The sequence below is a fragment of the Streptomyces sp. NPDC056987 genome (assembly GCF_042673865.1).
Classification (GTDB): Bacteria; Actinomycetota; Actinomycetes; order Streptomycetales; family Streptomycetaceae; genus Streptomyces.
The window spans coordinates 113383-226564 of record NZ_JBHURV010000007.1 but is presented as its reverse complement, the minus strand read 5'-3'; the positions used below and the strand labels follow the sequence as shown (position 1 = coordinate 226564).

The following is a 113182-nucleotide window of genomic DNA, read 5'->3' as shown; positions in this document are numbered from 1 at the left end:
GTCCGCGGCCGGGGCCTCCTCGATGATCACGTGTGCGTTGGTGCCGCCGATCCCGAACGACGAGACGCCCGCCCGCCGCGGCCGGCCGGTCGCGGGCCAGGGCCGGTCCTCCGCGAGGAGCGACACCTCACCGGCCGACCAGTCGACACGGGAGGTCGGGGTGTCCGCGTACAGGGAGCGCGGCAGCCGCCCGTGCCGCATCGCCTCGACCATCTTGATCACACCGGCCAGACCGGCCGCCGCCTGGGTGTGCCCGAGGTTGGACTTCACCGAGCCGAGCCACAGCGGCCGGTCCCGGTCGCGGCCCCGGCCGTACGTCGCGAGCAGGGCCGCCGCCTCGATCGGATCGCCCAGCGGGGTCGCCGTCCCGTGGCCGTCGACCGCGTCGATGTCCCCGGTGGTCAGACCGGCGTCCGCGAGGGCCGACGCGATCAGCTCGCGCTGTGCGGTTCCGCTGGGCGCGGTGAGCCCGTTGGAGGCGCCGTCGGAGTTCACGGCCGAACCCCGCAGCACCGCCAGGACCGGGTGCCCGTTCCTGCGGGCGTCGCCGAGCCGTTCCAGCAGTACCGTCCCGACCCCCTCCGACCAGGCCGTCCCGTCGGCGCCCGCCGCGTACGAGCGGCAGCGGCCGTCCGGGGACAGCCCCCGCTGTCTGCTGAACGCCAGGAACGTCTGCGGCGTCGACATCACCGTCGCGCCGCCGGCCAGCGCGAGGTCGCACTCACCCGTACGGAGCGCCTTCGCCGCCCAGTGCAGGGCGACCAGCGACGACGAGCACGCCGTGTCGACCGTGACGGCGGGCCCCCGGAGCCCGAACGTGTAGGAGATCCGCCCGGACGCGAGGGCGTGCGACGACCCGATGCCGAGGCGCCCCTCCAGCTCGTGCGTGTCGAACCGGCTCGCGTAGTCCTCGTTCATCACGCCCACGAACACGCCGGTGGCGCTGGAGCGCAGGGTCGTGGCGTCGATCCCCGCGCGTTCGAACAGCTCCCACGAGGTCTCCAGCAGCAGCCGCTGCTGCGGGTCGGTGGCGAGCGCCTCACGCGGCGAGATCCGGAACATCCCGGCGTCGAAGTCGGCCGCGTCGTGCAGGAAACCGCCGCGCCGGGTGGTGGAGCCGCCGATCCGGTCCGGATCGGGGTCGTACATCCCGGCCAGGTCCCAGCCCCGGTCGGCCGGGAAGTCGCCGGTCGCGTCGACACCGTCGGAGACCAGCCGCCAGAGATCCTCCGGCGACCGCACCCCGCCCGGATACCGGCACGCCATCGCCACGACGGCGATCGGCTCGGGTTCGGACCCGGACTCGGACTTGGGACCGGGCCGCCGCCCGGCCGACGAGCCGGTCGCCGTGACCGGCGCGGGCATGGTCCCGGCCACCGTCCCGGCCACCGCCCCGGCCACCGTTCCGGCGGCCCGGAGCCGCGTCAGCTCGCCGATCAGGGCGCCGGGGGTGGGAAAGTCGTAGAGGAGCGAGTGCGGCAGGGCGAGGCCGGTCAGCGCGGCGAGCCGGTGCCGTAACTGCACCCCGCCCAGCGACGACAGGCCCAGCTCCGTGAAGGCACGGTCACGCCACCGACCGCCGCTCCCCCCATCGCCTTCCCCGCCGCCGCACAGGGCGGCGGTCTCGGTCCGTACCAGCTCTTCCAGCGCCGCCGGGCTCGGCGCGGGCAGGTCCGTGAGCCGCTCGGCCATGGCCCTGCGCAGCGGTTTCCCGGACGGCGTACGGGGGATCGCCTCGGCGCGCCGGAATTCCACCGGCACCTTGTGGACCGAGAGCCGGCCGAGGCACCGCCGGCGCAGCTCCTCCGGATCGAAGCCGTCCGCCTCCGGTACGACGAACGCCACCGAGACCTCGCCGACCTGCTCGTCGGGCCGGCCGACGACCAGCACGTCGCGCACCCCCGGCGCGCCCGCGATCACGGCCTCCACCTCCAGCGGGTGCACGTTCTGGCCGCCGCAGATGATCACATCGTCGATCCGGCCGTCGATCGTGAGCCGGCCGTCGTCGATCCGGCCCGCGTCGCCGGTCCGGTACCAGCCGTCGCCGTCCGGAGCGCCGGGCCGCCCGTGGTAGGCCGACATGACCCCCGGGGCACGTACGAGGACCTCCCCGTCCGCGACCCGGATCTCGACGCCGTGCACCGGTGTCAGCCCGCTCTCACCCGGCAGTTGGACGGCGATCTTGCCACTGGCCTCGGTGGCTCCGTAGCAGTCCAGCAGCGGAGTGCCGAACAGGTCCCCGACCACGGCCCGCGCCGCCTCGGTGCAGGGCGCGCCCGCCGTGAGGCACAGCCGGGGCGGCACGGCCACGCTCCGCGTCTCCTGGCCGAGCCGGAGATACGTGGCCGGCACACCGGCGAGGACACACCCCGGGTGCTCGGCGAGCAGCGGCGCCAGGTCGCCCTCGGCGATCCGGGTGTGCGCGCCGAGCGTCACCGTACCGACGAACGCCAGCGACATCCCGTAGCAGTGGTGCAGCGGTAACGGCCAGAGGATCGTGTCCTGTTCGGACAGCCCGAGCATCGGGCCGTAGCACGCGGCCACCGACCACAGCATCGCGCGCTGCGTGGTCAGCACCCCCTTCTGCGGACCCGTCGTGCCCGAGGTGTAGAGCAGCCAGGCCGGTTCGTCCAGCCCGAGCCCGTCGCCGGACGCTTCGGAATCCGCCGAGGCCGGGGCCGCCGACCCCGGATCGGACGGCTCCGTGGCCGGCCCCTCCTCGACGATCAGCGCGCGCAGCCCCGGCCGCCCCTCGCACAGCCGCCGCGCCGTCGCCGCGTGCCGGGCCTCGGTGATGAACAGCGTCGCGCCCGAGTCGTCGGCGTAGTAGCCGAGTTCCGCGTCGGTCGAGCGAGTGCTCACCGGTACGCCCACCGCGCCCGCCCGCAGCACCGCCAGGCCGTACTCGACGAAGTCGACGCGGCTGCCGATGTGCATCAGCACCCGGTCACCCCGCGCCACCCCGAGCCCCGTGGCGAGCGCCCCGCTGACGGAGAGCAGATCCCCGTACGTCACGGTGCGGCGGCTGTCCGTGAAAGCCGGCCGGTCGGCCGGGTGTCCGGACAGTGACACCACCAGCGGCCTGATCAACTCTTCCCTGACGAATGGCATCGAAGGGTCCTTCCTCCAGCTCCTGATCCGCCTCAAGAGGCGTATCGCGCCGCCGAGTTCGCCGTACCGACGGCCTGGCGCGATCGTGATCAGTCAACAAGACGGGAAGAACGAGTTGACAGCCGCAACGCCGCAGTGGCGCGAGCTAAGAGGCCACCCGGTCTGCCTACCGGTCGTCGCGGTGCGGATATCCGGTGAGGTGCGACCGGTCCTTGCCGTCCGTCCAGCGGAAGAGCCCGATCCCGGCGATCTCCGTGCTGGGCAGCCGGGTGTTGAGGGCCATGGTCTCCGGCACCGCGGTCGTCAGATCCACCATCACCGGCGCGCTGCCCCCGCCCGCCAGCGCGTCCGCCGGGTTCCGGGCGCTGCGCGCCCCGTACGCCGAGCCGTCGTCCGCGACCGTGGTCAGCACCAGCGGGCGCGTACCGTCCTCCTCCTCGAAGCAGTACGCGCGCTTCTCCGAGAGGTCGAAGGCGAGCCGCCCGGCGATCAGGTAGCCGCCCTGCGGCGAGGTGACGAGCTGCGGGTCGTCCGCGGACCTGATCGCCGGCTTGCGGCAGCGGACCTGGAGCACCGCCTTGCCGGTCGCCGCCTCGTGCAGCGCCCACACCTCGTGCGTACCGACGTCCTTCGCGCCCTTCTTCAGCTGCCAGGAGGCCAGGACGTAGCTGCCCGTCATCGAGGCGGGCACCCCGGACGCCGCGTCGGTGTCCTTCGGCGCGACCTTCCTGCTGTACCAGCCGCCGCGCACCCAGAACTCCTTGGCGCCGCTCACCAGCAGGCCCTTGACGGTCGTCCCGCGCACCTGCGTCAGCTTGCGGCACTCCTTGCAGCCCTTGGGGTAGCCGAGCGCGCCCGGCGGGACACTGACCACGTCGACGGTCGCCGGGTCGACGACGGCGCTGGTCGCCTTGCCGTCGCTGATCAGGACGGAGGGGCCGGACGCGGTGACCCTCGGCGGGTCGGGCCAGGGGATCTCGACCCGCTGCGCCGAGCCGTCGGACGCGCTGTAGATGTCGAGGGAGATGATGGGGTCGCCGGGCTGTCCCGAACTCTGGTTGACCCGCCCGTACGACCAGGTGACGAAGTATTCCTGGCCCTCACCCGCCGACACGGAGAGCAGCCGGGGGTAGCGGTCGGGCGGGAAGAGGGTGCGCCGGGGCTGCCCGTCCCAGCCGGCCTTCCCGGTGGCGGGGTCCACCGTACGGACCAGGTAGCGGTCGTCGTCGGTCCTGGCCAGATAGGCGACGAGCCCGGTCGAGCCGGCGACGGCGTAGGTGGGGGAGCTGTCGGTGATGTCCCAGCCGCGCGCCGTGTCGTACGTGGCGGGCACGGGCAGCTGCGGAATCCGCGGCACACTGCTCGCCGACGGCCGCACGGCCTTGGTGTCGGCGCTCGGACCGGCCTGGTCGCTCGTGGTCTTCGTGGGTCCGCCGAAGGTGACGAGGAGGAGCAGCAGCGCGAGCACCGTCACTCCGGCCACCAGGGTCCCGCGGACGATCCGCTGTCTCCTGGTCGGCTTCTCCTCGTCGAGAGGCCGCATGCGCCGCATGGGTCGCAAGATCCCCGTGGGCCCCAAGAGTCTGCGCCCGATCCGCTGCCACCTGGTCCCCATGGTCCCCGTGGTCCTCCCGTGAGAGCCCCCGCCCCGTCCTGCAAAGGCCGTCAGCGTAGCAACTGGCCAACGGGCCCCCGGCGTTCGCCCGGGGCGACGGCCGACGGCGCCACGGCTTGCCCCGGTTGCCTACAATTCGGCCGGTGAACGCCACGCCTCCCACCCCCTCCACGCCCTCCACCCCGTCCACCGCGGAGACCCTGCGCGCCCAGCTCGCCCGCCTCCTCGACGGGCTGCCGCCCAAGCAGGCGGCGCAGGCCGTCGACCGGCTGATCGCCAACTACCGCGGCACCACCCCGACGGACGCGCCCGTCCTGCGGGACCGCTCCGACGTCGCCGCGTATGCCGCGTACCGGATGCCCGCGACCTTCGAGGCCGTACGGTCCGCGCTGGAGGCCCTGGCGGATGCCGCGCCCGGGTGGGCGCCGGGCAGCCACCTCGACGTGGGCGGCGGGACGGGCGCCGCGGTGTGGGCGGCGGACGCGGTCTGGGGCGACGCGGCCCGCGCGACCACCGTCCTGGACTGGGCGGAGCCCGCCCTCGCCCTCGGCCGCGAACTGGCGGAGGGCTCGGGCATCCCGGCGCTGCGCGCCACCGAGTGGCGCGGGGGCCGGATCGAGGGGGCGCTGAAGCTGGCCGGGAGCGATCTCGTGACCGTCTCGTACGTCCTGAAGGAGCTGGCCGCGCGGGACCGCGCGACGCTCGTCGCGGAGGCCGCGCGGGCGGCTCAGGCCGTGGTGATCGTGGAACCGGGCACGCCCGACGGCTATCTGCGGATCATCGAGGCCCGCGACCTGCTGATCGGCGCGGGCTTCCACGTCGCGGCACCTTGCCCGCACGACGGCGCCTGCCCGATCGTCCGAGGAACGGACTGGTGCCACTTCTCGGCCCGGGTCAGCAGGTCGTCCCTGCACCGGCAGGTCAAGGGCGGCTCACTGCCGTACGAGGACGAGAAGTTCAGCTATGTGGCGGCCGTACGGTTCCCTCCTCACCCGGTGCCCGCCCGGGTGACCCGTAAGCCGCAGATCCGCAAGGGCCAGGTGCTCCTGGAGCTGTGCACCGCGACCGAGGGCCTGCGCCGCGACACCGTCACCAAGCGCCACGGCCCCCTCTACCGCGCGGCGCGGGACACGGCCTGGGGCGACCCGTGGCCGCCGCCGGCTCCGGAGGACGCCGACGACGAGTGAGCCGCGGGCATCCGGATGCTGCGGGCATCCGGACGCGGGGACCTATCCGTAAACGACACCTTTTTATCCGCCTTCGGGGGGTGGCCCCGCCTCCACGCGTACGTGAACCTCTTGTTACGTGCATGCCAATCCGGCGGAGGTTGCCCGCGATGAGGAGTGGATCAGCCGAGAACGGGCCCGTCCGCCGTTCGGTGACCCGCCGGGTTCTCAGTGTGCTCGACGCGTTCGCGGGGGAGCGCCGCGGGCTCTCCCTCTCGGACATCAGCCGGCGGACGGGGATGCCGCTGGCCACCACGCACCGGCTGGTCGGCGAGCTGCTCTCCTGGGGCGCGCTCGAACGCAACCGCGACGGCCGTTACGAGATCGGCCTGCACCTGTGGGCGGTCGCGGGGCTCGCCCCGCGCCGGCTGGAGCTGCGCGAGGTGGCGCTGCCGTTCCTCCGGGACCTGCACCAGAGGACCGGGCGGCGGCAGGTGCGGCTGGCGGTGCTGGACGGCATGGAGGTGGTGCTCGTCGAGCGGATCCACGACCGGGACACCGGCCCCGCGTTCGAACCCGCCGGCGGCCGGAGCCCCGCCCACGCCACTGGTGACGGCCTGGTGCTCCTCGCCTACGCGGGGGCGGCCGTACGGGAGCACTACCTGGCCCGTCACGCCCCGGCCGCCGGTCTGCGCCCGCTGCTCTCCGAGGTGCACCGGGCGGGCTTCGCCACGGGCGACCGGTGGCCGGGTCCGGGCCCCGGGCCGGGACACAGCGGGTCCGTGGCCGCCCCCGTACGGGACGCGTCGGGCGAGGTGGTGGCCGCCGTGTCGGTCGTCCCGCGGCTGCCCGAGACCGGGCGGAGCGGCTTCGCTCCGGCAGTGGTGGCCACGGGCCGGACCATCTCCCGTGCGCTGTTCCGCCGCCAGGAGGGCGCGTGAGCCGACGCACCGCAGCGCTCCCGCATCGCGGGAGCGCCACGGATCCGTCGATCAGAACGGACAGGAGTCCTGCCAGCGGGTCACCAGGGCGGGGTTGTTCTTGTCCGCCTCGCGCGGGGCGCCGCACAGGAACGGGGCGAACCGGGTGTCGCCGTACAGCCAGCGGCTGAAGAACGACACGATCAGCTTGCCCTGCTTGGCCTTGTTGCCGGAGCCGGTCATCGGGCAGAGATGGTCGCCGGGTACCTCCACGAAGAGCTTCTCGGCCCGGGTCATGGAGTTGTACCAGGGCAGCGCGTACGTGTTGCCGTGCGCGACGGGGTCACTCGCGCAGGTCAGGAAGAAGGTCGGGTCGGTGACCCCGGAGAAGTTCCCGTTCGGGAAGTACGGAGCCGTGGGCACCCCCGCCTTGAACCGGGCGTCGTCCCGCAGGGCCACCATCACCCCGCCCCCGCCCATCGAGTGCCCGGCCGCGCCGAGCGTGCCGTTGACCTTCTGGTACACCGGGTTGCCGGGGGTGGCGCTGAAGGAGAGCAGCTGGGTCCCGGCGGCGCTGATCTGGCGCCCGCGCGACGTCGGGTCGTCGCCGAGCGTGAGAGTACCGACATTGACGACGACGAAGCCCCAGGAGGCGAGGCGCGGCGCCAGCCACTGCAGGTTCTGCTGCGTGCCCTGATAGCCAGGCATCAGCACGATGCCCGGGTACGAGCCACTGGCCGTCGGATAGGTGATCGTGCCGGACCCGTATCCGCTGGGATTGGGCACGGTGTAGGCGGCGGTGGCCAGCGGCCCGTTCGTGGCCTCCAGCGACGCGGTCGTCGGATCGGGAATCGCGCGGACGGACCCTGCCCCGTCGGACGCGGCGGACGAGGGGGACACGCTCAGCAGAGCGGCGGCCACGGCGGTGACCAGCGCGGTCACCACGGACAGAACACGGGACCGGGCCCGTAACGGCGAGGACGTGCCGGACGCACGGCGGCGGACAGGACGCATCGATGGACCTCCAGGAGGAACCGCGGGTGCGCGCCGCCGGAAAACGCGGCGCGACCGCACCGTAGATTCGGCCGGAGCCGCCCGGAAGTCCGGCTTCTGCTGAGTGGAAGAGAAGCGGCGCCGCCCAGGCCGGCCCCCGGAGCCCGGCCTGGTTCGCCCGTCAAAGAGGTGTCCTCATACAGGCCATGAGTCGGCCTGGTCGTCCAGCCACGCTTGTTGTCCCTCGGCGGTCAGTGTCAGGCCGAAGCGGGTGAACTCCGGTTTCCCCTGCCTCTGCCACCACAGGTAGGCGTCCTCGACCTCGTCCCACAAGCGCCGGGGTCCGGACTGGAACACACGCGCCCGGGGCTGTCCGTCCCGGAAGACCACGACGGCCCACGACCGGTCGGACAGCCCGTAGAACCACACCGGTCGCCTGCCGTCGCGCTTGCGGTCGGCGACATGAGTGCAGTCGCGCACGCGCAGGCCGACGGCGAATCCGGCGATACCGAAATCTCCTCCGTCCAGGAACTCCGCCTCGGAGATCGTGGTGGACGTCCTGTCCGCGCCGCCCGTCCCTTCGGCCGGGACGTACGCGGAGTGCTGTGGCCAGGGCAAGCGCTGCGCACGCATACGCATGAAGTTCACCGGCCCGGTGAACGGCCCCGACGCGCTCACGCCGTCGTCCGCGACCACCAGCCGTGCCGTGGCCTCGGTGAAGGTGTAATACGTGCCCCACGGGACCAGGATCACGCCGCCCGGCGCGGCCTGCTCCACCCACGCGAAGGGCAGGGAGCGCAGGCCGCACGTCGCGACGATCCGGTGGTACGGCGCCCCGTCCGGACACCCGAGGAAACCGTCCCCGTGGACCACCCGTACGGGCAGGCCCGCCCGGTCCAGAGCGGCACGTGCGATGGTTGCCACACTCGCGTCCAGTTCCACGCTGACGACGTTGTCCGTACCGACCCGGTGGGCCAGTAGCGCGGCATTCCATCCGGTGCCCGTACCCACCTCCAACACGCGGTCGGTGGAACGGACATCGAGGTCCCCGAGCATCGAGAAGACAAGGCTCGGCATGGACGACGACGAAGTGAACACCCTGCCCGGCGCGGAGCCGTCATGGGCGCCGTCGTCCCACTGCGTGATGATCGGAACGTTCGCGTCGGCGTACGCGTACCACCTCCCCGGATCGTCCGACTTCGTCACGACCGTGCTGGTGCCGCTGTCCATGTCATACGGCCACATCAGGTCGGGCAGGAAGAGGGAACGGGGCAGGGCGGTGAAAGCCGGAGCCCAGTCCGACGGCATGGAGCCGCTGTCCAGAAGGGAACGGCCCAGCTCCCTCAGACCGGGCCGCCCTACCTGCTCGGTTGTCACTTGCGGTGGGTCCCGCCGCCGGGAGGCATCTCGCCGTCGGGGCTCGGCTCTTCCGGCTGCCAGGGCTGACCGGGCAGGTTGTCGTCGTCCTCGTCACCGGTGTTCCGGAGGATCGGCTTCATCATCCCTCGCTTTCAAGGCGTCGTCGCAAAAGGTCCGTACGCCGTGAAGCTAGCCAATCGGGCGGTCGCTCTGTTCAGGCTCTCCGAACGTGGCGACCTCTCGCCAATATCCTGGTCCCTACCGGGCGGCGAAGGCGACGAAGTCGCTCCAGGCGGAGGGGGCGAGGAGGAGCACGGGGCCGGTGAGGGCCTTGCTGTCGCGCACGGGGACGACGCCGGAGGGGGCGAGATTAGGGGCGAACTCGACGCACTCGCCTCCCTGACCGCTGCTGTAACTGGACTTCTTCCACAGCGCGTTGGAGAGGTCGAATGTGCTCATGGGATCCAGTCCTCCATTGCATTGCGTAAGAAGTCGAGTGACGTTGCCGGGGCAAGTGCGTCGGCGCGAAGCCGATCGTAAAGCACGCTCGCATCCGCCACGATCTTCCGTGAGTCGGTCACATGCCCTGCCCCCATAGTCTCCTGATAGAGGACGTCCGGCTCACCGTTGTCGAACTTCATCAGCGTGAATGCCAGCGGCCAGGCGGGAGCCCCCGAGCTGTAAGGGAGTACCTGAACGGTGAAGCGAGGAGATTCCGCTTCCTTGATCAGGTGCGCCAGTTGGTCGGCCATGACAGCCGGGCTCCCGATGGTGCGGCGCAGGCAGGACTCGTCCAGAACGACCCACGCCAGCGGCGGGTTCGGGCGTTCCAGCACGTCACGCCGTTTCAACCGGCGTGCGACCTTCGCGGTGGTCTCGTCCGCATCGTCGGTCGGGCATCCTTTCCGGAACATCGCATGCGCATATGCCTCGGTCTGCAACAGGCCAGTGACCAAGTTATTGCTGTAGTTGAGCACTGCGGCAGCCTTCTGTTCGAGCAGAAGATACGGCTCGAACCAGTCCGGATACCCGCCCTTCTCGGCGCACCGGTCCCGCAGTCGGGCGAACATCCGTGGCGTGCCGAAGACTTCGTCGCACCCGGCGGCGAATTCCGGACTGGCCATCCGCTCCCCGGCCTCCACCTTCGCCACGTACTGCTGCCCGTACCGCGCGGGCGCGCCCACCTCGCGCTGGCTCAAGCCCCTGCCGACCCGCCACTCCCGTACCTCGTTACCGAAGTAGGCGGCCCCGCTGACCGGCCCCGTAGGTTTCGTCGGCCCCTCCGGCATGTGTGCGTCTCCTTCACCCCAGGCCCGATGTCGTGCGCTCAAGGCTGTTCAGCGTACGCGCGAATGCCGACTCTTGGGCACAGAAAGTAGTTGTCCGACAACAGAGGGGCGCGACATGGCTGACCGGAAGACACCTGCCACGGACGCCGGGCGCAGTGAGGCGCGCAGGCGGCTGTCCCTGCTGATCGCCGCATACGGTGTGGACGGCACGCTCGTCGTTCCGGCGGCCGGGTACGCCCCCGGAGAGGGCGCGGACCTGACCCCGGGGAGCGCGCTCAGATGGCCCCCGTGCGAGTGCGGCCACGCGCTGTGCCCCGACGCTCCTGATGCCTCCGGCCCTTCGGGTGCCGGGCAATGACCGCTCACGGTGTGCTGGGGCCGGTGATCGGGTGATCCGTCCTCAGTGTCGGACCAGGCAGAACGGATGCCCCGCCGGGTCGGCATAGATGCGCCAGCTCCGTCCGCCGGATCCGGCGTCCAACACCGCCGCCCCGAGGGCCAGCACCTGTTCTTGGGCCCGCTCCAAGTCCCTGACACCGAAGTCCAGATGGAACTGCTGGGGACGGGACGGGTCGGGCCACAGCGGCGGCTGGTAGTCCGCTGCCCGCTGGAAGGCGAAGACGAGTCCGGACGGCGTGTGCAGTGTCGCCCAGGTGTCGTCGAGTGCCCACCGCCGATCTTGCCGATTGACGGCCCCACCGAGCAGCGACTGATAGAACTCGGCGAGTTCCAGCGGATCGGAACAGTCCAGCACCACACACTGCAGGTCAGCGATCATGGGCCGATCCTAGGAGAGTGGGTTGGTAATGGCGCAGCCGGCGAGCGGTTGTGGATCGGCTGATGGTCGGTCGCTATACGGAAGATCACGAATCAGGAGGCGGCATCGGGCTCAACTGCCTGATTGACCGCCCATGTCCGCGGCCAGCGCCGCGTAGATGTACTCGCTGCCCCAGCGATCCCCGTCGAGGTCGTTTTCGACCAGGTGCGCCTCCCGGCGCATCCCGAGGCGCTCACAGACCCGCACAGACCCGGAATTCTCCACATCCAGCCGTGCGTAGAGCCGGTGCACGCCCAGCCTGTCGAAGGCAAACCCGGCCAGTGCCACGGCCGCCTCGGTCGCATAGCCGTGCCCCTGGTGACGTGGGTCGAGAGTCCAGCCGATCTCGGCCTGGGCGGCGCGGGCATCGGCCAGGGTGAGCGTCACCTCGCCAACGACGCCGGGCTCATCGCGTCGGCACACAGCAAGCGCCAGCTTGTCCCCGTCGGCGCACCAAACCGAGTGCGCCGCGCGCTCGGCCGCAACCTGCTCGCTGCGCTCCCGCGTGTGCGCAGGCCGGTACAGGTAGCGCGCCACGCTCGGCAGGCTCTGGTAGGCGTACAGGTCGTCGACGTCGCCGGGAGTGAACAGTCGCAGTGACAACCGGGGCGTGGTCATCGGCAGCAGCGACGCGATGTCCATGCGGACCTCCAGGACGCGGATTTTGGATCAAGATGCGGATTGTCGCATCACGACTGGCAGGCAGCCACGCCTTTTCAACAGCAGCGCCCGACAGCCCCAGCTACCACGAGGCGCGGTATTCCAGGAGTTGTTTACCGACCCACACCCCTGAGGGTTGTCCAGCAGCACCCGGTCCTCGGCGGCGAGCCCCACGGCCGTCCGCGCCGTACCTCGTCAGCGCCCTCGCTGCGCAGTGCGGTTACCAATGTGCCGAAGTGGCGCGGGCTCGGCCCGGTGAACGGGCTCCTTAGTTGATGATCTCGGCGCGGTCATCCATGCGGATCGCAACCAGCCGGTCTCGCCACATCTGGAGAGCTTCGGGTGTCTGTCGCGTCCAGTCGGTGACCTCACCGACGATCCGGAGCGGTTCCCTGCTGCGATAGGAGCGGGTGGGGTTGCCGGGGAACTTCTTGTCGGTGACGTTTGGATCGTTCTCGAACTCCCCGGTCGGTTCGACGACGTACACTCGCGGGGTTCCGTCGCCTGCGGCGAGTTCGGCGGCGAGTCCCGCGCCGTCGCGCAACGCGGTGAAGTAGACGTGGTTCATCACGATTTCGGGCCGGTAGTTGGAACGGAAACCGGCGGTGAGGTGATCTCCGACCCGCAGCTCGGCCTGTGTGCCGTGATAGAACGGCCCCTCGTCCAATGCCTCGTCCATCGCCACAGGTTATCAACCCAGGCTGTCGTGACGGCCGGCTGTCCAGGACGGTTCGGACGCCGTGATCGCACCAGTCACAGCAAGATCATTTAACCCTGGTCAGTGGCTACGGGACAACCCTTGGGCGGCAGCCCGGAGCGGTCCCGCCCTTGATGTTCAAGATCGCAGAGACAGAACTCAACCCCGGCGGACCAGCGCGTCATACGTCTCGGTGGTCCGCTCGCACGCGATACCCAGGTCGGTCACCATGGCGGCCAACTCCGCCTGGACGGAAGCCTCGTCGGCTTCCTCGCTCACGATGCGCTCCAGTTCGAGGAAGGTCCCCACGCCGTCCAGATCGTCGACGCACAGCTCCGCACCGCCGAGCACGCCGGTGCGGCGGTGCTTCGCCACGCGCACCGTCGGCGCGTACCCCATCAGCATGATCGCCTCGTGCGTCTGGGCCCGGTCCGCCACCACCGTCTCGCGCTCCGTGCACGACTGCTCGTTGAGATCCGGAGGCTTCAGGGTGAAGGTGCGCCGGCCCTCGACGGTACGGAGGCGGACGAAGGACACCCCGCGCTTGCCGTCCCCCGGCGTCCACCCGGACGGGGCGTACGCCTGATCGTCCTGCCGGACCGGCTCGCTGAGACCCACCCCCGGCTCTTCAGGGTCAGCAGCAGCGCCTCCCTGTCCGGGACGGCGTACTTCACCTCGATCTCGCGCACCGCACATCCACTTCCGTCACAGGAGCCTGTCGGCTGTCGGCTGTCGGCGCAGATCCTGCCACGGAGCAGCCACCCCGCATCCCGGTGGCCCGGTGAGCGGCGGCCCACCGGGCGAGTCCGGCGGACGCTAGATGATCTATTCCAAGGGATTCAGTGGTTCATGCGTCGAGCGTGGATACCGCTCGCCCACGGTCAGGCGCCGTCCGGTGCTGCGGATACCAGTCGTGCCGCTGGTGGTAGCGGTGCGTGCTGAGGGCAGGCTTCGAACGCCTGGATCGCCAACCCTGCGAAGCGTCGGGAGGCCATGACCTGGGTGTCGGTCGATCTGGTACGGATCCCCTTGTTGGCCATGAGGATGAGAATGAGGTCGTCCAGAACGAAGTCGGACCGCAGGTGCCCTGCGTCCTTGGCCCGCTGGGCCAGTCCGGCGACCGCTTTCACCGTGTACTCACGGCCCGTGGCATCCGGCGCCCCTGGAAAGGTCGACATGAAGGCTTCGCTGAAACCCCGATCCCGCGCGTGCAGCTCACAGATCTTCTCGATCACCAGGCAAAGGCCACGCCACGGATCGGGATCGGCGCACCCGTCGTCGACGATGGTGCGACATGCGCGCAACTGGTCCGCGAAGGCTTCGGTGGCCAGCACCTGCTTGGTCGGAAAGTGACGGTACAAGGTGGCAGGTCCGACCCCCGCGCGCCGCGCGATCTCCCGCATCGGCACGTCCAGGCCGTCGGCGGAAAACAGTGCCCGGGCCGCGTCGAGGATGCGCTCGCGGTTGTCCAGCGCGTCAGAACGCAGGGTGTGAGGCAAACGGTCGATCATGCTCTCACTTTACCTAAACGGACGGGGGTGTCCGTTAGCGTTCAAGACGTAGCAGCTCACCGAGATCATCGGGGCGCACAGCACCGGAACCGAACGCCTGCCGCGCCGTGAACCCCCCTCCCGCCGTCGGCGGCGATCGGCAGTGGGCACTGATCACGACCGCACTTGGTCGGTCCGAGAACATGGGAGACGACACTGAAGGCAATCGCGATCCAGACGTACGGAGGTCCTGAAGGTCTGGCTGTTGTCGACCTGCCGACTCCCGCACCTGCTGTCGGACAGGTGGTGATCGCCACCGAGGCCGTGGGCGTCGGTGGAGTCGACACTGTGATCCGAAGCGGGGCCCTGGCCGCCTACGGCTTCAAGGAGGGCCACATCCCGGGCAGCGAGGTGGCGGGCACCGTGACCGCGGTCGGTGACGGCGTCGACGCGTCGTGGATCGGCGGGCGGGTGTGGGCCTTCACCGGCACCGGCGGAGCCTACGTCGAACAGGCCCTCGCGCTGGTCGAGGAGATCGTTCCCCTGCCCGTGAACCTGTCCGCAGTCGATGCGGTGACACTCGGCAGTTCCGGCGTGGTGGCCCACTTCGGGCTCCGCCACGCCCACTTCGCCCCAGGGGAGACGGTCCTGGTGCGTGGTGCGGCCGGCAGCATCGGGATCATGACAGTGCAACTCGCCGCTCGCGGCGGTGCCGCTGCAGTGGCGGTCACCACCTCCTCGGCCGAGCGCGGCGAGCAGCTGCGGCGCCTCGGCGCGACCCACGTGCTGGACCGCTCCGGCGACGGAGGGGAACCAGCTCCCGCAGGGTATGACGTCATCATCGACGTGGTGGCCGGCAAGGGCATGCCGTCGTTCTTCGACCGGCTCAACCCGAACGGCCGCATGGTGGCCGTGGGCGCTGTCGCAGGCCAGCCACCGGCGGACTTCGGCACGAAGATCATGGCGGCGTTCCAGAAGTCGATGTCCTTCGCCGCTTTCAGCGCAGCCACCGTCACCGGAGCCGAACGGCGTGCCGTGCGGAGCAAGCAGTTCGCCGCAGCGAGCCGGGGTGAGATCGAAACAGTGGTGCACGAGGTGCTGCCACTGGACGCAGCCGTGCTGGCGCACCAGAAAATGGACGCGGGCGAGGTCTTCGGCAGGATCGTGCTGACACCGTAGTCGAAGGTATCCACGCCGGGATTGCCACGATCCCCTGCTCAGCCGACGCGAGGGAGTCCAATGTCGGTGCCTGAAGACAGAGTTGGACTCCCTCGCGACCGCGCTCTACGTGAAGACCGATGATCTGCTGAAGGGTTCGCCGCAGTTCGGGCCATGGCGACCGGCTGTGGGTATTGCGCCGCAGCTCAGCGACGCCGAGCTGGTGACCCTGGCGATGATGCAGGCCATGCTCGGCTTCACCTCCGAGGCGCGGTGGCTAAGGCACGCTCATGCCCACTTGCGGTACCTCTTCCCCTACCTGCCCAGGCAGCCCGGCTACAACAAGCGCCTGCGCAAGTCCGCAGACCTCGTCCGCCACGTGACCCGCACGCTGGCCCGGGACACCACGCTGTGGAGCGACGACGTATGGGTCGTGGACTCCACGCCGGTTGAGTGCGGCCGTTCCCGTGAGACCGTCAAGCGCTCCAACCTGGCCGGATGGGCCCAGTACGGGTACTGCGCCAGTCACACGCGATACTTCTGGGGACTGCGGCTGCACCTGGTTTGCACACTGCACGGGCTGCCCGTCACCTTCGCGCTGACCGGAGCCAAGGCCGACGAACGCGAGACCCTGCTGGATCTGCTCGACGCCGAGCCCCAACTCACCGCAGAGCGCCCTGGCCAGACGCTGATCGGCGATAAGAACTACTTCGGCCACGAGTTCGAACAACGACTGGCCGAGCTGGGTGTCCGGCTGCTGCGGCCGGCCCGCAAAGGCGAGACCGAGCGGCCCGGATCACAGCTGTTCAAGCCGCTGCGGCAGGTCATCGAGTCGATCAACGAAACTTTCAAGGGCCAACTCGACCTCGAACGGCACCGCGGCCGCAGTCCCGGCGGAGTGGCCGTCCGCGTCCTGCAACGCATCCTCGCCCTCACCGCCGCAATCTGGCACAACGACCACACCGACCAGCCAGTCCTGCGCACCTTGACCGCCTACGACCACTAAACCCCTTGGAATCGATCATCTAGGGTCATGAACGTGTTGAGCTCATCGGTAAGTGGGGACTTGATCGTCGTCGGCGCCGGCATCGTTGGCGCATCGGTGGCCTATCACGCCGCCCGGGCGGGCGCCGCGGTGACGTTGGTCGACGCCGGGCGGCCAGGTTCCGGCGTGACGGGGGACTCGTTCGCCTGGATCGGATCGTCCGGCGTGCGTACCGGCCCGGCAGCCGGGCTGCGGGCCACCGCGACGGCGGAGTACCACCGGCTCGGGGCCGAGTTGCCCGGGCTCCCGGTGACCTGGTCCGGCTCGCTGAGCTGGAACAGGCAGGACAGCGCACCGGACGCCGGGCCCGGGCAGACGATCGTGGACGCGGCCACCGCGGCGACACTTGAGCCCGCCCTCCGGCAGCCTCCGGAGTGGGCCGTCTGGGCGCCGGGTGACGGCGCGGTCGACTCGGTGGGCGTGACCGAGCGGCTGGTCGCTGCCGCTCGCAGCCACGGGGCTCGGGTACATCCGGACACGCCGGTCACCGCGGTCCGCCGGGACCCGGCGGGCCGGATCGCCGGGGTGGAGACGGCGGCAGGACCCCTCTCCGGTGCGACGGTGGTGCTGGCGGCCGGAGTTGCCACGGCCGAGCTGGGCGCGACGCTCGGCGTGCGCGTCCCGGTCGAACCGTCGCCGTGCCCGCTGTTCCGGCTCCGCGCCCCGGCCGGCCTGGTCCGCACCGTGGTCAACACCGAGGACTTCGACCTTCGGCAGGTCGCCGCGGACCGGCTGATCGCCGCCGCGGACTCGCCTGAACGGACCCTTGCCGCCGTCCGGTCCACTTTCCACGGCGCCGGGAGCGTCGAGCTGCTCAGCACCCGGCTCGGGGTGCGCCCGATGCCGGCCGACGGTGAGCCGATCGTCGGTCCGGTCGCCGAGGTCCCCGGCCTCTACGTGGCGGTGATGCACTCGGCGGTCACGCTCGCCGCGGCCGTGGGCCACCTGGTCGCGCGGGAGTTGGTCGACGGAACCGTCGAGTCGGCTCTGTCGGGTTGCCGCCCGGATCGCTTCTGATGGCACGGCCCCGTTGCAGCCTGCCCCGTTGCCGCTCTTGGAGCAGGACCGCTTGAAACGTCGAGTTGAGGAATATGACGATCACCATCCGACCGGCCTCCGAGACCGATCTGCACGGACTGCTGGCGCTCTACGCAGAGCTGAACCCGGACGACGCACCCTTGCCGGCAGAGTCCGCGGGAAGCATCTGGCAGGCTGTCCGCGATCAGCAGGGCCGGACCGTGCTGGTCGCGGATCTGGACGGCACGCTGGTCGGCACCGCGGACTGCGTGGTTCTGCCGAACCTCACGCGCGGCGGGCGATCGATCCTGGTCGTGGAGAACGTCGTGGTCTCCCAGGCCCATCGCCGACGTGGTGTCGGGAGGCACCTGATGGACGCTGCCGCACAACTCGCCGAGTCCACCGGCTGTTACAAGATGCAACTCCTGGCGGCCGACGGGCAGGAAGCGCACACGTTCTACGAGGCCTGCGGCTTCCGGCCGCTTGCCCAGGGATTCCGCCGCTACCTCGGCCAAGACCGACCCGCGGGCCCGGCCGGTGAACCACGGCGGTCGGAGTCCTAGGCGGTCTCGTTCCGCATCATCGTTCGGCCCGGTGGACGGTGACCCCGGTCAGGCTGCCCCCTTGCCTCGTGCGGTGTCCGCGTCGGCGCTGCGGCTGAACTCGGCCTCCAGGAGATCGGTGAAGATGCCGATGGGGTCTTCCCAAGGGCCTCTTGCCCAGTCGGCGTTGATGTTCACGGCGAGCAGGTGCCTGCCCTCGCGTGTGCCGTAGACGTACGACCAGGAGCCGAAGAGCGCGCCGCCCATGCCCCAGACCACCGTGCCGGAAGGCAGGGTCAGGCGGGAAACCCCGAGACCGTAGGCGGCGCCCGGAAGCCAGCTTTCCGTCGGGACCATGGTGAACATCTCGCGCTGTTGTTCCGGCCGCAGGAGGCATCCTCCGAGCAGCGCCGCGAAGAACCGGTTGAGGTCGGCGACGGTGGAGATCATGCCGCCCGCCGCCCCGTACGGACTCGTCTCCAGTTCCGTGACGTTGTGGACCGTGGCGTCCGGGTCGGGGGAGAACAGTCTGGTGTAGTGGCTCGAATGCGGTCCGGAGAGCGCCGGGTCGGCGCCGAGCGGCAGGGAGGTTCCCGTCAGGCCGAGCGGGCGGGCGAGACGGTCGGTGATCTCGTCGGCGAGCGTTCGGCCGGTCACGTGCTCAACGATCATCCCGGCGAGAATGTAGTTGGTGTTGGAGTACGCCCAGCCCTTCCCCGCCGGGAAGTCGGCCGGATGCGACAGGGCGATCTCCACGAGTTCTTCGGGTGTGTAACTCTCCTGCCTGCTCAGGGCGGGCTGGTCGCGGGTGTGGCTGAAGACACCGCTGGTGTGGTTGAGGATCTGCCGGACAGTGATCGTGCTGCCGTCGTGCCCGTTCCCGGTGAGCACGCCCGGCAGCCATCGCTCCACCGTGTCCTCCAGGGCCAGTTGGCCCTCGGCGACGAGTTGCAGGAGCACGGTGGCGGTGAAGGTCTTGGTGATGCTGCCGATCCGGAACCGGTCCTCGTGCCCGCGCGCCCGACGGGTCCGTGTGTCGGCGACCCCCGCCGTGCCGAACCAGTGGCCGCCGCCGTCACGGATCTGAGCGACGATGCCTGGCACCTCCCCTTCCCGCACCGCTCGGTCGAGCACGTGCTGGGCGGCATCGTGATGCCCGTGGGCGACCTGCGCCGCGGGCGTGGCATCTTCCATGGGAACCCCCTGGTCTCAACTTTTCGCGACACCTGAAAGCTACGTCCCACGTGCGTCCGCGGAAGCGGCGCACGCGGGGGAATCTCCGGAAACCGGGGAGTTTCCCGGGTCTTGTAGCGTTGCCGATGACGGCTTACGCAACGCACAGGGACGCGCGGGTTCGGTCGCGTACGGCCGGTTCGCGGTGCGCACGGCGGGAGGACGGAGATGGGCGGCAGGAGACTCGCCGCGGAGGAGCGCGGGGACATCGAGGCGGGACTGGCCGAGGGCCTGCCGTACGCCGCGATCGCCCGACGGCTGGGGCGGCCGACTTCGACCGTCAGCAGGGAGGTTGCCCGCAACGGCGGGCCCGGCGCCTACCGCGCGGAACACGCCGACCGGGCCGGCGACTGGCGGCGACGCCACCGTCCGCCTCGGCCCGTGAGGCCACCGGCCGCCGACGCCGGGGCCGCGCACGGGCGGGAAACCGCCGCCGTTCGCGCCTACGTGGACCGATTCGCGACGATGATGACCGGGGACGGACTGCCCCGCACCGCCGCCAGGGTGCTGGCCTGTCTGGTGACGGCCCCGTCCGGTGCGCGGACCGCTGCGGAACTCGCCCAACTGCTGCGGGTCAGCCCGGCCTCGGTGTCCAAGGCCGTGGGGTACCTCGAAGGGCTCCACGTCCTCACGCGGGAGCACGAGCCCGGCCGTCGCCGGGCACGCCATGTCGTCGACGACGACGTCTGGCTCCGCACCTGGCTGGCCAGTGCCCGGAAGAACGCCGTGTGGGCCGAGACCGCCCAGGCGGGTGCCGAGCTGTTCGGCCCCAGCACCCCGGCAGGAGCACGGCTTGAGGCCATGCGGCGATTCTTTGCCGGAGTCCACCAGGACATGACCGGTCCGCCCGTCGCCGCGCACCTCGACGACGCGCTGACGGTACTTGCCGCCCTTCTCCACGCGGCCCGGCCCCTCGCCACCGGTGAACTCGCCACCGCCCTCGGCTGGCCACCGGCGCGCGCCGCCACCGCGTTGCAGGCCGCCGAGCGCCGTCCGGAGCTCTGTGGACCACTGTCGCTTCAGCGCACTCCCGCCGGCGCACACCTGGTCACAGCCCAGCACGGAAGGCTCACTCCGGCCCAGCGCACCGCTCTCGCCCGGTGTCCGGGACCATGACCAGCGGGAGCCCGGACCGATCCCGATGAGTGAACCCCCGTAGCCTCGGCGCCCGGCCCGGAACGTGAAGGCAATGGGCGTCGATCACCTCACGACGATCCCGCCGGCGGCCACCACGCCTCGGTGTCGGGCGCCGGCTCAGGCCCGTAGCCCCCGCAGCTCCTGCGTGCAGCACTTCACGCTTCCGCCGCCCTTGAGGAGTTCCCCGAGGTCGATCCCGATCGGCTCGAACCCCCGCTCCCGGAGCGGTGCGAAGAGCCCCGTCGCGGCCTGGGGCAGGAGGACATGGCGGCCGTCGCTCACCGCGTTCAGGCCGAGCCTGGCCGCGTCCGGGTCGTCCGCGGTCAGGGCGTCGGGGAAGAGCCGGGCGAGGACGGCGCGGCTGCCGGGGGAGAACGCGTCCGGGTAGTACATGATCTCGTCGGCCGCGTCGTCCAGTACGCAGAGCGCCGTGTCCAGGTGGTAGAAGCGCGGGTCGACCAGGTCCAGGCCGATCACCGGGCGGCCGAAGAACTCCTGCGCCTCCCCGTGGGAGAGCGGGCTCGACCGGAAGCCGCGGCCGGCCAGCAGATACGAGGCGGTGACGGCGAAGTCGCCCTCGCCCTCGTTGATGTGCACCGGCTCCGCGACGTCCGGGCAGCCGTGGCTCCGGAACCAGTTCAGATGCGCCTCCGCCTCGTCGTACCGCTCCTCGTGGGCGAAGCGCGCCCCCAGGACACGGCCGTCGACGACCGTGGCGCCGTTCGCCGCGAACACCATGTCGGGCAGGTCGGGCTCCGGGTCGAGTACGGAGACGGTGTGGCCCAGCGCCCGGTAGCGGTCGCGCAGGTCTTCCCACTGGACGAGCGCCAGGGCCTGGTCCACGGGCTTGGCCGGGTCCATCCAAGGGTTGATCGAATACGTCACCCGGAAGTGGACGGGCGGACACATGAGGTAGCTGCGGGGCGAGGCGTCACGAGGCAACGGAGGCTCCTCACGAGCGGCGGTGCGCACGGCATGTGCGTGAGCGTCTGAGAATCATGGTCCGCCGCGCGGCCCTTTCGCGCTGTGCACCGTTCGGGTGGTTCTTTGCGCATGTCAGACCGCTTGCCGAGACGGTACGTACCGGCTCGTCACGGGGGCCGGCCGTGGCCGCCGCCATCCCCGCCGGTTGCTAAGTTGACCGTCATGGCTGAGAGCGCTGAGAGCAAGGCACCCGACCCCTCCCGCCGCAGCGAGCGGTCGCGCCGCGCCATCTACGACGCCGCTCTCGCCCTGGTGAGCGAGGTCGGCTACGCGCGTACGACCGTCGAGGGCATCGCGGCCCGCGCCGGGGTCGGCAAGCAGACGATCTACCGCTGGTGGCCCTCCAAGGCCGCCGTCCTGCTGGAAGCCTTCCTCGACCTCGGGGAGCAGGCGGCGCGGGAGGCGGGCGGCGACGGTACGGGGTACGAGATCCCCGACACCGGCGACCTGGAGACCGATCTCAAGCTGGTGCTGCGCGCCACGGTCGACGAGATGAACAACCCCGTCTACGACCTGCCGTCCCGGGCGCTCGCCGCCGAGGGGATCATCGACGCGGAGCTGGGCGCCGAGTTCGCGCGCAGGCTCCTCGAACCGCAGCTCCAACTGTACGTACGGCGCCTGGCGGCGGCCCAGGACGCCGGTGCCGTACGGCGCGACCTCGACCCGCGCATCGCGCTGGAGCTGCTGGTCGGCCCCGTCGCCCACCGCTGGCTGCTGCGGACCCTCCCGCTGACGCACGCGTACGCGGACGCGGTCGTCGAGTACGCGCTCCACGGACTGGCTCCCCGGACCTGAGAACCCGCGGGTGGGCGCGGGGGCGCGCGGGGGCGCGTGGAGGCATGCGGGGAGGCATGTGGGGCGGGTGTGGTGAAGACCACCGGCCCGGGAAAGGCCCCCGGAACCGCCGATCCGCCCCGAATATCGCCACATAAGCCGCAATCCTCCGCATGGCGAGGGATGAGCCCTCCTCCCCCCGCCGGGAAGCGCGGCGCCCCGAGGCGCAGGATGGTGCGACCATGGGAAGAGTCCGCAGGGACGAGCATGAGTGTGAGGGGATAGATGGGCGACGATTTCGGCCGCTACCGCGGCACGGAGAGCAGGATTCCCCAGTGGCTGCGCCGACGGCCGAGGAAGAGCACCGGCGATTCGGCGCTCCAGGAGAGCGCGCCGGGCCGTGAGGCGCTGCTGCTCGCCGTGGCCGAAGCGGGGATGCCCGTCGCGCCCGCCGCCCACCCCGTCGGCTACCGATGTTCCTGTGAGCGCATCGGCTGTCCCACCCCGGCCAGGCACCCCGTCTCCTTCGCCTGGCAGACCCAGTCCACGACGGACCGGGCCCAGGTCGAGCGCTGGGCGCGCAACCAGCCCGAGGCCAATTTCATCACCGCGACGGGCATGGTCCACGACGTCCTCGACGTCCCCCTCGAAGCGGGCAGCCGCGCCCTGGAACGCCTGCTGGCGCAGGGCATCGACGTCGGCCCCGTCGCCGACTCCGGCGGCGACCGCATGCTCTTCTTCACCGCGACCCGCGGCACCCCCGAGGACGAGGACGAGTGGTGGCCCTGTGAGCTGGACTGCCACCCCGAGACGATGGACGAGCACCCCGGGCTGCGCTGGCACTGCCGGGGCAGCTACGTCCTCGTACCCCCGGCGCGGCTCCCCGGCGAGCTGACCGTCCACTGGCTGCGCGGCCCCGAGCACCCGCTCCCCGACCCGCTGACCCTCCTGGAGTCGCTGACCGACGCATGCGCGCGGTACGCGGGCGAGAACGGCGAGCTGGACCCGCACGCGGTGGCCTGGCCCCTGGGACGCTGAAGAGCCCCCGCCCCGCCCCGCTTGACGGACGCGGTCGCGGGTCGTGGATCGCGGGCCGGGCGCGCGCGGTCACACACCCTTCGCCAGGCGGGCCCGCGGTTACGGTCACCCGCCCGGCAAGCCCCGCGCCGCCCCGCCCCGCGGCGGCTACGAGCCCTTCGCCGCGATGACGCCCTGGAGCCGCCCCGCCACCGTCACCTTCGGGTCACCCGCGTCCGCGGGCGGGACCAGAACGGCCTGGCTGGAGATCCACTCCTTCGTGAGCGTGTTCGTCACCTCGCCCGTCGTCAGCGCCTTCACATCCGCGCTCACCTGCGGCTTCACACCCTTCGCGCCCGTCAGCCGCTCGAAGTAGCGGGTGGCGAAGAAGACCAGCGCGCCGCCGTCCTCCGTCGCGAGCCCCAGCGGCTCGAAGTCGCCGCTGCTCGCCGCCTGGTCGATGTACTGCGTGGTCAGACCCGGCAGCCGTGCCTTCTCCTTGCGGGTCTTGCGCCACTCGCTGGTGTGCGGCCCGTCCGCGAAGCTGTCCGGCTCGCCGTCCTCCAGATACGAGGCGTACTCCTCGCTCAGATCCTTCGGCGCCACCGTCAGTCCCTTGCTGCCCGGTTCCACCGGCTCGCCCAGGCCCTCGCCGTCCGTCCGGAACTCCGGGACCGCGTCCGCCGCGAGGATCGTCAGATACGGGACCTTCCACTCCTCGCCGGGCCCGTTGCGCAGGAATACCAGCACCCAACGGGTGTCCTGCGCGGCGTCGTTGTCCTTGTCCCGGTTGCTGTCGGTGTCCGCCACGAACCAGCGCGGCCAGCCGGCCTTCTTCGGGATCGTGAACCTCGCGTCCGTCAGCTCCAGCGGCTGGTGCGCGGCGTTCCCGTTCGGGGACGTGAGGGAACGCGACTTCAGACCGGCCTGGTTGATCGCGCCGAGCGCGCCGGTCACCCGGTCCGCGTCGAGCGCCGGATCGTACGCCTTGTCCGCCGCGTTGTACGCGTCGGTGAAGTCCTTCAGGGCCTGCGCGGCCTCACTCCGGTCCGCCGACGGCAGGACCGCCAGCTCCCCGTGCACCGTCACGCAGCCGCTCGCCGTCAGCGACAGCACCGTCACCCCCGCGAGCGCCGCCACCGCCCGGCCCGTCGCCCGACGCGCTGCCCGACCCGTCCCCCGCATCGGCCTTCCCAGCCTGCTCATCGGCCGCCACTGCTCCTTGACCCCTGCTACCCGTGCTACCCGGACCCGTACGAACGGATCGCCACCCTACCGGGGCCAGGAACAGCGCGAGCGTCGGGACCAGATACAGGAACCAGACGGTTACCTGAAGCACCGTCGGGTCCGGCTGGAAGTTGAGAACACCCTTCAGGAGCGTGCCGTACCAGCTGTCCGGCGGGATCGTCGCACTGATGTCGAACGCCCTGTCCGACAGGCCGCCCAGGAAGCGCGCCTCCTGGAGGTCGTGGACACCGTACGCGAGCACCCCCGCCGCCACGACCACCAGCATCCCGCCGGTCCACGTGAAGAACCTGGCCAGATCGATCCGCAGCGCGCCCCGGTAGAACAGCCACCCGAGGACGACCGCGCTGGCGATCCCCAGCAACACGCCGATCAGCGGCGCGTGCGTACCGTCCGACGAGGCGCGCACCGACGCCCACACGAACAGCGCCGTCTCCAGCCCCTCCCGGCCCACCGCCAGGAACGCCGTCGCGACCAGCGCGCCCGTCCCCATCCGCAGCGCCGCGTCCAGCCTGGCCCCCAGCTCCGCCCGCAGATGCCGCGCGGTGCGCCGCATCCAGAAGACCATCCAGGTCACCAGCCCCACCGCGACGATGGACAGTGAGCCGCCCAGCGCCTCCTGCGCCTCGAACGTCAGCTCCTGCGAGCCGAATTCGAGCCCGAAGCCGAAGCCCAGCGCGAGGACGACGGCGACGCCGATGCCGGTCCAGACGGGCCGCAGCGCGTCGCGCCGCTCCGTCTTCACCAGATACGCGATCAGGATGCAGACGACGAGACTGGCCTCCAGCCCCTCGCGCAGGCCGATCAGATAGTTTCCGAACACGTCGGAACTCCTTCGTTCGGTGGGTCAGGTGAACAGCGCCCGGCCCCACCAGTCGCCCGTGTCCCGGACGCCCGGCGGGATCGCGAAGACCGCTGAACCCACGTGCTGGATGTACTCGTTGAGCGCGTCGGAGCGCGCCAGTGACCGCTGTACGGGGATGAACGCGTCCCGCACGTCCCGCTGGTACGCCAGGAAGAACAGCCCCGCGTCGAGCCGGCCGAGCCCGTCCGTACCGTCCGTGAAGGAGTAGCCGCGGCGCAGCATCCGCACCCCGTGGTGCGCGTCCGGATGGGCCAGCCGTACGTGCGAGGTCGGCAGCATCGCCGCCAGGTTGGGCTTGTCGTGCTCGCGCGCCTTGCCGACCGCCGCGCCCTCGCCCTTGTCCCGGCCGAAGACGTCCTCCTGCTCCTGGAGCGGCGTACGGTCCCAGCTCTCGATCCGCATCGAGATCCGGCGGGCGACGAGATACGAGCCGCCCGTGATCCAGCCGGGCTCGCCCTTCCCGCCGCCCGCCCAGACATACGTGTCCAGCGCGGCGGTCTCGTCGACCGCGATGTTGCTGGTGCCGTCCTTGAAGCCGAAGAGGTTACGGGGCGTCTGCGCGCCCGGGGTCGTCGACGACGTCTTGCCGAAGCCGAGCTGCGACCAGCGCACCGCGACCTTCCCGAAGCCGATCCTGGCCAGATTGCGGATCGCGTGCACCGCGACCTGCGGATCGTCCGCGCACGCCTGGACGCAGAGGTCACCGCCGCCGCGCGCCGGGTCGAGGTTGTCGCCGGGGAAGTGCGGCAGGTCGACCAGCGCGGCGGGCCGGCGCGCCGCCAGCCTGAACCGGTCCGCGCGCCCCGTGCCGTGCTGGAAGAGCCCGGGGCCGAAGCCGACGGTCAGGGTGAGCCGGGACGGCCGCAGGCCCAGCGCCTCGCCCGTGTCGTCCGGCGGCGCCTCGGCGAGACCGCCGTACGCGCCGTCACCGACCGCGTGCCCCGCCGTCATCCGCTCGGCGGCCCGCGTCCAGTCCTTCAGCAGCTGGACCAGCTCCGCGCGGTCGTCGGTCGTCACGTCGAACGCCGCGAAGTGCAGCCGGTCCTGGACGGGCGTGGCGATGCCCGCCTGGTGCGCGCCGTGGAAGGGTACCGCCGCGCCGCCGTCCGCGGCGGGCCCGGCGCTCTCCCCGCCCCGTACCGCCGCGACGGCGCCTCCGGCCGCGGCGGCCCCGAGCGCGAGCCCGGCCCCGCCCCAGCCGAGCAGGGCCCGCCGCGAGGGGACAGGCGCGGCGTCGCCCTTCGTATCGTTCTCCGCTGTGCTGTGCGCCGTGTTCGTCTCTCCGGTGCCGGACATCGCGCTTCCTTACTTCTTCACCACGGCGGCGGCCAGCTTCGAGAGCGGCTCGGCCAGCGCGTTGACGCCGTCCGACAGCTCCTTGCGCTCCGCCTTGCCGACCTTCTCGTACGACGTGAAGCCGTACGGGTCCGCGCCGTCCCGGTACGTGTCCAGCAGCGTGCCGAGCGCGGCGAACCGCTTGTCCAACTCGGTCACCAGCGCCGGGTCGTTCTTCGACGCCACCGGCTTCAGCAGCTCGTACGAGCGCTCGGCGCCCTCGACATTGGCCTTGAAGTCCACCAGGTCGGTGTGGCTGTACCGCTCCTCCTCGCCGGTGACCTTCCCGGCGGCGACCTCGTCGAGGAGTTCCTTGGCGCCGTTGGCCATCGAGGTCGGGGTGATCTCGGCCCGGCCCACGCGCTTCTGCCAGTCCAGCAGGTCCCTGTCGAGGCCGTCGGCGAGGCTCTTCGCGTCCGGGCCGAGCTTCTTGTCCTGCCACAGCTCCTTCTCCAGCCGGTGCCAGCCCGTCCACTTCTGGCCCGGCTCCAGGCCGTCGGCGCGCACGTCCACCTTCGGGTCGATGTCGCCGAAGGACTCGGCCACCGGTTCCGTACGCTCCCAGCCGATGCGCGAGGGCGCGTACGCCTTCTTCGCGGCCTCAAGGTCACCGGCGCGCACGGCGTCGGTGAAGACCTTCACCTTCGGCAGTGTCTCGTCGGCCTGCGCCTGGACGTAGGTGCGGTACGCGGCGACCGCGGCGTCCATCTCCGGGCTGCGCTCGGCGGGCGCCCCGCCGGTCACGGTGACCTTCTGCCGGATGCCGTCGCCCTTCATGCCGGGCTTGCAGGCGATCTCGTACGCACCGGACTTCACCTCGGCGGTGATCTTCGCCTTCGTGCCGGGGCCGATGTTCTCGCGCTCGGTGACGATCCGGTCGTCGGGGAAGAGGAGATAGACCTCGGTGACCTTGGACCCCTGGTTCTCGACGGCCAGTTCGAGGTGACCGGCCGGGAACTCCGTCTTCGAGACCTCGCAGGCGTCGTCCTTCGCGGTGACCCGGACGGCGTCCGCGCCGCCCTGGGAGTCGCTCTTCTCGGCGCACCCGGTGACGGCGGTCAGGGCCACCACGGCGGCGGTGGCGATGACGAGGGAGAGACGGGCAGGTCGCATACGGGGCTCCACGATGGAAGGGCTGGAACGCGGGCGGGAACATTGGGCGGGAATACGGACATGACGCCAGATGCGGCGGGCTCAACTTAACTTAGGCTTACCTGAGTGCCACCCCTCCGTCGAGTGATTCAGCTCTCACTCACGCCTCCGGGGGCCGCCCGGATACGGCCAGGTCACAGGGGTGCCAGGGGTGTGCCATGACGCGGTCAAGCCGGGGTCAAGAAGACGCTTTCCATGCCTCGGCACGTTTACGGACACGCCCGCCGGTACCTCCGTCGGCGCGCCCGCCAGGTAGGTCAGGCCGGACGCCTGGGAACGATCAGCGGAACGCCGGTCCGCGGGTGCGGCAGGACCTCCACGGGCTGCCGGTAGACCCGGCTCAGCAGTTCGTCGCGGAAGACCTCGCCCGGCGGGCCCTCGGCCGCGATCCGGCCGCCGTGCAGTACGGCCGTACGGTCCGCGTGGGCCGCCGCCAGCCCCAGGTCGTGCAGGACCACCACGACGGCGTCGCCCGCCCCGGCCCGCTCCCGGCAGAGCCGCAGCACGAGTTCCTGGTGGCGCAGATCGAGCGCGGCGGTCGGCTCGTCGAGCAGGAGCAGCGGCGCCCGCTGGGCGAGGACCCGGGCCAGCGCGACCCGGGCGCGCTCGCCGCCGGAGAGCCCGGAGAAGGGGCGGGCGGCGAAGCCGGTGACCTCGGTGGCCGCCATCGCCGCGGCGACGGCCTCGTCGTCCTCGTCCTCCCGGGCGGTCCCGGCCCACGGTGCCCGGCCCATCCGTACGACATCGGCGACGGGGAAGGGGAACGAGAGCGTGGCGGCCTGCGGCAGCACCGAGCGGCGCAGGGCCAGTTCGGCCGCCGACCACTCCCGTACGTCGCGCCCGTCGATCCGTACGGTGCCCCGGCCGGCCGGCAGATCGGCGGCGAGCGCGGCGAGCAGCGTGGACTTCCCGGCCCCGTTGGGCCCGACGAGCGCGACGACCTCACCGGCCCGCGCGACCAGTTCGATGCCGGAGAGCACATCCCGCTGCCCGAGCCGGAGATGGAGCCCGGAGACCTCGGCGACGGGGGAGCCGGGGGCGGCGGGGGAGGGCAGCACGCGTCCCCGCGCGGCGAACAGGTTCCCGACGGCGGTACGCAGGTTCATGCCCAACCCCCTTGCCTGCGGCGGGTCCTGCGCAGCAGCCAGAAGAAGAACGGACTGCCGAAGAGCGCGGTCAGCACCCCCAGCGGCAGCTCGGCGGGCGCCGCCACCGTACGGGCCGCCAGATCGCCGGCGAGCAGGACCAGCGCGCCGCCGAGCGCGCTGCCCGGGACCAGGAAGCGGTGGCCGGGCCCGGCCGCCATCCGCAGCAGATGCGGGACCAGCAGCCCCACGAACGTGATGATCCCGGCCACCGCGACCGCCGCCGCGGTGAGCAGCGCGACGACGAGCACCAGCAGGATCCGCAGCCTCTCGACGTCCACGCCCAGGTGACGGGCGGGCCGTTCGCCGAGCGCCAGCAGATCCAGCTTCCGCGCCGAGAGCGGCGCGACCGCCAGCCCGGCCAGCGCGCAGGGCAGCACCGCGAGCACCTTGGGCCAGGTCGCCTGGGCCAGCGAACCGAGCTGCCAGAAGGTGATCTGCGTGATCTGCGCGCTGTCCGCGAAGAAGATGAACAGCCCGATCAGCGCCCCCGCGAAGGCGTTGACCGCGATGCCGGTGAGGATGAGCGTGACCACCTCCGTACGGCCGCCCGAGCGGGAGAGCGCGTACACCAGCAGGACCGTCGCGAGTCCGGCGACGAACGCGCAGACCGTGACCGTCCAGTTGCCGAGAAAGCTCAGCCCCAGCGCGATCGAGGCGACCGCCCCGACCGCCGCGCCGGACGAGATCCCGATGACGCCCGGCTCGGCGAGCGGATTGCCGAACACCCCCTGCATCAGCGCGCCCGCGCAGCCGAGCGAGGCGCCGACGAGCAGCGCGAGGACGACGCGGGGGAGCCGTACGTTCCACAGGACGCTCTCCCCGACCCGGTCGAGCGGCGCGCCGCCGAGCCCCGCCCGGTGCTGGAGGGAGGCGAGGACGTCCCCGAGGGGGATGTGGTACGCGCCGATCCCGGCGGAGAGCAGGCAGAGGACGACGAGCCCGCCGACGAGCCCGGCGGTGAGGAGGGCGGTGGCACCGGGCCGCCGCCGCGTACCGGGGACGCCGCTGCCGGGCCCGTCCGGCGGAGCATCGGGCGGAGAACCCGGCGCCTTCGGGGCCCGTGCCGTGGGACTGGTCGTCACTTCCCGCGCCGTCCCGTCACTTCTCGTCCGCGTGGAGCTGATCGACGATCGACTTCAGCACCTCGTCCGTCCGCGGCCCGTAGTTCAGCAGCACCCCGTCCTCGACCGAGACGACCCTGCGGTCCATCCCGGCGGGTGTCTCCGCGACGCCCGGGATCTTCACCAGGCCGTCGACCCCGTCCACCGAGGCGAGCCCCTTGGTCATCACCAGGATCGCGTCGGGCGCGGCCTTCGCCAGGGCCTCGCTGGTGATCGGGGTGAAGTCCTTCGTGAGCCCCGACTCCTTGCCCGCGTCGACCGCGCCGGCCGCCTCCAGCAGGGAGCTTGCCCCGGAGTCCGCGCCGCCGAGCAGATAGACGGAGGCCGAGCCGCGCAGATAGAGGAAGGCGACGCGCGGCTCGCGTCCGCCCTCGCGCGCCGGAATGTCCTTCTGTACGGCGGTGATCCGCCGCTCCGTACGCTCCTTCAGCTCCGTGCCCGCCGCCGTGACCCCCAGCGCCCCCGCCACCGCGTCGATCCGCCTGCCGACCTCGCCGAGGCTCTGGGCCGGTGCGACGACGAGGAGCGGAATGCCCGCCGCCCGGATCTGGCCGATGGCCTCGGCGGGCCCGGTGGTGGTGTCGGCGAGGACGAGGGTCGGCCGGAGCGAGAGCACGCCCTCCGCGGAGACGTCGTGGGCGCGCGTCACCACGGGGAGCTTCGCGGCCTGTTCGAAGGTGGCGGTGATGTCGCGGGCCACGACCCGCTCGCCGAGGCCGAGCGTGAAGACGATCTCGCTCAGCGATCCGGTCAGCGGCACGATCCGGTCGGTGGAGGTGACGGTGACCTTCCTGCCGTCCGCCGAGTCGACGGTGACGGGCAGCCGGGGCTCCGGCGTCGCCGCCAGGGGCTCCACCCGGTCAGCCCGGTCCGCCGCGCCCGCCGCCTGGGCGCTGGCGCGCTGCTCCGTACCGCCCGTGCCGCCGTTACCGCCGCAGCCGGTGGCGGCGAGGGCGAGCGCGAGCGCGGTGACGAGCGCACCCGCGAGGCGTGATCTGCGCACGGAACGCACCGTCCTTCGTCGAGGCTTCTGTGGCGGAAGGGTTCCGGCACAGACCGAAAGTAGCTTAGGTTAGCCTTACCTCGGTTGCCAGGCCCGGTGCTGTTTTCACGTCCAGAGTCCAGATGCGGGAGTGATCCCATGCCGTCCTTCAGACCCGTGCGCCGCCCGTTCCGCCCGTCCCGCGCCGGATTCGCCCGCGCGTCCTCCGGCGGGTCCCCCGTCAGGTTGCTCGTCGCCTTGCTCATCGCGCTCCTCATGGCGCTGCCGGTGGCTCTGCTCCCGGCCGCCGGGGCGCACGCGGCGGACCGTACGGTGCAGGGCGGCAGGCTGGACTGGGGCATCAAATCCTCCTTCCTCACCTATGTCACCGGGCCCATCGCGCAAGGCAGTTGGGGGCTCACCGGGGGAGCGGCCACGGTGGGCAGCCAGTTCCGCTTCCACTCGGCGACCGGGTCGTACGATCCGGACAGCGGTGCCTTCCGCTCCGCGTTCTCCGGCGGCGTCCGCTTCGTCGGCCACCAGAAGTCCGACGGCTCGTACGAACTCGACCTCACCCTCTCCCGCCCCACGGTGCGGATCTCCGGCGGCAGCGGCACCCTCTACGCCGACATGGTCAGCAGGGCGAAAGGCTCGGGCAAGGTCACCACGTCCTCCCAGGTCCCGTTCGCCTCCCTGGACCTCTCCGGGATCGACATGCGCGGCGGCTCCTCGCCGATCGCCCTCAGCAACGTCCCGGCGACGCTCACCACACGGGGCGCGACGGCCTTCGCCGGGTACTACACGGCCGGTACGGCGCTCGACCCGGTCAGCCTCTCCGTGGACGTGGCCGCCGCGGAGAAGACCGCGGCGCCGGACCCCACGACGCCCCCGGACGGCGACGGGAGGACCGGTCCCGACAGCGGGACGACCGGCGGGACGGCCGGCGCGACCGCCGGGGCGTCCCCCGGCGCCTTCCAGGACGCGGCCGTCGACTGGGGCGTCCGCCGCACCTACCGCGAGTACGTCACCGGCTCCATCGCCCGGGGCGGGTGGACGCTGGGCGACGGCGCCCAGGACGGCGGCGCGCTCTTCCGCTTCCCCGGGGGCAAGGGCTCGTACGACGCGGAGAAGGGCACCCTCGACGCGGAGTTCGCGGGCAGCGTCCGCTTCACCGGCACCCGGCTCGACCTGACGCTCAGGAAGGTCGCGGTCGTGGTGAAGGACGGCAAGGGCACGCTCTCCGCCGATGTCGTCGACGCCGCCGAGGGCAGCCCGCCCCGTAAGGCCGTACCGCTCATCACCTTCGCCGCCCGGGACTTCACGCCGGAGGACGGCCTCGCCACCCTCACCGAGGCGCCCGCGAAACTGACCGCACAGGGCGCCGAGAGCTTCGGCTCCCTCTACCCGGCCGGCACGGAGATGGACCCCGTCTCGCTCGCCGTCACCGTCGACGCGAAGGCGAAGCTCCCCGCGCTGCCGGACCTGGGCAGCGACGCCACGGCCCCCGCTCCGACACCCTCCCCGGCCGGTACGGAGTCCACCGCCCCCGGAGCCGCGGCCTCGTCGAAGGCCTCCTCGTCCTCCGTGGGCGCCGGGACGTACGCGGCGATCGGCGCCGGGGTGGCCGTGGCCGCCGGGGCCGCGGTCCTCGTGGTCCGCAGGCGCCGCGCGGCGGCCACCGGGACGGCGACGGACGGCGCCCCCACGGACCCCTCCTGACGGCCCGTCCCCGATCGGCCGTCGTCCTCCCCCACATCCCCCGCATACAGGTGCACCCCCGCCTCACACCTTCGAGGAGTACCCCGCCCATGGCAGCCAATCGCCGCCCCGTAGCCCTCGCCGCCGCCATCGCGACGGCGGTCGCACTCGGCGCGACCGTCCTCACCCTCCCGGCACTCGCGACCGACACCCGGAACGCCGCGCCCGCCGCCGGGCCTGCGGTCGCGCCCGCCGCAGCCCCGAACCTCGTACTGAAGGACGGCACCCTGGACTGGGGCCTGAAGGAGTCCTTCCGCAGGTACGTCACGGGCATCGCCCTCGGCACCATCACCCCGTCGGACGGCGCCACCCAGGCCGCCGGCAACGGCCCGTTCACCTTCGTCAACGGCACCGGCACATACGACTCCACGACGCACGACGTGGCCACGGAGTTCGAGGGCGGCGTCCGGTTCTCCTCCGCCGCCCACGGCTTCGACATCAAGATCGCCGACGTCAAGCTGGTCACCTCGGGGACGGGCGGCGCCATCGAGGCCGACGTCACCCTCAACGGCGCGACCCAGAACGACATCGAACTGGCCGCCATCGATCTGACGGGCATCCGCCCGGAGAACGCCAACGGCACGATGGTCTTCAAGGACATCCCGGCCACCCTGACCGCCGACGGCGCCAAGGCCTTCAACGGGATGTACGCCGAGGGCACCGAACTGGACAAGGCGACCCTCTCCGTCGGTTACGAGACGGCCCCCTCCGAGACCCCGCCCACCACTCCCACTCCCACCCCGACGCCCACCCTCACTCAGACGCCGCCTCCCACCTCGGGGACGCCCAGCCCCCAGGCCCCGGGGCCCACTCCCACCACATCCACCACCTCCGGCCAGACGGCCTCGCCCGCGGAGTCGGCCCCGACCGCCGTGGACGGCGCGATCGTCGACGGCAACCTCGACTGGGGCGTGAAGGACTCCTTCCGCTCGTACGTCACCGGCCCGATCGCGGCCGGCAAGGTCGAACTCGGCGACGGAGCCACCCAGCCCGCCACCACCGCCTACCGCTTCCCGAAGGCCACCGGCGGCTTCGACGCGCAGGCGGGATCCCTCGACGCCTCTCTCGGCGGTACGGTCCGCTTCCTCGGCCACCGGGAGTCCGACGGTACGTACGTCCTCGACCTGCGCCTGAGCGCTCTCCAGGTGAAGGTGGAGGACGGCAAGGGCACACTGCTCGCGGACGTCTCCACCAAGGACCGCGAGACGCACGAGGTCTCCTCGTACACCGGCCTCACCCTCGCCACCCTCGACGTCCCGGCCACCCTGCCCGCCGCCGAGGACGGCGTCGTCACCCTCAAGGCCGTCCCCGCGACGCTCACCGCCGACGGCACGAAGGCGTTCGGCGGCATGTACCCGGAGGGCACGGCCCTGGACCCGCTGACGCTCGCGGTCTCCCTCGACGCCGACGCCGAACTCCCGGGCGCCACGGGCGGTACGACGGGTGGCACGGCGGGCGGCACCACCGGCGGCACGACGGGCGGCGGCGGTACGACAACGGGCGGCGGCACGGTCGGCGGCACCACCACCGGCGGTACGGGCGGCGCCCTCGCCTCCACCGGCGCGGAGTTCCCGGCGGGCACGCTCCTCGGCGCGGCGGGGGCGATCGCGGCAGCCGGCGCGGGCGCGGTCGTCGTGGCCAGGCGCCGCCGAGAAACGCAGGCCGAGCGCCCCGCGTAACACGCTCCCCGCTCTCCCCGTACGAGACAGGCCCCCGGGACAAGACGCGTCCCGGGGGCCCGACATGCGCCGGCGCATGTCACGTACGACGTACGACGCCTACGGAAGCCCCCAGGAGTCGCCCGGCTCCGAAATGGCGACCGGCGCGATGACCAGATCGGGCCGTGCCCCGGAGTGGACCAGCACCTCACGGCCCTTGGGCACGGTGATGGCCAGCGTGCCGTTGCCCAGGTCCTGCGTCCTGGCGGGCGTGCCGTCGTCGAGCAGCACCGTGAGCGTGCCGGTCAGACCGTGCTTGAGCTTGAGCGGTTCGCCCGCCAGGCTCTTGACCCGGATGAACCGGGTGACGCCCGCCTTGCGCACCGCGCTGACGAGGAAGGCACCCTGCGTCCGGAAATCGTGCAGCGTGACGTCCTTCCAGTCCTTCGGGACGGCGGGGAAGACCCGGACCGTGCCGCCCCAGCTCTGGCAGAGCATGTCGTGCATGGACTGCGAGGCCGACAGCGGCGTCTCGATGACCGGCCCGGCCTCGGTGTAGTGGGTGTTGGCGCGGCAGGGGTACCGGGTGGTGGGGTCGAAGAACAGCTTCAGATAGCTGAGCGCGGTGTCGCCCCGCCCGGCCATCGCGTACAGCGAGGCGGCGCCGGTGTAGCTGTAGCCCCGGTGGGCGCCGGTCAGCGCGTGCCAGTGGACGAGCGACTTCTCGATCAGCTCGCGGTTCTCCGGCTGGTCCCAGTTGACGAGGTAGAGCGGGTACACCATCAGCAGGTGGGAGTAGTGCCGGTGCGACTGGGCGTACGGGGTGTCCGCCCCGATCATGAAGCCGTTCTCGTCGGTCGGGTACGGCGTGAGCCGCGTCAGGACCTCCTGCCACCTCGGCTTCAGTGGATCGTTGACGCCGAGGTGCGCGGAGGCGTCGAGGAGGGTCTGGCAGCCCCAGCGGATCAGCGCGAGGTCGTAGTTGGTGTCCTGCGGCGGGACGACCGGATACTCGGGGGAGAGGGTGCTGGGCAGATGGAGCTTGCCGTCGCTGCCCGGTGTGAGGAAGTGCAGGTAGTAGTTGATCGCGCGGCGCAGCAGCGGGAAGAGCGTCTCCCGCAGCAGCGTCTCGTCCATGGTGTGCCGGTAGCTCAGCCACACGTTGTGCAGCGCCCAGGTCAGGTCCCCGACCTCGGCGCCGCTGCCCGGGGTGCCGACGCTCCGGTTGGCGAACATGTCCGAACTGCGGCCGACCCCGGCGCTGTCGGAGCGGTAGGCGGCGGGCACATTGGCGGTGAGCTGCTCCTGGTTCTGGCGGAGCGTGGCGCTCAGCGAGTCCAGCTCCAGGTGGTTGGAGCCGTGGATGAGCCAGTACTCCAACTGCAGGTTGAGGTTCCACCACACGGCCGGCCAGGGGGTGCGCTCCAGCCACGGCCCGCAGGTGGCCATCACCGGGGCGTTCGCCCGGGTCGCGGAGGCGACCTTGTAGAGCTGGATCCAGTAGAAGCTCTGGAGCCGCTCGTCGGGGAGGGAGACGAAGCTCTTGCGGTAGAAGTCGTGCCACCAGCGGGTGTTCCGGTCGCGGAGGGTGCCGTACGCCCCGGCCCGCTGGATCTTCCGGAGCGAGACGGTCGCGGCCTCACTGTTGGACGGAAAACTGTGCCCGACGCTGAGCAGGAGCACATCACCGGTCTGCCGGTAGGCCGTCGCGGTCTGACCGCCGCCGACGAGCGGCTGGAGCACCTGCTTGACTCCGTCGGTGGTACGGGTGGACCAGGCGGGGTTGGCGACGTAACCGGCGGGCGGGTCCTCCTGGATCTGCCGGGGGCTCATGGCCTCCTCGGGGTGGAACGTCCAGCTGACGCGCTCGCCGCCGCTCGCCCGCACGCGGGCGACGAGGATCTCGTCGTGGATGAACGCGGTGAGGGTGAGCGTGCCGGACGAGGTGGTGACCGTACCGCTCAGCTCCGCGTTCCACAGGCTCAGCCGCCAGTCGACGGCCGTGATGGTGCCGACCGGGTCGAGCGTCAGATGCCCGACCGGCAGCCGGCAGGTGCCCCAGCCGCTGCCGAACGCGGGCCGGTGGTCCTGCACCCGGCCGTGCTGGACGGTGAAGCGGATCTTGTTGGCGTCCGGCTCCTGGTAGATCATGCTGCCCAGCAGCCCGTCGCCCAGGAACGGCCCCTCGTGCCACAGGGCGGGCAGCCGGCTCCAGACCAGGTCCTGCCGGCGCAGGAAGTCGGCCCAGTCGCCGCTGCCGGACATGCGGTTGCTCAACTTCCACGGCTGAGCCCGAACCGCCTCGGTCGCCGGCGCGGCGCCCCCGGCGGACTCCTCGGCGCGGGCGACCGAGGGCAGCGAGGCGAGCGCCGCGCCGGTCAGCGCGGAGCCGAGTACGGCTCTGCGCGATGCCGGTAAGACCTTTCTCGGCTGTGAGGTCATGCGTGTGCCTCCATGCCTGATAGACCGTCAATACATCGGGTGTATTGCGGGAAAGTTACGGTCCAGGCCTGTACCTGTCAATGAGTAAGGTGCCATCGTCAAGCGGTGCGCCCGCTCCTCCCTCCAACACATCGGATCTCTCGCCAGGATGGCGGCACTCTCACCGCTCGGGTGGCCTGTCGACCCGGATCAGGGTCTGCTGCCCGTTGGCGACGAGTTTCCGCTCGTCCTTCCGCTCGCCGCCGTCCCGGACGCCGTACACCTCCAACTGGCACACGGTCAGGGTCCGGCCGGACCTCAGGACCGTCCCGACCGCCTCGATGCGGTCGCCGACCGCCGGCGCGAGGAGGTTGATCTTGTACTCGACGGTGAGCACCTCGGCCTTCTCGGGGAACAGCGTGTAGGCCGCGTAGCCGCCCGCCGTGTCCGCGATGGCGCCGGTGGCCCCGGCGTGGAAGTACCCGTGATGCTGGGTGACTTCGGGACGGCCGGGAAGCACGATGTGTACGCGCCCGGGCTCGACGCGGGAGATGCGGGCCCCGAGGTGGGCCATCAGCCCCTGCCGCCCGAAGCTGGCCAGAACCCGCTTCTCCATGTCGCCGTCGGCCTCTTCGGGCCGGATCCGCTCTGCCATGAACTCTCCTCCGGAAGCTGGGACGGGTCCCTCACCCGGCGAGGCGTTCCACCAGCAGGAACCCGCCGATGGCGATCATCAGGGCGCCGGACACCCGGGTCACGGCCCGGGCTGTCGAGGGCCGGGTCCTCAGCACCGTACGGGCCAGCACGCCGACGGCAAGATAGACCACCGCGCACGCGGCCATGTGGAGCGCCCCCAGCAGCCCGGTCTGCGCGGCGACCGGCCAGCCGGCCCCGGCGTCGATGAACTGCGGGAACAGTGAGAAGTACAGCAGCAGCGCCTTCGGGTTCAGCCCGCTGATCCCGGCACCCTTGAGCGCGATCCGCCAGGACGAGCCGGCGACGGGCTCCGCACCAGTGGTCACGGCGACGGACTCCGTGCCGGTGGCCAAGGCGACGGGCTGCCTCAGCACCCCCAGGCCGAGCCATATCAGGTACCCGGCCCCGACGACGGTCAGCGCGGTGAGCGCGGCCGGCGAACCGGCCACGACCACCACCAGCCCCGCGACGGCGAGCAGCGTGTAACCGGCGTATCCCGCTACCAGCCCGGCGACCGCCGGCACGACCGACCGCCCGCGCAGCCCCGCCGCGATCGCGTAGGCCCAGTCGGCACCGGGCGTGAACACCAGCAGCAGGTCCACCACCAGGAAAGCCGCCACCGTCGCCATATCCATCGACGTTCCCTCTCACGTTCCGTACATCTCAAGGGAAAGCTAGACCGGATATGCCCGAAAGTGTTTGCTTATCTACCCCGAAACCGCATGACACGAGGGAGAATCTCCCCCATGGACGCCCTGGACCGGAAAATTCTCACCGAGCTGCAAATGGACGGCCGCCTGACCGTCACCGAGCTGGCCAGACGCGTAGGCCTCAGCGTCTCGCCCTGCCACCGCCGCGTACGGGACCTCGAACGCGAGGGCGCGATCCGCGGCTACCGCGCCGTGGTCGACCCGCCCACCGTCGGCCTGAACTTCGAAGCCCTCGTCTTCGCCACCCTGCGCTGGGAGGACCCCGGCACCGTCACCTCCTTCGAAGAGGCCGTGACCGCCATCCCCCAGGTCATCCAGGCCCAGCGCCTCTTCGGCGAACCCGACTACCTCCTGCGCGTCGCGACCCCCGACCTGGCCGCCTACCAGCGGCTCTACGACCAGCAGTTCGCCCGCCTGCCCGGCGTCCAGCGCCTGACCTCCACCATCGTCATGAAGAACGTCGTCCAGGACCGCCCTCTCCCCGAATGACCGCACAGCAGCCCTGTGGACAATCGCGGGCGAATGCCGGCACGGTGAGGCGCGCCGGCCCGGTGGTCGATCACGTGGCCGATGTCTCCTGGGGGTCCCGTCATGCCGTCCCGCACTTGCCACCGGCCCGCGCGCGGTGGGCCGTTCAGAACGCCGTGGCCAGCCACGCCGCGACCACGGCGAGGAGGATCAGCGGCACGTTCAGGCCGGTCTCCTTGACCTCGCCGCGCGACAGGTGAAGAGCCGCCGCCAGGATCTGTAGCACCGCGAAGCCGGCCCCCGCCGCGATCGCGAGGACGGGTGCGATGCCTGTCAGCGGCGGCAGGATCAATCCGACCGCGCCGAGTATCTCCACGGCGCCGATGAGCCGCACGACCGGCATCGGGACGGTGTCGACCCAGCCCATCATCGGCGCGAGCTGCTCCTGGCTCTGGGAGATCTTCCGCCCGCCGGCGAAGAGATACAGGAGACCCAGCAGTACGGCAACGATCCAGTACGCGACAACCACGGCGGAACCCCCAATAGTTACTGCTTGTAGGTAGGCCCATGATGGGTCACCCTCGAAGGGCTTACAAAAGGCACAACCCTGTGCCTTGGTGACACCGGGAGCACGATGTCGCAGTACGAGAAGACCTGCCTGATCCGAGGCGACGGTGGCCGTGCCGTCCGGGGCATCCTCGACCGCATCGGCGACAAGTGGACCCTTCTCGTGGTCGCGACACTCCACGGCGAACGCATGCGCTTCACCGAACTGCTGCGCCGTATCCCCGGCATCTCACAGCGGATGCTGACCCTGACCCTGCGGCGTCTGGAACGCGACGGCCTCGTCGGGCGCACGGTCTTCGCCGAGGTGCCGCCGCGCGTCGAGTACGAACTCACCCCGATGGGCAGCACGCTGATCGAACCCGCCGTGACACTGGCCGAGTGGGCCGTCGAGCACAACCCCGACATCGAACGCAGCCACGACGCCTACGACTCCCGCGAACGCTGACCGCCTTACCGGGCGCGGGTCACGCGGGTCATGGGCGTACGATCCGGCCCCGCGCGGTGCCCTCTACGGCCTCCACATACGCCCGGGCCACCTCGGAGACGGGCGTGCCGGCAGCCCCGTCCGCGCCCATGGCCTCCAGGGTCTCCCTGATCCAGCCGGGGCTGATGAGATTGACGCGCGGCCCCCGCGGCAGCTCACCCGCCGCGTTGCGTACGAAGCCCTCCAGGCCCCCGTTGACGAGGGCCCCCAGCGACCCGCCGGGCAGCGGGGCGGGGAAGGTGCCCCCGGTCAGCGTGACGGAACCGTCCTCCGGGAGCTGCCGCACGGCCCGCCGCGCCAGCGCGACCTGCCCCCACAGCTTGCCGCGCGCCGCGCCCGCGAACTCGGCGTCCGTCGCCGCCCCCAGATCCACCAGCGGCCCGCCCGCCGCACAGCACACCACCGCGTCGAGCCCCGGCACCTCGCCGAAGAGCGCGTCCAGAGAAGCGGGATCCTCCAGATCCACCCTCACCGGGCCTGTACGCGAAGCCCCGACGACCTGATGGGAAGAGGCGGCCAGTGCACGGACGACGGCGCTGCCCACGGTCCCTGTCGCTCCGACCACCAATACCTTCATGGCTGTCGTCGTCAGCGGGCGTGGAGCGTGTCCGAGCGCACCGCCTCGACGAACGAGGTGAAGGCCCCCGCCGGGAAGAGAAGGGCGGGGCCTTCGGGGTGCTTGGAGTCGCGTACGGGGACGGTGCCGGGGAGGTTGAGGGCGGCTTCGACGCACGCACCGCCGTCGCCATTGCTGTAGGAACTCGTCCGCCAGGCGGCAGCGGCTTCGACGCACTCGCCGCCGTCCTGGTTGCTGTATGAGCTCTTGCGCCACCGGACAGCGCTCAGGTCGTTGGATCGCACGACACTTCCTCCAACATCCTCATGATGAACTTCCGTGAGTCGGCCGGCGAGAGAGCCAGATCACGGGCGAGATCGTACCTGAGCTGCAACCTCTCGACGGATCCCGTCGCCTCGATGAGTTCCCCCGAATATCCGGTCTCCACCCATGCCACGGTACGGCCGTCCGTGCTTCGAAGGAACATAGTGGTGGTGTTCATCAGAGCGTGAAGGCCGACGGTGTGTGGCAGAACCTGGATCATGACTCGCTGGCGCTCGCCCATGGTCAGCAGATGCTCAAGTTGGGTCCGCCATTCGTCAGCATCATCAAGTGGGGTGCGCAGCACGGTTTCGGACAGCATGGTGCGGAACGGTGGCGCGTCATCGCCCTCCAGCAACGCCCGACGCCCTATGCGCGCTTGGACTTGTTTCGTCAGCTCGGCGCCGGCGATGCCGCCCGCAGTGAGGAGCGCCCGTGCGTACCCTTCCGTCTGGAGCAGGCCAGGGAGGACGCACACCGCATAGTGCGACAGGCTCACCGCCTCCGACTCCAGGAACATGTATCGCCGGTACCGCTCCTTGAACTGAGTGGGGTCCGCCATCGCCAGTTCCCAGAGCGTCAGCAACAGCCCCGGCGTCCCGTAGTGCTGGTCCAGCGCCTGGGCGACCTCCGGGCCGCCGAGGGTGTCGCCGCTTTCCATCTTGCCGAACAGGGACGAGTCCCAGCCCAGTACGTCGCCGAGTTGGCGCAGGCTGTCGCCCTTCTCGGCGCGTAGCCGGCTGAGTTCCTCCGTGAACCGCCTGCGCGGCTCCTGGCTCCGTCCCGTGATGACCCGCCTGGGTGGCATCGCACTGCCCTCTCGTCGAAGGTGCCGAATTACCGGAACGTGGCCACGACTTACCTTCCGCCAGCGGCAATTGAGCCAAATTCCCGGTGCATTCTCGTAGTTGTACGAGTACGCACGGTAATTCACCGTCCGGCTCCTCGACAGACCGTTGGCGACAAGTAGACAGGTGTCCGATGGCCCGTAACCAGGAGGTCCCGCCCGTGGCCGGCTGCGACGTGTGCGGCTGGTGGGCGAAGCGGCGGGAGAACGCCCGGCGCGGGATCGGGGAGGCGACCGCCGAGGAGTGCGACCGGCAGATCGCCGCGCATCCGCACCTCAGGCGGTTCGGGGCGCCGTGCTGTGGACGGGGATGAGGCGGGCGCCGGGGCGGGCGGGGCCCGGGTGTATGTGGTGACCGTCGTCGCCGAGGGGCCGGTGTCGGGGCCCGTGGCCGGGGCGGTGGATGGGGGCGTCGTACGGTTCGTGCTCGGCGCCCGGCGGATGTACACGCCCGAGGGGGCCCTGAGCTGGCTGCGGGAGCAGGCCCATCGGGTCGCCGACGGGCTCGACCCCGATCCGTACGCCCCCTGGCTGCCCGCCGCCCGGCCGGATTCCGCGCCGGGGGCGGGTGTGCTGGTCGCCGTGGCCCCGTACGTACCGGACGTGCCCACGGCCCTGCGGAACTGGTGCGACGACCACCGGCAGCAGGGGGCCGCGCTGCGGCGGCTCGTCGCCGGGGAACGGCTGGTGGTGGGCGCCGCCGATCACTCGGGGCGGTACACGCTCACCGCCGAGCCCACCACGGTCGCCGCCCGGCGCCGCTGCGGTGCGCCCCGGCGCCGGTGGTGGTGGCCCTTCCGGCCGCTGCGCCGCCCCGGGCTCCACGCGCGTACGGGAACGACGGAGGGCGGGGAGCGGTGAGGTGGCTGGAAGCGCTCGCCGTCACCGTGAGCGCCGTCCTCGGGATTCTCGTCATCGCCGTCATGGCGTGCGTACGCGGCGGGTGATGTTTGAATGCCTGGGTGACTGCTACTTCGACTGATGCGACTGCGGCTGCGACTACGGCTGCGACCGTGGCTGAGATCGACGTGCTCAGCGTCTTTTGCGGGGCCGACGGCCGGCACGGCAACCTGCTCGGCGTCGTCCGTGAGGGGCGGCACCACCCCGACCGGGCGGCCCGGCAGGCCCTCGCCGCCGAACTCGGCTACAGCGAGACCGTGTTCGTCGACGACCCCGACCGGGGCGTGGTCGACATCTACACCCCCGGGCTGCGGCTGCCGTTCGCCGGGCACCCCCTCGTCGGCGCGGCCTGGCTGCTCGACCTGGAGGCCGTCAACCCGCCCGCCGGGGAGGTGTGGGTGCGCCAGGACGGCGAGTTCACCTGGATCACCGCGCGCCCCGAGTGGGCGCCGCCGCGCACCCTGGAGCAGTACGCCTCCGCCGCCGAGGTCGACGCGCTGCCCGCGCCGCCGCCCGGCGAGGGGTGGCTGTACGCCTGGGCCTGGGAGGACGAGGCCGCCGGGCGGGTCAGGGCGCGCGCCTTTCCGCGCCGGGGCGACGGCATCGTCGAGGACGAGGCGACCGGCGCCGCCGCGCTGCTGCTCACGGCGCGGCTCGGCCGGGCGCTGAACATCACGCAGGGCCGGGGCTCGCAGCTCATCACAGCCCCCGGCCCCGACGGGACCATCGAGCTCGGCGGGCGCGTCCGGCTGCTCTCCGAGCACATCCGCTGAGCGCCGTACGTACGGTTACGCGCTCAGCGGGAACTCCGCGCTCAGCTCCTCGAACACCGCCCCGTTGAAGTCGAAGGCGCGCTTGCACTCGTCGATGATCCGCTGCTTCTCCAGGTCGTCCGCCGCGATCGTGTCCAGCAGCTCCCGGTATCCGCGCTTGAAGGCGGCCGGGTTGGATATCCCCTCGAAGACGTAGAACCGTACGCCGTCGCTCTTGCGGGCGAAGCCGTAGGTCTTCTCCGCCTTGTCGCGGACTATCTGGCCGCCGGAGAGGTCCCCCAGGTAGCGCGTGTAGTGGTGCGCGACAAAGCCACCGGGCCACTCGCGCGCGCACTCCTCGACCCGCGCCGCGTACGCGGCCGTCGCGGGCAGCGGCTCCAGGCCCGTACGCCAGTCGGCACCCCGCAGATGCGACAGATCGCGCTCCAGTTCCGGGGTGCGCGCCAGCTCGCTCCGTATGAAGGGCCCGGCGACCGGGTCCTCTCTCAGTGTCTTCGACGCCTCTTCCATCGTGCTGTACACGAACCAGAGCTGCTCCGTGTAGCGGGTGTAGGCGTCCACCCCGAGCCGCCCGCCGAGCAGGTTGCTCATGAACGGAGCCGCGTTCGCCTCGTCGTGCTTCTCGTGCGAGGCGACCCGGATCAGCGTGGAGAACGGGGTCGCGGCGGTGGTGGCGGTTGCGTCCAAGGCGGGCCTCCGGAGACCGAGGGGACGGGCGTACGGGACGAGGGGGGAGACGGGGGTGGCGGCAGGCACCGCCCTCACCGATACTCTTACTTAGGCTTACCTAAGTCAATGAGTTCCCGACGTCCTGTCGGTAAAAACGCTACCCCGGGATCGCCGGAGGGCAACCTCGGGATTCCGTTACCGTACGTGCCCGCGCGTCAGGGCAGCGTGAGGATCTCCGTGCCCGTCTCCGTGACCACCAGCGTGTGCTCGAACTGCGCGGTCCGCTTCCGGTCCTTCGTCACCACGGTCCAGCCGTCGGCCCACATGTCGTGCTCGTACGTACCGAGCGTGAGCATCGGCTCGATCGTGAACGTCATGCCCGGCTCGATCAGCGTGGTGGCGTGCGGACTGTCGTAGTGCGGGATGATCAGCCCGGAGTGGAAGGACGAGTTGATCCCGTGCCCGGTGAAGTCCCGGACCACGCCGTACCCGAACCGCTTGGCGTACGACTCGATGACCCGCCCGATCACATTGATCCTGCGCCCCGGCCGCACCGCCTTGATCGCGCGGGCCAGCGCCTCGCGCGTCCGGTCCACCAGGAGCTTCGACTCCTCGTCCACGTTGCCGCAGAGGTAGGTGGCGTTGTTGTCGCCGTGCACCCCGTCGATGTACGCGGTGACGTCCAGGTTGACGATGTCGCCGTCCTGGAGGACGGTCGAGTCCGGGATCCCGTGGCAGATGACCTCGTTGACCGAGGTGCAGAGCGACTTGGGGAAGCCCCGGTAGCCGAGCGTCGAGGGGTAGGCCCCGTGGTCGCACATGAACTCGTGCGCGACCCGGTCCAGCTCGTCCGTGGTCACCCCCGGCGCGATGTACTTCGCCGCCTCCTCCATGGCCTGCGCGGCGATCCGCCCGGCGATCCGCATCAGCTCGATCGTCTCGGCGGTCTGCACCTCCGGTCCGGTGTACGGGGTCGGAGCGGGCTTCCCGACGTACTCGGGACGCCGGATCTTTCCGGGGACGGAACGGGCGGGAGAGATCTCCCCTGGTACGAGCAGCGACTGGCCAGACATACCGGCGAGTCTATGGCAGGGCTCAACCGGCCCAGGTGGGGCAGCATGACGTCAGAGGTCAGAGGTCAGAGGTCAGAGGTCAATGGCCAGAGGAAGGAGCCGATGATGGCCCTGTTCAAGAGGCGCACGGTCGGTAAGCCCGGCGAGTGGTACTACTGCCTGGTGCACCAGAAGGTGGAGGAGGGACCGGAGTGCCCCGCCAAGGACCGCTTCGGGCCGTACCCGAACCGCCAGGAGGCGGAACACGCGATGGCGACGGCGCGGGAACGGAACCTGGAGTGGGAGACGGACCCGCGCTGGCACGACGCGTCGAAGAGCGGCCCGGACGGGACCGAGGGGGAAGGCTCGCCCGGGGGACGCTAGTTTTCCCCGCCGCCGCGCTCAGGGCGCCGCCGTCTCCGTGGCGGTCCCGGCAGCCGCGTCCGGAGCCGCCCCGGCAACCGTCCCCGGAGCCGCGCCGCCCGTCCCCCGTGCCGTCGCCGCCTCCTTCTGGGCGCGGCGGCGCAGCGCGTCCTCGTCCGTGTCCGCGTCGTACGTCACCAGCCTCGGCAGCACCGCCGTCAGCAGCCCCACCGCCGCCACGCACGCCAGCCCGCCGCCCCAGATCGCCGGCCGGGTGCCCGTCCAGCCCGCCATCGCGCCCGCGCGCACCTGGCCCAGCTGCGGGCCGATGCTGTACGAGAGCACCTCGATGCCCGCGAGCCTGCCGCGCAGCTCGTCCGGGATCGTCTGGTTCCAGATGGTCGAGCGGCCGAGGCCGCTGAGCGTGTCGCCCATGCCCGCGAGGGCCAGGCAGGCCAGCACCAGCCAGATGTCGGAGAACCACCCGGCGGCCGTCATCGCCAGCCCCCACCCGGCCGCGCCGCACACCACGAAGAGGCCGTGGCGCCGGACCCGTGAGGTCCAGCCGCTGGTCAGGCTGAGTATCACCGAGCCGACCGCGCCCGCCCCGTACATCAGCCCGAGCGACCAGGGCGCGTCCAGTTCGTCGGCGAGGAACGGGAAGATCGTGTTCGGGAAGGCGAAGAACATCGCGGCCAGGTCGATCGCGTACGTCCCCAGCAGCACCGGCCGGCTCCACGCGTAGCGCGCGCCCTCCGCGATGCCGCGCAGCGACGGGCGTTCCGCGTCGTGCGCGGCGGGCGCCGGCGACAGGCGTACGCACAGGAGAACGGAGGCGGTGAAGCCCAGGATCGTGATCCCGTACGCCGTGGCGTGTCCGGCGTACGCGACGACCACGCCCGCCAGCGACGGGCCCGCGATCGTGCCGAGCTGCCAGCGCGCCGCGTTGAGCGCCGCGGCGGCGGTGAGCTGGTCGTGCGGGACGATCCGGGCCATCAGGGAGTCCAGCGCGGGCCGCTGGAGTCCGGCGAGCGCGGAGACCCCGGCGGCCACGACGTACAGCGGCCACAGCATCGGGTCCGGCAGGAGGGCGTTCACCAGCAGGACGGCGGCGAGCACGCCGAGCCCGGCCTCGGTGAAGAGGATGACGCGGCGCCGGTCGACGGCGTCGGCGAGCGCCCCGCCGTACAGCCCGAAGACGATCAGCGGCACCAGCTCCACGGCGCCCATCGCGCCCACGGCGAGCGGGGATCCGGTGAGATCCTTGATCTGGAGCGGCAGCGCGATCATCGCCATGAAGCTGCCGAAGGTCGTCACCAGACCCTGCACCCAGAGCAGCCGGAACTCCCGTGAGGAGCGCAGCGGCGTGAGGTCCGGCAGGATCGAGCGGATCGAACGGAGAGGCGCTGAGGTCACGAGAGGCCATGGTGCGTGGCACTGAGGTGCCACGGCAACCCGGTTACGGGAGCGGGCTCATGGCGGCGTCACGGGTGCGGGCTCGTGGCGGAGTTATGGGGGCGGGCTCATGGCGGCGCGGTCACCAGCGGGCGGGCGGCGGGGCCGCCAACTGGTCGGCCAGGCGCGACAACCGGTCCCGGAAGCGGCGCCGGCCGCGCGGCGCGGGCAGACTGTTCTCGCCGGTGGCCGCGGCGACGAGATGCTGCACGGAGTCGAGGTCCACGCCCTGCGCCGCGTCCGCCGCGGCCACCGTCAGCGCGTCGTGCGCCAGCCCCCGGACGTCCGTGTCGCCGCCGTCCAGCGACAGCACCGTCGCCCCGGCGCGGCGCGCGTCGTGGACCCGTTCCAGCAGCCCGCCGTCCGGCCGTTCGGGCGCCACGACGAGCAGCGTCTCGCCCCGGCCCGCCGCCTCCAGCCGGCCCAGCCCGACGGCGAGATGCGCCGGGTCGCCGGGCCGCACCCGGTGGCGTACGAGGGTGGGGTTCAGCTCCGGCTGGCCCGACCAGGCCGCCTCGTCCACGAGATGCGCGGCGAGGTGCCACGGCTCGTACACCTCGGTCCCGACCAGCAGCAGCCCGCCGCCCTGCGGCACGACGGAGGAGCGCAGCGCCCCCGCGAACCGCCGGGTCGCGGACGGCCACTCCGTACCGCTGAGGACTTCACGCAGCAGCGCGACGCGTACGGCATCCATGGGCCCGCATCCTGCCGCAGTACGGCGCCGGGCGTGGCCGGTCCCGGCGGCTCTCACCCGATCGGGGCCGACCGGCGTCCGGTTACCGCCCCGTAGAGTTCGACCATGACTTCAACGGACAGTGGCAGCACCTCCCCGAACCCGTCGAAAGAGCCCGCCAAGCCCGCCGCCAAGGACCCGTGGGACCTCCCCGATGTCTCCGGGCTGGTCGTCGGTGTGCTGGGCGGCACAGGACCGCAGGGCAAGGGGCTCGCCTACCGGCTGGCGCAGGCCGGACAGAAAGTGATCATCGGATCCCGGGCCGCCGAGCGCGCCGAGGCGGCGGCGGCCGAGCTGGGCAACGGCGTCGAGGGCGCGGACAACGCCGACTGCGCCCGCCGCAGCGACATCGTCATCGTCGCCGTGCCGTGGGACGGGCACGCCAAGACGCTGGAGTCGCTCCGCGGCGAACTGGCGGGGAAGCTGGTCGTCGACTGCGTCAACCCGCTCGGCTTCGACAAGAAGGGCGCGTACCCCCTGAAGCCGGAGGAGGGCAGCGCCGCCGAACAGGCCGCCGCCCTGCTGCCGGACGCGCGGGTGACCGCCGCCTTCCACCACCTCTCCGCGGTGCTCCTCCAGGACCCGGAGGTCGAGCGGATCGAGACGGACGTGATGGTGCTGGGCGAGGCGCGCGCGGACACCGATCTCGTCCAGGCGCTGGCGGGCCGTATCCCGGGCATGCGCGGGGTCTTCGCGGGGCGGCTGCGCAACGCCCACCAGGTGGAGTCGCTGGTGGCCAACCTGATCTCGGTGAACCGCCGGTACAAGGCGCACGCGGGGCTGCGGGTCACGGACGTCTAGGGTCTGCCGACCACGGGCCGCCGGACGGGCGGCCCGCGGTCGACAGGCGCTGACAGGCGATGTCAGACGATCAGTTTGAAGGCGTCAAGTGACAGGTCCGGGCTCAAAGTGCCGCCGAACTTGTACCCACCGGGATCCGTGCACGCCTTCTCGTGCCACCCCTGCGTGGCGACCAGCGTGGTGACGCAGACGCTGCCCTCGCCGATGCTGATCGCCAGCCCGCGCATGAACACCCCCTTGTCCGGGGCGCCGATGTACAGGTCCTTCAGGTTGTCGGCGCCCTTCCAGGCGGGCTCCCAGTCGGTCTTCTCGATGTACCCGTTGGCGGACATCCCGTTCGTGCCGGACACCGCGATGTTGATGCTCTCGATGGGCCGGCTCTGGCCTTCCGTGCCTGAGGGGAGGCCGTCGCAGACCGGCTCCTGCCAGCCGGTGCTGCGCACATAGGCCCGGTAGCAGATGTGCCGGCCCGGGGACCGCTCGTTCAGCGCGGTCACGGCGACCGCCGCCGTGTTCTCCTGAGGCTCGGGCGGCGCCTCTTCTTCCTTCTCGCCGCCGCCCGCGCCCCCGTCGCCGTCCTCCTCGGGCTCGGGGGCCGGCTTGCTCACGGACACGCTGGGCGCCGGGGCGGGCGGTTCGGCCGAGGGCAGGCTCGGTGGCGCCGGGGACTCCGCCGTGGGTATCGAACTGGCGGCGGCCGACTGGGGTATCTCCTTCGCGAGGCTGCGCAGCGCGGGCTGGTACGTGAACCAGAGCACCGCGAGGGTGATCGCCAGCGCGAGGAGGATGCTCAGCAGGGTGGCGACCCAGAGCGGCAGGAAGCCCCGCTGCACGTATGTGCCGTCCGTGCCGAGCGGAGTCGTGCCCGAGCGCTGCAACGCCAGGGTGTAGGGCCGTTCCTGCTTCTGGCCGAGCCAGATGATCTGCCGGGGCTTGAGCTTCGCGTCCACGAACGCGGCGCGGCCCGGCTCGATCTGCACACTGGCGGGGAACAGCTCGTACGAGAGCGAGTCACCGTTGTCGCTGCCCGAGAGGGAGGCGGTGAGGCTGGTGTTGCCGAGGTTGTCGATGGCCAGCTTGGGCCGGCCGCGGAACCGTCCCCTGACCGTCGGCGGGACCAGTTCCGTCCGTACCTCGGTGAAGGGCGTGAACGTGATGTTGCCCTCGGCCACCGTCGTGGAGTCGGTCTGCTCCGTCGGGACGATCCGCACCCCGTACGGATGCGGACCGGCGGTCGCGTCCGGGGTGCGCGGCGGCGCGAACGTGAGCTGAAGGGTTCCCGTGGTCCCCGGAAAAAGCCGGATGGAGGAGGGTTCGACGGTGACGTACGGGGCAACATCCCCGACGGGAACGAAGCTGAATTCGTCGACCACATCGCCGGTGTTGCGCACATTCAGCCGCACCGTGGTCGTGTCGCCGGGGGCCACCGTGGTGGACGCGGGCTCAAGAGAAGTCCAGAGGCTCACGCGCTGACGTTAGCGGGGGAGCCGGTTCCCGTCAGGAAGCCAACGGGCGGACATTCGTGCCCCCCACGACGGGGAGATCTGCCTTCCGTTTCCTTCACACTCTCCTCTCAGTACGCCCTTACCCGTGGGTAGGGGGAAGCGGGTTCCCCAGGAGTGGCCGGGCTGCCGGAGGGGCGTCCGGTGGGGCATCCGGAGGGGCGTCCGTGCACGGGCCGGCGGGTCTGGGGGAGACTGGGACCGTCGTACGACACCCACCCCGGGACACCCCCCCCGAGACCCCGGGACAACCCCCCGAACAGGAGCCGACCCGCATGCCCCGCCTCGCTCTCTACGCCCTCGCCGTCTGCGTCCTGACCGTGGCCGCGGCCGTGGTCTCCTTCGCCCAGGGCAGCTGGCTCGGTGTCGTATGGGTGCTGCTCGCGGGGCTCTCGTCCAACATGGCGTGGTACTACGTCCGCAAGGCGAAGGCGGAGCGGGCGGCACAGCCGTAGAACGGCACACTCGGAGAGCCGTACGGCACACTCGCGGCGTCGGTACGGCACGATCCGCCTCCTGGAGTCCCCTGGAGTCTCCTGGAGCGTCACGCTCCGCAGATGTACTCCTGCCGGCTCATCCAGAAGGTGAAGAGGTTCCGCCCGCAGTACGTCTCCAGCTCCGAGACGCCCAGCGCACGCATCAGCGCGTGGATGCCGTCGAAGAACACGCCGTTCACCTCGGGGATGAAGAGCACGATGAAGACGGCGAGCAGTCCGAACGGCGCGAACGGCTCCACCTGGCGGCGGATCTTGTGGGAGAGCCATGGCTCGATCACCCCGTACCCGTCCAGGCCCGGCACCGGCAGGAAGTTCAGCAGCGCCGCCGTGACCTGGAGAAGGGCGAGGAAGCCCAGCGCGTAACGGAAGGGCAGGGGCACGCCGGACAGGGCGTCCAGCCAGAACGGCGCCGTGCAGACGATCGCGAACAGCACGTTCGTCAGCGGGCCGGCCGCCGAGATCAGGCTGTGCTTCCAGCGGCCCCGGATACGGCCCCGCTCGATGAAGACCGCCCCGCCCGGCAGCCCGATCCCGCCCATGATCACGAAGATCACGGGCAGCACGATGCTCAGCAGCGCGTGCGTGTACTTGAGCGGGTTGAGCGTCAGATAGCCCTTGGCGCCGATCGAGATGTCGCCGCTGTGCAGCGCGGTGCGGGCGTGCGCGTACTCGTGCAGACAGAGCGAGGTGATCCAGGCGCCCGTGACGAAGAGGAAGACGCCGATCCTGATGTTCGCGGCGAAGTCGGTCCACACCGCCCAGCCGGAGACCGCCGTGACGGCGACGATGCCCAGGAAGACAGGGGAGATCCGCCGGTCGCTGTTGCGGGAGGTGACGGTGGACATGGGCGGGGCTCCCCAGGGGACGGGATCGGCGGGTCGGGCGGCAGGGCGGGAGCGTGTGGCGTGCGGCCGGAGATCTCCCCGACCGTATCGCTGCCCTTTCCCGAACGTCCGACACGCGGAAAACGTCTCGCCTCCCGGCACGGTTCCGGGGAGGCTGGACCCATGGTGCGGAGGACGATCCGGTACGACGAGGAACGGAAGGGGCGGTTCCGCTGAGCGCCGTCCCGGACAATGGGCCCATGCGTCCGCGCTACCGCGTTCTCGGTCCCACCCTCGCCCTGCGTGCCGACGGCACCCCCGCCGCCCTCGGCGGCGCACGGCTGCGCGCGCTGCTGACCGTGCTGGCGCTGCGGCCCGGCCGTACCGTCCCGGTCGGTGCGCTCGTCGCGGAGGTCTGGGAAGGCGAGCCGCCCGCCGACGCGGTCGGCGCGCTCCAGGCCCTGGTCGGGCGGTTGCGCCGGGCCCTCGGCGCCTCGGCCGTGGCCTCGGAGAACGGCGGCTACCGGCTCCGCGCCGACGAGGACGACGTGGACCTCCACCGCTTCGGCGCGCTCGCCCGCGAGGGCACGCGGGCGCTGGAGGCGGGCGACGCCGCCGGGGCGGCCCGGCTGCTCGACGACGCCCTCGCGCTCTGGCGGGGACCGGCGCTGGCAGACCTCCCCGACCGTGCGACGGAGGCCGCCCGCTGGGAGGCCCGGCGCACCGAGGCGCGCAGGGCCCGGTCGGCCGCCGCGCTCGCGCTGGGCCGCGCGGCGGAGGCCCTGCCCGAACTGGCCGCGCTCTGCGGTGAGTTCCCGCTCGACGAACCCCTTCAGGCGCTGCGGATCCGGGCCCTGCGGGACGCGGGGCGCCCGGCGGCCGCGCTGGCCGCCTACGGCGAGGTGCGCCGCGCCCTCGCGGAGCGGCTGGGCACGGACCCGGGCCCGGAGCTGCGCGCCCTCCACGAGGAGCTGCTGCGCGGCGGGAGCACCCGGGGGAGCCACGGCGGGGACGCTCGCGGGAGCCACGGCGCGGGCGCTCCGGCGTCCGGGGCGCCGGTGAACGGCGCGTCCGCGGTGCTGGTGAACGGCGCGTCCGCGGTGCTGATGAACGGCTCCCGGCCGAACGGTGCCGGCCTGAACGGGGCCGGGATGAACGGGGCCGGGCGTCCCGGGAACCTCCGTGCCCGGCTGACCAGCTTCGTCGGGCGCGAGGCGGACATCGAGGCGATACGCGGCGACCTGGGCGGCGCCCGGCTCGTCACCCTGCTCGGGCCGGGCGGCGCCGGGAAGACCCGGCTCTCGCAGGAGGCCGCCGAGCTGATGGCCGAGGACTGGCCCGACGGTGTCTGGCTGGCCGAGCTGGCCCCGGTCAACGATCCGGCGACGGTCCCCGAGGCCGTGCTCAGCGCCCTCGGCGCGCGCGAGACCGTGCTGCGCGGGGCCGGGGCCGAGGAACTGCGCGCCGTCGACCGGCACGCCGGCGAACCGCTCGTACGGCTCGCCGAGCACTGCGCTCGCCGCCGGATGCTGCTCCTGCTCGACAACTGCGAGCATGTGATCGGCGCCGCGGCCGCCCTCGCCGACGAGCTGCTCGCGCACTGCCCCGGGCTGACCGTCCTGGCGACCAGCCGGGAGGCCCTGGGGGTGCCGGGCGAGGTGGTGCGCCCGGTGGAGCCGCTGCCGCCGGACCCGGCGCACCGGCTGTTCGCGGAGCGCGGGCGTGCGGTACGGGCCGGGTTCGACCCGGCGGACGACCCGGGGGCGGTGGCGGAGATCTGCCGTCGGCTGGACGGGCTGCCGCTGGCGATCGAGCTGGCGGCGGCGCGGCTGCGACTGCTGACGCCGCGTCAGATCGCCGACCGGCTCGACGACCGCTTCCGGCTGCTGACGAGCGGGAGCCGGACCGTACTGCCGCGCCAGCAGACGCTGCGCGCCGTCGTGGACTGGTCCTGGGAGCTGCTGGACGGCCCGGAACGCGCCGTGCTGCGGCGGCTCTCCGTCTTCACGGGCGGCTGCGACCTCACCGCCGCGGAGTCCGTCTGCGCCGACGACACCGACACCGACACGGCCGGGCCCCTCGTGGGTGCCCGGGATGTCGCCGGGCTGCTGGGCTCCCTCATCGACAAGTCCCTCGTCGTCGCCACCCCCGCGAGCGACGGCACCATGCGCTACCGGCTGCTGGAGACCGTCGCGGAGTACACCGCCGAACGCCTCGACCGGTCCGCCGGGTCCGGGGGATCCGGCGAAGGCGGGGGAGGGGAGCGTGCCGCCACCGAGCGACGGCATCTCGTCCACTACCGGGAGCTGGCCCGCACCACCGACGTCGCGCTGCGCGGTCCCGGCCAGAAGGCCGCCATACGCCGCCTCCAGCAGGAGTACGAGAACCTGCGCACCGCGCTGCGCCGCGCCGTGGCCGCCGGTGACGAGCAGGAGGCGCTCTGTCTGGTGCTCTCCCTCAGCTGGTTCGGGCAGATGCTCGACCTGCGCTCCGACGCCTACCAGTGGGCCAGGGCCGCCTCGGCGCTCGGCCCCGATCCGTTCGCCCCGCCCGGGGAGCCCGCCCCTCCGATCCTGACGCGCTGTACGGACGCGCCGCCGCCCATGAGCCCCGACCTGCTCCAGGAGGCGCGGCGTCAGGTGTGGCTGGTCAAGATGGCCACCGAGGACCACAACGTGGGTACCTGGATGGCCCCGGAACAGCAGGACCGGCTCCGCGTGGTGGCCACCGTCTACCGGCCGGGGCTGCCGCAGACCTGCCGCTTCCCCGCCACCCTGTGGTTCTTCGCGATCATGCTCACCGGGGACGCCGACGACCTGCGCCTGATGCTGGACGGGACGGTGCGCGCCTGCGAGGAGTTCGGGTACGAGTGGGAGCTGGCCAGCGCGCTCCAGATGCGGGCCAACGTGCTCGCCAACCGCGCGGCCTGGGCGGGCGACGCCCGCGGGGACGCCGACCGGAGCCTGGCGATCTACCAGCGGCTCGGCGACCGCTGGGGTACCGCCGAGGCGCTCTCCGCCCGGGGCGAGGCCCTGGAGAAACACGGCGAACACGCCCTGGCCGCGGCGGACTACGCGGCGGCCATCGGCCACGCCGAGTGGCTCGGCGCGCACGGCCAGGTCGCCCTGCTCCGCGCCCGCCTCGCCGGGACGATGTGCGAGACGGGCCAGGGCGACGAGGGCGAGCGCATCCTCCGCGAGGTGGTCGCCGACGAGCCGGACTCCGTGCACGAGGCGATGCCCGCCGCCCGCCTCTACCTCGCCCTGTGGCTGGGCCGCACCGGACGCCGCGACGAGGCCCGGGAGCAGATGCACCAACTGCTGGACACCTTCCGCTCCGAGACCCTCGCCATGTTCCAGGGCATGGTGCGGAGCGTCTTCGCCTGGCTGGACTGCGCGGACGGCCGCTACGCCGAGTCGCTGGAGGGCAGCCGGGCCGCCCTGGAGTCGGCGCTGTCCCCGCTGTCGATGATGGTCGCGCCGGAGATGCCCGCGGTCCATCTGCTGACGGCCGCCTGGGCGCTGAGCGGGCTCCCCGCTGCCGAAGGAGGCCGGGGCCGGGACGCCGCCCGGCTGCTCGGGGCGTACGAGGCGCTGCTCCCCGCCCGTCATCACCCGAACTCCTTGGAACGGGAGATGTCCGCCGCCGCCGAGGCGGCGACGCGCGCCGTCCTCGACGGCCCGGCGTTCGACGCCGCGCGGGCCGAGGGCGCCGGCCTCTCCCTGGAGGAAGCCGTCGCCCTCGTCTGATCCGCGCCGTCGCCGCGGGTCCGTTCCGTTCGTGGTGCCTCGCCCCCCGGTGCGCCCGGCGTCACGACTTCTTGCGGAACTTGGCCACTGCCAGCGGGGCCGTCACCACGGTGATCGCCGCCGCCCACCCCAGCGTCATCCACACGGAGTGCGCGACCGGGCCGCCGTTGATCAGATTGCGCGCCGCGTCCGCGAGGTTGGAGAGCGGGTTGTAGTCGGTGAACGCCTGGAGCCAGCCGGGCATGGTCGACGGCGGGGCGAAGATCGACGAACCGAACTGCATCGGCATCAGCACGAGCATGGCCACCCCCTGGACGGCCTGCGCCGTCTTCATGGCGAGTCCGAGCAGGATGAAGATCCACATCAGTGAGGCGCCGAACGCCAGGGAGAGACCGATGGCGGCGCCCAGGTCGAGCACCGACGTCTTGATCTCCATGCCGAGCAGGAAGCCCATGCCGAGCAGGATCGCTATGGCGACCAGCATCCGGCCGATCTCCACGACTATCTTCGCGATCAGCACCGAGGAGCGGGCGATCGGCATCGTGCGGAACCGGTCCATGACCCCCTTGCGGAAGTCCTCGTTCACCCCGGTGCCGACGGCCATGGAGATGTTCATGCCCATCATCGCCATCAGCCCCGGCACCACGTAGTTCACGTAGTCCTCGCGGCTGCCGCCGAGGCTCGCGCCCACGGACCCGCCGAAGACGTACACGAACAGCAGCGTGAAGATGATCGGCGTCAGCAGGACGTCGAACATCGACTCCGGGTCCTGCTTGATCTGAAGGGCGTTGCGGCGCACCAGCGCGCCGATGTGGCGCAGATTGGCGCGCAGCCCGATCCGGCCCTCGTCGGTGCCCGAGGCCGCGATCGCCCGCGAGCCGGGCCCGCCGACGCCCGCGGCGGGCGGGGCGGAGCTCCCCGCGGCCGCGGTGCCCGCGCCGGCCTGGGGGCCGGTGTCGGCGCCGGGCGTGGACGGTGTGGTGGCGGTGTTGGTCGAGCTCATGCCGCGACCTCCTCGGGCGTGGTGTCGGACGGGGTCGTGGAGGCGGTCTTCTGGCCGGTGATGGCCAGGAACACCTCGTCGAGGCTGGGCAGATGGGTCCCTATGTGCGCGATGCCGAAGCCGCGCTCGGCCAGCAGGCCGATGACCGCGGTCAGCTGACCGTCGCTCAGGATCGGTACGTACAGCAGCCCCTCGTCGGCCACGGCCTGCGCGCCGGCGAGACCGTCGAGGCCGCTCTCGGTGACCGCTTGCGCCATCGCGGGGAGCTGCGCCGGATCGGCCGGCCTGATCTGGAGCGTCCGGCCGCCGACCTTCGCCTTCAGCTCGTCCACGCCGCCGTTGGCGATGACCCGGCCGCGGTCGATGACCGTCAGCTCGTCGGCGAGCTGCTCGGCCTCCTCCATGTACTGGGTGGTGAGCAGGACGGTGGCCCCCTCGTCGACCATCCGCCGCACCTCGTCCCAGACCTCGTTACGGGTACGGGGGTCGAGGCCCGTCGTCGGCTCGTCGAGGTAGAGCACCGAGGGGTGGCCGATCATCGACGCCGCGAGGTCGAGCCGGCGCCGCATGCCGCCGGAGTACTGCATCGCGGCCTTCTTCGCCGCCTCCGTGAGCGAGAAGCGTTCCAGCAGTTCGTCGGCGCGGCGCCGGGCGTCCCCGCAGGAGAGGTCGAGCAGCCGCCCGATCATGTACAGGTTCTCCCAGCCGGAGAGCTTCTCGTCGACCGAGGCGTACTGGCCGGTGAGGCCGATCCTGCGGCGCAGCTGGCGCGGCTGGCGCAGCACGTCGTACCCCGCGACCATCGCCGTGCCGGCGTCCGGCTGGACCAGGGTGGAGAGGATGCGGACCAGGGTCGTCTTGCCCGCGCCGTTGGGCCCGAGCACGCCGAGGACGGTGCCCTCGCGCACATCGAGGTCGACGCCGTCGAGGGCCCGGGTGCCCTGCGGTCCGCCGTACTGCTTGACCAGCCCCCGCACCTCGACGGCGTGGCCCGATCGGCCGCCGCCGGGGTTCTTGTCGTATGTCGTCATGGCCCCCATCAGAACAGCCGCCACCGACAAGCCGCCGACAAGCCGCCGACAGCCTGTGGATAACTGGCCGACATCCCGGGGCCGGGCAGTCGACAGCCCGCCGACGGGGGAAGATCGGCGGGCTGTCGTCGTGCGGGCAGTGGCTTAGGGGCGGGGCCGGACCGGCAGGCCCGGCCGGCGCTCTAGTGGAAGGTGTGTTCCTCCTGAGGGAACGTTCCTCCAATGACCTCCTCGGCAAACTCCTTCGCCGCGTCGCCGAGGGTCTGCCGCAGATTCGCGTACTGCTTCGTGAAGCGCGGCATCCTGCCGCCCGTCAGACCGGCCATGTCGGTGTAGACGAGGACCTGCGCGTCCGTCTGGGCCCCGGCGCCGATCCCGACCGTCGGGATGTGCAGGACGCGCGTGACCTCGGCGGCGATCTCGGCCGGCACCAGCTCCAGCACGACCGCGAAGGCGCCCGCGTCCTGCACGGCCTTCGCGTCGCGCAGCAGCTGCTGCGCGGCCTCCTCGCCGCGGCCCTGCACCCGGTAGCCCAGGGTGTTGACGGACTGCGGGGTGAGCCCGATGTGCCCCATCACCGGGATGCCGGCCTGCACCAGCAGCTCGATCTGGCCGTGCGAGCGCTCGCCGCCCTCCAGCTTGACCGCGCCCACCCCCGCGTCCTTCACCAGCCGGGTGGCGCTGCGCAGCGCCTGCACGGGGCCTTCCTGGTACGAGCCGAACGGGAGGTCGCCGACGATCAGGGCGCGCCTGGTGCCCCGTACGACGGCGGCGGAGAGCATCGTCATCTCGTCGAGGGTGACGGGCACGGTGGTCTCGTACCCGAGGTGGCAGTTGCCCATCGAGTCGCCGACGAGCATCACCGGGATGCCAGCCTCGTCGAAGACCGAGGCGGTCATCGCGTCGTAGGCGGTGAGCATGGGCCACTTCTCACCGCGCTCCTTGGCGGCGGTGATGTCGTGGACGGTGATACGGCGGGAGATCTTGCCGCCGTAGAGCGCCGGTTGAGAAGTCATGGCCGAAGGCCCTTTCGTCATCTCGAGGCACCCTGACGGTGTCCCCGGACCGCCTCCATGGTGGCATCCCGCGCCCCGCACGGGAAGTGGGGCCCCGGGGGCAGGCGTCCCGGGAGTGAGGCCCGCGGCGCCGGGCGCGGGCTCGCGGGGCCTCGGTAAAGACTTTCCAATACGAGACGGTCTCGTATCGAAACGGGCTTAGTCTGTACGACATGTCCACACCGTCCGGCGCCCCAGGCGCCGCGCCTCGCATGCCCGCACCCCGTGTTCCCGAGCAGGTCCACCGCCGCCGGTGGGCCGTCCTCGGTGTTCTGATGTTCAGTCTTCTTATCGTCGTACTGGACAACTCGATCCTGAACGTGGCGGTCAGGACGATCGCCGCCCCCGCGCCCGTCGGCCTCGGCGCCACCCAGAGCGAGCTGGAGTGGGCGATCAACTCCTACACGCTCGTCTTCGCCGGGCTCCTGTTCACCTCCGGCCTGCTCGGCGACCGTATCGGCCGCAAGAAGGTGCTGCTCTTCGGCACCGCCGTCTTCGCCGTCGGCTCCGCGCTCGCCGCGTTCTCCGGATCGCCCGCGGAACTCATCGGCTACCGCGCCCTGATGGGCTTCGGCGCCGCGTTCGTGATGCCCGCCACCCTCGCCGTCCTGATGAACGTCTTCGAGCGCGACGAGCAGCCCAAGGCGATAGGCATATGGGCGGGCAGTGTGGGCCTCGGCATCGCCATCGGCCCGATCACCGGCGGAGTGCTCCTCGAACACTTCTGGTGGGGCTCGATCTTCCTCGTCAACGTCCCCGTCGCGATGGTCGGGCTGATCGCGATGGCCCTGCTCGTACCGGAGTCCAAGGACCCGGCGCCGGGGCGCGTCGACCCGCTGGGCGTCCTGCTCTCCATCGTGGGGCTCGTCCTGCTGGTGTTCGGCATCATCCGCGGCGGCGAACTCGCCGACTTCACCGACGTCACGGTGCTCGCCCCGCTCCTGGGCGGTCTCGCCGTGCTCGCCGTGTTCGTCCTGCACGAGAAGCGCAGCAGCCATCCGGCCATCGACATCGCGTACTTCAGGAAGCCCGCGTTCGCCGCGGCCGTCGCCGCCATCGCGCTGGCCTTCTTCGCGCTCATGGGCGTGACGTTCTTCTCGGCCTTCTACCTCCAGAGCGTGCGCGGCTACAGCGCGCTCCAGTCGGGGCTGCTGATCCTGCCGCTCGCCGTCGCGCAGATGGTCTTCGCGCCGCGGGCCCGGCTGGTCGTGGACCGGTTCGGCGCCCGGCTGGTCTGCGCGGCCGGTCTGGTGCTGGTCGCGGGCGGCCTCGCGGCGTTCGCGCTCTTCGACGCCGGTACGCCGGTCTGGGTGCTCTGCCTGGTCTTCTTCGTGCAGGGCAGTGGAATGGCCCATGTCATGCCGCCGGTCACGGTCGCCGTCATGCAGGCGCTGCCCCGGGAGAAGGCCGGGTCCGGGTCGGCGATCAACAACACCTTCCGCCAGGTCGGCGGCGCCCTGGGCATCGCCGTCCTCGGCTCGGTGCTGTCGGCGACGTACCGGGGCGGGATCGAGGGGCACCTCGGCGCGGTACCGGCCGCCGCCCGGGACGCGGCGGCCGAGTCCATCGAGGCCACCCTCGCCGTCGCGGAGAAGCTCGGCCCGGCGGGCCGGCCGCTGATCGGCTCGGCGTACGACGCGTTCCTGGACGCCATGCACGTGACGGCCCTCGGCTCGGCGGCCGTCGCGCTGGCCGGCGCTGTCGTCGTCGCGCTCTTCCTGCCGGGCAGGCCCCCGGCGGAGCGCACGGCGGGGAAGGGGGAGGGGAACGGGACGGGTGAGACCTCGGACTCCGGCTCCGCCGAACCCGCCGGTGCCACGCGCTGAACCGCCGCGACGTGGCCGGGCGCCCGCGCCGTGTACGAGAATCGACGTGGCGCGACCGCGGCGTACGGACACCGCGTCACGGCGAACGGTGTCACGGCGGAGAGGCGGCACAGGTGCGGGAGCGGGACCACGGGGAGCGGCACCACGGCGAGCGGCACCACCGGGAGCGGGACCACGCGGACAAGAAGGAACTCCGGCGCGGCAGGCCACGTAGCGAGGCGGTCGAGCGGGCGATCCTGGAAGCCGCCGTGGCCCTGCTGGAGGACGGCGTTCCGCTGGGCGGCCTCTCCATCGAGCGCATCGCGCGTACGGCGGGTGTCGGCAAGGCCACCATCTACCGCCGCTGGCCGGGCAAGGAAGCGCTCTTCCTCGACCTCCTGCGGGAGTTCGAGCCGCAGGACCCCGAACTGCCCGGCACCTCCGCCCTGGACGACCTCCGGGCCCTGCTGGAGTCGGTGCGCCGGCGCGGGGTCGCCCAGCGCTCCTCGGTGATCCTGCACAACGTCGTCGTCGAGATGAAGAGCCACCCCCGACTCTGGGAGGAGTACCACCGTACGGTCGTGGCCCCGCGCCGCGCGGCCACGCTGGCCGTGATCCGGCGGGGGATCGAGGCCGGGGAACTCCGCGCCGACCTGGACCCGGAGCTGATCAACGACCTGCTCGTCGGGTCGATGCTGATGCGCACCATCCACCGGCCCACCGCACCGCTCCCCGACGACCTGGCCGAGCAGATCATCGGAGTGGCGCTCCAGGGGGTCGGCCCCCATCCGCAGCCGTCCCCGGGCCGCGAAACGCCCGGGCCGTGAGACCTGTCACATCCGTTCGGGCCCCCGGGGCCGCCCGTTTTCGCCGCCCTCCTACATGAGCGTTCTGTCACAACCCCCGGTCATTCGTCCGTGATCGGAACCCGCCGGAGCGGCCCGTTCGTCACCGTCCTCGTACGGCCGTCGGGGGACGGCGGAGAAAGGGCCCGTCCATCACCTAGGGTCTGTTCCGAGCTTCCCCGTGGACGCCGTGGGGAAGCACGGAACAGGCCCTGGGTCAGGGGCGGGCGTGCACGGGCAATGCAGTGAGGGCGGACATGACGCAGGAGTACACGGCGCAGTCGGTGACGACGGACGGCGAGGAGCAGCGGTCCCCATCCCGATCCCGCGCCAGGGACCTGCTGGACCGCCTGCGCCGCGATCCCGGCATCTGGCGGCGCGGCATCATCCTCGCGCTTCTCGCCCTGCTGACCGCCTTCCTGATGATCCTTCACGCCCAGATCCCCAACACCATCGGCAACCTGGGCAGCCTCACCGAGACCTTCCTGCCCTGGCTCGGGCTGGTCGTCCCGCTGGTCCTCGTCCTCGGTCTCGTACGCCGCTCCGCCACCGCCCTGATCGCCCTGCTCCTGCCCGCGGTCGTCTGGCTCAACCTCTTCGGCGGCCTCATCACCGACAAGTCGGGCGGCGGCGGTGACCTCATGGTCGCCACCCACAACGTCAACGCGGACAACCCCGATCCGGAGGGCACCGCCGCCGACCTGGCGGAGTCGGGCGCGGACGTCATCGCGCTGGAGGAGCTGAAGGCCGGCGCCGTCGAGACGTACGAGAAGGGTCTGGCGGGCACGTACAAGTACCACTCCGTACAGGGCACCGTCGGGCTCTGGAGCAAGTACCCGCTGAGCGCCACCAAGCCGGTCGGCATCCGGCTGGGCTGGGTCCGCGCGATGCGCTCCACCGTCGCCACCCCGCACGGCCCGGTCGCCGTCTATGTGGCGCACCTGCCGTCCGTACGGGTCAAGCTGCACGCCGGGTTCACCGCCAACCAGCGCGACAAGAGCGCCGACGCGCTGGGCGAGGCCATCGGTGACGAGCCGCTGGAGCGGGTCATCCTCCTCGGCGACCTCAACGGCACGATGAACGACCGCGCCCTCAAGGCCGTCACCGCCCAGATGCGCTCGACCCAGGGCGCGGCGGGCGACGGGTACGGCTTCTCCTGGCCCGCCGCGTTCCCGCTGGCCAGGATCGACCAGATCATGGTCAAGGGCGTCGAACCGACCTCGTCGTGGTCGCTGCCCAGGACGGGCAGCGACCATCTGCCGCTCGCCGCCCGGGTCGAACTGCGCTGAGCGGCCGACCCGCCCGGCGTCCGGCCTCCGGCGCCGAGTGATGCACCGCACGCAATACGGCGTTCATCTGCCGGAATACATGACCTGAGAGACTTTGTTCCGCAGGGGTACTAACCAATACGGCCCCTGCGGACCCGCGCCCTCGCGGCTCGTGCGCCCCCTGTGGCTCTGCCCCCGTGGAAAGGCTGTCTCTGTCATGCCCCTGGCTCTGCTCGCCCTCGCCGTGAGCGCCTTCGGCATCGGTACCACCGAGTTCGTCATGATGGGCCTGCTGCCCAATGTCGCGGGCGATCTGGGCACGTCCGTGCCCACCGCCGGCTACCTCGTCTCGGCGTACGCGATCGGCGTCGTCATCGGCGCCCCGCTGCTCACCGCCGTCGGCTCCCGCATCCCGCGCAAGCGGATGCTCCTGCTGCTGATGGGCCTCTTCATCGTCGGCAACCTCGCCTCCGCGCTCGCCCCCGGCTTCGGCTGGCTGCTGGCGGGCCGGGTCCTCGCGGGACTGCCGCACGGCGCGTTCTTCGGCGTCGGCGCGGTCGTCGCCGCCCAACTGGTCCGGGAGGGCCGGCAGGCGCGCGCCGTGGCCACCATGTTCCTCGGCCTGACCGTCGCGAACATCGTCGGCGTCCCCGCCGCCACCCTGCTCGGCCAGCACCTCGGCTGGCGCGCCACCTTCCTGGTGGTCACCGTCATCGGCCTGGTCGCGCTCGCCGCGCTGGCCCGGCTCGTACCGTACGTACCCGTGGACGCCCAGCAGGACGTGCGCCGCGAGGTGCGCGCCCTCGGCAACCGGCAGGTGCTGCTCGGCCTCGCCACCGCCGTCCTCGGCTTCGGCGGCGTCTTCGCCGTCTACTCCTACCTCGCGTCGATGACGACCGAGGTCATGGGCTTCGGGGAGTCCTCCGTCACCCTCGTCCTCGCCCTCTTCGGCATCGGCATGACGCTCGGCGCGCTGGCGGCGGGCCCGCTGACCGACCGGGCGCTGCGCCCCACGCTGTACGGGTCGCTCGCCACCCTCGCCCTGGTCCTGGTCGCGTTCCGCTTCACGGTGCACGTGCAGTGGGCGGCGCTGGTGACCGTCGTCGTCCTGGGCGCGGTCGGCTTCATGACGACCACGCCGCTCCAGATGCTGGTCATGCAGAAGGCCAGGCACGCCCCCACGCTCGCCTCGGCCTCGAACCACTCGGCGTTCAACCTCGCCAACGCGGGCGGCGCGTGGCTCGGCGGCATGGCGATCGCCGCGGGCTGGGGCTGGATGTCCCCGACGCTGGTCGGCGCGGTCCTCGCGGTCCTCGGCCTGGCGGTCGCGGTCACGGCGGGGCTCCTCGACCGGGGCGGCCGGGGTGGCCGGGGCGGCCACGACCCGGCGCCCGAGGCCTCCCGCGTCGTCGCCTCCGGCGGCACACCGGCCGAGGCGGTCACGGAACACGTCTGAACCGGTCGCCGGGCCCTCCCGGTGACCGCTCGCGTGATCAGACCCGCTCGCGCCAGTGGTTGGTGATCGGCAGGCGCCGGTCCTTGCCGAAGCCCTTCGCCGAGATCTTGGTGCCCGGCGGGTACTGGCGTCGCTTGTACTCCGCCGTGTCCACCATCCGCAGCGTCTTCGCCACCATCTCCGGGTCGAAGCCCGCCGCGACGATCGCGTCCATGCCCTGGTCGCGGTCGACGTACAGCTCCAGGATCCGGTCCAGCACGTCGTAGTCGGGCAGCGAGTCCGTGTCGACCTGGCCGGGCCGGAGCTCGGCGCTGGGCGGCTTCGAGATGGACGCCTCGGGGATCGGCGGGGTCTGGCCGCGCTCCTCGGCGGCGCGGTTGCGCCACCGGGCGAGCCGGAAGACCGACGTCTTGTAGACGTCCTTGATCGGGCCGTACGCGCCGACGGCGTCGCCGTACAGCGTCGAGTACCCGACCGCCAGCTCGGACTTGTTGCCCGGCGCGAGCACGATCTGCCCCTCCTGGTTGGAGAGCGCCATCAGCATCGTGCCGCGCAGCCGCGCCTGGAGGTTCTCCTCCGCGAGCCCGGTGAGCCCGAGCGACCCCATGTACGCGTCGAACATCGGCTCGATCGGGTGCGTACGGAAGTTGAGCCCCGTACGGCGCGCCAGCTCGGCCGCGTCGCCCTTGGAGTGGTCCGAGGAGTACTTGGACGGCATGGAGACCCCGTACACGTGCTGCGCGCCGAGCGCGTCGCACGCGATGGCGGCCACCAGCGCCGAGTCGATCCCGCCGGAGAGCCCGATCAGGACGGAGCGGAAACCGTTCTTGGCGGCGTACGCGCGCAGCCCCACGACCAGCGCCGAGTACACCTCCTCGTCGTCGTCGAGACGGTCCGCGTAACCGCCGGTCAGCTCCGGCTCGTAGGCCGGCAGCGGGTCCTCGGAGAGGACGACCCGGTCGATCCGCAGCCCGTCGTCGACGACGCCCTCCACCGGCTCCGGCGACGCGGCGGGCAGATCGAGGTCCAGGACGACCGAGCCCTCCGCGAACTGCGGCGCGCGCGCCACGACCTCGCCGTCCTTGTCGACCACGATCGAGTCGCCGTCGAAGACCAGCTCGTCCTGGCCGCCGATCATCGCGAGGTACGCGGTCGTGCAGCCGGCCTCCTGGGCCCGCTTGCGGACCAGCTCCAGGCGGCTGTCGTCCTTCTCGCGCTCGTACGGCGAGGCGTTGATCGACAGCAGCAGCCCGGCCCCGGCGGCGCGGGCGGCCGGCACGCGCCCGCCCTCCTGCCAGAGGTCCTCGCAGATGGCGAGCGCGACATCCACGCCGTGCACCCGCAGGACGGGCATCGTGTTGCCCCGCACGAAGTACCGGAACTCGTCGAAGACGCCGTAGTTCGGCAGGTGGTGCTTGGCGAAGTTGAGCACCACCTCGCCGCGGTGCAGCACGGCGGCGGCGTTGCGCGGGGCGCCCGCGGGCTGCCCGAACCGCGGCTGGGCCGACTCGGAGCGGTCGAGATAGCCGACGACGACGGGCAGCTCCCCGAAGCCCTCCTCGGCGAGCCGGGCGGCGAGCGCGCGCACGGCGGCCCGGGAGGCCTCGACGAAGGACGGCCGCAGGGCCAGGTCCTCGACGGGGTAGCCGGTCAGCGCCATCTCGGGGAACGCGACGAGATGCGCTCCCTGCTCGGCGGCGTGCCGGGTCCAGTGCACGATCGCCTCGGCGTTCGCGGTGAGATCACCGACGGTCGAGTCGATCTGATTCAGGGCGAGACGTAGTTGAGGCACGCCGTCCAGTGTAATCGTCTGTCTGACGCGATGTCCTGGGCCGCGGGTGTGGGGCGGACCACTCCCCGCGGGCGGACCACTCCCCGCGGGCGGACCGCTCTTCGGGGACTGACCGCTTCCCGGTGGCGGATCCGGCCCACCGCCCGGCGCCCGGGAGCCGTGGTCAGCGGCCCGCGTAGACCTGTTCCGCCCACGCGGCGATCTGGATCTCGGTGAGGTGCCGCGCCAGATCGGACTCGCTGATCATCCCGACGAGGCGCTTGTCCTCGATCACCGGGAGCCGGCGGATCCGGTGGCTCTGCATCTCCTGCAGCACCTCCTCCACGTCCGCGTCCGAGTCGATCCACCGCGGCGTGCCGTGCGCCATCTCGCCCGCCGTCGTCTGCGCCGGGTCATGGCCGCGCGCCACACAGCCGACGACGATGTCGCGGTCCGTGAGGATGCCGGTCAGGCGCTCCTCGGAGTCGGCGATGGGCAGCGCGCCGACGTCCAGCTCGCGCATGAGCTGCGCCGCGCGGTCGAGGGTCTCGTGCGCCGGGATCCACCGGGCGCCGGAATGCATGATGTCCTTGGCCGTGGTCATGGGTGCTCAGCCTCCTGCTCCTGAGTGCGGTGCTGTCGTGCTGTCGCCGTCCGCCCCGAGCCAGAACCATCATGGTGCGTCCGTTCGGGGGACGCGACCGCACGCACCCGAACGGGGGAGCCGGGGCCGTCCGCTGCCGGGCGGTACCGCCCGGCAGCGGATCCGTCAGCACCTCAGGAGCGCGCCTTCGCGCCGCGCGCCGCGAGCAGGTCCGCCATCAGGGACATCTCCGACTGCTGCGCCGCGACCATCCCCTCCGCCAGGCTCTTCTCCGTACCGTCGGAGCAGAGCCGCACGCAGCCCTCCGCCATGGAGACGCCGCCCTTGTGGTGGTCGGTCATGAGCTGGAGGTAGAGGACCTCGGCCGCCTTGCCGCGGGCCTTGCGGAGCTGGTCCAGCTCCGTCTTCGTGGCCATGCCCGGCATCAGCGAACCGTCGTGGGCCTCATGGCCCCCCTGGCCCGCGTCGCCGTGATCCATGCCCTCCATGTCCTCCATGCCGGACGCGCCCTCGGTGTCCCCCGCGCCGTGCATCCACGCCATGGGCTCCGTACCGGCCTCCACCTTGGGCAGCCCCCACATGTCCAGCCACCCCAGCAGCATGCCGCGCTGGTTCGCCTGGGTGTTGGCGATGTCGTACGCCAGCCGGCGCACCTCCTCGTCGTCCGTGCTGTCCCGCACGATGAAGGACATCTCCACGGCCTGCTGGTGGTGGACGGCCATGTCCCGGGCGAAGCCCGCGTCCGCGGACTCCGACGAGGGCGTACGGGAGGCCGGCGACGTGCCGTCGTCCCGCGCGGCGGAGGCGACCGTGGCCGTACCGGCGAAGACCAGCGCCAGTACGACGGCGGTGATCGCCACCCACTGCGTACGGGTGACGGACCGCCTGGGGGCGTCGTCCGCGCCGCTCACTGCGCGCCCATTCCACCCGTGCAGGCGGCGCCCGGCTCGGGGGTCTGCTCGCCCTGCACGTACTTGGTGAGGAACTGGCCGACGCGCGAGTCCGACGCGCTGTCCACCGAGACCTGCTTGCCCCAGGCGCTGAGCATGATCGTGCCGTCCTGGTCCTTGACCGGGCTCATCAGCGTGTACGGGGTCTTGCCGACCTTGTCGGCGAGCGCCTTCACGTCCTCGTCCGACGCCTTGTCGTTGTACGTGACCCAGACCGCGCCGTGCTCCAGCGAGTGCACCGCGTTGACGTCGGGGATCGCCTCCTTGTAGACGTCACCGTCGCAGTTCATCCAGACCTGGTTGTGGTCACCGCCCACCGCCGGCGTCATCGGGTACTTCACCGCCTCGGTGACATGGTTGCGGCCCAGCTTCTTGGCGTCCCAGGACTTCTCCTCCTTGACGGGCGCCGCGGCGGCGGCCTTCTCCGCCTCCTTCTTGTCGGACTCCTTGTTGAGCGCGTACGCGCCGAAGCCGACGAGACCGACCACCACGACGGCGCTCACCGTGATCGTGATGATGCGGCTGCGCCGCTCGCGGGCCCGCTCGGCGCGGCGCATGGCCTCTATTCGGGCCTTGCGGTCGGCTGACTGGGACTTGGAACCCATGATGTTTTCGTCCTTCTGGGGGATGACTGCGGATCGCGGAAAACGCTGAACGCGAACGTGGAGCGTGGAACACGGTGCGGGGCCCGGGCCCGGCTACGTCCGCAGTACTTGAAGGACGTGGAGGTCCGGCGCGCGGGCGAGCGCGCCGGGACGGGGCGCCCGGCCGGTGGGGCGCGGTGGTTCGAGGTACGGGTGCTGGGCGCCGACGGCGGGCTCCGCGGCGGGCGGCGGCACGGTGAGCACGGCCGCGCTCAGGTGCGGGAAGAGCCCGCAGTCGCCGTGGCGGTACGGGCAGACGTACTGGGAGTCCCCGGCGCGCGGCGGTTCGGCCGCGCCGACCGCCCAGGGGCCGGCCACGGCGGTGGCGGCCGCGTCCCGGTGGTGCCCGGGCGGCCCGCCCGGGCCGGTGCCCAGACAGACGAAGAGCGCGGCCAGCAGCGTCGCCACGGCGCTCAGCAAGGCCGTGGGACGCGTGGTGCGTATGTGGCCGATGCGGCCGCGCTGCTGTCCCCCCATGGGGCCAGATCGTAGTGCGTGACGGCCGGGAGCAGCAGTGCGGCTGCCACGAGGGGTCCGTACGGCTGCCACACTGGGTCCGTGCGGCTGCCACGAGGGGTCCGTACGGCCCGGCCGGCCGCTGTGTCCTGGCCTTGTACCGCCGTCGATACGGTATGAAACGGTCCCGCCCATTCGGTCACGGGCACGATACAAAGAAGCATGGCCGAACAGAAGGGCAAGGCGGAGCAAGCTCCTGCCGACGTCGACGCGGTGACACACGCGGTGCTGACCGCGTCCCGGCTGCTCGTCGCCATCTCCGCCCGTTCCCTCGCCGCCATGGGGGAGCGGGTCACGCTGCCCCAGTTCCGTCTTCTCGTGGTTCTCTCCACGCACGGCGACGCCAAGCTCGTATCGGTCGCCGACCGGCTCGGGGTGAACCCGTCCACCGCCATGCGCATGCTCGACCGGCTGATCGCGGCGGGCCTGGCGACCCGGGAGAGCAACCCCGGCAACCGCCGGGAGACGGTGCTGCGGCTCACCCCGGAGGGCCACTCCCTGGTCGAGCGGGTCACGGCCGTACGCCACCGGGAGATCTCGGCGATCGTCGAGCGCCTCACCCCCGAGCAGCGCTCGTCCCTGGTCGGGGCGCTCACCGCGTTCACGGAGGCGGGCGGGGAGCCCTCCGTACCCGGTGACGAGGGGGAGCCGTACCCGCTGGGCTGGTCCGACACCCCCACCCGGTGACGACGCGGAATCGATCTTCCTCACCGGGGATTGCCGTCACCTGTTTCATGGGCACCACCTGGGCAGGCACTATGGGCGGGTACCCGTACACGCGCACGACGCGGAGCGTTGGACGGGGGTTCGCAACGCGCCGGAAATCGTGTGGTGGGATGCTCATGTGCCCCAACGTGCCCCGCGACATGGGAGCAGGTGGCCTGACCAGCAAGGATGGGTAGGATTATGGATAAGCAGCAGGAATTCGTGCTCCGTACGCTGGAGGAGCGCGACATCCGATTCGTGCGGCTCTGGTTCACCGATGTGCTCGGTTTCCTGAAGTCGGTCGCCGTCGCGCCCGCGGAGCTGGAGCAGGCCTTCGACGAGGGCATGGGCTTCGACGGATCCGCGATCGAGGGATTCGCCCGCGTCTACGAGTCCGACATGATCGCCAAGCCCGATCCGGGCACCTTCCAGATCCTCCCCTGGCGCGCCGAGGCCCCCGGCACGGCCCGGATGTTCTGCGACATCCTCATGCCGGACGGCTCGCCGTCCTTCGCGGACCCGCGCTACGTCCTCAAGCGCATGCTCGCCAAGACCTCGGACCTGGGGTTCACCTTCTACACCCACCCCGAGATCGAGTTCTTCCTCCTGAAGGACAAGCCGGTCGACGGCACCCGGCCCACCCCGGCCGACAGCTCCGGCTACTTCGACCACACCCCGCAGAACGTGGGCATGGACTTCCGCCGCCAGGCGATCACCATGCTGGAGTCCATGGGCATCTCGGTGGAGTTCAGCCACCACGAGGGCGCCCCCGGCCAGCAGGAGATCGACCTGCGGTACGCGGACGCGCTCTCCACGGCGGACAACATCATGACGTTCCGCCTGGTCATGAAGCAGGTCGCGCTGGAGCAGGGCGTGCAGGCGACGTTCATGCCGAAGCCGTTCTCGGAGTACCCGGGCTCGGGCATGCACACCCACCTCTCCCTCTTCGAGGGCGACCGGAACGCGTTCTACGAGTCGGGCGCCGAGTACCAGCTCTCGAAGGTCGGCCGCTCCTTCATCGCCGGGCTGCTCAAGCACGCGGCGGAGATCTCGGCCGTCACCAACCAGTGGGTCAACTCCTACAAGCGCATCTGGGGCGGCTCCACCCGCACGGCGGGCTCGGGCGGCGAGGCTCCCTCGTACATCTGCTGGGGCCACAACAACCGCTCGGCGCTGATCCGCGTCCCGATGTACAAGCCCGGCAAGACGGGCTCCGCCCGCGTCGAGGTCCGCTCCATCGACTCGGGGGCCAACCCCTACCTGACGTACGCGGTGCTGCTCGCCGCCGGCCTCAAGGGCATCGAGGAGGGGTACGAACTCCCGGCGGGCGCCGACGACGACGTCTGGGCGCTCTCCGACGCCGAGCGCCGCGCGATGGGCATCGAGCCGCTGCCGCAGAACCTGGGCGAGGCGATCTCCCTGATGGAGCGCAGCGAACTGGTGGCGGAGACGCTGGGGGAGCACGTCTTCGACTTCTTCCTCCGCAACAAGAAGCAGGAGTGGGAGGAGTACCGCTCCGAGGTCACCGCCTTCGAGCTGAAGAAGAACCTGCCCGTGCTGTAAGCCGGCGCCGTGCCCGCCGACGGGTCCGGGCGGCCGGCTTCCGGGGCGGTTCCGGCGGCGCGCCGGGGCTCATCGGCCGGTGCGCCGACGGGAGATCGAGCCGCCCGGCCCCGGACCGGACCGGCGGCGGTCTTCCGCCACCGCCTGCGACTAGGCTCGATCTCCGGGATCGCAGCCACCGGGACCGGGCCCGGCCGGGAGGGGACCGGCCGGGCCCGGTCCCCGGTGGTCGATCGGGCGGATGCCGAGCTGACAGGAGACGGCGACATGACCATGCCGGGACGCAGAAGCAGTACGTTCACCCGACTGCTGCGGCACGGTTTCACCGACCCCTCCGCCGCGGAGCGGCTGCTCGACGTCCCGGAGATGGCGCCCGTACGCTCCGCCCCCCTGCTGCTCGACGCGCTCGGCCAGACCGCCGACCCGGATCTCGCGCTGCGCGGGCTGGTCCGGGTGGCCGAGGCGGCCGAGCCGGAGGACCGGCGGGTCCTGCTCGACACCGTGATCGCCGCGAAGCCCCTGCGGGACCGGCTGCTCGGGGTGCTCGGCGCCTCCGAGGCGCTCGGCGACCATCTCGCCAGGCACCCCGAGGACTGGCAGGTCCTGGTCACCTACGAGCTGGCGGACCTGCACCCCGGCGTCGAGGAGTTCGAACACGGCCTCGCCGAGGCGAAGGACGCCGTCTCGCTGCGGATCGCCTACCGCCGCTCCCTGCTGGCCATCGCGGCCCGGGACGTCTGCGGCACGGCCGACGTCGCCCAGATCGCCGCCGAGCTGGCGGACCTGGCGACGGCGACCCTCCGCGCCGCCCTCGCGATCGCCAAGGCCGCCGCGCCCGAGGACGCCGCCGCCTGCCGGCTCGCGGTCATCGCCATGGGCAAGTGCGGCGGCCACGAGCTGAACTACGTCTCCGACGTGGACGTCATCTTCGTCGGCGAACCCCCGCTGGGCGCCGACGAGGCAGACGGGACGAAGAGCGCCGTGCAGGCCGCCACCCGCCTCGCCTCCCACCTCATGCGGATCTGCTCCGAATCCACCGCCGAGGGAACCATCTGGCCCGTCGACGCCAACCTCCGCCCCGAAGGGCGCAACGGACCGCTCGTACGGACCCTCAGCAGCCATCTCGCCTACTACCAGCGCTGGGCGAAGACCTGGGAGTTCCAGGCGCTCCTCAAGGCCCGCCCCGTCGCCGGGGACCCGGTCCTCGGCGCCGACTACATCGACGCCGTCTCCCCGCTGGTCTGGCAGGCCTCCGAACGCGACCACTTCGTCCCCGACGTGCAGAAGATGCGCCGCCGCGTCATCGACAACATCCCCGCCGGCCAGGCCGAACGCGAACTCAAGCTCGGCCCCGGCGGGCTGCGCGACGTCGAATTCGCCGTACAGCTCCTCCAGTTGGTGCACGGCCGCAGCGACGCCTCCCTGCGCGGCGGCTCCACGCTCGAAGCCCTCGACGCGCTCGCGGCCGGCGGCTACGTGGGCCGCGCGGACGCCGCCCAGCTCGACGAGGCGTACCGCTTCCTGCGCGCCATGGAGCACCGCATCCAGCTCTACCGGCTGCGCCGCACCCATCTCGTCCCCGAGGACGAGGCGGACCTGCGCCGCCTCGGCCGCTCGCTCGGGCTGCGCGGCGACCCCGTCGCCGAACTCGACCGGGCCTGGCGGCGGCACGCCTCGGCCGTCCGCCGGCTGCACGAGAAGCTTTTCTACCGGCCGCTGCTCGACGCGGTCGCCCAGCTCGCACCCGGCGAGATCCGGCTCTCCCCGAAGGCGGCCGGGCAGCGGCTCGAAGCGCTCGGCTACGCGGACCCGGTCGCCGCGCTCCGCCATCTGGAGGCGCTGTCGTCCGGGGTGAGCCGCAAGGCCGCCATCCAGCGGACGCTGCTGCCGGTGCTGCTCGGCTGGTTCGCCGACTCCGCCGACCCCGACGCCGGGCTGCTCGGCTTCCGCAAGGTCTCGGACGCCCTCGGCAAGACCCCCTGGTACCTGCGGCTGCTGCGGGACGAGGGCGCCGCCGCAGAGAACCTCGCCCGCGTCCTGTCGGCCGGGCGGCTCGCCCCCGATCTGCTGCTGCGCGCCCCCGAGGCCGTGGCCATCCTCGGCGACCCGGGCGGGCTGACCCCGCGCGGCCGCGACCACCTCGAACAGGAGGTCCTCGCGGCGGTCGGCCGCGCGGAGACCGCCGAGGGCGCCGTCACCTTCGCGCGCGGAGTCCGCAGGCGGGAGCTGTTCCGTACGGCGGCGGCCGACCTGATCGGCTCGTACGGCACGGAGGAGTCCCCCGCCGAGGAGGACCCCGGCGCCCTCGTCGACCGGGTCGGCAACGCGGTCACCGACCTCAACGCCGCCACGATCGCGGCGGCCCTGCGCGCCGTCGTCCGCGACCAGTGGGGCGACACCCTGCCCACCCGGTTCGCGGTCATCGGGATGGGCCGCTTCGGCGGGCACGAACTCGGGTACGGCTCCGACGCGGACGTCCTCTTCGTCCACGAGCCGCGCGACGGCGTGAGCGAGCACGAGGCCGCCCAGGCCGCGAACGCGGTGGTCGCCGAGATGCGCAGGCTGCTCCAGGTCCCCACCTCCGACCCGCCGTTGCTGATCGACGCGGACCTGCGGCCGGAGGGCAAGAGCGGCCCGATGGTCCGTACGCTCGCCTCCTACGCCGCGTACTACCGGCGCTGGTCGCTGGTGTGGGAGAGCCAGGCGCTGCTGCGCGCCGAACCGATGGCGGGCGACGCGGAGCTGGCACGCCGCTTCATCCGGCTCGTCGACCCGCTGCGGTATCCGGAACGGGGCCTCGGCGAGGACGCGGTACGGGAGATCCGCCGGCTCAAGGCGCGGATGGAGTCGGAGCGGCTGCCGCGCGGCGCCGACCCGACGCTCCACACCAAGCTGGGCCGCGGCGGCCTCTCCGACGTCGAGTGGACGGTACAGCTCCTTCAGATGCGGCACGCCTGGGAGGTGCCGGGGCTGCGGACCACCCGGACCCGCGCGGCCCTGGCGGCGGCGCACGCGGCGGGACTCCTCGGCGCGCAGGAGGCGGCCGTCCTGGACGAGGCGTGGGTCCTGGCGACCCGGGTGCGCAACGGCGTGATGCTGGTCCGGGGCAGGCCCGGCGACACCTTCCCGTCGGACAGCCGCGAGATGGGCGCGATGGGCCGCTACCTGGGCTACGCCCGCGTACCGGAGCGGCAGCCCGCCGATCCGCAGCACACCGCCAACGGCCTCGGCGCGGTCAACGGGCCGGCCGCCGCCAATGGCCTCGGTGCCGCCAACGGTCCCTACCCCAACGGGTACGGCGGCGTCAGCGGCGGCATGCTGGACGACTACCGGCGCACCACGCGCAGGGCGCGGGCGGTGATGGAGGAGCTGTTCTACGGGGCGCCCTGACGTGGCCGCCCGCGGTCGTCCGCGGCCCGGCGCGGCAGGTGGTGCGGCAGCGCCCCGTACCAGAGGTACGAGACCGTGAAGCCGAACGCCAGGCAGAGCATGCCGCCCACCGCGTCCAGCCAGAAGTGGTTGGCCGTGGCGACGATGACCACCAGGGTGGCCGCCGGGTAGAGCAGGCCCAGGATCTTCGCCCAGGGCGCCGACGCGACGGCGAAGATGGTCAGGCCGCACCAGAGGGACCAGCCGATGTGCATCGACGGCATCGCCGCGTACGGGTTCGACATGTTCTTCAGGTTGCCCGAGGCCATCGAGCCCCAGGTCTCGTGAAGGACGACCGTGTCGATGAAGTGCCCGCCGGACATCAGCCGCGGCGGCGCCAGCGGATACAGGTAGTAACCGAGCAGGGCCACGGCGGTGGTCGCGAAGAGGGTCAGCCGGGCGGCGGAGTACCGGCCCGGATGACTGCGGAAGAGCCAGACGAGCACACCGATCGTGACGACGAAATGCAGTGTGGCGTAGTAGTAGTTCATGGCCACGATCAGCCACGTCACCGAATTCAGGGCGTGGTTGACGCTCTGTTCCACGGCGATGCCGAGGGTCTTCTCCGCCTGCCAGATCCAGTCGGCGTTCTTCAGTGCCTGGGTGCGCTGCTCGGGGACCGCGTTGCGGATGAGGGAGTACGTCCAGTAACTGACCGCGATCAGCAGGATCTCGAACCAGATGCGCGGGCGGCGCGGCGAGCGCAGCTGCCCCAGCCGCCGGGGCCGTACCTCGGAGACGGCCGAGGCGCTCGGGGCCGCGGGGGTGGCCGGTGCGGGCTCCCGCGGTGCCGTCCGGTCCGTTTCGGGGGCCGTTGTCGGCTCCGTGTTCGGGGCCGTGTCCGGCTCCGTCTCCGGGTTCGCGTGTGTGTCCGTGACCGTGACCGCCTCCGTCGCCTGCGCCCCCGGGGCCGCTTCGTCCGCGGTGGGTGACGGCGTGGGGAACGGGGTGGCCGTGCGGCCTTCCTCTGCCTTTACCGTCGATTCACCCATAGGGCGAGAGTCTGCCAGATTCCTCACCCTCGACCGATCATCCCTCGGACGGGTTCCGCCCGCATGTGCTCCGTCTCAGGGACGAGATCGCGACCCGGATATCCCTGGGGGTCCGGGGGCCGGACCAGAAGCGGTTGAACCGCGTACTACCAGCTCGGGCATGAACACGAACTCGCTGTGCGGGGCGGGCGTACCGCCGATCTCCTCCAGCAGCGTACGGACCGCGGCCTGGCCCATCGACGGCACCGGCTTGCGGATCGTCGTCAGCGGCGGGTCGGTGAAGGCTATGAGCGGCGAGTCGTCGAAGCCGACCACCGACAGGTCGCGCGGCACGTCGAGTCCGAGCCGGCGCGCGGCCCTGATCGCGCCGAGCGCCATCATGTCGCTCGCGCACACCACCGCCGTGCAGCCGCGCTCGATCAGCGCGGACGCCGCCGCCTGGCCGCCCTCCAGAGTGAAGAGCGACTGCTGGATCAGCTCGTCGGTCTGCGGCCCGGTCAGCCCCAGCAACTCCTGGACCGTGGCCCGGAAACCCTCGATCTTGCGGAGCACCGGGACGAACCGCTTGGGCCCGACCGCCAGCCCGATGCGCTGATGGCCCAGCGAGACGAGATGCGTCACCGCCAGCCGTACGGCCGCCCGGTCGTCCGGCGAGATGAACGGCGCCCTGACCTTCGGCGAGAAGCCGTCCACCAGGACGAACGGCACGCCCTGGGCGCCCAGCTTCTCGTAGCGCCGCATGTCGGCGGAGGTGTCCGCGTGCAGCCCCGAGACGAAGATGATGCCGGAGACGTCGCGTTCGACCAGCATCTCCGTCAGCTCGTCCTCGGTCGAGCCGCCGGGCGTCTGCGTGGCCAGTACGGGGGTGTACCCCTGCCGGGTCAGCGCCTGCCCGATGACCTGGGCGAGCGCCGGGAAGATCGGGTTCTCCAGCTCCGGCGTGATCAGGCCGACGAGCCCGGCGCTGCGGCGCCGCAGCCGTACGGGGCGTTCGTATCCGAGGACGTCGAGCGCGGCGAGTACGGACTCACGGGTGGTCGCGGCAACACCGGGCTTGCCGTTCAGAACGCGGCTGACCGTCGCTTCGCTGACCCCCGCCTGAGTTGCGATATCGGCAAGCCGTGCGGTCATGTGAGTGGACTGTACCGGTCGTCTGTCGGATTGCCCACCGGGCGTGGCGAGCGCGGGACCGGCCGGCGCGCGGCAAGTTCTTGCAAGTTCTTGCGAAACCTTCCTGCGGCGCGGTTGACGCGCTTCCGTGGGGGCGGGGACCCTGGTCGCCGGTGGGTGACGGGGATCGGTGGAGCCGTCAAGGGTGAGCGGCGAAATCGACAGGACACATGCCGGTAACGATCGGCGGACCTTGCAGAAATATTCCGCAAGGTCTTTCGGCCTTCTTGCATCGCTGTTACGTTCACGTCCGACCGGGCGCCGCGACGGAGCGGTACGGCAGTTGAAGGAGTTCGGATGCGACGTGGCATAACGGCCACCGCCCTGGCCGCGATCCTGGCCCTCGCGGCGACCGCCTGTGGCGGCGACGGGGGTTCCGGCGGCTCGAAGAGTTCGGGCGGCGAGCTCTCGGGGACGGTCACGTGGTGGGACACCTCGACCGTCGGCAGCGAGGACAAGGTGTTCAAGAAGCTCGCCGAGGGGTTCCAGGAGAAGCACCCCAAGGTCGAGGTCAAGTACGTCAACGTGCCGTTCGGCGACGCCCAGAACAAGTTCAAGAACGCCGCCCAGTCCGGCTCCGGCGCCCCCGACGTGATCCGCTCCGAGGTCGCCTGGACCCCCGAGTTCGCCGATCTCGGCTATCTCGCGCCCCTCGACGGCACCCCGGCGCTCAAGGACGAGAAGGACTTCCTGCCGCAGGCCGCCGCCTCCACGGAGTACGACGGCAAGACGTACGCGGCGCCCCAGGTCATCGACTCCATGGGCATCTTCTACAACAAGAAGATCTTCAAGGACGCGGGCGTCGAAGTCCCCAAGACGGTCGCCGAGTTGAAGACCGTATCGAAGACGATCAAGGAGAAGACCGGGAAGACCGGGCTCTACCTGCGCGGCGACGACGCCTACTGGTTCCTGTCGTTCCTGTACGGCGAGGGCGGCAACCTCGTCGACGCCGGATCCAAGACCGTCACCGTCGACAACCCGGCCGGCGTCAAGGCCATGAACGTCGTCAAGGACCTGGTCGACTCCGGCGCCGCCAAGACCGACGCCACCGACGGCTGGGAGAACATGCAGGCGTCGTTCAAGGACGGCGACGTCGCGATGATCATCAACGGCCCCTGGGCCGTGGCCGACACCTACGGCGGCGCGCAGTTCAAGGACAAGGCCAACCTGGGCATCGCGCCCGTACCGGCGGGCTCCGTCGCGCAGGGCGCCCCGCAGGGCGGCCACAACCTCGCGGTGTACGCGGGCTCCAAGAACCTGGACGCCTCCTACGCGTTCGTGGAGTACATGACCGCCGCGCAGAGCCAGGCGACCGTCGCCGAGCAGCTCAGCCTGCTCCCGACCCGTACCTCCGTCTACGCGATGCCCGGCGTCGCGGACAACGAGATCGTCGGGTTCTTCAAGCCGGTCGTCGACAAGGCCGTCGAGCGCCCCTGGATCCCGGAGACCGGCAGCCTGTTCGCGCCGCTGGTCACCGAGTACACCAAGGTCCTCACCGGCCAGAGCACCCCGGAGAAGGGCGTCGAGACCACCGGTGACGCCTACCGCAAGCTGCTCAAGGGCTGGAAGTAGCAGGAACAGCAGGAGAAAGGGAGGCCGGCTGATGGCCGTGCACACCACCGGCCAGTCGGTGGCGCGGGCCGCGGGCGACGAACTCGCCCGCGGCCGGGGCCGCGGCTCTGGCACGCCCGGCGCCACCGGGCCCGGGGGCCCGGCCGGGGGCCCGGGCGGCAGATTCCGCCGGGCACTGGCGACGCACTGGTACGCCTGGACCATGGTCACCCCGGTGGTCGTCGTGATCGGCGTGATCATCGGCTATCCGCTGGTCCGGGGCGTCTACCTGTCGCTCACCGACGCCAACGAGCGCAACGTCGAACGCAGCATCGGCGTCAACCACCTTCCCGCCACCTACGAGTTCGTCGGGCTGGACAACTACACCGCGGCCCTGACGGGCGACCAGTTCCTGTCCACCCTGGGCTGGACCCTGGTCTGGTCGGTCTCCTGCGTCGGCCTCACCTTCGGCCTCGGCCTGGCCCTCGCGAACATCCTCAACCGCCGGATCGCGGGCCGCTCCCTCTACCGGATGCTGCTGATCCTGCCCTGGGCCGTGCCCGGCTTCGTCTCCGTCTTCGCCTGGCGCTTCCTCTACAACGAGGACCGCGGCTTCCTCAACAAGCTGCTCGCCGGCGGCGGCATCGACGCCGTGCCGTGGCTCAACGACCCGACGTGGGCGAAGTTCTCCGTCATCGCCGTCAACATCTGGCTCGGCGTGCCCTTCATGATGGTCGCGCTCCTCGGCGGACTCCAGTCCATCCCGGGGGAGATGTACGAGGCGGCCGAGATGGACGGTGCCAACGCCTGGCAGCGGTTCGTCCACATCACCATGCCGGGGCTGCGCTCCGTCAGCACGACGGTGATCCTGCTCTCCACCATCTGGACGTTCAACATGTTCCCGGTGATCTTCCTGCTGACCAGGGGAGGACCCGGCGACGCCACCCAGATCCTGGTCACCCAGGCGTACAAGTTCTCCTTCGAGATCAGCCCGCGCGACTTCGCGCAGTCCTCCACCTGGGGCGTGCTGATCCTCGTCCTCCTGATGCTCTTCGCCGCGGTCTACCGGCGAGTCCTCCGCAAGCAGGGAGATACGTGGTGACCACCGCCCCGGCCCCGGAATCCGCCGTCTCCGAAGCCCCGGCCACCGGCACGGCCCCCGCCCCCGTCACCGGAGCCCGGGGCCGTCGTTCCCCCGCGGCCTCCGTCGCGCTGCACGCCACCCTCACCGTGGCGTCGGTGATCGCGGTCTTCCCCGTGCTGTGGGTCCTGCTGACCTCGCTCAAGCCCGCGAGCTACGCGACCACCACGGACTTCTTCAAGGACACCACGTTCGAGAACTACACCAACCTGCTGCGGGACACCCCGTTCCTCACCTGGTTCGGCAACTCGCTGCTCATCGCGGGCCTCACCACCGTGCTCGGCGTCTTCGTCGCCGCCACCACCGGCTACGCCGTCAGCCGGTTCCGCTTCCCCGGCAAGCGCGGGCTGATGTGGACGCTGCTGATCACCCAGATGTTCCCGGTCGCCGTCCTCATCGTGCCGATCTACAACATCATGTCGGGGCTCGGGCTCCTCAACAATCCGACCGGCCTCGTCATCACGTACCTCACCATCGCCGTGCCGTTCTGCGCCTGGATGATGAAGGGCTTCTTCGACACCATCCCCCGGGAGATCGACGAATCCGGGATGGTGGACGGGCTCACCCCCTTCGGCACCTTCTTCCGGCTGATCCTGCCGCTCGCGCGCCCTGGGCTCGCGGTCACCGCGTTCTACTCCTTCATCACCGCGTGGGGCGAGGTCGCGTACGCCTCCGCCTTCATGGTCGGCGACGAGAACCTGACCCTCGCCGGCGGCCTCCAGAAGTTCGTCAACCAGTACGGCGCCCAGTGGGGCCCGATGACCGCCGCGTCCGTGCTGATCGCCGTCCCGGCGGCCCTCGTCTTCCTCTTCGCCCAGCGCCATCTCGTCACCGGGATGTCGGCGGGCGCGGTCAAGGGCTGACGGGAGAACCCGGTGACCCGGTCACCCAGCAAGCCCGTAAGCGCGCCGCCCGTTACCGCGGCCTTCGGACACTCCAGGCCACCCGCCCCCAGACACTCCAGGGACGACATGACCCAGCACCTCGCTGCCCCTCTCTCCGGCACGTCCGACGACGCCCCGGGCCACCGCCACGGCTGGTGGCAGGACGCGGTGATCTACCAGGTCTATCCACGTAGTTTCGCCGACGGCAACGCCGACGGAATGGGCGATCTCGACGGAGTACGCCGCCGCCTCCCGTACCTGAGGGAACTGGGCGTCGACGCCGTCTGGCTCAGCCCCTTCTACGCGTCCCCACAGGCCGACGCCGGCTACGACGTCGCCGACTACCGCGCCATCGACCCCATGTTCGGCACCCTCCTCGACGCCGACGCGCTGATCCACGACGCCCACGCGCTGGATCTGCGGGTCATCGTCGACCTGGTGCCCAACCACTCCTCCGACGCGCACGACTGGTTCCGCCGGGCGCTGCGCGAGGGCCCGGGATCCCCGCTGCGCGAGCGGTACCACTTCCGGCCGGGGAAGGGCGCGCACGGCGAACTCCCGCCCAACGACTGGGAGTCCGTCTTCGGCGGCCCCGCCTGGACTCGTACCACCGACCCCGACGGCACCCCCGGCGACTGGTATCTGCACCTCTTCGCCCCCGAGCAGCCGGACTTCAACTGGGACCACCCGGCCGTCGCCGACGAGTTCCGCTCCATCCTGCGCTTCTGGCTCGACATGGGCGTCGACGGCTTCCGCGTCGACGTCGCCCACGGCCTGGTCAAGGCGCCGGGACTGCCCGACCTCGGCGGCGCGGGCCGGCTCAGGCTGCTCGGCACCGCCGACGGCGGCACGCCCTTCTTCGACCAGGACGGCGTCCACGAGATCTACCGCCAGTGGCGCACCATCCTCGACGAGTACCCCGGCGACCGGATCGCCGTCGCCGAGGCCTGGACGCCGACCGTCGAGCGCACCGCCCACTACGTACGCCCCGACGAGCTGCACCAGGCGTTCAACTTCCAGTACCTGTCCACCTCGTGGGAGGGCGCGGCGCTGCGCGAGGTCATCGACCTCTCCCTCGCCGCCATGCGCCCCGTCGGCGCCCCCACCACCTGGGTGCTCTCCAACCACGACGTCACCCGGCACGCCACCCGCTTCGCGGGCCCGCCCGGCGCCGGCACCCAGACCCGGGAGCCCGGCGACCGTACGCTCGGACTGCGCCGGGCCCGCGCGGCGACGCTGCTGATGCTCGCCCTGCCCGGCTCCGCCTACATCTACCAGGGCGAGGAACTGGGGCTCCCCGACGTCACCGACCTGCCGGACGAGGCCCGGCAGGACCCGTCGTACTTCCGCGCCGACGGCCAGGACGGCTTCCGCGACGGCTGCCGGGTGCCCATCCCCTGGACCCGCGGGGGGAGTTCGTACGGCTTCGGCGAGGGCGGCAGCTGGCTGCCGCAGCCGGAGCAGTGGGGGGAGCTCTCCGTCGAGGCGCAGACCGGCGACCCTGCCTCCACGCTGGAGCTGTACCGGGCCGCGCTCGTCGTACGCAGGGAACACCCCGGGCTCGGCGCCGGCACGGACGTGGCGTGGCGGGACGCGCCCGAGGGCGTGCTGATCTTCGCCAGGGCCGGCTTCGTCTGCACCGTCAACACGACGGGGACGGCGGTACGGATCCCCGCCCCGGGCACGCGGCTGCTGGCGAGCGGACCGGTGGGCGCGGGGGAGACCGCCCCGGGCGCGGAGTTCGAGCTGCCGGCCGACACCACGGTGTGGTGGACGGTCTGAGCACCTGCCACGGCCTGAGCGCCTGCCACGGCCTGAGCGCCTGCCACGGTCTGAGCGCCCGCCACGGTCCGAGCGCCTGCCGCCGCTGACCGGCCCATCCCCAGAGACGCACCACCCGCACCACCAGCACGGCAAACCGTCACCCGCACCTCCCCCACCAGTGCTGTTGGAGGAATCATGGCTCGCAGACCCCTGGCGGCCGCGCTCGCCCTCGTGGCGGGCGCGGCGGCCGCCCTCACGGTCCCCACGGGGACCGCGCAGGCGGCGCCGCCCGGCAGCAAGGACGTCACGGCCGTTCTCTTCGAGTGGAAGTTCGACTCCATAGCCAAGGCGTGCACGGACACCCTCGGCCCCGCCGGCTACGGCTACGTACAGGTGTCGCCGCCCCAGGAGCACATCCAGGGCGGCCAGTGGTGGACCTCGTACCAGCCCGTCAGCTACAAGATCGCGGGCCGGCTCGGGGACCGCGCCGCCTTCTCGAACATGGTGAACACCTGCCACGCGGCAGGCGTCAAGGTCGTCGCCGACAGCGTCATCAACCACATGGCCGCCGGTGACGGCACCGGCACCGGCGGCACCTCGTACACCAAGTACAACTACCCGGGCATCTACTCGGGCGCCGACCTGGACGACTGCCGCGCCACCATCAGCAACTACGGCGACCGCGCCAACGTCCAGAACTGCGAACTCGTCGGCCTCGCCGACCTGGACACCGGCGAGGACTACGTACGCGGCCGGATCGCCGCGTACCTCAACGACCTGCTCTCGCTCGGCGTGGACGGCTTCCGCATCGACGCGGCCAAGCACATGCCCGCCGCCGACCTGGCCAACATCAAGAGCAGGCTGAGCGATCCGGGCGCCTACTGGAAGCAGGAGGCCATCTACGGGGCGGGCGAGGCGGTCTCGCCCGGCGAGTACCTCGGCACCGGGGACGTCCAGGAGTTCCGGTACGCCCGGGACCTCAAGCGGGTCTTCCTCAACGAGAACCTTGCCTATCTGAAGAACTTCGGTGAGGGCTGGGGGTACATGGCGTCGGGGAAGTCCGCCGTCTTCGTCGACAACCACGACACCGAGCGCGGCGGCGACACCCTCAGCTACAAGGACGGCGCGAACTACACGCTGGCCAATGTGTTCATGCTGGCCTGGCCGTACGGCTCGCCCGACGTGCACTCCGGGTACGAGTACACCGACCGCGACGCGGGCCCGCCCAACGGCGGTACGGTCAACGCCTGTTACAGCGACGGCTGGAAGTGCCAGCACGCCTGGCGCGAGATCTCGTCCATGGTCGGCTTCCGCAACACCACCCGGGGCCAGGCCGTCACCGACTGGTGGGACAACGGCGGCGACCAGATCGCCTTCGGCCGGGGTTCGGCGGGGTACGTGGCCCTCAACCACGAGGGCTCGGCACTGACCCGTACGTTCCAGACCTCCCTGCCGGGCGGCGCCTACTGCGACGTGCAGAGCGGGAAGGCGGTGACGGTCAACGGCTCGGGCCAGTTCACCGCGACGCTCGGCGCGAACACGGCGCTCGCACTCCACACCGGCGCGCGGAACTGCTCCGGTGGCGGCGGTACGGAGCCACAGCCGGGCTCCTCCGGGGCGTCCTTCGGCGTCAACGCGACGACGACGGTCGGACAGAACATCTACGTCACCGGTAACCAGTCCGCGCTGGCCAACTGGAGCACCGGCGGCGCGCCGAAGCTCGACCCGGCGGCCTACCCGGTGTGGAAGCTCGACGTGGCGCTCCCGGCGGGCACGACGTTCGAGTACAAGTACCTCCGCAAGGACGCGGCGGGCGCGGTGACCTGGGAGAGCGGCGCCAACCGCACGGCCACGGTGCCCGCGTCCGGCAAGGTCACACTGAACGACACCTGGCGCGGCTAGGCGTTCCGGCTCCGGCTCCGCCTTCCGCTGGTCGCGCGGTTCCCCGCGCGACCAGCGGCGTCGTCGAACCGCACCGGCCCGCGCGGGGCCGCCGTGGACACCTGCCTACAGCGCCGGACGGGCCGCATCCGTGGTCCGTCCGGCGCCTCACTCCCGTATCCCCGTTCACTTCCGCACCCCTGTTCACCTCCCCATCCCGAGGAGCCCTCGCGTGAAACGCCCGTCCCTGCGCGCCGCGGTGACCGCCGTCCTCGCCGCCGCCCTGTGCGCGGCGCTCGCGCCCGTACCGGCCACCGCCGCGCCCGCCTCCGTCTCCGCACCGGCGGCGGCCACCGCCGAGGCCCTGTGGATCGACGCGGGCACCGTCGTCTGGAAGGTCGCCGCCGCCCCCGGGAGCCGTCAGGAGCTGGCGTACGGCGACGGGCGGCTGCGGCTCGCGCCCGGCCGCCTCACCGACGCACAGCGGGCCCGGTTCCCGCACCTCGGGGCGTACCCGGCCTTCACCGTGGACCCCCGGGACCGCCCCCGCGCTCGTACGGCGCTGCGCGGCCAGGTCACCGCCGCCCAGCGCGCGGCCGACGGCACCCTCCTCGCCGCCACCGGTGTCCAGATCCAGGGCGTCCTGGACGACCTCTACAGCGTCCGCGCGGCCAAGGCGTCGCTCGGCCCGGTCTTCACCGGGGGCCGCCCCACCCTCTCCGTCTGGGCGCCGACCGCCCGTACCGTCTCCCTCGAACTCGGGGCCGGCGCCGACGCGCGTACGGTCCCGATGCGGCGCGACGACGCCTCCGGCGTCTGGTCGGTGCGCGGCCCCGCCTCCTGGGCGGGTGAGCCGTACCGGTACGCCGTGACCGTCTGGGCCCCGGCCGCGGGCCGGACCGTCACCAACAAGGTCACCGACCCGTACTCGACCGCGCTCACCACCGACTCGGCGCGCAGCCTCGTCGTCGACCTCGCCGATCCGCGGCTCGCGCCCGCCGGCTGGTCCACCCTGCGCAAGCCGGAGGCCGTACCGCTGCGCGACGCGCAGATCCAGGAGCTGCACGTCCGTGACTTCTCGGTCGCGGACCCCACCTCGCGCCACCCGGGCGGATACCTGGCCTTCACCGACACCGGGTCCGCCGGAATGCGGCACCTGCGGGCGCTCGCCGCCGCCGGGACCTCGTACGTCCATCTCCTCCCGGTCTTCGACATCGGCACCATCCCCGAGAAGAGGTCCGAACAGGCCGTGCCCGGCTGCGACCTGGCGGTGTACGCGCCCGACTCGGCCGAGCAGCAGGCGTGTGTCGCGCGCACCGCCGCCCGGGACGCGTACAACTGGGGGTACGACCCGCTGCACTACACGGTGCCCGAGGGCTCGTACGCCTCCGACCCCGAAGGCGCCCGGCGTACGGTCGAGTTCCGGCGCATGGTGCAGTCCCTGAACGGCTCCGGGCTGCGCACGGTCATGGACGTCGTCTACAACCACACCGTGGCGAGCGGCCAGGACGAGAAGTCCGTCCTCGACCGGATCGTGCCCGGCTACTACCAGCGGCTGCTCGCGGACGGCTCCGTCGCCACCTCCACCTGCTGCGCGAACACCGCGCCCGAGAACGCCATGATGGGCAAGCTCGTCGTCGACTCGGTGGTCACCTGGGCCAGGCAGTACAAGGTGGACGGCTTCCGCTTCGACCTGATGGGCCACCACCCCAAGGCGAACATCCTCGCCGTACGGAAGGCGCTCGACGCGCTGACCCTCGCGAAGGACGGTGTCGACGGCAAGGCGATCGTCCTGTACGGCGAGGGCTGGAACTTCGGCGAGATCGCCGACGACGCCCGCTTCGTCCAGGCCACCCAGCGCAACATGGCCGGCACCGGTGTCGCGACCTTCTCCGACCGCGCGCGGGACGCGGTGCGCGGCGGCGGCCCATTCGACGCCGACCCGGGCGTCCAGGGCTTCGCCTCGGGCCTCTACACCGACCCCAACTCCTCCTCCGCCAACGGGAGCAGGGAGGAACAGCGGGCCCGGCTGCTGCACTCCCAGGACCTGGTGAAGGTCGGCCTGTCGGGCAGCCTCGCGGGATACGCGTTCACGGACACGTCCGGGCGCCGGGTCACGGGCGCGGAGGTCGACTACAACGGCGCCCCCGCCGGGTACGCGGCCGTCCCCGGCGACGCCCTGGCCTACGCGGACGCCCACGACAACGAATCCCTCTACGACGCGCTGGCGTTCAAGCTGCCGCCCGCGACCCCGGCCGCCGACCGCGCCCGTATGCAGGTGGTGGCGCTCGCCACCGCGGCGCTCTCGCAGGGGCCCGCGCTCTCCCAGGCCGGCACGGACCTGCTGCGCTCCAAGTCGCTGGACCGCAACTCGTACGACAGCGGCGACTGGTTCAACGCGATCCACTGGGACTGCCGCGACGGCAGTGGCAACGGCTTCGGCCGGGGGCTGCCGCCCGCCGCCGACAACGCGGACAAGTGGCCTTACGCCCGGCCCCTGTTGGCCGACCCGGCGCTGAAGCCCGGCTGTGCGGAGATCGACGGCACCTCCGCCGCCTACCAGGACCTGCTCCGTATCCGCACCACGGAACCGGTCTTCTCCCTCGCCTCCACGGCCGCCGTCCAGTCCGCGCTCTCCTTCCCGCTCTCCGGGCCCGACGAGACACCCGGGGTCGTCACGATGCGCCTCGGCGATCTGGTGGTGGTCTTCAACGCGACGCCGTCGACGCGGAGCCAGCGGGTGTCGGGGCTGGCGGGACGGCCGTACGCGCTGCACCGCGTCCAGGCCGGGGGCGTGGACCGTACGGTCAGGTCCGCCGCGTACGAACGGGCGACGGGCACCTTCACCGTGCCGGCACGCACGGTCGCGGTCTTCGACGCGGGTACGGGTGCGGGCGCGGACCAATAGATCCGTACGTGGCAGACCAATTGACGAAAAGTCAACGGTAACTGACGGAAATACAGCAGATGACAGTTGTTTCTGACCGTTTCCCACCACGGGTGTCGGTCCTGGGCCCGAACTGGTCCAGACTGTCCCCGTGGTGGGGAACATGCCCGAAGAGACATCCAGCTTCGTGGGGCGCAGGACCGAACTGATCCTGGTGGAACGCGCGCTCGGCGAGCACCGGCTGACCACGCTGACCGGCAGCGGCGGCGTCGGCAAGAGCAGACTCGCGCTGCGCGCCGCCGAGCGCGCCCGCGCGGCGGGAGACTACCCCGACGGCGTGTGGTGGGCCGACCTGGCCCCCCTCCACGACGAGCGGATGCTGCTCAGCACCGTCTCCGACGCCGTCGGCCTCTCCGACCACTCCCTGCGCATGCCCATCGACGCCCTCTGCGAATGGCTCGTCCACCGCCGGCTCCTCCTCGTCCTCGACTCCTGCGAGCGGATGACCGAGGCCTGCGGCCACCTCGTCGGCGAACTCCTCACCGCCGTCCCCGGCCTCACCGTCCTCACCACCAGCAGGCAGCCCCTCGGCATCCCCGCCGAGCACCTCCTCGACGTACCCCCGCTGCCGCTCGACGGCGTCGACGGAGAGGACGGAGAAGACGGGCTGGACGACGTCCTCCAGCTCTTCCGCGACCGCGCCGCCCGCGCCGCGCCCCGGCTCTCCTTCGACGACCCGGACACCCTCGCCTCCGCCGCGCAGATCTGCCACCGCCTCGAAGGCATCCCGCTCGCCGTCGAACTCGCCTGCGCCCGGCTCGACGAGAACTCCGTCGACCAGATCGCCCTCCTCCTCGACTCCCGTCTCGACACCCTCACCCACCAGAACGTCTGGCCCCAGCGCCACCGCGCCCTGCGCACCGCCATCGGCTGGAGCCACGAACTGTGCGCGCCCCTGGAACGGCTGCTCTGGGCCCGGCTCTCCGTCTTCCGCGGCGACATCGACGCGAACGACGCGCGCGCCGTCTGCGCCGGCGGCCCGCTCACCCCCGACGGCGTCACCCAGGCCCTCGCCGGGCTGGCCCGCCAGTCCGTGCTGCGCAGGGACACCTTCGGCGCGGACGGCCACGACCGCTACCGCATGCTCGACACCATCCGCGAGTACGGCACGATGTGGCTCGCCGAACTCGGCGAGGAGAAACTCCTCGCCGACCGGCACGCCGCCCACTTCGCAGACCTGGCCCGCCGCGCCCACACCGGCTGGGCCGGCGGCGGACAGGTCGCCTGGTACCGCAGGATCACCGACACCCACGCCGACCTGTGCGCCGCCCTCAACCACCTGCTCGCCGAGGACCCCGCCGCGGCCCTGGACATGGCCGGCCGCGTCGCCTTCTTCTGGACCTGCTGCGGCCACCTCCACGAGGCCAGGCTCTACCTGGAGTACGCCCTCGACGCCGACCGCACCCCGGGCCCCGACCGCAGCCGCGCCCTGTGGGCCCTCGGCGTCACCGTCATGCTCCAGGGCGACCACGAGGGCGCGTTCCGGCTCGGCGAACGGTGCTCCGTCGCCGCCTGGCACGACCGGGAGCCCGAGTCCCTGCTCTCCGCGGCCTACCTCCTCAGCCTCACCTGCCTGATGATGGGCCGCGCCCAGGCGTCGTACGTCGTCGCGGACCGCGCCCTGCGCACCCACCCGGCCGACTTCTTCGACTCGCCGGCCCAGCTCCGCTGCCGGCTGGCCCGGATCTTCGCGCTCACCGGGCTCGGCCGGTTCGACGAGGCGCGCGACCAGGCGGTGGAGCTGCGCCGGGTCTGCGTGGACCGCGGCGAGTGCTGGACCAGGTCGTACGCGGACTACCAACTCGCCCTGGTCTTCCTCCTCCAGGGCCGGCCGTACGAGGCGGAGGCGTACGCCCGCTCCATGGTCGCGGGCAAGGAGGAACTGGGCGACAGCTTCGGCATCGCCCTCGGCCTCGACCTGCTCGCCGCCGCGGTCGCCGCGCAGGGCGACGGCGAACGGGCCGCGCACGCCTACGGCACCGGCCAGGCGTTCTGGCGCATGATCGGCCATCCGCAGCGCGGCACCCCGGAGCTGGAGCAGGTCCGCGAGGAGTGCGAGCGGCAGGCACGGGTGGCGGCCGGGAACCCGGCGTACGAGAACGCCTTCCACCGCGGCCTCGTCGACGACGGCCGGAGCGGCCTCGCCCGCGCGCTCAGAGGCCATCTTCCGGGGGACTGAACGGAGTTGGCCCGAGCGGCTCGATGCCCGGCGGACGGCAAAGAATTCCTTGTGACCGTGTGAACGCGGCCGGGCGGGACATCCGGTAGGTATGACGTCCACCGACGCGAAACCGGAAGAGAGCCCGGGCGAGAGCCGGGACAACCGGAAGAGCCGGGACGGGGCGCGCCCCGCGCGGCTCTCCCGCTGGGCCAAGGTGCCCATCGCACTCATCGTCGCGGCCGCGCTGCTCTTCCTCGGCAGCCGGCTCGATCTGCTGCCCGGACTCGGTGGTCTCTTCGGCGAGGAGACCCACGACCGTACGGGACCGACCCTGCTCCAGTCGATCCAGGACCTCGACCGGTACGAAGCCGCGTCCGGCAACTTCCAGGTCGTCGTGGATCTGGAGAAGGACACCAAATACCTGCCGGACGCGATCCGCGGCTCCCGGACCCTCTTCGTCGGCGCGGGCACGGTCAGCTCGTACGTCGACTTCCGCTCCATCGGCGACGGCAACGTCCAGGTCAACGAGGAGCGCACCGCCGCGACCATCACCCTGCCGCACGCGCGGCTCGGCAGCCCCGCGATGGACGCCGACCGCTCGTACGCCGTGTCCAAGCAGCGCGGACTGCTCGACCGTCTCGGCGACCTCTTCTCCGACAACCCGGCCGACGAACGCGCCGTGAACCGGCTGGCGGCCCGGCACATCGGCGAGGCGGCCGAGGACAGCGAACTCACCGCCCGGGCGGAGAAGAACACCACCGCCATGCTCCAGGGGCTGCTGCGCTCCCTGGGCTTCACCGAGGTGAAGGTCACCTACACCTGACGCCGCTGCCCCGGCAGTGCCGTCACCCCGGCCCCCAACCGGCCGAGCCGGCCGAGAAGATCACCGAAAGCCCCGTCGGCCGGCTCGTCCGCGACGATCTTCAGCAGGATCCCGGCCATCTCGTCGTCGTACGCGGCGCTCACCGCGGCCAGCGCCGCGAAGTCGTGGACGAGCTGCCACTCCAGCTCCCGGCGCGGAATCCGCCGCCCGTCGAGCCAGAGCAGCGCCGTCGACTCGGCGAGCGAGACCCAGGACCGTACGACCAACTCCAGCCGCGCGGGCGGATCCTGGACCCCGAGATGGGCCAGGATCTGCTCGTACGCGGCCTGCCGCACCTCGTCGATCAACGCCGCCGCGGCCGTCCCCGACCCGGCGGCGGGGCCGCCCCGCATGAGCGCGGAGAAGCCGGGGCCGTGCTCGTCGACGAAGTCGAAGAACCGCTCCATGACCCGGTGCAGCCGCGCCCCGAGCGGCCCTTCGTGCGGCTCCAGGAACCGCGCCGCCAACTCGTCGGCCGCGCGCCGCAGCGCCGCCTCGTACAGGCTCTGCTTACCGGGGAAGTAGTGGTAGACGAGGGGCCGGGATATCCCCGCCGCCGCGGCGATCTCGTCGATCGACACGTCCTCGGGGGAGCGGCGGCTGAACAGCTCCAGCGCGACCCCGATGAGCTGCCGCTTCCGCTCCTCGACGGCCATCCTTCGGCGCACCCCGGTCGTCATGCGCACAGCCTAACCGGCCGCTTCCGTGAGATGTCGGTTACGCTCCCGGCATATGAGCACACCCGACGAGGCAGCGCCGACCCCGCTCCCGGACCCCACCCCGGACGACCCCACCACCTCGGACGCCCTCCGCAGCGAACTGACGCCCCGTCAGGCCCGGCTGCTCCGCATCACCGTGGCCTCGGCGCTGCTGCTCACCCTGGCGACCCTGCTCGGGATCCGCCTGGCGGAACGCACCTCGGTCCTCGTCGTGGGCGTCTACGGCCTGGCGATGATCCTCTGCGGTGTGGTGATCGAGCTCAGCCGCCACGGCCGCACCCGCCTCTCCACCTGGCTCCTCACCGGGGGCCTCCTCACCGCTCTGGCGGCGGACTGGCTCCTGCTGCCTTGACGTGCTCCCTGGCCTAAAGTCCAGGGATTCCGGCCTGGGTCGTCTGACCCTTCCGGGGGCTTCCTGCTTCACCGCGCTGTGCGGGCACGTGTGCCCGTCTGACCGGCGCTCCACAGGCGTTTAGGGTCTCCGCCCGTCCGGCGGCGACGATTCGGCGTCCTTCGAACAGGACGTTGCTGGCCGCGTTGTGGTCACGGTCGTGGACGGTGCCGCACTCGCCGCACGTCCACTCCCGGACGTGCAGGGGTTTGGGGCCGTCCCTGAATCCGCAGGCCGAGCAGACCTGCGAGGACGGGAAGGCCCGGTCCACCTTGGCGAAGGTCCGGCCGTACAGAGCCGCCTTGTACTCCAGCATGCCGACGAACGCGGACCATCCCGCGTCGTGCACGGACTTGGCGAGCCGGGTGCGCCCGAGGCCGGATACCGCGAGGTCTTCCACATACACCGCTTGGTTGTCGCGGATGATCTGTGTGGATGCCTTGTGGTGGAAGTCCCGGCGCCGGTCCGCCACCCGCGCGTGCTGGCGTGCGACCTTGATGCGGGCCTTGGCCCGGTTCTTCGATCCCTTCATCTTGCGGGACAGCTCCCGCAGGAGGCGCTTGAGTTTCTTCTCGGCCCGGCGCAGAAAGCGCGGGGCACTGATCTTCGTCCCGTCGGACAGGACGGCGAAGGCGGACAGGCCGAGATCGATACCGGTGTCGTTGTCCAGCTCGGGCAGGATGTCCGGCTCGGTGTCCACGACGAAGCTGAGGAAGTACCGGCCGCAGCTGTCCTTGGTGACGGTCAGGGACGTGGGTGCGGCCGGAAGGCGGCGGGACCACTTGACCTTGAGACCGCCGACCTTGGCCACATACACCGTGCTGTCGTCCTGGAGGGAGAAGGCGTTGGTGTTGAGGCGGACCGACTGCCGGGTGTCCTTCTTCGACTTGTAGCGGGGCGGGCCGACCTTGCGGCCCTGCCGCTTGCCCTTGACCGAGTCGAAGAAGTTCTTGTAGGCGGTGTCCAGGTCCCGGAGGGACTGCTGCAGGACGACGGCTGACACGTCGGCGAGCCAGGCCCGTTCCTCGGTGCGTTTGGCCTGGGTGATGCGAAGCCGGGACAGCTCGGCCGACTTCACGTACGGCAGCCCGGCCGCGTGCGCTTCCTTCCGGTCGCGCAGGCAGTCGTTCCACACCACGCGGGCGCATCCGAACGCCTGCGCCAGCGCACGGCGCTGCGGAGCGTCCGGGTAGGCCCGGTAGTTGTAGCGGAGCTGCACACCCGCGACCCTACTACAGTTGGTCTCATGGATGAACGGAATGACTACAGGCGTGGCAGACACGTTGTTTCGGCGATGCATGTGCACTTGGTCTTTGTGACGAAGTACCAGCGCGGGGTGTTCGACGACGAGATGCTGACCCGCTGCGAGGAGATCATGCGCAAGGTGTGCGAGGACTTCGAAGCGGAGCTGAAGGAGTTCAACGGCGAACGCGATCACGTCCACCTCCTGATCGACTACCCGCCCAAGGTCGCCGTCTCCAAGCTGGTCAACAGCCTCAAGGGCGTCTCCGCCCGCCGGATACGCCAGGAGTTCACGGGCCGGATCAACCGCGCCGTCACGCACGGGCATCTGTGGTCGCCCTCGTATTTCTCGGCCTCGTGCGGCGGAGCACCGTTGGCGATCGTCCGCCAGTACATCGAGCAGCAAAAACGTCCGCTCTGAAGTGCACGTCAGAGCGGCCCTGAGATGCATTCATCCCTGGCGTGAACGACTCCGTTGGGAAATACCTAAACGGGGCTGGTGATCAGGCTGTCAGGGTGAGTGCGGCCAGGTGGGAGGTGCGTGTCCGGCCGAGGGGGGTGCCGTTCAGCCAGGTGTCGAGGCGGATGATGTTGATGGCGGTGGCTGCGAGGACGTTGCCGAGGTGGGGCTTGCGTTGTCCGGTGTAGCGGGTGTGGCGGATGCCTGTGCGGCGGACAGCTTGCGAGATCGTGCCCTCGACGCCGGCCCGGATGTCGTACCGCTTCTTCCATTCCTCGGTTCGCTGTTCCTGGCGGCGCTGGTCGAGAACCTGTTGCTGCTCGCGGGGCAGCAGGGTGAGACTGCGGCCCCACTTGGCGTTCGACGCTCTGGTGCACTTGTCCCGCACCGGGCAGGCCGCGCAGTCCAGGGCGGTGAAGTGCACCCGCGAGGCGGGAGTACCGCTGCTCTTGCGCTGGTCGGACCAGCTGGCACTGACTTTGCCCTGGGGGCAGACGGCCTTCTTGGCGTCCCAGTCGACAGTGAACGCACTCTGTGTGAAGTGTTCGCCCTCGTGGTTCTCGTGGCAGGTGTCCAGTCCGACCGGTCCCAGCAGTTCGATGCGGTGCGCGTCGCGGGCGGCGACGATGTGCGCGGCGGTGACGTATCCGGCATCGACGTCGTGCTCGTCAGGCAGCAGCTCCCGTCGTGCCAGGCCTTGGTGGACGGCCTCGGTGACCTCGGTGTCGGCGACGGTGGCGTCCGTGGTGAGGACATGGGTGACCAGGTGCGGGGCATCGGGTTCGCAGGTCTCGCTCAGGTGGGTCTTATAGCCGCACCAGCCCGAGCCCCGCTTGAGGCCGTAGCGGGCGTCGGGATCGTAGGGCGAGGAGAGCCGGCGTCTGGCTGGCGGGAGGTCTTTGCCCTCCCGCCAGCGCACCCCCTCGCTGTCGCGGTGGTACTGCTGCACCCAGGCCCGGCGCAGGACCTGGACGGCCGGGATCTGCCGCGGCCAGCACGGGGCCCCGGGAGCATGGACAGCCTCAAGGACGGTGAAACCGTCCCGGCCGACATCCTCGGCCCACTGCGCACGGACGTTCTCGCCTTTGGGAAAGCGGTAGGAGCCAACCCGGGCGCCGTAGCGCTTGGCCCAGCCCGCTCAGCCAGTCCGGGGCAGCCACGGCCAGGGCCTCCAGCGCGGCGCGCAGGGTCTCGCCGACGAACTCCATTCGGTTCAGCGTCCGCACCGCCGCCAGCACATGGGTGGAGTCGGTGCGCTGACGGCCCCCCGACCGCAGCAGCCCCAGCGCGGAGACCCGCTCCAGGACCAGGTCCAGGACTTTCTCCTTCAGGCCATGCTCGATCAGCCGGGCGCGGAAGTCGCTCAGGACGGAGAAGTCGAACCCGGGGTCGTCCAGCTCCAGACCGAGGAGGAACTTCCAGTCCATACGGGCCCGTACCTGGTCAGCGGCCTGCCGGTCGGTGAGCCCCTCGGCGTACTGCAGGACCGAGACCAGCGCCAGAGCGCCCGGCGAGACCGCCGGACGCCCCCGCTTCGCGAACGCCTCCGCGAAGGACCCGTCCTCGAACAGCGGACCGAGAGCCTCACGCACCCGCACCGCAAGTGTCCCCTTCGGGAACGCCGCCCGCACCACCCGAGCGGTCAGCTCCGGCACCCCACGGTCATCCCGGAACTCTAACGACACCCAGCCCACCCCTCGCTCCGACGAACAGAACGATCATGCCGACCTCAACGAGCCGACGAAGCCGGTTTCTGAATTTCCCAACGGAGTCTCGAAGGGTGGGGCTTTCTGCAAGAGGACCCGGTAAGAGGTCGCGCAGACAGGCACGGCAAGGGGACCTCGGCAGCACCGGCCGTGTTGGTGTACCGGCGCTGCACATCGACCCTGTGCGTGCCCTTCTTCGGTCACCGGTCTCGTCGACGACCGGTGACGACGTCGTCTGACCTCCGTTCGGGGAGGGTGGAAGATCACGGCCCAAGGCTTGTCCCGCTAGTGATCTCCTAGCTGAGGGACCCCTGCCTGGAGCTGGAAGCACCATCGGAGAACGGGTGGTTGAGGGAGATCTCGTTGCCTATGCTCGGTGTGTGCAGTGGCATCAGGTACTCGGCTTCATGGCCGCAGTCGCACCTCTCACATTGATTCCCGGTACCAGCTTCACCCTTGTCATGCAGCAGGTGATCGCTGGTTCGCGATCTGATGGCGTCCTCGTCACGTTCGGCTCGGCGTGTGGGCTCCTGGTGCACGCAACGCTTGCCGCGGTTGGCTTGTCGGCGCTGGTCATGTCGTCGGCCCAGGCGTTGACGGTGGTGAAGATCTTGGGCGGCATCTATCTCGTCTGGCTGGGAGTGACCACCTGGCGCTCAGCGCGTCGCGGCGTCGAAGCAACGAGAAGGGAGCGTTGGCGCTTGCCGTGGGCACAGCTCGGGGGCTTCGGCCAGGGGCTGTGGTCCAACGTCCTCAATCCGAAGGCGGCCTCGGTCTATCTCACCCTCGTCCCTCAGTTCCTCACGTCCAGCCGCCCCATCGCGCCGCAGATCGCGGTGCTCGCGGTCGTGCATGTGGCCATCGTCGTGGTGTGGCTGCTGTTCTGGACCTCAGTGGTTGCCGCCGCGCGCACGGTGATCGACACGCCTCGGTTCCGGCGAGGGGTGAGCCGGCTGGCCGGAGCGGTGCTGGTCTCCCTGGGAGTTCGAACCGCAACGGCCGGGTAGACCGCACCTCTTGGACGCTCCCGCAGCTGCCGCCCCTGATGTAATGATCTCGCTGGGGCTGGTGTGATCACGGCGTCGGAGCCGTCGGCCTGGAACCGCGCTCATCGACACCGGGAGGGGCGGGCCCGGTGAACAACACACCACCGGCCCACCCCGCTACCGCTCGGCGCTCACCCGGTCCAGGTGTGAACGAAGGTGCCCCAGGCGGTGCGGCTGAAGCCGAGCACGGGACCGGCCGGGCGCTTGCTGTCGCGTACGGGCACGACGAGCGGGAGATTGCCGGCCACCTCCACGCAGTTGCCCTGCCCGCCGCTGTAACTGCTCGCACGCCATACGGCTTCCGCCGCACCCGGAGATATATGAATGGGGAGTGTGTCTGCACGGCTCACGGTGAATGCTCCTTGGCGACGCGGCGGATCAGAGTGAGCGATTCCGTCGGAGGCAGCGCCACGGTGCGGGCGTCGTCGAAGAGCGCCAGGTAATGGGCGACCTCGGTTTCGCGCTCCAACCAGATGTTGCCGGTCGGGGTCTCCGACAGTACGAGGTCCAACGATGCCATCTGCGGAAAGCTCAGCAACAGGTACGGGCCGAACATACCCGAGTGGGCCCCGCGCGAGAACGGCAATACCTGGACGGTGATGTTGGGCTGCTCGGCCATGGCCGCCATGTGCTCCAACTGGTCCCGCATCACGCTCGGCCCGCCCACCTGCTGATGAAGAACGCCTTCGGCCAACACGGCCCAGAGGGTCAACGGTGTTTCACCGTTGAGCCGTTCCTGCCTGGCAAGCCGCACCTGAACGAACTGATCGATCTCCTCAGGCGTCTGCCAAGTGCGCGAGGCGACGGTCACGGCGCGCCCGTACTCGGCGGTCTGTAGTAGTCCGGGCACCAACTGCACTTCATAGGTCCGAATGCTGTGGCAGATGTCCTCCATCTCGATCTGATCGCGGTACGCGTCGCCGAGTACAGATCCGTACTGCTGCCACCAGCCCTCACGCCGCCGCCGGTTGGCCCTGCGCGCCAGAGCTGTCAGGCGTTCGTGGGCCGCCGGGTCCGTCACGTCGTACGCCTGGATGAGGGCGGTCAAGTCAGGGGAGCGGACGGGGACATGCCCGTTCTCCATGCGGCTGATCTTCCCCTTGGTGCAGTCGAGGATCTCGGCGGCCCCAGCCGTGGAGAAGCCGGCGTTTTCGCGGAAGCGGCGCAGTTCGTCGCCGAGTTGGCGCCCGAGCACGGTGGACGGTTTGACGTTTGGCATAGGGCATTTCCTACCAGGGCCCGGGACGAGCTGACCCGCGATTACCCGAACGGGTGAATAAAGAGCTGGAGGCCCATTCAACGTTGCGTGAACATCCGTCTCGCGGGCAGGCTGCTGCGCGGCGAAACATGAACCCGTCGACGGCTACCGACCCTCAGGGAGCGTCATGGCAGAGCAGTGCAGCGATACCGAAGTCACCTTCCGCCTCGCCCGTCGCCGCAGCAGCGTGCCCAGAGCGCGGGCCGTTCTCCGCGCCGTGCTCGAAGGCTGGGGTGTCGGGCGGGACGTCGCGGAGACCGGGGAGCTGATTCTCTCCGAGCTCGTTACCAACGCCCTGCGGGCGCGGGCTCCCCATGACCGGCAGGTCGGCGTGCGGATCGTGCGCTCGGCCGAGGACGGGCTGCTGTGGCTGGAGGTGAGCGACGCAGGGGCCGGGCGGCCCGAAGTGCGGGCGCCGGGGCGGGACGAGACGTGCGGGCGCGGGTTGCTGCTGGTGGAGGCGCTGGCCGAGTGCTGGGGCGTACGGGACCGTGCGGGCGGCATCGGGAAGACGGTCTGGGCGCGGCTGAAGGCACCGGGCCTCGCGCCCGTCCCCGGTGGGGAGGAGGTTGCGGCGATCACGGTCCAGGTGGGCCAGCGGGTTCGGATGTGGGGCGCGTGGCGCACGGTCCGCAGCGTACGGAGCGAGGAGAGCCCGGCCGGTGCCCCGAGCATTGTCCTGGGCCTGGACGAGGGCCCGGCCCTGTGGGTCGACGCGACCGAACCGGTGACCGTGCGGAGGGACGCGGCCCCCGGGTGAGTCGGCGTGCCGTGCGGCCCCAAGCGACTGCTTCCCGGCCGTCAGCCGAGTGCGTTCACCTTCCTGCCGTCCTCCGTCCGGCCGTGGAGTTGCGCGCGGGCGCCCTCCGGGGCCGGGAGGGCCAGGGTGTTGGTCCTGGATGTGCCCGACACCCCACCCGTGGCGGTCAGGGCGCGCAGGTCGGGGGTGCCCGCCGCGAGGAGGAACCAGTGGCCCGCCCGGGACTTCCACAGGACGCCCGCCAGGGCGCGGGGGTCGCGGGTGCCGCAGGCCGGGGAGTCCGCCGCTCCCGCCGCGAGGGCTGCCGGTGCGGCGGGCTGCCGGGACGGGGCCTGGAACTGGGCCAGGACGCGGCTGCCCGGGCCCCGCCAGGTCTCGGCCCGGGTGCAGAGCCAGGCCGCCGTGCCGTTGGACTCGGGGAGGGGCTGGCGGGCGAACTCCCAGGAGTTCACGGAGCGTACGCCGCCCGCCCGCGCCGCCGGGAGCAGACAGGCCGTACGGGCCCAGGCCGCGCGGTCGGCGGGGGCCGAGACGTCCCCGGGGGAGCCGGGCGGCCCCGACGTCAGGCGCGCCGGGGTCAGTTCGCCCAGGTCGGTGAGGAGCCGCCGGGTGGGGGAGGGGGCGTCGGCGGTGCTCACCTCCAGGGTGTCCCAGGAGCGGCAGGACGTGCGCTGGGCCGTGGGGCTCGGCAGCGGATCGGTCACGCCGTCCGCGTCCCGGCGCAGCGGGCGCGCCGGGACGGTCGGGGCGAGGAGGTCGCGTACGGCCGTGCCGGTCACCCAGGGCGCGGTGAGATAGCGGACGTTGTCGTCCGAGCGGCCGACGACCAGCGCCCCCGAGGCCGCCTCGTCCGCGCCGTCCGTGCGCGCGAAGTCCAGCGCCGCGAGACCTCCGGTGCCACGGTCGCCGCTCTCACCGCCCGCACCGGCTTCGCCGGTCTCCGCGTACCGCACGACCCGCAGGCCGTCGTGGAAGAGCACCACCCGCACCCCGTCGACCTCCCCGGCGTACAGCAGTTGGGGCGAGCCCATCGGTGGGCCCGACGGGGTGGCCGGTGTCGTCGAGATGTGGACGGCGCGGTCCGGCTGTGCCCAGACCGCCAGCGCCCGGCGCAACAGGCCGGTGTCCGTGACCAGTTGGCCGCGCGCGGGCCAGACCGAGAAGTCCGTACGGGTCGCGGTCCGCCACGCGGTGGGCCCGATCCGCCGCACCTCGGCCGGGTCGAGGGCTGATCGCGCCGCCGGGTTCTCGGCGAAGGCGGGGGCCGAGCCGTCCGGGGACCGGCCGCCGCCGTCCACCCCGAACAGGGCGGCGCAGACGAGCGCGGTGGCGGCGAGGGTGGCCCTGCGGTACCGGCGGCGGCGCAGCAGGTCGGTGGGCCTGGCCTGGAGCGAGCACGGGTCGAACTCGGTGGAGTGGAGGAGGGGTTCGGCTCCCGAGGCCGGGGCCGGGGACGCCGCGTCCGTGGCCTCCCGCAGGGCCGTGTCCGCGTCGTCGGCGCCAGCGGCGGTGAGCAGTTCCCGTACCTCCGGGTCGCCGAGGCCTTCCAGCCCGCGCAGCACGAAGGCTGCCCTGGCCGGTCCCGAGAGCGCGGAGAGCCGCTGGTCCAGGGCGAGTTCGTCCGCGCCGCCGGAGCGGGGGAAGAGCCGCAGCCCCCAGACGCGCGGGAGCAGCGGAGGCAGTTGGGCGCGGCTCGGCCACGCGAAGCGGCGCAGCGGGCGCCCCGCGTCCAGCGCCTGGCGCAGCACCCGGCCCCGTACGTACGCGTAACTCGCCCGGCGCGCCTCGGCGATCGCGGCCCCGGTCCCGGCGCCTGCCCCCGTCCCCGTCCCCGGCGCGCCGCGCCGGCCCGGGATCCCGGGGCCGTCCGCCGCCGCGCGCCCGCGGGGCAGCGAGCGCTGTACCAGCGCGTGCGCGGTCAGCACGCGGCGGTTGCGGCCGAGGGCGGGCGGCAGTACGAGGTAGGCGAGGCGGACGAGACGGGGGTAGTGCTCCACGAGCGCCGCCTCGGCCTGTTCCAGCCCGACGGGGGTGATCCGGGCGGCAGGCGGGGCGGGCGCGGAAACGGCGGGGGCGTCGGCCGGGGCGGCGTTGTCTCGGGGCACGCTCAGCAGAACGAGCGATGGAGCCGATGGTCACCCCGTCACCCCCGGCGCGGAGTTCACGGTTCCCCCACACGACCCTCCGGTCACGAGGGACGATGGCCCTATGCGTAAGGACCGATTCCCCGTACTCTTCGCCGCCCCTGCCGTCGCCCTCTCCCTGGCGCTGACGGCCGGCTGCGGCACGAACGACGAAAAGACCCCCGAGGAACCGAAGACGGTCACCGGGAGCCTGGAAGAGATCGCCTCGAAGGCGGAGTGCGACCCCGAGATACAGCATCCGTCCGAGGAGTTGCGGCAGGCCAACTGCACGACGGAGGACGGGAGGTACGTGCTGGTCACCTTCGCGACCGACCGCGGGCTGCGTGAGTGGATCAACGAGGCCAAGCCGTACGGGGGTTCGTACCTCGTCGGCAGGAAGTGGGTCGTGTCGGGCGACGCGAAGGTGACGGAAGCGCTGCGCGGCCGGCTCGGCGGGACCGTGGAGACCGGCTCGTCGCACCAGTCTGGGGGCACCGGTGGCGGTGGGGGGAGCGAGGACCACTCGGGTCACAACAAGAGCTGACCGCGCAGCGCGGGTCTTTGTGGTGGGGGGATCTGCGCCGGGGCGGAGGCCCTGTCGGGGTCCGGTGGGACGAGGAGGGTGGCCCCTCCTCGTCCCACCGGACGGCCCGCCGCCTGCCGGACTGCTACCGGTGGCTCACTTGCACTTCTGACCGGTGTTGATGCAGTCGACCATGGTGTTCATCAGGTTCTCGTCGAAGACGTTGATGAAGTCACCGTGGTCGGTGATGGGCTTGTGCAGCTGCTCCGGGAAGGAGTCCACCGCGAAGCCCGGCCCGGGCGGCACGTCGTAGACGATGCGCTGCTGGAGCTGCGGGATGGCCTTGAAGCCGTTGCCGCAGTTGCCGTTGGCGTCGGCGAACGCCACGTGGGTGCGGTGGTTGGCGCTGTCCGCGTTCACACCGTCCCAGCAGCTCTGGAACTTGAACGTACGGACGACCTGGCTGTTCTCGGGGCAGATCGGGTACTTGTCCTTGAGCTGGCGGTCCTCGAACCCGGTGCAGCTCCAGGACGCGTTGGCGTTGGCGTCACCGTTCACGAACGCCTTGGCGTCACCCGTGATGATCCGCATGAGGCGGGGCATCGCCGTGACCTTCGACTTCGGGTTGCCCACGAAGGTGTTGGTGACCTGCGACGGCGTCTGGATGATGCCGGCGTTGCCTTCCTTGCCACCGCCGTCCTCGTTGACGTCGGCCTCGTCCTGGCCGTTCTGGAGCCGGATCACCGGCCAGAAGTACGAGGACTTGTCACCCTGGTTGGCGCACGAGGTGTCGGCGGCCGCGAGGCTCTCGTCGGTCGCGAACGCGTCGTTGGCCTGGTTGCCGATGTAGTCGTGCATGTGGTGGGCGCCGTTGCTCACGCCCGGGGCGACGATGACGTTGTCCGAGTTGAAGATCTTGTTCTCGTTGCGGCCGCAGTCACTGGAGAACGTCCCCTTCGATCCGCCTCGGCCGTTGCGGGCCTGCTGGACGTTGGGCTGGACGGTCGTGATGTCGACGAAGTCGGAGGCGTCGGGGCCATTACCACCCTGGCCGCCGCCCGCACCGCCGTTCTGGCCGCCGTTCTGGCCTTGGTCCTGACCGCCATTCTGACCGCCGTTCTGGCCCTGGTCCTGGCCACCGCCGCCGTTCTGGCCGCCGTTCTGGCCCTGGTCCTGGCCGCCGTTCTGACCGTTGCCCTGGCCGCCGTTCTGGCCGCCGTTCTGGCCGTTCTGACCGTTGCCCTGGCCGCCGTTCTGGCCACCGCCCCGGCCGCCGCCGTTACCCGCGTTGGGGTTGTTGTCGGCGCGCAGCGAGCAGGCGGAGAGTGCCTCCAGCCCCTGCGGCTTGGTGCCGACCCGGCCCATCGCGATGGAGATCCGGTCGAGGGCCGCGACCCGCTTCGCCTTCAGCGGGCCGAGGATGGCGTTGTTGGCGTAACCCGAGTCCTGCTCTATCGCTCTCTTCTCGCTGGCGAACCGCGCGTAGGCCTCGGTGATCTGGGTGTCCATGTTGGCCAGTTCACGGTCGACCTCGGCCCGGGCTGCTTCGGGCACCTGCGTCAGCTTGTTCGACGGGTCCGGGCAGCTGATGGTCGACAACGTCTGTGCCGCGTTCTGGGTTTGCTGCGAGGACTTGCCCTCGCCCGCCGATGCGTAGACATTGACCGCTGCCAGACCACCCCCGCCCAGGAGCAGGGCAGCCCCGGCGACGATCGCCCGGTTTGCCACTGTGGAGCGTTTTCTCGATGTGCGTGACATGGAACTCCTCAAGCTTCGTTGCCGGTTACAGGAAAATCGCGGCAGGGGGAGAAGCGAAGCGCTCCGTTCCATACGGGCCTCAAACGTGGGGTGTTCAGAGGCTCGTGGAATTCATAGAAATCTCCATCAACAAACCGGGCGCATGCCCCTCATTCGGACCTGCCGCCCGGTCTGAGGAAGCCGCGGCCCGTTCTGGCGGTGCCGTACCCGGGGCCGCCGGAGCCATGGCCCGGTCCGCCGCGGCCGTGACCCGGTCCGCCGGAGCCGCGGCCGCCTTCCAGATAGGCGAGGACCGCGAGCACCCGCCGGTTGTCGTCGTCCGACACAGTCAGGTCCAGCTTCGCGAAGATGTTCGACGTGTGCTTGGCCACCGCCCGCTCCGTGACGACGAGTTGGGCGGCTATCGCGGCGTTCGAACGCCCCTGCGCCATCAGCTCCATGACCTCGCGCTCGCGCGGCGTCAGCCCGCCGAGCGGCGCGTCCCGCTCGTGCCGGGAGAGCAGCCGGGAGATCACCTGCGGGTCCATCGCCGTACCGCCCGCCGCGACCCGGCGTACCGCGTCGATGAACTGCTCCGCGTCGAAGACCCGGTCCTTCAGCAGATAGCCGACCGCGCCGGCGCCGTCGGCCAGCAACTCCCGTGCGTACAACTGCTCGACGTGCTGGGAGAGCACGAGGACGGGCAGCCCGGGGCGGGCCCGCCGCGCCGCGAGCGCGCACTGCAGGCCCTCGTCCGTGTGGGACGGCGGGAGCCGGACGTCGACGACGGCGACGTCCGGCTCCAACTCGGCCAGTGCGGTGGTCAGTTCGGGCCCGGTCTCGACGGCCGCCACGATCTCGAAGTCGTACGCCTCCAACATCCGGACCAGTCCGTCCCGCAGGAGGAAGAGGTCTTCGGCTAGGACAACTCGCAAGGTAGCTCCATGGTCACCATGGTGGGACCGCCCGCGGGGCTGCTGACGGCCAGGATGCCGTCGAATGTACCGAGCCGCCGCTGCAGACCGCTCAGCCCGGATCCGCCGCCGACCGAGGCGCCGCCGCGGCCGTTGTCGGTGACCGAGATCCGCAGCATCCCGTCGGCGTACGAGATGTCGACCCAGACCCGGTCGGCGCCCGCGTGCTTGACCACATTGGTGAGCGTCTCGCTCACCGCGAAGTACGCGGCCGACTCGACCGGCGCGGGGGCCCGGCCCGGGAGTTCCACCTCCACCTCGGGCTCCAGCGGCATGGGCAGCCGCAGCGCCAACTCCTTCACGGCGTCCCCGAGTCCGCGCTCGGCCAGCACCGGCGGATGGATCCCGCGCACCAGGTCACGCAGCTCGGTGAGCGCGTCCGCCGAGGACTGCCGCGCCTTGCTGATCAGCTCCTTCGCCTTCGCGGGGTTCTTCTCGATCAGCGCCTCGATGGTGCCCAGGTCCATGCCCACCGCGACCAGCCGGGCCTGCGCTCCGTCGTGCAGATCGCGCTCGATGCGGCGCAGCTCGGCGGCCGAGCTGTCCACGGCGTCGTGCCGGGTCTCCGTGAGCCGCTCGATCCGCTCGGTCAGCGCGTGGCCGGGGGCGGGGGCCAGCAGGGCCCCGGTCAGCCGGAAGTGCAGGCGCAGCAGAGCGGGGCAGTAGCGCAGGCCGATCCCGAACAGCACCAGGCCGAGCGCCCCGGCGGCGAGACCGGTCGCCTGGCTGGTGACCGGGATGAACGTGTACCAGTACGTGCTCCCGGCGAAGGGCCGCCACAGCCCGGCCGCCAGAAGGAACCCCTCCACGGGGTAGAAGAGCAGCGCGGCCGTCAGCAGCGCGGTGACGGAGCCGGCCGTCATGTCGACCACCAGCCACTGGAGATCGCGCCAGGTCGCCGGATCCTTGAGCATCAGGGTGCAGCGCTCCACCTGGCCGGTGAGCCCGGTCCGCGGGTCCGGCGGGAAGGGGCGGTACGGAACCGGGATCCGTACGTCGGACCAGGCGGCCGCGAGCAGCCGCCGCCGGTTGGTGTAGGCACGGAGCGCGGTGAGCACGGCGGGGGTGGTGAGGACCCCGACCCCGATGGCGACGAGGGCGATCGAGACGACCGTGACCGCGAAGAAGGTGATCGACCCGGCGAGGGTGAGCACCGACAGCGCCAGCCCCCGGACGGCCGCCAGCGCCGCCTCACGCGGCCTCGGCCGCCGGGCGGCCGAAGCGCCGTCCTTGCCGTCGGCGTCGGCCTTGGCCTTGCCTTCGCCCTTGGACTTGTCCTTGCGTGTGTCCCCGTCCCCCGCTTTGCCGGTGCCCCTGTCCCCGCCCCTCGCCCTGTCGGCGCCCGTGGCGCTGCTCGTGGCGTCGGTCATGGCGCTCTTCGTGGCGCTGCTCGCGGCGCTGTGCGTGGCGCTCTGCGTGGCGCGGTCCATGGCGGTCTCTCCCCTTCGCGGCCGGACGGCCCGACGGCGCCCGGCGTCCCGGTCTCCCCCGGTACGACAACCAGTCTGACCGGAGCGACAGGCAGGAGACAGCCGGTCCGCACCCGGCCCGGGGTGTACCCAGCACCACCTCCCGGAGCAGCCGCGGCTTTTGTGATCTGCCGCCCCGCGCTCCGGGATGGCACCATGTGCGAACCATGACAGAGACCGGATCGCCGCTCCGCGCCGTGCGCGCCGCTGTCTTCGCGGCCGTGTGCGTGCCGCTGGCGGCGGTGGGACACGCGCTCACCTCGGGCGCGTCCGGCCACGCGATCTCGGCGCCGGTGCTGCTGGAGGCGTACGGGACGACCGCGGGCGCCGCCTGGCTCGCGGGCGGGCGGCGCCGGGGCGCGCTGTCGATCGGCGCCGGGCTGCTGACCTTCCAGGGCCTGCTGCACCTCCTCTTCGCCGGGGCGCTGCCGTGGGTCGGATCGGCCGCCTCCCGGCACACACCGCACGCCGACGGCGGCGCGGGCATGGCCATGGGGTCCGCGGCGGAGCCGATGCCGGGTCAGGCGCCGGGCTCGGGAGCGGGCTCGGGCTCGGGACTGGACGTGGGGCTGGGGGAGTTGTTCGGCGGTTCCGCCGCGATGCTGGCCGCCCACTGCGTCGCGGCAGCGGTCTGCGCCCTTTGGCTCGCCCAGGGGGAGGCCGCGTTCCTCCGGCTCGCGCGCGCCGTCGGCGCCCTCGCCTTCACCCCGCTCCGGCTGCTCCTCGTCCCGGTACGGCTGCCTGCCGGGCCCCGGCTGATCCGGCCCAGGACCGGCACGTTCCGCGCGCACCGCTTCCGGGGGGTCGTCCTCGCGCACACGGTGTCCCGGCGCGGGCCGCCCGCGTCCCGTACCCCCCGCGCCACGGCCCCCGGAGCCGTCGCCACCACCGCTGTCTGACGCGGAGGGACGGCCAGGGGCCTTCCGGACCTGCCGGTTTTCCCCGACACCTCGGTCTCTCCGAACCTCGGTCTCTCCGACTTTCGGTCTCCCGAACTTTCGGTTCGCCGACTCTTCGGTCTCCCGAGTTCGTCGGTCCCCGGACGCTCCGGCCTTCCCCGTGCCGATTTCCAGCGCCTAGGACAGTCATGGCCATTGAAGACCCCGTACAGGGGAACGACACGAACGACACGTCCGGCAGAACCCCGGACGCCACCACCTCGCCCGCGCCCTCGCCCGCCCCCACCTCCCTCTGGAGCGCGCTGCGCCCGCTCGTGCTCCGGCTGCACTTCTACGCGGGGCTGCTGCTGGCGCCGCTGCTGCTGGTGGCCGCCACCAGCGGGTTCCTCTACTCCCTCTCCTACCAGGCGGAGAAGGTGATCTACCGCCACGAGCTGCGCGCCCCGGTGGGCGACCGTACGGTCCCGCTCTCCGAGCAGCTCGACGCCGCCCGCACCGCCCACCCGGAGGGCACCGTCACCTCCGTACGCCTGCCGTCCGAGGAGGGCGCGACCACCCGGGTCCTGATGTCCACGCCCGACAGCGAGGAGTTCAAGTCCCTCGCCGTCTTCGTCGACCCGTACACCGCCGAGGTGCGCGGCGAGCTGACGAGCTACGGCAGCTCCGGCGCCCTGCCGGTGCGCACCTGGCTCTCCGAGGTGCACCGCCACCTCCAGCTCGGTGAACCGGGCCGTATCTACAGCGAGCTGGCCGCGAGCTGGCTCTGGGTGGTGGCCCTCGGCGGGCTGCTGCTCTGGACCGCCCGCAAGCGGGCCTCGAAGCGCGCCCTGGTGGTGCCCGAGCGCGGTGCCACCGGGCGGCGCAGGACGCTCTCGCTGCACGGTTCGCTCGGGATGGTCGCCGTGACCGGGCTGGTGCTGCTCTCCGCCACGGGGCTGACCTGGTCCACGTACGCGGGCGAGAACATCACCGCGATCAAGGACCAGCTCGGCTCCGCCACTCCGGCCGTCTCCGCGGCCCTCGACAGCGGCGGTGGCGACGGTACGGGGTCCGGGGCCGGTACGGGCGGCGGCGGCCACGAAGGCCATGACATGGCGGACATGCCCGGCATGGAGGGCATGAAGGGAACCGACGTCGGCGTCGATCTCGCGGTGGTCGCCGCACGCCAGGCCGGGCTGGACGGCCCGATCGCCGTGACGCTGCCGACCGAGGGCAGTGGCTACGTCGTCGCACAGATCGACAACCAGTTCCCGGTCCGGCTCGACTCGGTCTCCGTCGACCCCGCCAACGGGAAGATCATGGACGAACTCCGCTTCGCCGACTACCCGTTGCTCGCCCAGCTCACCCGCCTCGGCATCGACGCGCACATGGGGGTCCTGTTCGGCCTCGCCAACCAGCTCCTGCTGGCCGCCCTCGCCCTCGCGCTGATCGTCCTCATCGTCCTGGGCTACCGCATGTGGTGGCTCCGCCGGCCCACCAAGGAACGCCGGCTGAGCGCTGGCAGGGCCATGCCGCGCGGCGCCTGGCGCAAGGTCCCGCCGCGCCTGCTGGTGCCGCTCGGGGTGGCCACGGTGCTGGTCGGCTGGTTCCTCCCGCTGCTCGGCATCAGCCTGCTGGTGTTCCTCCTGCTGGACGGCGCGCTGGGGCTCCGGGCCCGCGCACGGGCGGCGCGCACCTGATCAGGAACTGACGCCACGCCGTGCGCCGCCGCCCCGCGTGATCCGACCGGTCCCTCCGGCCCGGTCAGATCACGCGGAAGAGGTCGGCCGCGGCGTGGACGTCGGTGAGGTCCTCGACCGTACGGAGGTTGTCGCACAGGGCGTCCAGCACCGAGTCGGTCCTGGCGGCGCGCGGGGCGCCGACGGCCACGCCGAAGACACGGAAGCCCAGCCGGTGCTTGGCGTCGTTCCAGCCGCGCATCCACTCCTCGGTGACACCGCACTCGTCGTCGGTGATCATCACGATGTCGCCGCGCGTACGGGCGGCGTCGTTCAGCTCCTCCTCCAGCAGTTCGCGGGCGGCCGTCAGAGGTGTCTGGTAGCTGGTGCCGCCGCCGAGGAAGGTCTCCGCGAAGTCGAGCACCTCGGTGATACCGGCGGGTCGGGCGGCCGGGAAACGGAAGACCTGGATCTTGCCGGCGGCGGAGAACAGGATGCCGGCGAAGTCACGCCTGGCGTGGCGGGCCTGATCCAGCAGCGCCAGCGCGCACGCCTTCGCCCACGCCTCCCGGGTGACTCCGCCCGGCCCTTCGATGTACATGGAGTGCGAGGTGTCCACGCACGCGATGACGGCGCCCCGGCCGGTGGCCTGCTCTCCCAGGCTGTCGTAGAGCATCAGTTCCCCGGCGGCGTAGCGCGCGGCGAACACCGCGCGCAGCTCGGGCAGCCCGAGGTTGGCCAGCTCGGAGGGGATGACGCGGGACAGGTCGTCGCCGAGCGTGACGCCGACCAGCTCCCCGGGGGCGTTCTCCACCTTGCGGGCGCGCTCCCCGTCGGCCATCTGCCGGAAACGGCCGATCAGTTCGGCCCACCGTGCGAGCCGGCCGGTGCGCAGCCGCTCGGCGAGCCGGGCGCGCCGGCCGAACGGCATCCGTTCCAGCTCGCCGGGGGCGACGCCCCACGCCCGCAGCAGCGCGGCCTCCTCCCGTACGGCCTTCGCGGCCTGCGCCGCGGCGCTTCCCGCGGCGGCCCGGATGCCGGGGGCCGCCGCCGCGAGGGCCCGCGCGGCGTCCTGGGCGGCCTGCCGGGCGGCGGCTCCGGCGGTCTCGGCAGCCGCCAGGGCCTGCTCCACGGCGTCGGCGGCCGGGGCGGGTACGGTGCGGTCCCCAGGGGGCCTGTCCGGACCGTCCTCGCGGGTCGCGGCCTCGCCGTCCTCGCCGTCCTCGCTGTCTTCACCGTCTTCACTGTCGTCGCGGGTCCGGTCCTCACCGGCGGCGTCCTCACTGGCCGTGTCCTCACTGGCCGTGTCCTCACCCGTCCGGTCCTCAGCGGTTCCGGCGGTCTCGTCGGCGGCCCGCCGGAGCGCCTCGCCCACGGCGGCCGCGGCGTCTTCGGCGTCCTGCCGTGCCCGCTCCGCCCGCTCGGCCTGGCCCCGGGCGTCCCGGGAGCCTTCCAGGATCCGACGCAGCGCGGCGGCCTGGGCGAGCACGGCCATGGCGGCGGCGTACGGGTCGCCGACCGTCTCCCGGCGCAGCTCGGCGAAGTCCGGTGACTCCACCAGTGCCGTGATGACCTCGTGGTTGACCAGCCGGGAGGGGGCCATCCCGGCGCGCTCGCGCAGCCGCGGACCGACCTTGTACGCCGCCGTGAACACGTCGGCCAGGAGATCGGTGGCGGGGGCGTGGCCGTACCGCTCGGTCAGCTCCCCGGCCAGCTCGCGCAGCCCGGCCGACTGTTCGTAGGTGTCGCGCCAGGCGATCCGGTCGAACCGGTCCGCGACCACGGCCGCGGTGTGCCGCTCGGGCGCGGCGGCGGACAGGCTCAGCCATGTCCCCGCCCGGCTCACCAGCTCGTCGAGCCTGCTCGGTGTCGTGTCCACGGTGCTGGATCCCCCGGAGTTCAGAGCTGTGCCTGGACCATGCTCGCGTCCATCCCGAGGGCCTCGGTGAGAACGCGGGCGCGGACGGCGCGCTGGCGGCGGTGGAGCGGCCGGCCCCCGCCGCCTCCCCGCGCAGCTGCTCCAGCCGCTTGCCCGCCGTGGCGAGCTGGTTGTGGGCCTTCTTGATGACCCACTCGCTCAGGGCCTCGCGGGACTGCCCGGCCATGGCGTCGAGCTGGGCCTCCAGTTCGTCGATCGCGTCGGCCAGGTCGAGCGCCTCCTTGGCGTCGGGACTGACGAGTTGCAGCACCTCCCGCTCGACGGCCGGCCGTTCGGCGGGGGAGTTCCACAGCACATGGGTGAGGACCGGCAGGTCGGTCTCGGTGACCGCCGGGCGGCCGTCGAGGTACGCGGACGCCTGGAGCAGGCCCACCGCCTGACGCCAGCGGCGGTCCGAGGCGACGAGTTCCTTGCGGCGCAGGGCGGCCCGGAGCGTACAGACCGCGTCCACGATCACGTCGGGGACGTCCACGGCCGGGACGGCTTCGGTCACGGCCTGCTGCAAGGCGGCCAGCTCGACCGTGGTCCGCACCGGTGCCACGGGGCGGCTGACGGCGGAACGCACCAGCGCGGCGAAGTTCGAGGGATCCGCCAGGTAGCCGACCTCGATCCGCACCAGCAGCCGGTCGTAGATCGCGGCCGTGTCCTCGCCGACGGGCAGTTCGTTGCTGGCCGTGATGGCCCCGATCAGGGGGCAGGGGATCGGCTCGCCGCCGCTCTCGGGGTGGTAGATCCGTTCGTTGAGGTAGCCCAGGGTCTCGTTGAGGGCCGCGGTGGAGCACTTGAATATCTCATCGATGAACGCGACGTGGGCGGTCGTGGCGCGCCCGTCGTAGACCTGGCGGTACTCCCCGCGGGCCAGCGCGGCGACGTCGACGGGACCGAACATCCGTGTCGGCGCGGTGAACTTGGAGAGGAGGATCTCCCAGTAGGCCGCCCCCTCGATCCTGCCGGTGAGCTCCCGGGCCATCGCGGACTTCGCCGTTCCCGGCGGGCCGAGCACCAGCGAGTGCTGCCCGGCCAGCAGGGTCACCACCAGCGTTCGCACCACGTCGGCCCGCTCGTAGAAGCGGTCGGACAGCTCGTCGCTGATCGCCCGCAGCCTCTTGGCCGTGTCCTGCGGGTCCGGTGCGTCCTGGCTCTGCGGCTCCGGTCCGTCCTGCGAGCTCATATCCAACTCCTCACCTCTGACACCCGGTTGGGCCGACGCGGGGATGGTCTCAGAAAGGCCGCGCACGCGGAGAAGCCCCGCGGCTCCGGATCCCGGACCAGCGGGGCTTCTCCACGTACACGTAAATCAGGGGATGTACTTGTAGCCCACGCGCCGCACGGTCTGGATCGTACGGCGGTGGTCCGCGCCCAGCTTGCGGCGCAGCCGCGCCACGTGCACGTCGACGGTCCGGCCGTCGCCCACATGCCCGTAACCCCAGACAGTGGTCACCAACTGGTCGCGGGTGTGCACCCGGTGGGGGTACGCCACGAGATGCGCGAGCAGTTCGAATTCGAGGTACGTGAGATCGAGCTGCCGCCCGTCCACGACCGCGGTCCGCCGGACGCCGTCGATCAGCACGGGCCCGCCGCCCGCCGAAGCAGCGGCGGAGGCGGAGGTGGCAGCGGCCGACGTGGCGGCAGGGGCCGGGGCGGGGACGGCGGCGGGGGCGGAGAGGGCCGCGACGGCTCCGGCCGGGTGCTGGTCGGCCGGTACGAGCACGAGGTAGCCGATCATCGGCGGCTGCCCCGGCAACGACGGCAGGGAGTGCTGGGGCGCGGGCAGCCAGGTCGCGCCCGGCGGCAGGAAGTCCACCACCTGACCGACGGGGACCCCGGCCGGGGCGGGGGCACCGGATGTCTCGTCGCTGTCGACGGCCCGGAGCCGGTGACGGCCGGGCGAGGGGAAGGGACCGGGAAAGGAGGAGAGGGAGTTCGCCATGAGGGGTCAGCTCTTTCGCGCGGAGGACTCGCCGAGACGTCGGGTCGACGAGGACGGACGGGACGTACGTCTGCGCGGCGGCCGAAGGCCGGAAAGGCTTTAGAGGGCCGGCGCGTTCCTCACGCGGCAACACACCCGGTCGAAGTCATGATGCTGCCGGGACGGCCAGAACGGCTCCAGGTCGAAGAGACCCGTCGCGGTGTACTGGAAGCTGGCCATGAACCCATTGAAGCAGATGACGGGGGAGCGCAGCAGCCTCCTCACCTCATTCCGGACGCCGGAGGGGGTGGGCGCCACACGGCACCCACCCCCTCCGGGAACGTTCCTGCGGGGGGACCGGCGTCCCCTCACCGGACTTCCTAGACCTGGCCGGCCTTCTCCAGGGCGCTGCAGCAGGTGTCCACGATCAGCCGCGTGACCACGTACGGGTCGACGTTGGCGTTCGGGCGGCGGTCCTCGATGTAGCCCTTGCCGTCCTTCTCGACCTGCCACGGGATACGGACCGAGGCGCCGCGGTTCGAGACGCCGTAGCTGTACTCGTTCCACGGGGCGGTCTCGTGCAGACCGGTCAGCCGGTCGTCGATGCCCGCGCCGTAGTTCTTCACGTGGTCGAGCGGCTTCGAGCCCTCGCCCAGCGACTCGCACGCGGTGATGATCGCCTCGTACCCCTCGCGCATCGCCTTGGTCGAGAAGTTCGTGTGCGCGCCCGCGCCGTTCCAGTCGCCCTTCACCGGCTTCGGGTCCAGCGTCGCGGAGACGCCGAAGTCCTCGGCGGTGCGGTAGAGCAGCCAGCGCGCCAGCCACAGCTGGTCGGAGACGTCCAGCGGCGAGAGCGGGCCGACCTGGAACTCCCACTGGCCCGGCATGACCTCGGCGTTGATGCCGGAGAGACCGAGACCGGCCTTGAGGCAGTTGTCGAGGTGCGCCTCGACGACGTCACGGCCGAAGATCTCGTCCGAGCCCACGCCGCAGTAGTAGCCGCCCTGCGCGGCGGGGAAGCCGCCCTCGGGGAAGCCGAGCGGACGGGCGCCCTTGAAGAAGGTGTACTCCTGCTCGATGCCGAAGATCGGCTCCTGCGCCGCGAACTTCTCCGCGACCTCCGTCAGCGCCGCACGCGTGTTGGACTCGTGCGGCGTCATGTCGATGTTCAGGACCTCGCACAGGACGAGGACGTCGTCCCCGCCGCGGATCGGGTCGGGGCAGGAGAAGACCGGCTTCAGCACGCGGTCGGAGGCGTGGCCCTCGGCCTGGTTGGTGCTCGAACCGTCGAAGCCCCAGATGGGCAGCTCGGCGCCGTCGCTGAGGATCTTCGTCTTCGAGCGCAGCTTCGCGGTCGGCTCGGTACCGTCGATCCAGATGTACTCAGCCTTGAACGTCACGGGGCCTCATCCTTTGCGGGTGCAGCAGGTTTGACCCGAAGCCTCGCAATGTGTGATTTCCCCGCCGTTGCCCTTCCATGAACCACGTGTTACTCGGGCTCATTTTGTGACGTTTTCGTGCTGTGAGGTTTCGCCGCGCGTACTCCGGGTCACGGGTGCCCTCCCTTCTTGATCGGGGGTTCTTCCGCCCTGCCGGGTTCACGCGTCACACTGGCGCGCATGGACAAGCCACGCATCGGACTGCTCGGCACCGGCCCCTGGGCGGAGCGTACGCACGCCCCCGCGCTCGCCGCCCACGACGGGGTCGTATTCAGCGGCGTCTGGGGACGCCGCCCCGAGGCCGCCGCCGCGCTCGCCGGGGCGCACGGGATCACCGCCCACTCCGGCGAGGTCGGCCTCGACGCGCTCTTCGCCGAGAGCGACGCCGTCGCCTTCGCGCTGCCGCCGGACGTCCAGGCGCCGCTGGCGGCCCGCGCGGCGGCGGCCGGCTGCCACCTCCTGCTGGACAAGCCGGTCGCGACGACCGTACGGGGCGCCCGCGAGGTCGCGGACGCGGCGGCGGCCTCCGGGGTGGCGTCCGTCGTCTTCTGCACCCTGCGTTTCGCGCGCGACACGGCCGAATGGGTGGACGAACAGTCGGCAAAGGGGGGCTGGTTCACGGCCCACGCACAGTGGCTCGGCGCGCTCTACGCGCCGGGGGAGGAGAGCCCGTACGCCGAGTCCCCATGGCGCCGCGAGAAGGGCGGGCTGTGGGACGTCGGCCCGCACGCGCTGTCCGCGCTGATCCCGCCGCTGGGCGATGTGACAGCGGTGACGGCCGTACGCACCGAACCGGACCTCACCCAGCTCGCACTCCGGCACGTGTCGGGCGCGGCCAGCACGGTGACGCTCAGCCTGAGCGCGCCGAGGGCGGGCGCCGGCACGGGAGTGGAACTGCGCGGCACGCACGGTGTCGCGGTGCTCCCGCAGGGCTGGGGCGACCCGGTCGGCTCCTTCGGTACGGCGATCGACGCGCTCCTGGAGTCGGTCCGTACGGGCGCGCCGCACGCGTGCGACGTACGGTTCGGGCTCCGGCTGACGGAGATCCTCGCGGAGGCGGAGTCCCAGATGGCCGCGGCGGCGGCAGCTGCGGGCACGGGGCCAGGGGCGGCGTCGGGGGCGGCGTAGCCGCTGCTCCTCGGCCGACTGCTCCTCTGTTCCTCAGTCGACGTGGAGGATCCGGGCGCCCCGGTCCGTCCGGTCGCTCTCCTGCACGTGCTCGACCCGGTCGCTCCGGTCACTCCGGTCGTTCACGTCACTCCGCTCGACCACGCCGTTCCGTTCGGCCTGCCCGCCGACGCAGACCGCCGACGCCTGCCGGTCCGTGCGGGGCGTCGGCGCCGCCGTGTCCCCGGCCGGAGCCGTCAGGGCCACCAGCGCTGTCGAGCCGGCCAGCAGGGCGAGCGTTCCCCGGCTGAGGGCGGTCGTTTGACGAGGCACGTGGGGAGACTCCTGTCCCCGGCCCCGCGGCAGGCGGGCCGGCTGGGTTCCGGATGCCGATACGTACGCACCGCGGGACCGCCGGGCTCAGCGCCACACGAGCAACATGCGTCACAGGCACCACAGTTCACCGGCCTCACCTGCCGGAGCGGGAGGCCTCCGTCACCGCTTGAGGGCGTCCCGTACCGCCTCGTCCGTGCGCGCCACCACGGCCGTACCGTCGTCCGCCGTGATGATCGGCCGCTGGATCAGCTTCGGGTGCGCGGCGAGCGCCGCGATCCAGCGCTCGCGCGAACCGGCGTCCCGCGCCCACTCCTTGATGCCCAGCTCCTGCGCCGCGGCCTCCTGGGTGCGGGTGATGTCCCACGGTTCGAGCCCGAGACGGCCGAGCACCTCCCGGATCTCGTCCTCGGACGGCACGTCCTCCAGATACCGGCGGACGGTGTACGAGGCACCCTCCGCGTCGAGCAGGGTGAGCGCGCCACGGCACTTGGAACAGGCGGGGTTGATCCAGATCTCCATCTTCCCGAGCCTACCTCCAGGCACCCCTTCCACACCCGTCAAACCGGGTCTGGCCAGGGGCGATTGTCAGTGGTGGGCAGTAAAATGGAGGGAGTTCGTGAGGGTCCCACCACCACGCCGGGAGGCTGACGATGGCTGTTGCCACCATCACGGAGAACTCCGCCGAATCCGCGCCGACCCCATCCGTTCCGTCCGCTCAGCGCAAGCGCTCCGCCCCGTCCTCCGCCGCGTCCGTCACTCCGACCGTACTCAAGCGCAAGCCGCTGCCCGCGGGCCGCCCCCGGGAGTGGTACG

The 113182-nt window shown here is 71.7% G+C and carries 101 protein-coding genes and 3 pseudogenes (2 of these 104 running past the window's edge); 45 read left to right on the top strand and 59 right to left on the bottom strand.

The features are described from left to right. Together ACFTZC_RS11400 and ACFTZC_RS11395 are read right to left on the bottom strand one after the other, a co-directional pair. Nucleotides 1-3111: the beginning of a beta-ketoacyl synthase N-terminal-like domain-containing protein gene (locus ACFTZC_RS11400; protein ID WP_382888567.1), read on the bottom strand. 3765 nt of this gene lie to the left of the window's left edge; the window shows 3111 of its 6876 coding nt (coding positions 1-3111); its start codon is at nt 3109-3111; its stop codon lies off the left edge, out of view. 166 nt (nt 3112-3277) lie between these two features. Next, nucleotides 3278-4663: a hypothetical protein gene (locus ACFTZC_RS11395; RefSeq protein WP_382888566.1), complete on the bottom strand. Its 1386-nt coding sequence runs from the start codon at nt 4661-4663 to the stop codon at nt 3278-3280. Between the two features lie 206 nt (nt 4664-4869). On the opposite strand from ACFTZC_RS11395, the gene ACFTZC_RS11390 reads away from it, so the two are divergent. Then, the gene (locus ACFTZC_RS11390; RefSeq protein ID WP_382888565.1) at nt 4870-5913 is read left to right on the top strand and encodes a small ribosomal subunit Rsm22 family protein; all 1044 of its coding nucleotides are present in this window, start codon (nt 4870-4872) and stop codon (nt 5911-5913) included. Between the two features lie 149 nt (nt 5914-6062). Next, nucleotides 6063-6833 carry an IclR family transcriptional regulator gene (locus ACFTZC_RS11385; protein WP_382888564.1) on the top strand — a complete coding sequence of 257 codons (771 nt, stop codon included), beginning with the start codon at nt 6063-6065 and terminating at the stop codon, nt 6831-6833. Between the two features lie 51 nt (nt 6834-6884). On the opposite strand, the gene ACFTZC_RS11380 is transcribed toward ACFTZC_RS11385, so the two are convergent. From ACFTZC_RS11380 to ACFTZC_RS11360, 5 genes are all read right to left on the bottom strand, one after another. Beyond that, nucleotides 6885-7754: a triacylglycerol lipase gene (locus tag ACFTZC_RS11380; protein WP_382888563.1), complete on the bottom strand. Its 870-nt coding sequence runs from the start codon at nt 7752-7754 to the stop codon at nt 6885-6887. Nucleotides 7755-8000: 246 nt separating this feature from the next. Further along, complete coding sequence (locus ACFTZC_RS11375) at nt 8001-9113, bottom strand: methyltransferase domain-containing protein (protein WP_382888617.1); 1113 nt, start codon at nt 9111-9113, stop codon at nt 8001-8003. A 65-nt stretch (nt 9114-9178) separates the two neighbouring features. Beyond that, the gene (locus ACFTZC_RS11370; protein WP_382888562.1) at nt 9179-9307 is read right to left on the bottom strand and encodes a hypothetical protein; all 129 of its coding nucleotides are present in this window, start codon (nt 9305-9307) and stop codon (nt 9179-9181) included. Nucleotides 9308-9422: 115 nt separating this feature from the next. Next, nucleotides 9423-9623 carry a DUF397 domain-containing protein gene (locus ACFTZC_RS11365; protein WP_382888561.1) on the bottom strand — a complete coding sequence of 67 codons (201 nt, stop codon included), beginning with the start codon at nt 9621-9623 and terminating at the stop codon, nt 9423-9425. Continuing rightward, on the bottom strand, nt 9620-10453 hold the full coding sequence (locus tag ACFTZC_RS11360; RefSeq protein WP_382888560.1) for a helix-turn-helix transcriptional regulator: 834 nt from the start codon (nt 10451-10453) through the stop codon (nt 9620-9622). Before ACFTZC_RS11360 ends, ACFTZC_RS11365 begins: the two co-directional genes overlap by 4 nt. A 115-nt stretch (nt 10454-10568) precedes the next feature. On the opposite strand from ACFTZC_RS11360, the gene ACFTZC_RS11355 reads away from it, so the two are divergent. Further along, complete coding sequence (locus tag ACFTZC_RS11355; protein WP_382888559.1) at nt 10569-10811, top strand: hypothetical protein; 243 nt, start codon at nt 10569-10571, stop codon at nt 10809-10811. 42 nt (nt 10812-10853) lie between these two features. Here the strand turns inward: ACFTZC_RS11355 and ACFTZC_RS11350 are convergent, their stop codons facing one another. The 5 genes from ACFTZC_RS11350 to ACFTZC_RS11330 all read right to left on the bottom strand — a co-directional run bounded on the left by ACFTZC_RS11350 (nt 10854) and on the right by ACFTZC_RS11330 (nt 14138). Next, entirely contained in the window at nt 10854-11231 is a 378-nt protein-coding gene (locus ACFTZC_RS11350; protein WP_382888558.1) for a VOC family protein, read from the bottom strand. 111 nt (nt 11232-11342) lie between these two features. Next, the gene (locus ACFTZC_RS11345) at nt 11343-11912 is read right to left on the bottom strand and encodes a GNAT family N-acetyltransferase (RefSeq protein WP_382888557.1); all 570 of its coding nucleotides are present in this window, start codon (nt 11910-11912) and stop codon (nt 11343-11345) included. A 286-nt stretch (nt 11913-12198) separates the two neighbouring features. Next, nucleotides 12199-12609: an NAD(+)--rifampin ADP-ribosyltransferase gene (gene arr, locus ACFTZC_RS11340; protein WP_382888556.1), complete on the bottom strand. Its 411-nt coding sequence runs from the start codon at nt 12607-12609 to the stop codon at nt 12199-12201. A 177-nt stretch (nt 12610-12786) separates the two neighbouring features. After that, nucleotides 12787-13245, bottom strand: coding sequence for a class IV adenylate cyclase (locus ACFTZC_RS11335; protein ID WP_382888555.1), 459 nt, complete (start codon nt 13243-13245; stop codon nt 12787-12789). Between the two features lie 263 nt (nt 13246-13508). Then, nucleotides 13509-14138 (bottom strand): TetR/AcrR family transcriptional regulator, encoded by a 630-nt coding sequence (locus ACFTZC_RS11330; protein ID WP_382888554.1) that lies wholly within the window; start codon nt 14136-14138, stop codon nt 13509-13511. Between the two features lie 195 nt (nt 14139-14333). Here ACFTZC_RS11330 and ACFTZC_RS11325 point away from each other — a divergent pair, with 195 nt between their 5' ends. The 4 genes from ACFTZC_RS11325 to ACFTZC_RS11310 all read left to right on the top strand — a co-directional run bounded on the left by ACFTZC_RS11325 (nt 14334) and on the right by ACFTZC_RS11310 (nt 17900). After that, nucleotides 14334-15296: a zinc-binding dehydrogenase gene (locus ACFTZC_RS11325; RefSeq protein ID WP_382888616.1), complete on the top strand. Its 963-nt coding sequence runs from the start codon at nt 14334-14336 to the stop codon at nt 15294-15296. A 70-nt stretch (nt 15297-15366) separates the two neighbouring features. Continuing rightward, nucleotides 15367-16281 (top strand): IS982 family transposase, encoded by a 915-nt coding sequence (locus ACFTZC_RS11320; RefSeq protein WP_382888615.1) that lies wholly within the window; start codon nt 15367-15369, stop codon nt 16279-16281. A gap of 27 nt (nt 16282-16308) precedes the next feature. Continuing rightward, nucleotides 16309-17337 (top strand): NAD(P)/FAD-dependent oxidoreductase, encoded by a 1029-nt coding sequence (locus ACFTZC_RS11315; RefSeq protein ID WP_382888553.1) that lies wholly within the window; start codon nt 16309-16311, stop codon nt 17335-17337. Nucleotides 17338-17411: 74 nt separating this feature from the next. Further along, a complete protein-coding gene (locus ACFTZC_RS11310; protein WP_382888552.1) occupies nt 17412-17900 on the top strand; it encodes a GNAT family N-acetyltransferase in 489 nt (162 codons plus the stop codon). A gap of 48 nt (nt 17901-17948) precedes the next feature. Here the strand turns inward: ACFTZC_RS11310 and ACFTZC_RS11305 are convergent, their stop codons facing one another. Next, complete coding sequence (locus ACFTZC_RS11305; RefSeq protein WP_382888551.1) at nt 17949-19073, bottom strand: serine hydrolase domain-containing protein; 1125 nt, start codon at nt 19071-19073, stop codon at nt 17949-17951. A 207-nt stretch (nt 19074-19280) separates the two neighbouring features. On the opposite strand from ACFTZC_RS11305, the gene ACFTZC_RS11300 reads away from it, so the two are divergent. Next, nucleotides 19281-20228, top strand: coding sequence for a helix-turn-helix domain-containing protein (locus ACFTZC_RS11300; RefSeq protein ID WP_382888550.1), 948 nt, complete (start codon nt 19281-19283; stop codon nt 20226-20228). Nucleotides 20229-20366: 138 nt separating this feature from the next. Here the strand turns inward: ACFTZC_RS11300 and ddaH are convergent, their stop codons facing one another. Next, complete coding sequence (gene ddaH / locus ACFTZC_RS11295) at nt 20367-21221, bottom strand: dimethylargininase (protein WP_382888549.1); 855 nt, start codon at nt 21219-21221, stop codon at nt 20367-20369. A gap of 174 nt (nt 21222-21395) precedes the next feature. Between ddaH and ACFTZC_RS11290 the strand changes: the two genes are divergently transcribed. Together ACFTZC_RS11290 and ACFTZC_RS11285 are read left to right on the top strand one after the other, a co-directional pair. Next, nucleotides 21396-22028, top strand: coding sequence for a TetR/AcrR family transcriptional regulator (locus tag ACFTZC_RS11290; protein WP_382888548.1), 633 nt, complete (start codon nt 21396-21398; stop codon nt 22026-22028). Between the two features lie 264 nt (nt 22029-22292). Next, nucleotides 22293-23045, top strand: coding sequence for a bifunctional DNA primase/polymerase (locus ACFTZC_RS11285; RefSeq protein WP_382888547.1), 753 nt, complete (start codon nt 22293-22295; stop codon nt 23043-23045). A gap of 147 nt (nt 23046-23192) precedes the next feature. Here ACFTZC_RS11285 and ACFTZC_RS11280 read toward each other — a convergent pair whose 3' ends face one another. The 7 genes from ACFTZC_RS11280 to ACFTZC_RS11250 all read right to left on the bottom strand — a co-directional run bounded on the left by ACFTZC_RS11280 (nt 23193) and on the right by ACFTZC_RS11250 (nt 30893). Then, the gene (locus ACFTZC_RS11280; protein ID WP_382888546.1) at nt 23193-24146 is read right to left on the bottom strand and encodes a hypothetical protein; all 954 of its coding nucleotides are present in this window, start codon (nt 24144-24146) and stop codon (nt 23193-23195) included. Further along, complete coding sequence (gene efeU, locus ACFTZC_RS11275) at nt 24064-25092, bottom strand: iron uptake transporter permease EfeU (RefSeq protein WP_382888545.1); 1029 nt, start codon at nt 25090-25092, stop codon at nt 24064-24066. The genes ACFTZC_RS11280 and efeU overlap by 83 nt, the downstream gene beginning before the upstream one ends. Nucleotides 25093-25116: 24 nt before the next feature. After that, a complete protein-coding gene (gene efeB, locus ACFTZC_RS11270; protein ID WP_382888544.1) occupies nt 25117-26430 on the bottom strand; it encodes an iron uptake transporter deferrochelatase/peroxidase subunit in 1314 nt (437 codons plus the stop codon). 9 nt (nt 26431-26439) lie between these two features. Continuing rightward, nucleotides 26440-27582: an iron uptake system protein EfeO gene (efeO, locus tag ACFTZC_RS11265; protein ID WP_382888543.1), complete on the bottom strand. Its 1143-nt coding sequence runs from the start codon at nt 27580-27582 to the stop codon at nt 26440-26442. A gap of 296 nt (nt 27583-27878) precedes the next feature. Beyond that, nucleotides 27879-28727: a heme ABC transporter ATP-binding protein gene (locus tag ACFTZC_RS11260; RefSeq protein WP_382888542.1), complete on the bottom strand. Its 849-nt coding sequence runs from the start codon at nt 28725-28727 to the stop codon at nt 27879-27881. After that, nucleotides 28724-29851: a FecCD family ABC transporter permease gene (locus ACFTZC_RS11255; RefSeq protein ID WP_382888541.1), complete on the bottom strand. Its 1128-nt coding sequence runs from the start codon at nt 29849-29851 to the stop codon at nt 28724-28726. Before ACFTZC_RS11255 ends, ACFTZC_RS11260 begins: the two co-directional genes overlap by 4 nt. Nucleotides 29852-29867: 16 nt before the next feature. Then, nucleotides 29868-30893 carry a hemin ABC transporter substrate-binding protein gene (locus ACFTZC_RS11250; RefSeq protein ID WP_382888540.1) on the bottom strand — a complete coding sequence of 342 codons (1026 nt, stop codon included), beginning with the start codon at nt 30891-30893 and terminating at the stop codon, nt 29868-29870. A 138-nt stretch (nt 30894-31031) separates the two neighbouring features. Between ACFTZC_RS11250 and ACFTZC_RS11245 the strand changes: the two genes are divergently transcribed. Together ACFTZC_RS11245 and ACFTZC_RS11240 are read left to right on the top strand one after the other, a co-directional pair. After that, nucleotides 31032-32591 carry an HtaA domain-containing protein gene (locus ACFTZC_RS11245; RefSeq protein WP_382888539.1) on the top strand — a complete coding sequence of 520 codons (1560 nt, stop codon included), beginning with the start codon at nt 31032-31034 and terminating at the stop codon, nt 32589-32591. An 89-nt stretch (nt 32592-32680) separates the two neighbouring features. Further along, nucleotides 32681-34309 carry an HtaA domain-containing protein gene (locus ACFTZC_RS11240; protein ID WP_382888538.1) on the top strand — a complete coding sequence of 543 codons (1629 nt, stop codon included), beginning with the start codon at nt 32681-32683 and terminating at the stop codon, nt 34307-34309. Between the two features lie 99 nt (nt 34310-34408). Here the strand turns inward: ACFTZC_RS11240 and ACFTZC_RS11235 are convergent, their stop codons facing one another. The 3 genes from ACFTZC_RS11235 to ACFTZC_RS11225 form a co-directional block, all read right to left on the bottom strand. Next, nucleotides 34409-36730, bottom strand: coding sequence for a Tat pathway signal sequence domain protein (locus tag ACFTZC_RS11235; RefSeq protein ID WP_382888537.1), 2322 nt, complete (start codon nt 36728-36730; stop codon nt 34409-34411). Between the two features lie 160 nt (nt 36731-36890). Further along, the gene (locus ACFTZC_RS11230) at nt 36891-37364 is read right to left on the bottom strand and encodes a PaaI family thioesterase (protein ID WP_382888536.1); all 474 of its coding nucleotides are present in this window, start codon (nt 37362-37364) and stop codon (nt 36891-36893) included. A gap of 31 nt (nt 37365-37395) precedes the next feature. Next, nucleotides 37396-38040, bottom strand: a complete 645-nt coding sequence (locus ACFTZC_RS11225; protein WP_382888535.1) for a LysE family translocator — start codon at nt 38038-38040, stop codon at nt 37396-37398. 111 nt (nt 38041-38151) lie between these two features. Here ACFTZC_RS11225 and ACFTZC_RS11220 point away from each other — a divergent pair, with 111 nt between their 5' ends. Further along, a complete protein-coding gene (locus tag ACFTZC_RS11220; RefSeq protein WP_382888534.1) occupies nt 38152-38604 on the top strand; it encodes an Lrp/AsnC family transcriptional regulator in 453 nt (150 codons plus the stop codon). Nucleotides 38605-38749: 145 nt separating this feature from the next. Here ACFTZC_RS11220 and ACFTZC_RS11215 read toward each other — a convergent pair whose 3' ends face one another. Then, complete coding sequence (locus tag ACFTZC_RS11215; protein WP_382888533.1) at nt 38750-39112, bottom strand: DoxX family protein; 363 nt, start codon at nt 39110-39112, stop codon at nt 38750-38752. A gap of 105 nt (nt 39113-39217) precedes the next feature. Here ACFTZC_RS11215 and ACFTZC_RS11210 point away from each other — a divergent pair, with 105 nt between their 5' ends. Beyond that, on the top strand, nt 39218-39595 hold the full coding sequence (locus ACFTZC_RS11210; RefSeq protein WP_382888532.1) for a winged helix-turn-helix transcriptional regulator: 378 nt from the start codon (nt 39218-39220) through the stop codon (nt 39593-39595). Nucleotides 39596-39623: 28 nt separating this feature from the next. Here ACFTZC_RS11210 and ACFTZC_RS11205 read toward each other — a convergent pair whose 3' ends face one another. Genes ACFTZC_RS11205 through ACFTZC_RS11195 form a run of 3 tightly spaced genes read right to left on the bottom strand, consistent with a single transcriptional unit; the run spans nt 39624 to nt 41319 of the window. Further along, entirely contained in the window at nt 39624-40211 is a 588-nt protein-coding gene (locus ACFTZC_RS11205; protein ID WP_382888530.1) for a short chain dehydrogenase, read from the bottom strand. 11 nt (nt 40212-40222) lie between these two features. Continuing rightward, complete coding sequence (locus tag ACFTZC_RS11200) at nt 40223-40495, bottom strand: DUF397 domain-containing protein (protein ID WP_382888529.1); 273 nt, start codon at nt 40493-40495, stop codon at nt 40223-40225. Further along, nucleotides 40477-41319: a helix-turn-helix transcriptional regulator gene (locus ACFTZC_RS11195; RefSeq protein ID WP_382888528.1), complete on the bottom strand. Its 843-nt coding sequence runs from the start codon at nt 41317-41319 to the stop codon at nt 40477-40479. The genes ACFTZC_RS11200 and ACFTZC_RS11195 overlap by 19 nt, the downstream gene beginning before the upstream one ends. A gap of 173 nt (nt 41320-41492) precedes the next feature. On the opposite strand from ACFTZC_RS11195, the gene ACFTZC_RS11190 reads away from it, so the two are divergent. The 3 genes from ACFTZC_RS11190 to ACFTZC_RS11180 all read left to right on the top strand — a co-directional run bounded on the left by ACFTZC_RS11190 (nt 41493) and on the right by ACFTZC_RS11180 (nt 43031). Continuing rightward, on the top strand, nt 41493-41672 hold the full coding sequence (locus ACFTZC_RS11190) for a hypothetical protein (protein WP_382888527.1): 180 nt from the start codon (nt 41493-41495) through the stop codon (nt 41670-41672). Further along, a complete protein-coding gene (locus ACFTZC_RS11185; protein WP_382888526.1) occupies nt 41659-42219 on the top strand; it encodes a hypothetical protein in 561 nt (186 codons plus the stop codon). Before ACFTZC_RS11190 ends, ACFTZC_RS11185 begins: the two co-directional genes overlap by 14 nt. A 152-nt stretch (nt 42220-42371) precedes the next feature. After that, complete coding sequence (locus ACFTZC_RS11180; protein WP_382888525.1) at nt 42372-43031, top strand: PhzF family phenazine biosynthesis protein; 660 nt, start codon at nt 42372-42374, stop codon at nt 43029-43031. Nucleotides 43032-43046: 15 nt separating this feature from the next. Here the strand turns inward: ACFTZC_RS11180 and ACFTZC_RS11175 are convergent, their stop codons facing one another. Together ACFTZC_RS11175 and map are read right to left on the bottom strand one after the other, a co-directional pair. Then, a complete protein-coding gene (locus tag ACFTZC_RS11175) occupies nt 43047-43718 on the bottom strand; it encodes a heme oxygenase (biliverdin-producing) (RefSeq protein ID WP_382888524.1) in 672 nt (223 codons plus the stop codon). A 197-nt stretch (nt 43719-43915) separates the two neighbouring features. Then, the gene (gene map / locus ACFTZC_RS11170; RefSeq protein ID WP_382888523.1) at nt 43916-44773 is read right to left on the bottom strand and encodes a type I methionyl aminopeptidase; all 858 of its coding nucleotides are present in this window, start codon (nt 44771-44773) and stop codon (nt 43916-43918) included. Nucleotides 44774-44878: 105 nt separating this feature from the next. Between map and ACFTZC_RS11165 the strand changes: the two genes are divergently transcribed. Further along, nucleotides 44879-45136, top strand: coding sequence for a hypothetical protein (locus tag ACFTZC_RS11165; RefSeq protein WP_382888521.1), 258 nt, complete (start codon nt 44879-44881; stop codon nt 45134-45136). 18 nt (nt 45137-45154) lie between these two features. On the opposite strand, the gene ACFTZC_RS11160 is transcribed toward ACFTZC_RS11165, so the two are convergent. Then, complete coding sequence (locus tag ACFTZC_RS11160) at nt 45155-46531, bottom strand: MFS transporter (RefSeq protein WP_382888520.1); 1377 nt, start codon at nt 46529-46531, stop codon at nt 45155-45157. Nucleotides 46532-46652: 121 nt separating this feature from the next. Then, nucleotides 46653-47264: a hypothetical protein gene (locus ACFTZC_RS11155; protein ID WP_382888519.1), complete on the bottom strand. Its 612-nt coding sequence runs from the start codon at nt 47262-47264 to the stop codon at nt 46653-46655. 105 nt (nt 47265-47369) lie between these two features. Here ACFTZC_RS11155 and npdG point away from each other — a divergent pair, with 105 nt between their 5' ends. Next, nucleotides 47370-48104, top strand: coding sequence for an NADPH-dependent F420 reductase (gene npdG / locus ACFTZC_RS11150; protein ID WP_382888518.1), 735 nt, complete (start codon nt 47370-47372; stop codon nt 48102-48104). Between the two features lie 62 nt (nt 48105-48166). Here npdG and ACFTZC_RS11145 read toward each other — a convergent pair whose 3' ends face one another. Next, on the bottom strand, nt 48167-49570 hold the full coding sequence (locus tag ACFTZC_RS11145; RefSeq protein ID WP_382888517.1) for a hydrolase: 1404 nt from the start codon (nt 49568-49570) through the stop codon (nt 48167-48169). Between the two features lie 311 nt (nt 49571-49881). Here ACFTZC_RS11145 and ACFTZC_RS11140 point away from each other — a divergent pair, with 311 nt between their 5' ends. Then, entirely contained in the window at nt 49882-50061 is a 180-nt protein-coding gene (locus ACFTZC_RS11140; protein ID WP_382888516.1) for a hypothetical protein, read from the top strand. Nucleotides 50062-50150: 89 nt separating this feature from the next. Here ACFTZC_RS11140 and ACFTZC_RS11135 read toward each other — a convergent pair whose 3' ends face one another. Next, nucleotides 50151-50948: a site-2 protease family protein gene (locus ACFTZC_RS11135; RefSeq protein WP_382888515.1), complete on the bottom strand. Its 798-nt coding sequence runs from the start codon at nt 50946-50948 to the stop codon at nt 50151-50153. 239 nt (nt 50949-51187) lie between these two features. Here ACFTZC_RS11135 and ACFTZC_RS11130 point away from each other — a divergent pair, with 239 nt between their 5' ends. Continuing rightward, the gene (locus ACFTZC_RS11130; RefSeq protein WP_382888514.1) at nt 51188-54676 is read left to right on the top strand and encodes a BTAD domain-containing putative transcriptional regulator; all 3489 of its coding nucleotides are present in this window, start codon (nt 51188-51190) and stop codon (nt 54674-54676) included. 61 nt (nt 54677-54737) lie between these two features. On the opposite strand, the gene ACFTZC_RS11125 is transcribed toward ACFTZC_RS11130, so the two are convergent. From ACFTZC_RS11125 to panB, 3 genes are all read right to left on the bottom strand, one after another. Further along, on the bottom strand, nt 54738-55679 hold the full coding sequence (locus ACFTZC_RS11125) for an ABC transporter permease (RefSeq protein WP_382888513.1): 942 nt from the start codon (nt 55677-55679) through the stop codon (nt 54738-54740). Beyond that, a complete protein-coding gene (locus ACFTZC_RS11120) occupies nt 55676-56710 on the bottom strand; it encodes an ATP-binding cassette domain-containing protein (RefSeq protein ID WP_382888512.1) in 1035 nt (344 codons plus the stop codon). Before ACFTZC_RS11120 ends, ACFTZC_RS11125 begins: the two co-directional genes overlap by 4 nt. Before the next feature lie 182 nt (nt 56711-56892). After that, nucleotides 56893-57747 carry a 3-methyl-2-oxobutanoate hydroxymethyltransferase gene (panB, locus tag ACFTZC_RS11115; RefSeq protein WP_382888511.1) on the bottom strand — a complete coding sequence of 285 codons (855 nt, stop codon included), beginning with the start codon at nt 57745-57747 and terminating at the stop codon, nt 56893-56895. Between the two features lie 191 nt (nt 57748-57938). Between panB and ACFTZC_RS11110 the strand changes: the two genes are divergently transcribed. From ACFTZC_RS11110 to ACFTZC_RS11095, 4 genes are all read left to right on the top strand, one after another. Beyond that, nucleotides 57939-59591: an MFS transporter gene (locus ACFTZC_RS11110; protein ID WP_382888510.1), complete on the top strand. Its 1653-nt coding sequence runs from the start codon at nt 57939-57941 to the stop codon at nt 59589-59591. A 113-nt stretch (nt 59592-59704) separates the two neighbouring features. Beyond that, nucleotides 59705-60397 (top strand): TetR/AcrR family transcriptional regulator, encoded by a 693-nt coding sequence (locus ACFTZC_RS11105; RefSeq protein WP_382888509.1) that lies wholly within the window; start codon nt 59705-59707, stop codon nt 60395-60397. Between the two features lie 356 nt (nt 60398-60753). Beyond that, entirely contained in the window at nt 60754-61704 is a 951-nt protein-coding gene (locus ACFTZC_RS11100; protein ID WP_382888614.1) for an endonuclease/exonuclease/phosphatase family protein, read from the top strand. A 196-nt stretch (nt 61705-61900) separates the two neighbouring features. Further along, nucleotides 61901-63139 carry an MFS transporter gene (locus ACFTZC_RS11095; protein ID WP_382888507.1) on the top strand — a complete coding sequence of 413 codons (1239 nt, stop codon included), beginning with the start codon at nt 61901-61903 and terminating at the stop codon, nt 63137-63139. Between the two features lie 37 nt (nt 63140-63176). Here the strand turns inward: ACFTZC_RS11095 and ACFTZC_RS11090 are convergent, their stop codons facing one another. The 5 genes from ACFTZC_RS11090 to ACFTZC_RS11070 all read right to left on the bottom strand — a co-directional run bounded on the left by ACFTZC_RS11090 (nt 63177) and on the right by ACFTZC_RS11070 (nt 67585). Next, nucleotides 63177-64931, bottom strand: coding sequence for an NAD+ synthase (locus ACFTZC_RS11090; RefSeq protein ID WP_382888506.1), 1755 nt, complete (start codon nt 64929-64931; stop codon nt 63177-63179). 163 nt (nt 64932-65094) lie between these two features. Next, nucleotides 65095-65514, bottom strand: a complete 420-nt coding sequence (locus tag ACFTZC_RS11085) for a CBS domain-containing protein (protein WP_382888505.1) — start codon at nt 65512-65514, stop codon at nt 65095-65097. A gap of 173 nt (nt 65515-65687) precedes the next feature. Continuing rightward, the gene (locus ACFTZC_RS11080; protein ID WP_382888503.1) at nt 65688-66425 is read right to left on the bottom strand and encodes a DUF305 domain-containing protein; all 738 of its coding nucleotides are present in this window, start codon (nt 66423-66425) and stop codon (nt 65688-65690) included. Continuing rightward, nucleotides 66422-67069, bottom strand: a complete 648-nt coding sequence (locus ACFTZC_RS11075) for a DUF3105 domain-containing protein (RefSeq protein WP_382888502.1) — start codon at nt 67067-67069, stop codon at nt 66422-66424. Before ACFTZC_RS11075 ends, ACFTZC_RS11080 begins: the two co-directional genes overlap by 4 nt. A 93-nt stretch (nt 67070-67162) precedes the next feature. Beyond that, on the bottom strand, nt 67163-67585 hold the full coding sequence (locus ACFTZC_RS11070; RefSeq protein WP_382888501.1) for a hypothetical protein: 423 nt from the start codon (nt 67583-67585) through the stop codon (nt 67163-67165). A 201-nt stretch (nt 67586-67786) separates the two neighbouring features. Between ACFTZC_RS11070 and ACFTZC_RS11065 the strand changes: the two genes are divergently transcribed. The 3 genes from ACFTZC_RS11065 to ACFTZC_RS11055 all read left to right on the top strand — a co-directional run bounded on the left by ACFTZC_RS11065 (nt 67787) and on the right by ACFTZC_RS11055 (nt 73282). Further along, nucleotides 67787-68311 carry a MarR family winged helix-turn-helix transcriptional regulator gene (locus tag ACFTZC_RS11065; protein WP_382888500.1) on the top strand — a complete coding sequence of 175 codons (525 nt, stop codon included), beginning with the start codon at nt 67787-67789 and terminating at the stop codon, nt 68309-68311. Nucleotides 68312-68530: 219 nt separating this feature from the next. Continuing rightward, nucleotides 68531-69892 (top strand): glutamine synthetase family protein, encoded by a 1362-nt coding sequence (locus ACFTZC_RS11060; protein ID WP_382888499.1) that lies wholly within the window; start codon nt 68531-68533, stop codon nt 69890-69892. A 267-nt stretch (nt 69893-70159) separates the two neighbouring features. After that, nucleotides 70160-73282, top strand: coding sequence for a bifunctional [glutamine synthetase] adenylyltransferase/[glutamine synthetase]-adenylyl-L-tyrosine phosphorylase (locus tag ACFTZC_RS11055; protein WP_382888498.1), 3123 nt, complete (start codon nt 70160-70162; stop codon nt 73280-73282). Here ACFTZC_RS11055 and ACFTZC_RS11050 read toward each other — a convergent pair. Further along, entirely contained in the window at nt 73267-74313 is a 1047-nt protein-coding gene (locus tag ACFTZC_RS11050) for a phosphatase PAP2 family protein (RefSeq protein WP_382888497.1), read from the bottom strand. The two genes, ACFTZC_RS11055 and ACFTZC_RS11050, sit on opposite strands and share 16 nt — an antisense overlap. A 75-nt stretch (nt 74314-74388) precedes the next feature. Beyond that, the gene (locus tag ACFTZC_RS11045) at nt 74389-75444 is read right to left on the bottom strand and encodes a LacI family DNA-binding transcriptional regulator (protein ID WP_382888496.1); all 1056 of its coding nucleotides are present in this window, start codon (nt 75442-75444) and stop codon (nt 74389-74391) included. A gap of 336 nt (nt 75445-75780) precedes the next feature. Here ACFTZC_RS11045 and ACFTZC_RS11040 point away from each other — a divergent pair, with 336 nt between their 5' ends. The 8 genes from ACFTZC_RS11040 to ACFTZC_RS11005 all read left to right on the top strand — a co-directional run bounded on the left by ACFTZC_RS11040 (nt 75781) and on the right by ACFTZC_RS11005 (nt 88635). Then, the gene (locus ACFTZC_RS11040; RefSeq protein ID WP_382888495.1) at nt 75781-77055 is read left to right on the top strand and encodes an extracellular solute-binding protein; all 1275 of its coding nucleotides are present in this window, start codon (nt 75781-75783) and stop codon (nt 77053-77055) included. Nucleotides 77056-77086: 31 nt separating this feature from the next. Then, nucleotides 77087-78136 (top strand): carbohydrate ABC transporter permease, encoded by a 1050-nt coding sequence (locus ACFTZC_RS11035; RefSeq protein WP_382888494.1) that lies wholly within the window; start codon nt 77087-77089, stop codon nt 78134-78136. Continuing rightward, on the top strand, nt 78130-79038 hold the full coding sequence (locus tag ACFTZC_RS11030; RefSeq protein ID WP_382888493.1) for a sugar ABC transporter permease: 909 nt from the start codon (nt 78130-78132) through the stop codon (nt 79036-79038). The genes ACFTZC_RS11035 and ACFTZC_RS11030 overlap by 7 nt, the downstream gene beginning before the upstream one ends. Before the next feature lie 108 nt (nt 79039-79146). Next, nucleotides 79147-80841: a glycoside hydrolase family 13 protein gene (locus ACFTZC_RS11025; protein ID WP_382888492.1), complete on the top strand. Its 1695-nt coding sequence runs from the start codon at nt 79147-79149 to the stop codon at nt 80839-80841. Between the two features lie 177 nt (nt 80842-81018). Further along, nucleotides 81019-82725 carry a carbohydrate-binding module family 20 domain-containing protein gene (locus ACFTZC_RS11020; RefSeq protein ID WP_382888491.1) on the top strand — a complete coding sequence of 569 codons (1707 nt, stop codon included), beginning with the start codon at nt 81019-81021 and terminating at the stop codon, nt 82723-82725. A gap of 193 nt (nt 82726-82918) precedes the next feature. Beyond that, entirely contained in the window at nt 82919-85612 is a 2694-nt protein-coding gene (gene pulA / locus ACFTZC_RS11015) for a pullulanase-type alpha-1,6-glucosidase (RefSeq protein ID WP_382888613.1), read from the top strand. 142 nt (nt 85613-85754) lie between these two features. Beyond that, nucleotides 85755-87830, top strand: coding sequence for an ATP-binding protein (locus ACFTZC_RS11010; protein ID WP_382888490.1), 2076 nt, complete (start codon nt 85755-85757; stop codon nt 87828-87830). 91 nt (nt 87831-87921) lie between these two features. Beyond that, complete coding sequence (locus tag ACFTZC_RS11005; protein ID WP_382888489.1) at nt 87922-88635, top strand: DUF4230 domain-containing protein; 714 nt, start codon at nt 87922-87924, stop codon at nt 88633-88635. Here the strand turns inward: ACFTZC_RS11005 and ACFTZC_RS11000 are convergent. Then, entirely contained in the window at nt 88626-89354 is a 729-nt protein-coding gene (locus tag ACFTZC_RS11000; RefSeq protein ID WP_365806820.1) for a TetR/AcrR family transcriptional regulator, read from the bottom strand. The genes ACFTZC_RS11005 and ACFTZC_RS11000 overlap by 10 nt on opposite strands. A gap of 52 nt (nt 89355-89406) precedes the next feature. Between ACFTZC_RS11000 and ACFTZC_RS10995 the strand changes: the two genes are divergently transcribed. Beyond that, nucleotides 89407-89745: a hypothetical protein gene (locus tag ACFTZC_RS10995; RefSeq protein ID WP_382888488.1), complete on the top strand. Its 339-nt coding sequence runs from the start codon at nt 89407-89409 to the stop codon at nt 89743-89745. Between the two features lie 13 nt (nt 89746-89758). Here the strand turns inward: ACFTZC_RS10995 and ACFTZC_RS10990 are convergent, their stop codons facing one another. After that, nucleotides 89759-91003, bottom strand: a complete 1245-nt coding sequence (locus ACFTZC_RS10990; protein ID WP_382888487.1) for an RNA-guided endonuclease InsQ/TnpB family protein — start codon at nt 91001-91003, stop codon at nt 89759-89761. A gap of 27 nt (nt 91004-91030) precedes the next feature. On the opposite strand from ACFTZC_RS10990, the gene tnpA reads away from it, so the two are divergent. Further along, nucleotides 91031-91447 (top strand): IS200/IS605 family transposase, encoded by a 417-nt coding sequence (tnpA, locus tag ACFTZC_RS10985; RefSeq protein ID WP_382888486.1) that lies wholly within the window; start codon nt 91031-91033, stop codon nt 91445-91447. An 82-nt stretch (nt 91448-91529) separates the two neighbouring features. Here tnpA and ACFTZC_RS10980 read toward each other — a convergent pair. Further along, nucleotides 91530-93171, bottom strand: a pseudogene (locus tag ACFTZC_RS10980) (IS1182 family transposase). A 401-nt stretch (nt 93172-93572) separates the two neighbouring features. Between ACFTZC_RS10980 and ACFTZC_RS10975 the strand changes: the two are divergent. After that, nucleotides 93573-94199 (top strand): LysE family translocator, encoded by a 627-nt coding sequence (locus tag ACFTZC_RS10975; RefSeq protein WP_382888485.1) that lies wholly within the window; start codon nt 93573-93575, stop codon nt 94197-94199. 170 nt (nt 94200-94369) lie between these two features. Here the strand turns inward: ACFTZC_RS10975 and ACFTZC_RS10970 are convergent, their stop codons facing one another. Then, nucleotides 94370-94588 (bottom strand): DUF397 domain-containing protein, encoded by a 219-nt coding sequence (locus tag ACFTZC_RS10970; RefSeq protein WP_382888484.1) that lies wholly within the window; start codon nt 94586-94588, stop codon nt 94370-94372. Further along, nucleotides 94585-95457 carry a helix-turn-helix domain-containing protein gene (locus tag ACFTZC_RS10965; protein WP_382888483.1) on the bottom strand — a complete coding sequence of 291 codons (873 nt, stop codon included), beginning with the start codon at nt 95455-95457 and terminating at the stop codon, nt 94585-94587. Before ACFTZC_RS10965 ends, ACFTZC_RS10970 begins: the two co-directional genes overlap by 4 nt. Nucleotides 95458-95623: 166 nt before the next feature. Between ACFTZC_RS10965 and ACFTZC_RS10960 the strand changes: the two genes are divergently transcribed. Continuing rightward, nucleotides 95624-96256 carry an ATP-binding protein gene (locus tag ACFTZC_RS10960; protein ID WP_382888482.1) on the top strand — a complete coding sequence of 211 codons (633 nt, stop codon included), beginning with the start codon at nt 95624-95626 and terminating at the stop codon, nt 96254-96256. A 41-nt stretch (nt 96257-96297) separates the two neighbouring features. On the opposite strand, the gene ACFTZC_RS10955 is transcribed toward ACFTZC_RS10960, so the two are convergent. Then, a complete protein-coding gene (locus ACFTZC_RS10955) occupies nt 96298-98361 on the bottom strand; it encodes a hypothetical protein (RefSeq protein ID WP_382888481.1) in 2064 nt (687 codons plus the stop codon). A 103-nt stretch (nt 98362-98464) separates the two neighbouring features. Between ACFTZC_RS10955 and ACFTZC_RS10950 the strand changes: the two genes are divergently transcribed. Next, complete coding sequence (locus ACFTZC_RS10950) at nt 98465-98923, top strand: hypothetical protein (protein ID WP_382888480.1); 459 nt, start codon at nt 98465-98467, stop codon at nt 98921-98923. Nucleotides 98924-99058: 135 nt separating this feature from the next. On the opposite strand, the gene ACFTZC_RS10945 is transcribed toward ACFTZC_RS10950, so the two are convergent. The 3 genes and pseudogenes from ACFTZC_RS10945 to ACFTZC_RS10935 all read right to left on the bottom strand — a co-directional run bounded on the left by ACFTZC_RS10945 (nt 99059) and on the right by ACFTZC_RS10935 (nt 103043). After that, complete coding sequence (locus tag ACFTZC_RS10945) at nt 99059-100660, bottom strand: DUF1996 domain-containing protein (RefSeq protein WP_382888479.1); 1602 nt, start codon at nt 100658-100660, stop codon at nt 99059-99061. A 269-nt stretch (nt 100661-100929) separates the two neighbouring features. Continuing rightward, nucleotides 100930-101574: pseudogene (locus ACFTZC_RS10940) on the bottom strand (LuxR C-terminal-related transcriptional regulator); the annotation flags it as partial. Further along, a complete protein-coding gene (locus tag ACFTZC_RS10935; protein WP_382888478.1) occupies nt 101559-103043 on the bottom strand; it encodes a sensor histidine kinase in 1485 nt (494 codons plus the stop codon). The pseudogene ACFTZC_RS10940 and the gene ACFTZC_RS10935, both read right to left, overlap by 16 nt. A gap of 206 nt (nt 103044-103249) precedes the next feature. On the opposite strand from ACFTZC_RS10935, the gene ACFTZC_RS10930 reads away from it, so the two are divergent. Both ACFTZC_RS10930 and ACFTZC_RS10925 read left to right on the top strand, forming a co-directional pair. After that, nucleotides 103250-103981 (top strand): hypothetical protein, encoded by a 732-nt coding sequence (locus tag ACFTZC_RS10930; protein ID WP_382888477.1) that lies wholly within the window; start codon nt 103250-103252, stop codon nt 103979-103981. A 188-nt stretch (nt 103982-104169) separates the two neighbouring features. Further along, complete coding sequence (locus tag ACFTZC_RS10925) at nt 104170-105660, top strand: PepSY-associated TM helix domain-containing protein (RefSeq protein ID WP_382888476.1); 1491 nt, start codon at nt 104170-104172, stop codon at nt 105658-105660. Between the two features lie 64 nt (nt 105661-105724). Here the strand turns inward: ACFTZC_RS10925 and ACFTZC_RS10920 are convergent, their stop codons facing one another. The 4 genes and pseudogenes from ACFTZC_RS10920 to glnII all read right to left on the bottom strand — a co-directional run bounded on the left by ACFTZC_RS10920 (nt 105725) and on the right by glnII (nt 110887). Continuing rightward, on the bottom strand, nt 105725-107518 hold the full coding sequence (locus ACFTZC_RS10920; protein ID WP_382888475.1) for a VWA domain-containing protein: 1794 nt from the start codon (nt 107516-107518) through the stop codon (nt 105725-105727). 20 nt (nt 107519-107538) lie between these two features. Beyond that, nucleotides 107539-108749, bottom strand: a pseudogene (locus ACFTZC_RS10915) (AAA family ATPase). A 126-nt stretch (nt 108750-108875) separates the two neighbouring features. Continuing rightward, nucleotides 108876-109508 (bottom strand): winged helix-turn-helix domain-containing protein, encoded by a 633-nt coding sequence (locus ACFTZC_RS10910; RefSeq protein ID WP_382888474.1) that lies wholly within the window; start codon nt 109506-109508, stop codon nt 108876-108878. 359 nt (nt 109509-109867) lie between these two features. Next, nucleotides 109868-110887, bottom strand: a complete 1020-nt coding sequence (gene glnII, locus ACFTZC_RS10905; RefSeq protein ID WP_382888472.1) for a glutamine synthetase — start codon at nt 110885-110887, stop codon at nt 109868-109870. Between the two features lie 219 nt (nt 110888-111106). Here glnII and ACFTZC_RS10900 point away from each other — a divergent pair, with 219 nt between their 5' ends. Continuing rightward, nucleotides 111107-112054 carry a Gfo/Idh/MocA family protein gene (locus ACFTZC_RS10900; RefSeq protein ID WP_382888471.1) on the top strand — a complete coding sequence of 316 codons (948 nt, stop codon included), beginning with the start codon at nt 111107-111109 and terminating at the stop codon, nt 112052-112054. A gap of 33 nt (nt 112055-112087) precedes the next feature. Here the strand turns inward: ACFTZC_RS10900 and ACFTZC_RS10895 are convergent, their stop codons facing one another. Together ACFTZC_RS10895 and ACFTZC_RS10890 are read right to left on the bottom strand one after the other, a co-directional pair. Next, complete coding sequence (locus tag ACFTZC_RS10895) at nt 112088-112366, bottom strand: hypothetical protein (protein WP_382888470.1); 279 nt, start codon at nt 112364-112366, stop codon at nt 112088-112090. A 162-nt stretch (nt 112367-112528) separates the two neighbouring features. Continuing rightward, complete coding sequence (locus ACFTZC_RS10890) at nt 112529-112888, bottom strand: arsenate reductase family protein (RefSeq protein ID WP_382888469.1); 360 nt, start codon at nt 112886-112888, stop codon at nt 112529-112531. Between the two features lie 131 nt (nt 112889-113019). Here ACFTZC_RS10890 and ACFTZC_RS10885 point away from each other — a divergent pair, with 131 nt between their 5' ends. After that, nucleotides 113020-113182, top strand: the beginning of a protein-coding gene (locus ACFTZC_RS10885; RefSeq protein ID WP_382888468.1) for a hypothetical protein. It continues 173 nt past the right edge of the window; only the first 163 of its 336 coding nucleotides appear in the window; the start codon lies at nt 113020-113022; the stop codon falls past the right edge of the window.

Excerpts from the sequence above, each read along its gene's own strand:
- ACFTZC_RS11395 (WP_382888566.1), bottom strand. The coding sequence starts at position 4,663 with ATGCGGCGCATGCGGCCTCTCGACGAGGAGAAGCCGACCAGGAGACAG.
- ACFTZC_RS11385 (WP_382888564.1), top strand. The coding sequence starts at position 6,063 with ATGAGGAGTGGATCAGCCGAGAACGGGCCCGTCCGCCGTTCGGTGACC.
- ACFTZC_RS11375 (WP_382888617.1), bottom strand. The coding sequence starts at position 9,113 with ATGCCGTCGGACTGGGCTCCGGCTTTCACCGCCCTGCCCCGTTCCCTC.
- ACFTZC_RS11370 (WP_382888562.1), bottom strand. The coding sequence starts at position 9,307 with ATGATGAAGCCGATCCTCCGGAACACCGGTGACGAGGACGACGACAAC.
- ACFTZC_RS11365 (WP_382888561.1), bottom strand. The coding sequence starts at position 9,623 with ATGAGCACATTCGACCTCTCCAACGCGCTGTGGAAGAAGTCCAGTTAC.
- ACFTZC_RS11360 (WP_382888560.1), bottom strand. The coding sequence starts at position 10,453 with ATGCCGGAGGGGCCGACGAAACCTACGGGGCCGGTCAGCGGGGCCGCC.
- ACFTZC_RS11355 (WP_382888559.1), top strand. The coding sequence starts at position 10,569 with ATGGCTGACCGGAAGACACCTGCCACGGACGCCGGGCGCAGTGAGGCG.
- ACFTZC_RS11350 (WP_382888558.1), bottom strand. The coding sequence starts at position 11,231 with ATGATCGCTGACCTGCAGTGTGTGGTGCTGGACTGTTCCGATCCGCTG.
- ACFTZC_RS11345 (WP_382888557.1), bottom strand. The coding sequence starts at position 11,912 with ATGGACATCGCGTCGCTGCTGCCGATGACCACGCCCCGGTTGTCACTG.
- arr (WP_382888556.1), bottom strand. The coding sequence starts at position 12,609 with ATGGACGAGGCATTGGACGAGGGGCCGTTCTATCACGGCACACAGGCC.
- ACFTZC_RS11330 (WP_382888554.1), bottom strand. The coding sequence starts at position 14,138 with ATGATCGACCGTTTGCCTCACACCCTGCGTTCTGACGCGCTGGACAAC.
- ACFTZC_RS11315 (WP_382888553.1), top strand. The coding sequence starts at position 16,309 with ATGAACGTGTTGAGCTCATCGGTAAGTGGGGACTTGATCGTCGTCGGC.
- ACFTZC_RS11310 (WP_382888552.1), top strand. The coding sequence starts at position 17,412 with ATGACGATCACCATCCGACCGGCCTCCGAGACCGATCTGCACGGACTG.
- ACFTZC_RS11305 (WP_382888551.1), bottom strand. The coding sequence starts at position 19,073 with ATGGAAGATGCCACGCCCGCGGCGCAGGTCGCCCACGGGCATCACGAT.
- ACFTZC_RS11300 (WP_382888550.1), top strand. The coding sequence starts at position 19,281 with ATGGGCGGCAGGAGACTCGCCGCGGAGGAGCGCGGGGACATCGAGGCG.
- ACFTZC_RS11290 (WP_382888548.1), top strand. The coding sequence starts at position 21,396 with ATGGCTGAGAGCGCTGAGAGCAAGGCACCCGACCCCTCCCGCCGCAGC.
- ACFTZC_RS11285 (WP_382888547.1), top strand. The coding sequence starts at position 22,293 with ATGGGCGACGATTTCGGCCGCTACCGCGGCACGGAGAGCAGGATTCCC.
- efeB (WP_382888544.1), bottom strand. The coding sequence starts at position 26,430 with ATGTCCGGCACCGGAGAGACGAACACGGCGCACAGCACAGCGGAGAAC.
- efeO (WP_382888543.1), bottom strand. The coding sequence starts at position 27,582 with ATGCGACCTGCCCGTCTCTCCCTCGTCATCGCCACCGCCGCCGTGGTG.
- ACFTZC_RS11260 (WP_382888542.1), bottom strand. The coding sequence starts at position 28,727 with ATGAACCTGCGTACCGCCGTCGGGAACCTGTTCGCCGCGCGGGGACGC.
- ACFTZC_RS11245 (WP_382888539.1), top strand. The coding sequence starts at position 31,032 with ATGCCGTCCTTCAGACCCGTGCGCCGCCCGTTCCGCCCGTCCCGCGCC.
- ACFTZC_RS11240 (WP_382888538.1), top strand. The coding sequence starts at position 32,681 with ATGGCAGCCAATCGCCGCCCCGTAGCCCTCGCCGCCGCCATCGCGACG.
- ACFTZC_RS11235 (WP_382888537.1), bottom strand. The coding sequence starts at position 36,730 with ATGACCTCACAGCCGAGAAAGGTCTTACCGGCATCGCGCAGAGCCGTA.
- ACFTZC_RS11230 (WP_382888536.1), bottom strand. The coding sequence starts at position 37,364 with ATGGCAGAGCGGATCCGGCCCGAAGAGGCCGACGGCGACATGGAGAAG.
- ACFTZC_RS11225 (WP_382888535.1), bottom strand. The coding sequence starts at position 38,040 with ATGGATATGGCGACGGTGGCGGCTTTCCTGGTGGTGGACCTGCTGCTG.
- ACFTZC_RS11220 (WP_382888534.1), top strand. The coding sequence starts at position 38,152 with ATGGACGCCCTGGACCGGAAAATTCTCACCGAGCTGCAAATGGACGGC.
- ACFTZC_RS11210 (WP_382888532.1), top strand. The coding sequence starts at position 39,218 with ATGTCGCAGTACGAGAAGACCTGCCTGATCCGAGGCGACGGTGGCCGT.
- ACFTZC_RS11205 (WP_382888530.1), bottom strand. The coding sequence starts at position 40,211 with ATGAAGGTATTGGTGGTCGGAGCGACAGGGACCGTGGGCAGCGCCGTC.
- ACFTZC_RS11195 (WP_382888528.1), bottom strand. The coding sequence starts at position 41,319 with ATGCCACCCAGGCGGGTCATCACGGGACGGAGCCAGGAGCCGCGCAGG.
- ACFTZC_RS11190 (WP_382888527.1), top strand. The coding sequence starts at position 41,493 with ATGGCCCGTAACCAGGAGGTCCCGCCCGTGGCCGGCTGCGACGTGTGC.
- map (WP_382888523.1), bottom strand. The coding sequence starts at position 44,773 with ATGTCTGGCCAGTCGCTGCTCGTACCAGGGGAGATCTCTCCCGCCCGT.
- ACFTZC_RS11165 (WP_382888521.1), top strand. The coding sequence starts at position 44,879 with ATGGCCCTGTTCAAGAGGCGCACGGTCGGTAAGCCCGGCGAGTGGTAC.
- ACFTZC_RS11155 (WP_382888519.1), bottom strand. The coding sequence starts at position 47,264 with ATGGATGCCGTACGCGTCGCGCTGCTGCGTGAAGTCCTCAGCGGTACG.
- npdG (WP_382888518.1), top strand. The coding sequence starts at position 47,370 with ATGACTTCAACGGACAGTGGCAGCACCTCCCCGAACCCGTCGAAAGAG.
- ACFTZC_RS11140 (WP_382888516.1), top strand. The coding sequence starts at position 49,882 with ATGCCCCGCCTCGCTCTCTACGCCCTCGCCGTCTGCGTCCTGACCGTG.
- ACFTZC_RS11135 (WP_382888515.1), bottom strand. The coding sequence starts at position 50,948 with ATGTCCACCGTCACCTCCCGCAACAGCGACCGGCGGATCTCCCCTGTC.
- ACFTZC_RS11130 (WP_382888514.1), top strand. The coding sequence starts at position 51,188 with ATGCGTCCGCGCTACCGCGTTCTCGGTCCCACCCTCGCCCTGCGTGCC.
- ACFTZC_RS11125 (WP_382888513.1), bottom strand. The coding sequence starts at position 55,679 with ATGAGCTCGACCAACACCGCCACCACACCGTCCACGCCCGGCGCCGAC.
- ACFTZC_RS11120 (WP_382888512.1), bottom strand. The coding sequence starts at position 56,710 with ATGACGACATACGACAAGAACCCCGGCGGCGGCCGATCGGGCCACGCC.
- panB (WP_382888511.1), bottom strand. The coding sequence starts at position 57,747 with ATGACGAAAGGGCCTTCGGCCATGACTTCTCAACCGGCGCTCTACGGC.
- ACFTZC_RS11110 (WP_382888510.1), top strand. The coding sequence starts at position 57,939 with ATGTCCACACCGTCCGGCGCCCCAGGCGCCGCGCCTCGCATGCCCGCA.
- ACFTZC_RS11095 (WP_382888507.1), top strand. The coding sequence starts at position 61,901 with ATGCCCCTGGCTCTGCTCGCCCTCGCCGTGAGCGCCTTCGGCATCGGT.
- ACFTZC_RS11085 (WP_382888505.1), bottom strand. The coding sequence starts at position 65,514 with ATGACCACGGCCAAGGACATCATGCATTCCGGCGCCCGGTGGATCCCG.
- ACFTZC_RS11075 (WP_382888502.1), bottom strand. The coding sequence starts at position 67,069 with ATGGGTTCCAAGTCCCAGTCAGCCGACCGCAAGGCCCGAATAGAGGCC.
- ACFTZC_RS11070 (WP_382888501.1), bottom strand. The coding sequence starts at position 67,585 with ATGGGGGGACAGCAGCGCGGCCGCATCGGCCACATACGCACCACGCGT.
- ACFTZC_RS11065 (WP_382888500.1), top strand. The coding sequence starts at position 67,787 with ATGGCCGAACAGAAGGGCAAGGCGGAGCAAGCTCCTGCCGACGTCGAC.
- ACFTZC_RS11060 (WP_382888499.1), top strand. The coding sequence starts at position 68,531 with ATGGATAAGCAGCAGGAATTCGTGCTCCGTACGCTGGAGGAGCGCGAC.
- ACFTZC_RS11055 (WP_382888498.1), top strand. The coding sequence starts at position 70,160 with ATGACCATGCCGGGACGCAGAAGCAGTACGTTCACCCGACTGCTGCGG.
- ACFTZC_RS11050 (WP_382888497.1), bottom strand. The coding sequence starts at position 74,313 with ATGGGTGAATCGACGGTAAAGGCAGAGGAAGGCCGCACGGCCACCCCG.
- ACFTZC_RS11045 (WP_382888496.1), bottom strand. The coding sequence starts at position 75,444 with ATGACCGCACGGCTTGCCGATATCGCAACTCAGGCGGGGGTCAGCGAA.
- ACFTZC_RS11040 (WP_382888495.1), top strand. The coding sequence starts at position 75,781 with ATGCGACGTGGCATAACGGCCACCGCCCTGGCCGCGATCCTGGCCCTC.
- ACFTZC_RS11035 (WP_382888494.1), top strand. The coding sequence starts at position 77,087 with ATGGCCGTGCACACCACCGGCCAGTCGGTGGCGCGGGCCGCGGGCGAC.
- ACFTZC_RS11025 (WP_382888492.1), top strand. The coding sequence starts at position 79,147 with ATGACCCAGCACCTCGCTGCCCCTCTCTCCGGCACGTCCGACGACGCC.
- ACFTZC_RS11020 (WP_382888491.1), top strand. The coding sequence starts at position 81,019 with ATGGCTCGCAGACCCCTGGCGGCCGCGCTCGCCCTCGTGGCGGGCGCG.
- ACFTZC_RS11010 (WP_382888490.1), top strand. The coding sequence starts at position 85,755 with ATGCCCGAAGAGACATCCAGCTTCGTGGGGCGCAGGACCGAACTGATC.
- ACFTZC_RS11005 (WP_382888489.1), top strand. The coding sequence starts at position 87,922 with ATGACGTCCACCGACGCGAAACCGGAAGAGAGCCCGGGCGAGAGCCGG.
- ACFTZC_RS11000 (WP_365806820.1), bottom strand. The coding sequence starts at position 89,354 with ATGACGACCGGGGTGCGCCGAAGGATGGCCGTCGAGGAGCGGAAGCGG.
- ACFTZC_RS10995 (WP_382888488.1), top strand. The coding sequence starts at position 89,407 with ATGAGCACACCCGACGAGGCAGCGCCGACCCCGCTCCCGGACCCCACC.
- tnpA (WP_382888486.1), top strand. The coding sequence starts at position 91,031 with ATGGATGAACGGAATGACTACAGGCGTGGCAGACACGTTGTTTCGGCG.
- ACFTZC_RS10965 (WP_382888483.1), bottom strand. The coding sequence starts at position 95,457 with ATGCCAAACGTCAAACCGTCCACCGTGCTCGGGCGCCAACTCGGCGAC.
- ACFTZC_RS10960 (WP_382888482.1), top strand. The coding sequence starts at position 95,624 with ATGGCAGAGCAGTGCAGCGATACCGAAGTCACCTTCCGCCTCGCCCGT.
- ACFTZC_RS10950 (WP_382888480.1), top strand. The coding sequence starts at position 98,465 with ATGCGTAAGGACCGATTCCCCGTACTCTTCGCCGCCCCTGCCGTCGCC.
- ACFTZC_RS10945 (WP_382888479.1), bottom strand. The coding sequence starts at position 100,660 with ATGTCACGCACATCGAGAAAACGCTCCACAGTGGCAAACCGGGCGATC.
- ACFTZC_RS10935 (WP_382888478.1), bottom strand. The coding sequence starts at position 103,043 with ATGGACCGCGCCACGCAGAGCGCCACGCACAGCGCCGCGAGCAGCGCC.
- ACFTZC_RS10930 (WP_382888477.1), top strand. The coding sequence starts at position 103,250 with ATGACAGAGACCGGATCGCCGCTCCGCGCCGTGCGCGCCGCTGTCTTC.
- ACFTZC_RS10925 (WP_382888476.1), top strand. The coding sequence starts at position 104,170 with ATGGCCATTGAAGACCCCGTACAGGGGAACGACACGAACGACACGTCC.
- ACFTZC_RS10910 (WP_382888474.1), bottom strand. The coding sequence starts at position 109,508 with ATGGCGAACTCCCTCTCCTCCTTTCCCGGTCCCTTCCCCTCGCCCGGC.
- ACFTZC_RS10900 (WP_382888471.1), top strand. The coding sequence starts at position 111,107 with ATGGACAAGCCACGCATCGGACTGCTCGGCACCGGCCCCTGGGCGGAG.
- ACFTZC_RS10890 (WP_382888469.1), bottom strand. The coding sequence starts at position 112,888 with ATGGAGATCTGGATCAACCCCGCCTGTTCCAAGTGCCGTGGCGCGCTC.